This is a genomic window from Streptomyces jeddahensis (assembly GCF_001642995.1).
In the GTDB taxonomy this organism is placed as follows: domain Bacteria; phylum Actinomycetota; class Actinomycetes; order Streptomycetales; family Streptomycetaceae; genus Streptomyces; species Streptomyces jeddahensis.
On sequence record NZ_LOHS01000071.1, the window covers coordinates 1 to 115343 of the forward strand.

A 115343-nucleotide genomic window follows, 5' to 3' on the forward strand; every position below is an offset into this window, starting at 1 on the left:
AAGTGCCGGTCGCCGGTGGCGTCGGGCACGTACTTCACACAGACAACGATCCTCAGACTCACTGAAGGTCCCTTCGACAGTGATGGCACTCAGTGCCCCAAATTAAGCACACCCAGTGCCATCGATCTAGTCGTGGACAGGGTGATGTGGGACTAATACGGGGGCAGATCGGATTGGTCGTTCCTCTCTTGCGGGGAACTCGATGCCGAATGTTGATGGCGCGGCGGGCCGGATCAAGGCCTGCTGGGGATTTATAGAGGCCGACGAGTCCCTCGGCGCCTGGGAAGAGGCGCATCGCACGCGCATCAACAAGATCCTCGGTGAGCGTGGCTTCGTGGAGTGACCGACGCTCGGAATACGGCCGTCTGGTGCGGGCGTTGATCTTGCCATGACTTCTCTTCGCAAGCTTGGCTCATCCGCTCTCGAGGTCTTCCCGCTGGCTCTCGGCGGTAACGTCTTCGGCTGGACCGCCGACGAGGCGCAGTCGTTCGCCGTGCTCGACGCCTACGCGGAGGCCGGTGGCAACTTCGTCGACACCGCCGACGCCTACTCCGCGTGGGTCGAGGGCAACCAGGGAGGCGAGTCCGAAGACCATCATCGGCAACTGGCTGGCTTCGCGCGGCAACCGGTCGGACGTCGTCGTGGCCACGAAGGTCGGGGCCCACCCGCAGTACAAGGGGCTGTCGGCAGCCACCATCAAGGCGGCGGCCGACGCGTCCCTGCGCCGCCTGCGCACCGACTACATCGACCTGTACTACACGCACTTCGACGACCCGTCCGTGCCTGTCGAGGAGATCATCATGGCCCTCGACGAGCTGGTCCGGGCGGGCAAGGTGCGCGCGATCGGTGCCTCCAACCTGAGCCCGGAGCGGCTCCAGGAATCCCTGGACTTCTCCGACCGCACGGGTCTGGCCCGGTACACCGTGCTGCAGCCCCACTACAACCTGGTCTCCCGCGAGACCTATGAGGGCGCCCTGCAGACCGTGGCCGAGCGCGCCGGTATCGCCGCCGTGCCGTACTACGCGCTGGCCGCCGGCTTCCTGACCGGCAAGTACCGGCCGGGTACGACGGTCGACAGCCCGCGGGCCGGGAGTGCCGCCGCCCACCTGCAGAGCGAGCGGGGTGTACGCGTCCTCGCCGCTCTCGACGAGATTGCGCAGGAACGCGGGGCCGCGGTCCCGACCGTGGCCCTGGCCTGGCTCGCCGCCCAGCCGACGGTCACCGCGCCGATCGCCAGTGCCCGCACCGTCGAGCAGCTGCCGGCCCTGGTCGCGGTGGCGGACCTCCAGCTGACCGGTGAGGAGCTGGCGAAGCTGGACGCGGCGTCCGCATAAGGAAATGCGCGGGTGCCCCGGGGTGGCGCGGGTTGACGGCCCCGGCGAGCAGTACGGTCCCGGCTGAAGCAGGGTCAGGGGACCAGGTCGCCCGGGTCGGTGTTGGCGCCGCAGAGCACGACGGCGACCTTCTCGCCGGGGGCGGGGCGGTAGGCGGAGCCGGCGGCGGTGAGCGCGGCGAGGGCGGTGGCGGCGCCGTGCTCGACCGCCACCCTGCGCTGGTCCCACAGGGTCTGGCGGGCGCGGACGATCTCGCTGTCCGGTACGAGAACGGACTGCACGCCGTCCTGCTGGGCGGCGTGCAGCGCCATCGCGGAGGTGCGGCGGGCGCCGAGTGAGTCGGCGGCGACGGAGTCCACGGTGACGTCGACCGGGCGGCCGGCCTCGATCGCGGCGTTGAGCGCGCGGCAGTTCTCCGGCTCGACCGCGACGGTGCGGATGCCGTGGTGCCGGGCGGCGGTGGCCACACCTGCGAACAGTCCTCCGCCGCCGACAGCGACCACGACCGTGTCGAGGCCGGGCAGCCGGGCGTGGATCTCCTCCAGGAGGGTGCCCGCCCCGGCGGCGATCAGCGGGTGGTCGTAGGCATGGGACGTCAGCGCACCGGTGGTGGCGGCGAAGTCCTCGCAGGCGGCGAGGGCCTCGGCGTACTCCGTGCCGACGAGGCGGACGTCGGCGCCGTAGGAGCGCAGCCTGGCCACCTTCACGGCGGGGGCGGTGGCCGGGAGGAAGACGGTGGCGGGGATGCCCTGCTGCTGGGCGGCCCAGGCGCACGCCAGCCCGGCGTTGCCGCCGGAGGCGATGGTCACGCCGGCCTCGGGGAGGGCGCCGGCCTCGCGGTGCGCCTGGATGAAGTTCTGTGCGCCGCGCGCCTTGAAGGAGCCGGTGTGCTGCATGTACTCCAGGGCCAGCCAGACCTCGGGCGCCTCTGCCCCGCGATCGGCGGTGCGGATCGCGCCGGGGTCGACGGATTCGACGGGACCGACGGGATCGAGGGGATCGACGGGGGCGAGCGTGACGGGGCGGATGTGCCCGGCGATCCGTTCCGTGGCGGCCTTGATGTCGCCGTAGGTGAGCTGGTCCACTGCGTCACTCCTCGCGAGACCTCGTCCGAGACGTTCGATACAACGTATCGTACGATGACTCGTATGCCACGGCATTCTCTTTCCCTGGACCGTGCGACCCCCGGCCGCATCGCCGAGGCCGCCCTGCAGCTGGTCGACGAGGGCGGCCCCGCGGCGCTGACCTTCCGCGCCCTGGCCGCGTGCCTCGACATCTCCCTCGCGTCCCTCCAGCGCCGCTGCACCGACCTCGCCGGACTCCTGGACCTGTGCACCGACCACCTGGCCGCCCGCCTGCCCGACGTCGAGCCGGGCACCGACTGGGCCACCGCCACCGAGACGCGGTTCACCGCGCTGTACCGACTGCTCGCGGCGCATCCAGGTCTGGTCGCGCTCCGGGGCGCCCGCCCCTGGCTCGGCCCGAACCTGCTGGCCCGCCTGGTCGAACCGCAGCTCGCCGACAGCCTCGCGACCGGGATGACCCCCGAAGAGGCGATCACCGCGTACCGGCGGATGTACCTGCTCACCCTCGGCAGCGCGAGCTTCGTCGACCACCGCGAGCCCAAGGCCGCCCAGGCGGCCACCCGCACCGCGTTGGCCGCGCTCGATCCGGGTGAGTTCCCGGCGCTGACCGGCCACCTGGCCGCGATCGTGCCCGCCGTGACCGACCACGAGGTCTACTACGGCGCACTGCGCCAGCTGATCGACGCCGCCGACCCGGCGTGGACGGCGACCGGGCAGAACCGGCGGTGACATCCCACAGCACGACCAGCGGGACGAAGCCCCGGCAGAGGGCTCGCCTCGATCGTCTGCGAATCGACGGCAAGCCCTCTGCCGGGGCTGACGCGCGCGTCGGCGCCTGCGGCGTGCTTCAGAGCGGCGGGCTTCAGAGGTTCCGGCTCAGGAGCGACAGCAGTGCCGTCCAGTGGCGTTCCGCCGCCTCGGCGTTGTAGCTGGCGGTGTCGGCCTGGGTGTATCCGTGGTGCGCGCCTGCGTACACCTCGGTCTGGTGGCGGACGCCCGCTTCGGTGAGCGCCTTGTCGAGGCGTTCGATCTGCTCGGGCGGCAGGGAGGGGTCCTGGTCGGCGTGGCCGAAGTAGACCTCGGCGGTGATGCGGTCGGCCACCAGGTGCGGGCTGTCGGAAGCGTCGGTCGCCAGCTGCCCGCCGTGGAACCCGGCCGCGGCGGCGACCCGCTCCGGATACGCTCCGGCGGTGCGCAGGCACAGGCGGGCGCCCATGCAGTAGCCGGTGATGCCGACCGGCCCGTCGGTGGCCTGGGGGCAGTCCGCGAGCCAGCGCAGATAGGCGTCGGCGTCGCGCATCGCCAACTCGGGCGTCAGGGACTGCATGATCGGGCCGATCTTCTGGAAGATGTCCGGGCGCGCGGCGACGTCGATGAAGTCGGTCGTCTCGACCACCGGGGTGCGCCCGTGGCGGTAGAAGACGTTGGGGACGAGGACGGTGTAGCCGGCTTCGGCGAGGCGGTCGGCCATCTTCTTCAGCTGGGGCCGCAGGCCGAAGGCGTCCATGTAGAACAGGACCGCGGGGTGCGGGGTGTTGTCGTCGGGGTGGGCCAGGTAGGCGTCGGCCGTGCCGTCCGGGGTGGGGATGTCGACGGATGTTCCACGCACGGTGGTCATGGGTGCTTGTCGTTCCTTTCCTTGCGCCGGCAGCGCCGACCGCGCTGGCCTGGGGCTGGTTCGGCGTGCCTTCCCCGTCGAGGCGCCGTGATGTCGGGATGTCGCTGCTCCGCCGTCAGTCGTTCCTAGCGGCGGCTTCAGCGCGTTCGGTCGCCTCCAGGGTGCTCATCCCCTGAACCCTAGGCGGCGGGATCGGTGCCGTACCAGCGGGTCCTCGCGGGCTGATCCGGCTGCGGGCTTCGCCGTCCGGCCGCAGTGGTTACGTCCCCGCGGTCGGCCGACCCCGGTGGCTACGCCGCAACCGGGACCCGCTGGATGAGGGACTCGCGGACCGCACGCACCAGGGACTGGGCGCGGGGGTCGCTGGTCACCGTGGGCTGCATGCCGTTGGTCACGTAGGCGAAGGCGATGCCAAGATCGGGGTCGGCGAAGGCGAGGGAACCTCCGCGCCCCGGGTGGCCGAACGCCGCAGGCGAGCTCATCGGGGACGCCGGGCTGTGCAGCATGTACCCGAGCCCGAAGCGGGTCCTGGCGAGCAGCACCCGGTCGCGTCCGGCGGCCTGCTCGGTACGGGCCTGGGCGAGCATCTGCCGGGTGAGGATGCGGCCCTCGCCGAGCGCCGCGTAGAAACCGGCGAGCCCGCGTGCGCTGGCGATGCCGTTGGACGCCGGCAACTCGGCGGCCCGCCAGGCCGGGTCGTTCTCGTCCGGGGACGGCGAGACGGTGCCGAAGGCGCGACGCGTGAGCGAGGCCGGGTCGGAGTACGCCTCGGCGACCTCCCGGCGCGGGCGCATCCGCAGCGTGCCGTCCTTCGGCGCGGGGGGTTCGACGGCGGCGATCCGGCCCACCAGGTCCTGCTGTTCCTCGGGCAGGCCGATCCACAGGTCCAGGCCGAGCAGTTCGGTGACGTCCTCGGCGAGCACGGTGCCGAGCGAGCGCCCGTCCACCCGCCGGACCAGCTCTCCCAGCAGCCAGCTGAAGGTCTGTGCGTGGTAGCCGTGCGCGGTGCCGGGCTCCCACAGGGGGCGCTGTGCAGCGACCGCCGTCGGCCCGGTGGTCCCGTCCTCGGCCTGTGCGGCGGTGAGGGGGCTGTCCAGCGCGGCCACTCCGGCCTGATGGGAAAGCAATTGCCGTACGGTGATGTGTGCCTTGCCCGCGGCCGCGAACTCCGGCCAGTAGTCGCGGACCGGGGCGTCCAGGTCGATCCGGCCGCGGTCGGCGAGGAGCAGCAGGACCGTGGCGGCCACACCCTTGGTGGCGGAGCGCAGAATCTGCCCGGTGTCCTCGGTCCAGGGCCTGCCCTGGCCCTCCGGCGCGTCGGCATCCGCGGTGCCGCCCCACAGGTTGACCACCGGACGGCCGTCCTGATAGACGGCGACGGCTGCACCGCGCTCGCCGAGCCGCGTGAAGTTCGCCTCGAAGGCGTCCCGGACGGCCTCGAAACCGTCGGCCGCCGTGCCGTGGATGAACGTGCCCTGGATATCCGGTTCGTCGCTCTGCATGGCCTCTCCCATCCGTGCGTCGCAGCAACCCTATCGCTGTTTGATCGATGATCGATCATTCCTTTCGTCACACGCCCGGCTGGGAATATCTGTCTGCTGCCGAGACACGCGGGCAGGGCCGGTGTCCCTGAGGGGCACCGGCCTGTGCGGGGCTGCTTGACGAGCACTGCGTCAGGCAGCCTCCACCTTGAGCGCATCGAGCCATGCGGCAGGCCACGGTGCGCTCCCGCGCCCGGCCCGGGGGACGTGGACCGTCACGTAACGGCCCGAGGCCGCCAGCCGCCGCGGGTGTCCGTCGAACGCCTCGCCCCAGACCTCGAACCGGAAGGTCAGGGACGACGTTCCGATGCGCTCGACCGCCACGGTTGCCGTGACCTCCTGCCCGAACCACAGAGGGGACGCGAAGTCGACCTCGTACCGCACACGTGGCGCGGCGCCGAAGTAGCCGGTGATGCCGCGCTCCCGTATCAGCGTCGCCTCGGCCGCCTCGACGAAACGCACGATGGAGGTGTTGTGGTGATGGCCGCCCGCGTCGGTGTCCATCCACTCCACCCGGGAACGGTGGACGGCGCGGGCGAACGCGGCGCCGTCCACCGGCTCAGGCGACGGTGGCCGGCTCACGGGACGGCCTCCATCGCAGATGGGTGTTCCGGTCGGACTCGTCGGCGCGCAGGAGCGAGAGACGAGGGCGTACGGCGTCGGTGCGTGAGGTCGGCGGCTTTCGGCTGCCGGCCCTGAACTGCACCGGCCACTCGGCCGCGGCACCCCGGTACTCCTGCTCGGCCGCCGCGTGCAGCGTCCAGTGCGGGTCGTAGAGATGGGTGCGGCCGATGGCGCACAGGTCGGCGCGGCCCGCGAGGAGGATCGAGTTCACGTCGTCGTACGAGGCGATGGCGCCGACCGCGATGACCGCCGTGCCGGTGGCGGCGGCGACCTCGTGCCGGATCCGGTCCGCGAACGGCGTCTGGTAGGAGCGGCCGAACGCGGGGCGCTCGTCATTGGTGACCTGGCCCGATGAGACGTCGATCGCGTCCGCCCCGTGGGCGGCGAACGCGCGGGCGATCTCGACGGCGTCGTGCTCGGTGTTGCCGTCCGGCACCCAGTCGGTGGCGGAGATGCGCACGATCAACGGCCGCTCGGCCGGCCAGACGGCACGGACCGCGTCGAACACCTCCAGGGGGAAGCGGAGCCGGTTCTCCAGCGGGCCGCCGTACTGGTCGGTGCGGCGGTTCGCGATCGGCGAGAGGAAAGAGGACAGCAAGTAGCCGTGTGCGCAGTGGAGTTCGAGCAGGTCGAAGCCCGCCTCGGCGCCCCGCCGGGCAGCGGCGACGAATTCGGCGGTGATCTGGTCCATGTCGGCCCGGGTGAGTTCGCGCGGGACCGCGGATCCAGGGCCGTAGGGGAGCGGCGACGGGCCGACGATCTCCCAGTTGCCGTCCGGCAGCGGCTCGTCGATGCCCTCCCACATGAGCCGCGTCGAGCCCTTCCGGCCCGAGTGACCGAGCTGGAGGCCGATACGTGCGGTGCTCTGCTCGTGGACGAAGGACACGATCCGCGCCCAGGAGTCGCGTTGCTCGTCGGTCCACAGACCCGTGCAGCCCGGGGTGATGCGGCCCTCGGGCGAGACGCAGACCATCTCCGTCATCACCAGGCCCGCACCGCCCATGGCTTTGGAGCCGAGGTGGACGAGGTGGAAGTCGCCTGGTACGCCGTCGACGGCGGAGTACATGTCCATCGGGGACACGATTACCCGGTTCTTCAGCTCCAACCGCGCGAGCCGGAACGGCTGGAACATCGCAGGCGCGGTGGTGTCCAGTCCCTGAGAGGCGGCGAAGGCGGCGTCGACGCGGTCGGCGAACTCCTGGTCGCGCGTGCGGAGGTTGTCGTACGTGATGCGGCGCGACCGCGTCAGCAGGTTGAAGCAGAACTGGGTCGGTTCCTGGCCGACGTACATGCCGATGTTCTCGAACCACTCCAGCGACGCCTGCGCGGCACGCTGCGTGGACTCGACGACGGGGCGCCGCTCGGTCTCGTACGCGGTCAAAGCGGCCTCGGTGTCGGGGTGCTCGTGCAGGCAGGCCGCGAGGGCGAGTGAGTCCTCCATGGCCAGCTTGGTGCCAGACCCGATTGAGAAGTGCGCGGTGTGCGCGGCGTCGCCGACGAGGACGAGGTTCCCGTGGTGCCACCGCTCGTTGCGTACGGTCGTGAAGTTCAGCCACTTCGAGTTGTTGGCGAAGACCTCGTGACCTGCAAGTTCCTCGGCGAAGAGCTCACGGATGCGCTCGACGGCCTGCTCGTCGGAGACGCCCGGCGGGAACGCGGCGCCCTCGGTGGCGTCGAAGCCGGCCCGGCGCCAGACGTCCTCGTGCATCTCGACGATGAAGGTGGAACCGCTCTCGGAGTAGGGGTAGCCGTGGACCTGCATGGTCCCCCACTCCGTGTGCTTGATGAAGAACTGGAACGCCTCGAAGACCCGGTCCGTGCCGAGCCACATGTACTTGTTGTGCCGTTGGTCCAGCGAGGGCCGGAACACGTCGGCGTAGGCGGCCCGGACCTGGGAGTTCACGCCGTCGGCCGCGACCACCAGGTCGTACGAAGCGCGGAGGTCCGCGACGTCCGGGGCGAGCGTCCGGAAACGCACGACGACCCCGAGGTCGCGGCAGCGCTCCTGCAGCAGGCGGAGCAGTTCCTTGCGGCTCATGGCGGCGAAGCCCTGCCCGCCCACGGTGTGGCTCTGGCCGCGGTAGTGGATGTCGATGTCCGTCCAGCGGGCGAACCGCTTCGCCATGGCCTCGGCGAACCCGGTGTCGGCGTTCTCGATGCCGCCGAGCGTCTCGTCGGAGAACACCACACCGAAGCCGAACGTGTCATCGGGGGCGTTGCGCTCCCAGACGGTGATGTCGTGGGCCGGGTCGAGTTGTTTCATCAGAGCAGCGAAGTAGAGGCCACCGGGGCCACCGCCGACGATCGCGATCTTCAAGGGGGTTCCTCTGTTCCTCTCACTGCTCGAGGGCGGGCACGGCGGCTGCGGCCTGCTCGTCCTCGACGATCTTGCGGAGTGCGAAACGCTGCAGCTTGCCGCTCGAGTTGCGCGGCAGGGACTCGCAGAACCGCACGTCGCGCGGGTACTTGTACGGAGCCAGGACCTGCTTGACGTGGTCCTGGATCTCCCTGGCCTTGGCGGGGTCGCCCGGCACCCCGTCGCGGAGCACCACGAAGGCGCAGACGACGGAGCCCCGTTCGGCGTCGGGGCGGCCGACGACGGCGGCCTCGACCACGTCGGGGTGGGTGTCGATGGCGGCCTCGACCTCGGGCCCGCCGATGTTGTAGCCCGAGGAGACGATCATGTTGTCGCTGCGGGCGTGATAGTGGAAGTAGCCGTCCTCGTCCCGGTGGAAGATGTCACCGGTGACGTTCCAGCCGTCCACGACATAGTCCTTCTGGCGCTCGTCGTCGAGGTAGCGGCAGCCGACGGGGCCGATGACCCCGAGCAGCCCCGGCTCGCCGGGGCCGAGCTCCGAGCCGTCGAGGCCGAGGATGGTCGCGCGGTACCCCGGAACCGGCTTGCCGGTGGCGCCGGGCCGGATGTCGTCCCCGGCGGCCGAGATGAAGATGTGCAGCAGCTCGGTCGCGCCGATGCCGTCGATGATCCTGAGCCCGAGCCTGTCGCGCAGGTGCTCCCAGGTGTCCTGGGGAATGTGCTCGCCCGCCGACACCCCGGCCCGCAACCCGGCGAGCTGCCCCTCCTTCCCCTCGCGCAGGATCGCCTTGTAGGCCGTGGGCGCCGTCGCGAGCACGGTGACGCCCTCCCCCTCGACGAGCTCGGCGAGCTGCAGCGGTGTGGCCGCCTCGGTCAGCAGGGCGCACGCGCCGGCCCGCAGCGGGAACACGACGAGCATGCCGAGGCCGAAGGTGAAGGCGAAGGGGGCGGAACAGGCGACCAGGTCGTCCGCGACCAGCTTCAGCACGTGGCGGCCGAAGGTGTTGTCGATGGACAGGATGTCCCGGTGGAAGTGCATGGTGATCTTCGGGACGCCCGTGCTGCCGGACGTCGGCCCGAGGAGCGCCACGTCGTCGGCGGCGGTCTCCACGTTGGTGAACTCGCCGGACTTCGCCATGGCGCGGGCCACGAGATCATCCGGGCCGGTGCCGCCGTACTCCACGACCGTCAGCGACGGCAGTACGGTGTCCCGGACCGTGTACGCGTCCTCGGCGAACCGGTGGTCCACCAGCGCGATCGAGGGCTGGGTCCGCTCGGCGACCGGGGCGATCTCCCGGGCGCGCAGGGCGGCCATGGTGGTCACGACGACACCGCCGGCCTTCAGTACGCCGAGCCAGGCGGCAACCGTCCAGGGGGCGTTGGGGGAGCGCAGCATGACGCGCTGCCCGGTCACCAGACCCAGGTCTTCGGTCAGCACCTGGGCGACCTGGTTGGCCCGTTTCTGCAGTGCGCCGTAGGTCCAGGTCTCCCCGCCCTGCGTACGCAGCGCCGGGCGGTCGGGCCCGAAGGTGGAGACGGGGATGTCGATGATCTCGGTGGCGGCGTTGAGCCGCTCGGGATAGTGCAGTTCCGGCGTGGTGAACTCGATCGTCGGCCACAGGTGCGCGGGGGGAAGGTGGTCGCGGGCGAAGGTGTCCAGATGCGCCGAGGTCGAAAGAGACAAGGGAGGGGGCAGCGGAGGGGTCGACGGAGTTGTCAACGGAGGTGTCCTTCCGGGAGCCCGCCGGTGGGGCGGCGGGTTAGGCGGTGCGGATCATGCCCTCCTGGACGACAGTGGCCAGGTGACGGTGGTCGAGGGTGAAGAAGCGGCCGGCGCCCAGGCCGCGTCCCGCGTCGGCGGCGACGGCTTCCTGGACGTAGAGGAGCCAGTCGCCGACCGGTCCGGGGCGGTGGAACCACATGGCGTGGTCGAGGCTTGCGGTGACCAGCTCGGGCTTGGCCCACGGCAGGTCGAGGACGCGCAGGACGGGTTCCAGGATCGTGTAGTCGCAGACGTACGCGAGGGCGGCCAGGTCCCGCTGCGCGTCGGTCAGCCCCTCGACGGCCCGCAGCGGGTCGAACGGCTTGATCCACACCGCCTGGTGCGGGACCTGCTTGCCCTCGACGGTGAGGTAGACCGGCCCTGGCACGTGCCGCATGTCGAAGCTCCGCCCGGCGGACCAGTACGCCTTCGACTCCGCGGTCATCGAGCCGCCGCTCCGCCCGGCCAGGTACTCCGCCGAACTGGGCAGCTCCTCGGGACCGGGGACGGCATCGGCGAGCCCGGCGACGGCATCGGTGAACTCGGCCTGGAAGGTCCCACCCGGCTCGCCCGCGGCGAAGTTGGCCAGGCAGACGTAGAGCGGCTTGCCGTTCTGGTAGCCGCGCACCTGCCGGGTGCTGTAACCGCGGCCGTCGCGCAGCAGCTCCACCTCGTAGCGCACCTCGGCCCCGATGTCCGCCGGGCGCAGGAAGTAACTGTGCACGGAGTGCAGCGTCTTGCCGTCGGTGACCGAGCGCATGGCGGCCGCCGCGGCCTGGGCGACCAGGTCGCCGCCGTACGCCTTCGGCCACGGGCAGGGCTGCGTGATGGCGGTGAACGCCAGGTCGAAGTGCTCAGGCTGAGTGGGCGTCAGCGTGACCGCCTCGGTGAAGATCGCGGAGGTCGGAAGCGCGTCGGTCTGCATCGGCTCGGAGGTCGCCATCGGTTCGGAGGTGGTCGTCGGCTCGGAGGTGGGCATCGGTCCGTCTGCCGGCCGCGTCATCGGTCCAGCCAGTCGCGCAGATCCGCGTCGGCGACGTCGGGCAGGTTGACGACGATGTTCTCCGGCGTCCGGGTGGTCATCCACACCAGCGGCTTGCTGCGCGAGAGATTGCACTCGATGTGCGACATGAACGGCGGTACGAACACCCAGTCGCCCTCCGCCATGTCGACGTAGTCCTCGAACTTCTCGCCGAAGTAGATGCGCGCCCGGCCCGACAGGACGTACCCGCCGGTCTCGGCCTCACCGTGGTGGTGGGTGACCGAGCGATAGCCGGGCTCGTTGCTGACCTTGCCGAACCACAGCTTCGTGGCCGGGGTGTGCTGGATGCTGACGCCCGAGATGCGGACGGCCCCACCCGAGTCGGCGGTGCCCGGGTCCTCGTGGCCGCCGCGGGTCACCACCGGAGCGACGAGCCCGCTAGGCAGCCGGTACATCGAATTGTCGCCCTCGAGGCGGTACTTGCTGCTGTGTTCGACATGCGGCTGACGCCGCTCGACGGGCTCCATGAGATCGGCTCCGTTTCGGTCGAGGGCGCGGGCGCCGGTGCTCCGGTCTGGCCGACAACGCCGTCGCTGCGCCATGTGGTGTCTCGTTTTTTTCACGACCGTCAGATAGTGTCAATACACAACGCCGGATGGACCGGATCGAGCCGCGGCCGGACCGCGATCGAACCCGAACTGGAGGCCGCATGACGCCCATCGCCGTGAACCCGGACGCTCTGCCGAAGCCCAGTGGCTACTCGCACGGGACCCTGGTGGGGAACACGCTCTACCTCGGCGGTCAGACCGCTCTCGACGCCGACATGAAGATCGTGCCGGGAGGCATGGTCGAGCAGTTCCGCCAAGCGTTCAGCAATGTGCTGACGACGCTCCGGGCGGCGGGCGGCGAACCGGAGGACCTGGTCAGCGTGACCCTCTACCTGACCGACATCCCCGACTACCAGGCCCATGGGAAAGAGATCGGGAAGGTGTGGCGCGAGCTCGCAGGCCCCGTCTACCCGGCGATGGCCGGCATCGGCTGCACCGCCCTGTGGCAGCCCGAAGCGATGATCGAGATCCTCGGCGTGGCGGTGATTCCCGAGGACCGGCTCGTGACGCCTCGTCCATAAGCGGACGGCGGCATCGCATCTCGACAACTCCTGTCGTTGCGCTCGCTGCGGAGCACCCCGCGCCGCTTCAGGCGCGGTTCTCCAGGCGTCACAACTGGCGTCACAACGTTGCTGAAGCGCGTAGACGTCACGGGTGTTGACGCCGCGCCAGAAGAGGCGCCATCCTCGCCGAGGCGAAATCCCGCATTACGTCCGATATTTCGAATCCACGAGGTGTGGCAACGCGATGGCGCCTCGCTGTCGAACCGGTTCGAAAGAGCCGTGGTGGCGGCGTCGTCGAATCGGTTCGACAGGGCACGTTTCAACGCACAGGAGCCGTAACCATGGTGCAATCGAGAGCATCGAGAGCAAGACGGGCAGGACCGGGGCGACCGACCACGGTGGTCGCCGTCGCAGCGCTGGGCTTCGGCCTTCTGGCCACGGGGCTGACGGCGCCGGCCGCCACCGCCGCCGAACTGCCGGGCCCGAAACTGCACTACACCTTCGACGCCGACGACCTCAGCTCCGGGACGGTCAAGGACAGCTCGGGCAACGGGCTCGACGGTACCCTCGTCAACGGGTCCACCGCCGCGGTCGTCGATGGTGCGTCTGGGGGCTCGGCCCTCAACCTGCCCGGCGGGGCGCCCAGTTCCGACGGGGCATATGTCCGGCTGCCCCGCGAAGTGGTCGGCGCCGCAACCGACTTGACGGTCTCCGCGCGCGTGAAGTGGAGCGGCGACAAGTCGTCCTGGCAGCGGATCTTCGATCTGGGCACCAACACCACCAAGTACCTCTTCACGACCCCCTACAGCGGAGACGGGGTGCTGCGCACCGCCGTGACCACCGGCGGAGGGGGCGCAGAGGCGCAGGTCAACGGCTATGAGATGCTTCCCGTGAACGAGTGGCGGACCGTTACCGTCACCCTTGACAGCTCGGCCCGCCGGCTCACCACCTATCTCGACGGCGTGGCGGTCTCCTCCGCCGAGACCGGCATCCAGGCCAAGGACCTGCTGGACAGCTCGGCCACGGCCGCCGGTTACATCGGCAAGTCGTTCTGGCCGGATCCGCTGCTCAAGGGCGCGGTCGACGACTTCACCGTGTGGCACTCGGCGCTCAGCTCCGAGCAGGTGGCCGGCATGGTCGGGAACGTCCCCACCCTCCAACAGCTCTCGCAGACGTCCTTCGAGGCCCGCACCACGACCGGAACCGCCCCGTCCCTCCCCGCCGCCGTCCGCGCCGAGTACTCCGACGGCTACGACCGCGACGTGGCAGTCGACTGGGACGAGGTCGCCCCCGAGAAGTACGCCGCACCCGGCACGTTCACCGTCAAGGGTTCGGCCGCCGGACAGGAGGTCACCGCCACCGTCACCGTCGTCCGCGAGGGCGCCCTCACCGTCGACCTCGCGAAGGACACCGGAGCCTTCCACGGTGGCGCCGCCGGCACCCTCTACGGCGTCTACGGCCAGGACGTGCCCACCAACAACCTCATCGAGGGCATGAACCTGCGCACCGTCTCCACCAAGGCGCAGGACGGCCCGCAGCACCCGGGCGCCGACGCCCTGGAGGTCGTCAAGCCGCTCGCCGACTCCACCGGCGGCGACGTGTACATCTACATGACCGACATCCACCGGGGCTTCCCCTACCAGTGGGAGGGCGACACCCCCGCGGAGAAGGTGCGGATCTACCGCGAGAAGGTCGCCAAGCAGGTCGACCAGGTGCTCCAGCTACCCAAGGAGTACCAGGACAACATCGTCTTCGTGCCGTTCAACGAGCCCGAGGGCAACATGTTCGGCACCGGCGAGTGGAGCTACAACAAGGTCAGCTGGCTGACCGACCCCAAGGACTACTTCGCCACCTGGGACGACTTCTACCGGCTGATCAAGGAGAAGATGCCAGACGCCCGCATCGCCGGGCCCAACACCAGCGTCCTCTACAGCCAGGTCAAGGGCTTCCTCGAGCACACCGTCAAGGCGGGCACCGTCCCCGACGTCATCACTTGGCACGAGCTGAGCCACCCTGAGCAGGTCCGCACCAGCGTTGCCAGGTACCGCGCCTGGGAGAAGGAGGTCTTCGCGGGCACGGCCTACGAGGGCAAGCACCTGCCGATCAACGTCAACGAGTACGCCTTCAACTACCACACCTCGGTCCCCGGCCAGATGATCCAGTGGATCTCCGCGATCGAGGAGTCCAAGGTCGACGCCGACATGGCGTACTGGAACATCGACGGCAACCTGTCCGACTCGGCCGTCCAGGCCAACCGCGGCAACGGCCAGTGGTGGCTGTTCAACGCCTACGCCTCCATGTCCGGGCACACTGTCGAGGTCTCCCCGCCCTTCCCCGGCCAGAACTACTCGATGCAGGGCGTGGCCACCCTCGACGAGAAGAAGAAGCAGGCCCGGCTGATCTTCGGCGGGTCCACCGGAAAGGGGCACATCACCTTCGACAACGTGCCCGGCAAGGTCTTCGGCGACACCGTGCACGCCTGGGTGCGTGAGATCCCGTGGACCGGGCAGATCGGCGACTCGAACCGGCCCGACATCGTCGCCGAGACCGAACTCCCCGTCAGCGATGGCAAGGTGGTGCTCGACTTCGGCGACGGCGGCCGCCTGCCGAAGCTGACGGAGTCGTCGGCGTACGAGATCGTCCTCAGCCCGTCCGGAAACGGCACCACGACCAGCAAGCCGGCCACGCTGTGGAAGGGCAGCTACGAGGCCGAGGACGCCGCGCACACCGGCTCCGGCTACACCAAGAACGGCCCCGAGGGCTCGCCGTCCAACGTGTCCAAGTTCTACACCTCTGGCGGCTACGACGTCGGCGGCCTGCGGACTGGCTCCGACATGACGCTCGACTTCACCGTCGACGTCCCGCAGGACGGCACGTACGACCTGAGCGTCTTCGCCAACTCCCTCAACACCTACGACCTCGTCAAGGAGCAGGGACCCACCAACGTGTTCCTCCGCGTCGACGGCGGAGCCGAGCAGGAGCTGTCGCTGCCGCTGGGCTACAAGTGGGTGGTCTGGGACCACACCGACACCACCGTCGCGCTGACCAAGGGCAAGCACACCCTCACGCTCGCCGCGAAGAGCCTCGACGGCAGCAAGGCCACCAAGGGCGACGCGATCGTCGACCGGATCACGCTGTCCCTGCCCGACCCCGACGTGAAGAGCGCGGTCTACGAGGGCGAGCTGGCCTGGCTGGACGGCGCCCGGGCCGTGTACGGGCTGCCGAAGCACCTGGACGCGTCCGGCTCGGGCGCCGCGGAGGTCGCCAAGGGCGACACCGCGACCTTCTGGGTCTACTCACCGGCCGACACCGAGTCCACCATCGACGTCGACGCGTTCGGCACCGGCACGGCGCAGGTGTCCGTGAACGGCCAGGACGTGTTGAGGCTGGCCGGGGACTCCGGCGGCAAGGCGGCCGTTTCGCTGTCCGGGGGCGTCAACAAGATCACGGTCACCGGGGAGGCGGGAACGACCCTCGTCGACCGGATCACCGTCCGGCAGACCAAGGACACCCTGCGCTCGAAGTCCTACGAGGCCGAGGACGCCGAACTCGCCGGATCCGCGGCCATCGCGCCACTGTCGCTCGCCAGCGGCAAGCAGGCGGTACGCGGGGTGGGCGGCGAACCGGGCAACGGCAACACGGCCACGTTCCACGTCACCGCCGACAAGTCCGGCCTGTACGCCCTGCGGATCCGGTACTCCAACCCCGAGCAGTCGGAGGCCACCCACTACAACCCCGATCCGCTCGTCCGGCACGCGGACATCTCCGTCAACGGAGCCGATCCGAAGCGCGTGACGTTCCCGCACTCGTTCCACGAGAACAACTTCTGGGAACTCACCGTCCCCGTCCGTCTGGAGAAGGGCGACAACACTCTCACCTTCAGCTCCGAGGAGCTGCCCAACTTCGACGGAAAGACGTACGCCTCGGACACGTTCCCCGGCATCCTGCTGCGCTCGCAGTTCGCGCCGCTGATCGACAAGATCACGGTCGCCGAGTACGCGGCCCCACGGCCGTAAGGTACGTCGCGGCCCCACGGCCGTAAGGTACGCGAGGCACGTGAGGTAAGGACAAGGGAGTCACGTGGTCACGATCGGCGACATAGCACGCGCCGCAGGAGTGTCCCGCAGCACGGCGTCGTACGCGCTGTCGGGGAAACGCTCCATCTCCGCGGAGGTGCGGCAGCGGGTGGCGGACGCGGCGCAGGAGCTGGGCTACACGCCCAACGCCGGCGCCCGCGCCCTCGCCACCTCGGAGACGATGGTCATCGGCCTGCTCGCCCGGTTCCACGAGGACGAGTTCGCCCCGGCCATGCTCCAGTACATGCTGGGCGTCTCCGACACCGCACGCGAGCTGGGGTACGACACCCTGCTCGTCACGGAGGCGGACGGCACCCGCGCGCTGCGCCGGATCACACGCTCCCGTATGGTCGACGGCGTCGTCCTGCTCAACGTCGCGCAGGACGACGCCCGGCTCCCACTCCTGCGGTCCGCACCGCAGCCAGGCGCGCTGGTCGGGCTGCCGGGCGACCCCTCGGGCGTGGACGTCTTCGACCTCGACTTCGAGGCGGCCGGCCGGCTGATGGTGGACCACATGCACCGGCTGGGCCACCGCGAACTGCTTCTGGTCTCCCAGCCCGAGAACGTCGTCGAGCGCGGCGGCGCCTACGTGTGGCGACTGCAGGGCGCGGTGGTGCAGCAGGCGCGGGCCCGCGGCATCGAGCTCCACGCGGTCTTCGGCGAGTCGCGGCAGCCGGCGGTCGGACGCTCGTTGCACGCACTGCTCGACGCCCACCCGACGGCGACCGGTCTGCTGCTCAACAACGAGGCGGCAGCCGCGGCCCTGCCGTCCGTCCTGCACGCCCGCGGCCTCGAGGCGCCGCGGGACCTGTCCGTCATCGGCCGCTACTCCGACGAGTTCGCCCGCACGTTCTCGCTGCCGTTCTCGTCCATCGAGAGCGCCCCCGACCTCCTCGGAGAGATGGCCGTGCGACAGCTCGTACGCCGCATCACCACGCCGGGGGCCAGGAACGAGCCGCACGTCCTGCGGCTGCTGCAGCCCGAGCTGATCGACCGCGGCAGCACCGCCCCGCCGGCTTCCGGCAACCCCGGGTGAACGTCCGCTGCGATACTGGTCGCTCCTGAACGCAGGCGCTGACCATGAGGGGCGGAACACGTGAACTCTCGGGAAAATCAAGCAAGTTGGGACTTAGCCGGAACGCGTCGACGTCACGCCGTCGTCATCGGAGCAAGCCTCGCGGGGCTTCTCGCGGCCCACGTCCTCGCCGACCACGCCGACCGGGTGACGATCGTCGAGCGCGACCGGTTACCGCAGGAGCCCGAGCAGCGTCCCGGTGTGCCGCAGGGCCGCCATGCGCACGTCCTGCTGGAAGGCGGTCAACGCGCCCTTGACGCGCTTCTTCCGGGGTTCATGGACGAGCTGCGGGCGGCGGGTGCACCGCGGGTGGGGATGCCGTCGGACCTGGTGCAGTGGCAGGACGGGCGCTGGTTCCGGCGGCTGCCGGCGACGACGTACATCTACACCGGCTCGCGACCGCAGCTCGAGCAGTTGGTGCGTCGGCGGGTGCTCGCCCACCCCATGATCGAGGTGGTCGAGGCCACGAGCGTCGTGGGGCTGTCGGGGGACGCCTCACGTGTGCGGGGCGTGCTGCTGCGCGAGCGCGGCGAGGGCTCCCGGCAGGAGGAGCGGCTCCTGGAGGCCGACCTGGTCGTGGACGCTTCCGGGCGCGGCACGAAAGCGGCGCAGTGGCTCTCGGCGATCGGCGCGGAACCCCCGCACGAGGAGTCCATCGACACGGGGCTCGCCTACGCCACCCGTATCTACTGCGACACGAGCGGAAGCCTGGGCACGCAGTCGCTCGGTTACTACGTCATCGCCAACCCGTCGCAGGTATACGGGACCGTCGTGCTGCCCTTGGAGGACGGACGGTATCTGGTGACGTTGTCAGGGCTGCGCGGCGACGAACCGCCCACGGACGAGGAGGAGTTCGTCGCGTACGCGAAGAGGCTGCCGCATCCGCTGGTGCACCGGTGGCTGCGCACAGCCGAGCCGCAGTCCCCGGTGTCCGGCTTCCGGCAGACGGCGAACGTACGCCGACGCTACGACCTTCCCGGCCGTCGCCCCGCGGGTTTCCTCGCGATCGGCGATGCCTTGTGCACGTTCAACCCGGTCTACGGACAAGGCATGGCCGTCGCCGCGATCAGCGCGGTCGCCCTGCGCGACGCGCTGGCCGACCGTCGCCGCACGCCGACGACGCGCCGCGTGCAGCAGGCGCTGCTGGCCGCATCCCGGCAGGCATGGGACATCTCGGCCGGGGCGGACAAGGCGATGCCCGGGGCGATCGGGAACGCCCTCACCATCCGGCCCATCGACCGCCCGGTCGGCTGGTACCTGCGACGCGTCCAGGAACGCTCCCCCGGCGACCCCGTGGTGGGCCGCGCCTTCCGTTCCGTACTGACGCTCACGGCACCGGTCACCGCACTGTTCGCCCCGAAGGTCGTGCGGGCCGTGCTGCTCGGTCCTGTGCCGGCGACGCCCGCCGAGCCTCCGATGGCGCGGGAGGAGACGCGCACCTGAAGCGTGCCGCTCATCACTTGTCCTGCGAGCCTTCGGCGAAACAAGTCGCCGAAGGCTCGCGCCACTTCGTGCGCGATGTCTTGACGCTGATCAGGGCCGTACCTAGAGTTCCGGCCCGTAACGATCGGAAAATACACCGAAAGTTTCCAGGCGGCCGTCGGTACGTTGCGGCGGTGTCCAGCCTGGAATGAAGCAGTGACGTTCTAACTCGCCCAGCCCGTTTTCCATCCGCTTGCTTGAACAGCGTTCGGAATATCGAACGTTTGATGATCTAGAACACGACGATCCATGCAGGAGCCGCAATGCGATCAGAGGGACGTTTCAGACCCCAGTCCGTCGTCCTGAACAGCGCTTCGCCCGCCGCCGGACCTCCGCCGCGGTCGCGGCGGAGCAAACCTACCGGCAGGCGCTGGCGCGCGGCACTGGCCGCCATGGCGCTGACGTTCGCCGGGCTCGCGGCCGGAGCCACCTCCACGGCGGCCGCCGACCCCTCGGGCGGCGGCGTCTCGGAGACCGCGAAACACATTCCGTCCACCTTCCAGTGGTCCTCCAGTGGACCGCTGATCAGCGCCAAGTCCGACGCCACCCACGACATCGCCGCCGTCAAGGACCCGACGGTGGTCCGCCACAACGGAAAGTGGCTGGTCTATGCGACCACGGCGCTCCGCTCCGGCGGCTGGAACCTGATGTACACCAGTTTCGAGGACTGGTCCGAGGCCGACTCCGCCCCGCACTACTACCTGGACCAGTCGGCGATCGGCCCCGGCTACCGCGCCGCACCGCAGGTGTTCTACTTCGCCCCGCAGAAGAAGTGGTACCTGGTCTACCAGACCGGTCTGCCCTCGTTCTCCACCACTGACGACCCGACCAAGCCCGAGTCCTGGTCCGCGCCGCGCAACTTCCAGGAGGAGATGCCGGACATCATCAAGGAGAACATCGGCAACGGCTTCTGGCTCGACTTCTGGGTCACCTGCGACACCGCCAAGTGCTATCTGTTCTCCTCCGACGACAACGGTCACCTGTACCGGTCGGAGACGACCGTGGCCGACTTCCCGAACGGCTTCGGAAACACTCAGATCGCCCTGGAGGACGACAGGTTCGACCTGTTCGAGGCCGCCAACGTCTACAAGATCAAGGGCACCGACGACTACCTGCTGCTCGTCGAGGCGATCGGCAGCGACGGCCGCCGCTACTTCCGCTCCTGGACGTCCGACAGCATCGACGGCAAGTGGACGCCGCTCGCCGCGAGCGAGGACAACCCGTTCGCCCGCTCCAACAACGTCACCTTCCCCGACGGTGCCTGGACCGAGGACATCAGTCACGGCGAGATGATCCGTTCGGGCGTCGACCAGACCATGGAGATCGACCCGGGCCGGCTCCGGTACCTGTACCAGGGCATGGACCCGTCCGCGAGCGGGGACTACAACCAGCTCCCTTGGAAGCTCGGGCTGTTGACGGAGACGACCGCATACGGGAGGGACTGAGCGGATCGTCACGGCCGGCGTCGCAACCACGGCGCCGGCCGCCTGCCCACCCTCTGGCAGACGACAGAACCACGCCTAGGGCGCAAGCACTTCACTTTCGACATGTCACCGAAATTTTCCACGAACACCGGCCAATCCGACGCCCCGCCGCCGGACCCTGACCGTCCCCCCTTGGGAGGAAAGATCGCCGTGAAGTTCCGTTTCGCCGCACCGGTCGCGCTCGCCGTGACCCTCACGCTCGCCGCCGCCGGCTGCTCCGGCGGCTCCACCACCGCCGCGGGCGACGACAAGTCCTTCGAGTTCTGGTCGTTCACCGGCATCAACCAGAAGGCGTCCGTCCAGGACTACCGCAAGGAGCATCCGGACGTCCGGGTGAAGCTGACGGAGGTGGGCTCCTCGACGGAGACCGCCCAGGCGCTGACCACGGCGCTGGCGGGAGGCAAGGTCCCGGATCTCGTCCTGATCCAGGGCGACGACCTGCCGAAGTTCGTCCAGCAACCGCAGAACTTCTACGACCTGCGGGAGTTCGGGGCCGACAAGGTCAAGGGCGACTACCTGGACTGGGTGATGAGCCAGAGCACCACGGAGGACGGCCAGATCATCGGTGTCCCGACCGACGTCGGCGGCATGGCCGTCGCCTACCGCAAGGACCTGTTCAAAGCCGCCGGCCTGCCCACCGACCGCAAGGAGGTCAGCGAACTCTGGCCCACCTGGGACGCGTTCATCGAGACCGGGAAGAAGTACACCAAGGCCACGGGAAAGCCGTTCGTCGACAACGCGCCGACGAGCGTCTTCTACCAGGCGGTCAACCAGGTTTCCGAGAAGTACTACGACAACGACGACCGCAGCCCCATCTACGCCAAGAACCCGCAGGTCAAGGAGGCGTTCGACACGGCGCTGAAGACCATCGAGGCGGGCATCACGGCGAAGCAGAGCTCCTTCTCCAACGGCTGGAGCGCAGGCATGGCACGGGGTAAGTACGCCGTCGTGGCGGCACCCTCCTGGATGCTCAACTCGATACGTACCACCGCACCGGGCACGAAGGGCAAGTGGGACATCGCGACGATCCCCGGCGGCAGCGGCAACTGGGGCGGCAGCTATCTGGCGATCCCGCGGAACGCCAAGAATCCCAAGGCCGCCTGGAACTACATCAAGGCGACGCAGTCCCCGAAGGGGCAGCTCGACCACTTCCTCGACTCGGGCGCACTGCCCACCACTCCCTCCGTCTACGAGGACGCGCGCCTGACGTCGATGAAGGACGAGTTCTTCTCCGAAGCTCCGACGGGCCAGATCTACACCAAGTCGCTGCTCGGTCTTGAGCCCTTCTACATCGGGCCGGACAGCGCGATCATCGGGCAGGAGTTCCTGAACGCCCTCACCGATGTCGAGCAGGGCAAGGGCGATCCCGCGAAGGCGTGGGACACCGCGGTGAAGAACATCAAGACCGCGATCGGGCAGTAGGCGGAGTCCCGGCGAGGAAGCGACGACCTGTGACGACAACCCTCAGCCCGCAGCGGGCGGGACTTCCCCCCGCCCCGCCCCTGACGCGCATACGCCGGGGCATCGGCGAGCGGATAGCCCCGTACGCCTACATCGCTCCGTTCTTTCTGATCTTCGCGGTGTTCAGCCTCATCCCCCTGCTGTTCACCCTCTACGTCGCGCTGTTCGAGTGGAATCCCATCGGTGACCACACGTACATCGGCTTCGACAACTTCACCCGGCTCTTCGACGACCCGCGTTTCTGGAACGCCACCCGCAACACGATCAGCATCTGGCTGCTGTCGACCGTCCCCCAGCTCATCGCGGCGCTCTTCCTCGCCCATCTGCTCAATCACGCACGCCTGCGCTACGCCCTCCTCTTCCGGATGTCGATGCTGGTCCCGTACATCACCTCGGTGGCCGCGACGGCGATCGTCTTCGCGCAGCTGTACGACCGGGACTACGGGCTGCTGAACTGGCTGCTCGGGCTCGGGGGAGTGGAGCCGATCGACTTCACCCAGTCGACGTGGGGCAGCCGGGTGCTGATCGCCGCGATGGTCACCTGGCGCTGGTTCGGCTACACCGCCCTGCTCTACCTGGCATCGCTGCAGGCGATTCCGCGTGAGATCTACGAGTCGGCCTCGGTGGACGGCGCCGGCGGCTGGAAGCAGTTCCGCCACATCACGATCCCCTCGCTGCGGCCGGTGATCGTGTTCACGGTGGTCACCTCCACGATCGGCGGACTGCAGATCTTCACCGAGCCGCTGCTCCTCAACCCGATCAACGCCCAGACCTGCGGGGCGACCCGGCAGTGCCAGACGCTCACCCTCTTCCTCTATGAACAGGGCTTCGGGCAGTACCAGTTCGGCTACGCGGCGGCCATCGGAGTGGCCCTGCTCGTCCTGGTCCTCGTCGTCGCAGGCATCAACTACCTCCTGTCCACCCGCATCCGCCCGGAGCGATGATGACCGAGCCGATCGACGCGATGCCTCCATCCCCGCGGCATCCGACACCGTCGACGCTGCCGACGCAACCGATGCGGCGGACGCGACCGCCATGGCCCGCACGGCAGGCGCGGCGCCGCCGTCCCGTCGAACGCGTCCGATGGTGGACCTACGCCCTCCTCATCCTGGCGGTACTCGTCAGCGTCTTCCCGCTGTACTGGATGTTCGTGGTCGCCACCACGGACACGGCGGCGGCGACGCAGATGCCGCCCCGGCTCGTCCCCGGCGACAACTTCTTCCATCTCGCCGGACTCGTCTTCAGCACCGTGCCGTTCCTGCAGTCCGTCCTGAACAGCCTGCTCGTCGCGGGCGCGATCGGTGCCGGGCAGGCGGTGCTCTGCTCGCTGGCGGGCTTCGCCTTCGCCAAGATGGAGTTCCCGGGCCGCAACACGCTGTTCCTGATTGTCGTGCTCACCATGACCGTGCCGACGCAGCTCGCGATCGTCCCGCAGTACCTGATCATTTCGGAGCTCGGCTGGGTCGACACCCTCCAGGCGCTGATCGTGCCCGGCCTGGCCAGCGCCTTCGGGATCTTCTGGATGAGGCAGCACATCGCCTCGACCCTCAGCGACGAGATCATCCAGGCGGCCCGGATCGACGGGGCGAACAGCTGGCGGATCTTCTGGCACATCGCGTTCCCCATCGTCCGCCCCGCGGCCTTCGTCCTGGGACTCTTCGGATACATCACGGCCTGGAACGACTTCTTCTGGCCCTTCGTCGTGCTGAAGTCCCCGGAGAACTACACCGCGCAGATCGCCATCAAGGCCCTGCAGAACAACCGCGACATCGATCTCGGTCTCGCCATGTCCGGCTCCTTCCTCGCCACCATCCCGCTGATCGTGCTGTTCGTCTTCGTGGGCCGCCGCCTGGTGGCCGGGATCATGGACGGCGCCTTCAAGGGGTGACGGGGCCTGGGGCGCATCGCCAGGCGTAGTCATGATCACGCCTGGCGTACGCGACTGACCGTGTGACACCGGCCGAGGGCCCGACGGTCAGCGTGCGCGCGGAATGCCGTAGGCGCGCTCCACGTGCAGCCGCAGGACGAGACGGCGGTCGCGCACCATGGCCGCGCGGTAGTCGTCCCAGTCGGGATGTTCACCTTGGACGTCGCGGTAGAGCCGGACGAGTTCCTCGACGGTGTCGTCGTGCGCGTCCCGGGCGACCGGGGTGAGCTCGGCCGTGCCCTCGACGACCGTGTAGGCCCATCGGTCGTCGCTGGTCACGTGGTAGGAGGCCCGCGGGTCCCGGCGTAGATTGCGGGTCTTCGCCCGGTCGTCCGTGAGGGAGACCCGGATGATCCGTTCGTCGGGGTAGTAGGCGTGGTTGACGTTCGACAGCTGCGGCCGTCCGTCGCGTTTCAGCGTGACCAGCACCCCACCGTCGTACTCGGCGACCAAGCTGAGCAGCGCGTCCTGAGTCATGCACTGCTCAACGCGAACAGAAGGGCCGCGAATTCCGCACCGCGTGCGGCCCATCGCCTGCAAACGCGGGCGCCCCCGGCAGTCTGCACGACGCGACTCCCGCAGCCGCGCCGGGCCGGGGCGATGCATCTGGTCCGCCGGCGGGTAGCTGATCGCCTAGGCGAGAGCCGCCCCCGATGAGCGGTCGCGGCGCCTGCCGGGGGTTCCGGAAGACACCGCGACCGCCATGAAGCGGTGCTGCGGACGACGACCTCACGCGTGCGCTTCACGCAACGTGCGGCCACCGCTCCTGATGATGATCTTCCGGACTCAGCACAGGCAGGGATCCGTGCCCCAACCCAGGCCGATCACATCGCGGTCCCGCAGCGCCCCGGCGTAGGCCTGGAGCTCATCGACGTCGCCGCGCAGGTACTCGCCCCAGCCGTCGCCGACCTTGGCGCGGCCGATCTGCAGGGCGCCGGAGCTGGGCCAGCCGTTGGGGAGGGACGCGGTCGCGTCGGCGTTGGTGTTGCCGTCGAGGTAGAGCTTGACCTGGTCGGTCGCATCGTCGTAGACCACGGCCAGCCGGTGGCCCGTGCCTTCGCCGCCGTCCGCGGCCTCGATCTGGGACACCACCGTCTCGGGCGCGCCCGCCTCGTCCCGCTGCGGCATCACCAGCTGCCAGGCGTGGACCGACGGGTCGTAGCGGACCTTGAAGGCGTCCGTGTGCTCGCCGGCTTGCGACAGCACGGTCATCGGGCGGTCCGGTTCGGAGTCGGCGAGGCGGACCACCACGCCGACGGTGAAGCTGTCCGTGGTGTCGACGACGGCGGTTCCGGTGGTCGCGTACCCGCTCTCGCCGTCCAGCTGGAGGTGGCCGTCACCGACGAGCGCGTACGGCACGACGGGGCAGTCCGGGTCGAGCTCCGGGAGGCAGGAGCCGTCCGGGCCGCGGTGGATCGAGGCGCCCGGACCGAGCGTCAGCGGCGTTCCGCCGCTCTGCTCGGGGCTCACGCCGTCGGAGGCGTTCTCCAGGGACCAGTGGCCGAGCAGCGTCGGCTTGCGATGGGCGAGTTCGGTGACCTCGGCGGGCACCACAACCCGGTCGTACGCCCGGACGTCGCCGAGTGCGCCGTGCCAGCGGTCCCGGTAGCCGTCGCCCTTGCGGATGCGGCCCATCTGGAAGGCTCCGGTGGCCTCGGCGGGGGTCGCCTCGGCCCTGGTGCCGACTTCGTGGCCGTTGACGTACAGCTGTGCCTGGCCCGTCTCGGCGTCGTAGAGGCCCAGCAGATGGGCCCATTCGCCGGTCTCCGGGGCGCCGCCCGTGATCCGTGTGCCGCCGACCGCGAACGACCAGACGGGTCCGTCGTCCCGGGTGCGCAGCCCCAGGTCGAAACCGGCGGAATCCCCGGCGTCCTGGCTGGCCACGGTCATGTTCTGGTCCGTCTGCGCGGGACGCGCCCAGGCGCTGACGGCGAAGGTCTTGCGGATGTCGACGGCCGGGGCGTCCGGTGTGAGGAAGCCGTGGCTGCTGCCGTCGAGGTCCGCCACCGAGGCCAGCGACGTGCCCCGCGGCGCGGACGCGCCGAAGGCCACACCCGAGCCCGCGCGGGCGGCAGGCCCGGCCTCGGCCGCGGCGGTGGCGGATCCCGCCGCGTCACCCAGGGTCCAGTGGGCCACGGGGGCACGGCCGGACTTGATCCGGAACCAGTACGTGGTCGTCGTACTACTGCGGCCCGCCCGGTCGATCGCGCGGACGCTCAGATAGTCCGGGCCGGACCTCAGCGGCAGATGGCGGATGGTGACGGGTCCGCCGAGTTCGTCCGGCCGGGCGGTCAGCTGCGGGCCGCCGATGAAGCTGTAGCGGTACTCCACGACGTCGTCCGACGGCGAGTCCATGGTGAAGCTGCCGTAGACGCCGACGCCGTCCTGGATCTGCTCCTCCGGATAGTCCGTGGAGGTGACGACCGGCTTGTCCGGGCTGGTGTCGTCGTACACGAACTCGCAGACTGAACCCGCGCCCTCGGAGCTCCAGGCGGAGACGGCCGTGCCGTCGTTCGCGCGCACATGCCATGAGATGACGGTGTTCGCCGGGATGTCCTCCGGCATCCGCCAGAGTCGCCTCGTTCCTGACAGGGTCTCGTTCGTTGTGTATGTGCGGCGCTGCTCCACCCCGTCCGCGTCGGTCCACCAGGCCTCGAACTCGCCCTTGACCAGGTTGGCCTCGGCCGGCTGATTGTCGTCCTCCGGGTCGTGGAGCACGGCGCTGAGCGTGGGCGGCGCCCCGACGTAGGCCTTCTGCTCGCCCGTGGCGCACGGCTTGGTCCCGGTCTGCAGGTCCTGGACGAGCGGCTGACGCGGCGGCAGGTTCTCGGCCGCGTAGGCGGTGCCGGGCGCGGTCACCACCGCGACCGTGACGAGGCACCCCACGACAACGCGGCGGGGTCCGCGCCGACTCCCGCTGCTTATGGCACTGTTCACTTCTTCCCTCCCCGCTGCATGACCGAGCGTCACACAGGCCGCAGGAGGCTATCAGCGCCCACCGACAACACCAGCAGCCGACAACACCAGCACATTTACCCCGACCTTTTGGCTCCCGCCGCCGAGACCAATAGACCAATTCTTATACCGGTATTAGTATCACGGGCATGGTGAGGACTCCTTTGACTCCGTGGGAACGGCAGCGCGGAGAGCGGTTCGGGGCGCTGCTGCGCCAGGCGCGCGGTGACCGCAGCATGGTGGACGTGGCCGCGGCGGCAGGGGTGTCGGCCGAGACGCTGCGCAAGATCGAGACCGGACGGGCGCCGACTCCAGCCTTCTTCACCGTGGCGGCACTGGCCGCGGCGCTGGACGTGTCCCTCGACGAACTGGCCGCTGCCTGCCTGCCGGACAGCGACGTTGGTGACCAGGCCCTCTCTGCGTGATGCTCAGTGGCTCTCTGCGTGATTCTCCGTGGTCGGCGCGGGGCATCAGGAACGTCATGAACGCGAGGGACGGTTTCCAGGGGTTTACGAGACCATGAAATCCGTGGTCCGAGAGCGGCGGCGCGGGCGTGTACGAGCAGGGCGGGACGGTCTTGCACGAGCATGGCAGCGCGGTGGTGCACCTTGATCAGGCGGAGGCGGGCGATGGAACAGCTGCGGCAAGAGGTGGAGCCGGCCGAGGTGGGGCTCGACGCGGAGGCACTGGGGCGGCTGGACCGGCACGTCGCCCGTCTCGTCGACGAGGGCCGGCTGCCCGGCTATCTGGTGGCGCTGGCACGCCACGGCAAGGTCGCGCACCTCACGACGTACGGCTGCCGCAACCGGGAGACCGGCATCCCCGTCGAGAGGGACACCCTGTGGCGCATGTACTCGATGACCAAGCCGGTCACATCCGTCGCCGCCCTGATGCTCTGCGAAGAGGGACTCATCGGGCTGGACGACCCTCTCGCCCGCTATGTGCCGGCCTTCGCCGACCCCGAGGTGTACGACGGCGGCGAGGGCACCGACGTCAAGACCCGTCCGGCCGAGGGCCCCATCAGGATCCGCCACCTGCTGACCCACACCGCGGGCCTGACCTTCGGCTTCTACTACTCCCATCCCGTGGACGCCCTCTACCGGGCCGCCCGCCTGGAGTCCTCCGTACCACCGGGCGCCGACCTGGCGGAGACCTGCGATGTGTACGCGAGTCTGCCGCTGCAGTTCGAGCCGGGGACGCAGTGGAACTACTCCGTCGCCACCAACGTCCTGGGCCGGGTGATCGAGGTGGTGTCGGGCCGGCCCCTCGACGAGTTCTTCGCCGAGCGGATCTTCCGCCCGCTCGGCATGCAGGATGCCGGATTCTGCGTGACCTCCGACCAGGCCGAGCGGCTGGCCGAGCTCTACGGCGAGAACGCCGACGGCAGCATCAGCCCCATCCCCGGCCTGCCCTTGCACGGGCGGCCACGGTTCCTGTCGGGCAGCGGCGGCATGGTCGCCAGTGCCCTCGACTACCACCGCTTCATGGAGTTCCTCCGCCGGCGCGGCGAACTCGATGGCACGCGTCTGCTGACCTCGGCGACCGTCGACGCCATGGTGTCCAACCAGCTCCCCGGCGGCGCCGACCTGCGCACTTTCGGCAGCGCCGCCCACGCAGAACCCGGCAACTCGGGGATCGGCTTCGGCCTGGGCGTCTCCGTCGTCGTGGACCCGGACCGCACGCAGGCGCCCTCCCATCCGGGCACCTTCGGCTGGAGCGGCGTCGCGACCACGACGTTCTGGGTCGACCCGCAGAAGGACCTGACCGTGCAGTTCCTGACCCAGGTACGCCCGACGGCGTCCCACAGCCTCTACGCCGACATCAAACGCCTCGTGCACGACGCGATCGTCGACTGAGAGTGGTGAAGACTTGCACCATGAACCGCAACAGCCTTCCCGCGGTCCTGGCCGGTCTCTGCGCGACGGTGCTTCTGGCCGCTGGATGCTCCGGGGATGACGGGAAAGGGCCGGCACAGGACTCCAGGGGGGCGTCCGCGCCCGCACCCCCGACGTCGTCCTCGCAACCGGCCCACCGCGACACGGGCGAGGTCAACCGCAACGACGTGAACGGGGACGGCAAGGCCGACGTCGTCGTCAACGGCTGGTACAAGTACCCGAAAACCGGCGGCGAATGGTTCAACAACCGCTTCATCGCCTTCGCCTCGCCATCCGGACCCGACCCGGCCAGGGCCTTCAGGCTCGCGGAGGACTTCGCCAAGCCCGATCCCCGCATCGAAAGCTCCGCGATCTTCCAGGACAGGTCCGTCCAGTTCACCGGCGACCTGGACGACGACGGCCACGCCGACATCGTCGTACGCAACCGACTCAGCCACCGCAGCGGCGCGTCCACGCGTGACCAGCGCATCGTGTGGGGCGGCCCCAAGGGGGCGACGGGCGTGACCCGGTTGCCGTCGGAGAACGACGACGCCATCGCCACCGGCGACTTCGACGGCGACGGAGCGCTCGACCTGCTCACGCTGGCCGAGCCGAGTTCGGACTACGACCGCAGGCCCCAGCCCGCCACCATCCTGCACGGCCCGCTCAGCCGCGACGGTGGTGCTCCTCGTACGACCACCAGCGTCGACGTCGGCCATGACGGCTGGGTGCCCGTGGCCCACACGGTCGTCGGGGACTTCGACGGTGACGGCCGTGACGACCTGGTGACCAAGGCGGAGTACGACGAGGAGGACGCCCGCTTCGAGGACGAGGACATGCCGGACGTCGCCGACGCGGAGTTCTACCGCGGGACGCCCCAAGGGCTCCAGGAGGCCGGTTCCGTGCCCGGCATCACCAGCGACGATTCGGGACGGCCCGAAGTGGTGCCCATCGCCGCCGGCGACTTCGACGGTGACGGCCACGGGGACGTCCTCGGCCGCGTCTCGTACGACGAGGCGGTCGCCGTCTACGGCAGCGCGGACGGGCCGGGACACGGACGGGCCGCCACCAGCCTCGGTACGGTGCCCCTCACCGACCCCGTCGTCGGCGACGTCGACGGAGACGGCCGAGACGACGTCGCCGCGCAGTCCCGGGGACGGGACCGCCGCATCGGCCAGGTGGCTGTACTCCTCGGTGGTGCGGACGGTCTGAGCGCCGATCGCATCCTCAGGATCGACCGGCGCTCCATCGGTCTGGGCGGCTCACCGCAGCATTCCGGCGACCGGGACTTCTTCGGCTGGGACGTCTACCTCGCCGACCTCGACACGGACGGCCGCGACGAGCTTCTCATCGGCACCTTCGGCTTCAACAAGCCACGCAAGGATGCCGGTTACTGGATCCTCCACGGGACGAAGACCGGACCGTCCACCATCGACCGGCACTTCGTCAGGACCAAGGACTTCGGTGCAGACTGACGCCGCCCCGGGCCGCCTTCCGGCAGGCCCGGGCGGTTCAGGTGCCGTTCAGCTGCCGCCGTCCACGAGCACACACCGCGTACCCGTGTAAATCGTCGGCATACAGCGGTTGCAGTGGATGCACAGCGATGTCGTGTCCCGGTCGGCCGCCAGACGGTTGATCAGATCCGGCTCGCGGAGGAGCGCCCGCGCCATGGCCACGAACTCGAAGCCTTCGGCCATGGCCCGGTCCATCGTGTCGCGGCCCGTGATCCCGCCGAGCAGGATCAGCGGTAGATCGAGCGCGGCCCGGAACTGCCGGGCGGATTCCAGGAGGAACGCCTCCCGGTACGGGTAGGCGATGAGGAACCTCTTCCCGAGCAGCTTGATGCCCAGTTGCTGGGGCCGCGGAAAGGTCTCGGCGAACTCCCTGACGGGGGCATCGCCTCGGAACAGGTACATGGGGTTCAGCAGCGAACTCCCCGCCGTCAGTTCGAGCGCGTCGACGCTGCCGTCCTCCTCCAGCCACTTCGCCGTCTGGATGCTCTCGTCGAGCCAGATGCCGCCGGGGACACCGTCGTCCATGTTGAGTTTGGCCGTCACCGCGATCCGGCCGCCGACCTCGTCGCGTACGGCCCGCGCCACGCCACGCGCGACCTTCGCGCGGTTGGCGAGGCTCCCGCCGTACTCGTCCTGGCGCTTGTTGATCTTCGGGTTGAGGAACGAGCTGGCGAAGTAGCTGTGGCCCAGGTGGATCTCCACGGCGTCGAAGCCGGACTCGACGGCGATGCGGGCCGCCTCGGCGTGGGCCCGTGTGATGCGCGCGATGTCGTCCGCGGTGGCGGGCCTGGTCATCCGCATGCTGAGGGGATTGAACAGGTGGCCGGGGCCGAGCGAGGGCAGTCCGTTGGACCTCGCGTCGGCGACCGGCCCGGCATGGCCGAGCTGCGCCGACACCGCCGCGCCCTCGGCGTGCACGGCGTCGGTGAGGCGGCGCAGGCCGGGAACGGCCTCGGGCCGCATCCAGATCTGGCGGCGCTCGGTACGGGGCCCTCGGGCGCGACGGCACAGTACGCCACCGTCGTCATGCCCACACCCCCTGCGGCGGGGCGACGGTGGTACTCGATCAACTCGTCGGTGACCAGGGCGTCAGGCGTCACGCCCTCGAAGGTCGCCGCCTTGATGACACGGTTCCGCAGGGTGACCGGGCCGAGCTTGGCCGGGGTCAGGACATCCGGGGCCTCGCGGCGGGGGGCTCTGGCCATGTCACTCTCCCTGTGCGGCGGTCGAGGGTGGAGTGGGGCCTGCGCTCCAGCCGCCGTCGACGGCGATCTCCGCACCCGTGAGATACGAGGCGTCGTCGGAGGCGAGGAAGGTGACGAGCCCGGCGACGTCCTCCGGGAGGCCGACCCGGCGCAGGGCGACGGCCTGGTGGCGGCCCGCACCGCGCGGCGGCGCGACGCCCGCGACCATCGGCGTGTCGATCATGCCGGGATGCACGGAGTTGACCCGGATCCCGAACTCACCCAGTTCGAGCGCGGCCGTCTTCGTCAGCCCGCGCAGCCCCCACTTCGACGCGCCGTAGCCGCCCGTGCGGGCGAGTCCGGTCAGTCCGGCCACCGACGAGACGTTGACGATGGCGCCGCCGCCCGCGCGGCGCATGGGCTCAAGGACGGCACGGATGCCGAGGAAGGGCCCGACGAGGTTGACCTTGAGCACCGACTCGAAGGACTCCGCGGTCTCGTCGGCGAGCGGTCCGCTGCGGTACACGCCCGCGTTGTTGACGAGGATGTCGAGGCGTCCGAATTCGGCGACGGCGGTGTCGACGGCGGCCGCCCACCGGGACTCGTCCGTCACATCGAGCCGGATGGAGCGGGCGGTGGGGCCGATGGAGCGGGCAACCTCGGTGCCCTCGTCGTCGAGGATGTCGCCGATCACGACGTTGGCGCCGAGGGCGGCGAACAGCCGCGCCTCCGCCTCGCCCTGCCCGCGCGCCGCCCCGGTGACCAGCGCAGTCCTGCCGTTCAGCGAGATCATCGGGCAGCTCCCTGCGCGGCCGCGGCCGCATCCACGTGGTCCGCCTCGCCCGCGCGGTCCGGTCCACCCGGTGAGAAGTGCGGGATGACGTGCCGCCCCCACTGCCGGATGGTCTCCATGCACACCTCTTGCGGCACGGTGCCCATCTGCACCAGACACATCACCTCGTCCACACCGGCCGCGCGCAGCCGTTCGACGTACGCGATGGCGTCGGCCGCGTTGCCGTAAGCGTGCTCGGGGTTGTATACGGCGGTTGTGGTGGGCCGTACCGGGATCCTTGCCTCGTTGAGATGGGCGACGACCTGCTCCGCCGCGGACCGCATCCGCCGCGCCTCGGTCGCGCTGTCGGTGTCCTCGGCCACCGTGTCGTCCTCGGTCACCGCGTCGTCGGGCACCCCTCCGCCTCCGTACCAATGGGCGATCGCCTGAGCGAAGAAGCGCTGGCCGCGTATCCCGACGGCGCGGGCGCGCTCGCGGTCGTCAAGGACGATCGTCGGGCACAGCGCCGAGAAGTGGTCGTTGACCTCCGTCGACACGAGCTGTGTGCCGTCGCGTCCGGCCACGCACGCGTCGTAGAACCGCTTCATCGACGCGACCTCGTCCGGTCCTGCGAAGCCCATCACCAAGGCTCCGACGCCGAGTTCTGCGGCACGAGCGAGTGTCTGCTGCTTGCTGCAGGCGAGGAAGAGCGGCGGATGCGGGCGCTGCACGGGACGCGGCAGGACGGGGTGCGGATCGATGTCCAGCAGGTCGCCGTGCCACTCGAGCTCGTCCTGCTGCCAGGTGCGGCCGATGATCCGCAGGGCCTCCTCGACCTCCGCCTGGGTGCGCTCGGGGTCGACTCCGCACAGCGAGGTCTCCTGCTGTGTGGCACCGCGGCCGGCTCCCAGGTCGAGCCGCCCGCCGGACAACAGGTCGAGCATGGCGGCGCGTTCGGCCACGCGCACCGGATGGTTGAAGCGGAACGGCATGCACACCACCCCGTGCCCGACCCGGATGCGGCTGGTGCGGGCCGCCACCCAGGTGAGGAAGACCTCCGGGGCGCTCATGTGCGCGTACCACTTCAGGGCATGGTGCTCGACGGCCCAGACCCGGTCGAAGCCCATCTCCTCGGCGAGCACGGCCTGTTCCACGCAGTCGCGGATGACCTGGTGCTCGGAATCGGGGTCCGGGTTCGCCAACTGGGCCTCGAAGATGACGGAGAACTTCACTGCACCTCCTGGGGAGTTGCGCGGATCGTGCGGACGGTTGCAGATCTTGCGCTGGTGCGGTGCGGCTATTTCAATTAGTCATATGACTACTCGTCAGGTCAAGGGTCAAGGCGACGGTTCCGATCCGGGTGGTTCGGATACGGGCGGTTCGGATACGGGCGGTTCCGATCCCGGTGGCACCGCAGAGGGTGGCGGTGGGCGGTTGCCGGCCACGGCGTGGGCGGTGCTCGGCCTGCTGTCGTTCCCAGGCGAACGCACCGGCTACGAGCTGAAGAAATGGGCCGACGCGTCCCTCACCTTCTTCTACTGGTCGCCCGCCATCAGCCAGATCTACGCGGAACTGCGCCGCCTGGAAGGACGCGGGTACGCCTCCTCGCGGGTCGCCGCCCAGGGCGACCTGCGCAACAAGCGGCTCTACGCGATCACCGACGCCGGGCGGGCGGCCCTGGCGCGCTGGGCGGACACGGCGGACGCCGGACCGGCGGTACTCAAACACCCGCTGGTGCTGCGGGTCTGGCTCGGCCACCTCGCGGACCCGGCCGGCCTGCGAAGTCAGCTGCGGGCACATCTGGACCGTACGAAGGCGCAGCTACGGGAGATCGCGCACGCCCAGGAGGTCTCACGCGAGGCCGGCCGGTGGCCGTACCCGGAGGTCGCCCTGCGCTGGAGCGAGAGGCAGCACCGGGCGGAACTGGAGCTGGCGGAGGCGATGCTCGCCGATCTGGAGCGACTGTGGGAGCCGGGGGATGAGGCGCCTGGCGAGGAGGCGCTTGGCGATGAGGCGCCGGGCGACCAGGCCGCCCGCGGGTCGTGACGACCCGGCAACCCGCAGGACGTAACGACCCGGCCGCCTCAGGCAGTTACCGCACGCTGTCGGTCGCCGCCCCGCGCTGCTGTGGAATGGCGGCCGTGGGGAGCTCGGCCTGGTGGACGGTGACGGTGCGCTTTGGAGCGGGGACCGAGATGCCCTCAGCCCGGTAGCGCTGGTGCAGGCGCTTGATGAACTCGTGCTTGATCCGGTACTGGTCGCTGAACTCGCCGACCCCCAGGATGACCGTGAAGCCGATCCGGGAATCGCCGAACGTGTGGAAGCGTACGGCCGGTTCATGGTCCGGGACGGCTCCGGTGATGTCGGTCATGACCTCCTCGACCACCTCGCTCGTGACCTGCTCGACGTGCTCGAGGTCGCTGTCGTAGCCGACGCCCACCTGGACCGTGATCGACAGCTGCTGTTCCGGGCGGCTGTAGTTGGTCATGTTCGTACCGGCGAGCTGGGCGTTCGGGATGATGACGAGGTTGTTGGAGAGGTTGCGCACCACGGTGTTGCGCCAGTTGATGTCCTCGACATAGCCCTCTTCGCCGCTGCTGAGCCGGATGTAGTCGGCGGGCTGCACCGTCTTGGCGGCGAGGATGTGTACGCCCGCGAAGAGGTTGGCCAGGGTGTCCTGCAAGGCGAGCGCGACCGCCAGACCGCCCACGCCCAGCGCGGTGAGCAGGGGCGCGATGGAGACGCCCAGGGTCTGCAGCATGACGAGAAAGCCCATGGCCAGCACCACGACGCGTGTGATGTTGACGAAGATGCTGGCCGATCCGGCGACCCCTGATCTGGACTGCGCGAGGGACCGCACCAGACCCGTGATCACGCGGGCCGCGGTGAGCGTCGCTGCCAGGATGAGAAGCGCTGTCAGCGTCATATTGACGTTGTGTCCGACGCGCGCGGTCAGCGGTAGTGCCGTCGCCGCGACGGCCGCGCCCGCGGCGATCGCCGCCCAGGGCGCAAGCGTTCGCAGGGCGTCGACGATGACGTCGTCGCCGCTCCACCGCGTCCTGCGGGCCCGGTCGCTGAGCCAGCGCAGGGTCGCGCGCAACAGCAGGCCTGCCGCGATCCCGGCGGCGACCGCGATCCCGGCGACGATCAGGTCGTGGAGTGTGAGGGCCCGGTTCATTCTTCCTCTCCCGTTGCGGGGTGTGCGGTCACGTCGGGACGCATACGAAGTTGCGTCCGATGTGATCGCACATCCTGCCGTATACGGGAGGGTTCGCCGCAGGGTGGGCCCAGCCCCTATGCGCCGTCACTCTCCTCCGCCGCGCGCTTGCACTCCTCGACCACGTGCTTGTCCACGGCCGCGCGGACAAGGGCGGCCGCGAACGCGGCGGGCTCCGCGTCCCCCGCCAGGCGCGCCAGTTTCGCCGGAGTGTCCGGCAGGCCCAGGCGCTTGGCTCCCTCCCGGGCCTTCCCGTCCAGGTAGGGAGCGGCCTCGGGCCAGACGGCCTGTACCTCGCGCAGGAAGATGTCCGCCCCGGCCGGGCCCAGCCCCGGCACCTCCTGCAGCAGGCTGCGCAGCTTGTCCAGGTCGCCGCCCGCCTCGTCGCGCATCCGGCGCAGATCGCCGCCCCATCGGTCGAGCACCAGCTGCGCGCCGTCCCCGAGTTGTGTCGCCGTACGTTCGTCGTAGCGCCGGTAGCCGCCGCGGCCGAGGGCGTCGACGCGCTCCTGCCAGTCGGAGTCGGCCATGTGGCGGGGGTCGCGCAGCCCCGCTTCCCTGAGTTCCCTGGTCGATGCAACGGCGGCGCTGCTGCGGATCCGCGCGCTGAGCAGACAGGCCAGAACGAGTGTCTGGTAGAGCGGTTGCGGGGTGTTCTTGAGGCGGATGCCCGCGTCCTCGGCGTAGGTGTGACCGTAGGACGTGAGCAGCTCCTTGATCACCTTCTGCTGAGCGGGCATGGCAACCTCGTTTTCTCGGTCCTACGTCCGCAGCGGCGCGTCCTCGGCCTGGAACATCCAGTGCTGCTTCTCGAGCGTGGCCGTGATGTCGATCAGGAGTTCCTGGGTGACGAGATCGGCCTGTTCGGTGGCCGCGATGTGCTCCCGAAGCCGTCCGACGGCCGTCCCGAGTGCGTCGACGAGGAGCTCCACGACCGCGGTGTCCTGCAGCCATCCCTCCTTCGGAGCGGGCAGGGCGCAGGCCGAGGCGATCGTCTGGGGACGACCGTCTGGGGAGACGCCGAGCGCGGCCGCGCGCTCCGCGACGGCGTCCGCGTACGACCGGGCCGCGTCGACCACCTCGTCCAGCTGCAGGTGGATGCTGCGGAAGCGCGGGCCGACGATGTTCCAGTGGGCCTGCTTGGCGATGAGGGACAGCCCGAGCAGATCCACCAGTGTGTCCTGCAGCGCCTCCCCGGTGATCTTGAGTGCCGTGTCGGGAAGCGTGCTCTTCACAACGCCCATTCTCTCCATCTCCTCCGGCGCGTCCGGGTACGCGGATCGGTCGGCTCCTCGGCTCATCGCGGCTCACGAGGATTGCGCGGCTCGCGCGGCGTACTGGGCGCGCCTGTCGGACGTACGACTCAGCGTTCCGACGGTCGGGTGCCCGGAGGGCGCAGGTGAAAACAGGAGTGCGGGCGAGGAGGCAGAGCCCATCCGGAAACCGGAATCAGCGGTTGGACCCGAGTGAAAGGGTCATTCCATCCAGAATCGGGCATTTTTCTAGAGTGGTGGCGATGTGAGGCGCGGCTTGACGGTACGGCGCTCCGCGTGCAGCCACTGAGGCACGCACCGTGACCATGAGGGCGTCCTCGAAAGGAGCGGATCGTGAGCAGTACATCCGGAACATCCGGGACATCCGGAAAGAGGATCGTGGTCACCGGAGCCACCGGGAACCTGGGCACCAGCCTGCTGCAGAGCCTCGCCGAGGACGAGACGATCGACTCCGTGCTCGGGCTCGCCCGCCGGGTGCCCGACTGGACGCCCCAGAAGACCGAGTGGGCGTCGGCGGACGTCGCCAAGGAGGAGACCGACCTCACCCAGCACTTCCGCGGAGCGGACGCGGTCGTCCACCTGGCCTGGCAGTTCCAGCCCACGCGCGATCCCGCGGCGACCTGGCGTACGAACGTCCTGGGCAGCGTGCGCGTGTTCCAGGCAGTCGGGGCCGCCGGTGTCCCGGTGCTGGTCCACGCCTCGTCGGTCGGTGCCTACTCGCCCAAGCCGAAGGACGGCGCCGTGGACGAGTCCTGGCCCACGCACGGCTGGCCCGAGGCGGCGTACTGCCGTGAAAAGGCCTATCTGGAGCGGACACTCGACGCCTTCGAGCCGGAGAACCCCGCGATCCGGGTGGTCCGCCTGCGGCCCGCGTTCATGTTCAAACAGGAGTCGGCGAGCGAGCAGCGGCGTCTGTTCGCGGGCCGGTTCATGCCCGGGCAGCTTGCCCGGCCCGAGCTGCTTCCGGTCGTGCCGGACGTGCCGGGCCTGCGGTTCCAGGCCCTGCATACGGAGGACGCGGCACACGCCTGCCGCCTGGCCCTGAGCCGTACCGTGCAGGGCGCCTTCAACCTGGCCGCGGAACCGCCGCTCGACGCCATGGCGCTCGCCGAGCTGTTCCACGCCCGGGTGATGCGGGTGCCGACACGCGCGGCAAGGTCCGCACTGGCCGCGGCGTGGGGACTGCACCTGGTCCCGGCGTCACCCCAGCTGTTCGACGCGATGATCAGGCTGCCGCTGATGGACTGCTCGCGAGCGCAGGACGAGCTCGGCTGGCGTCCCGAGCACACCGCGATCGAGGCCCTCGAGGAACTGCTGCGCGGTATGCGCAGGGGCGCCGGGATGCCGACGCCTCCCCTCGCGGGGAGCAAGGCCGCGTGACCGCCGCGTGGCCTGGAATGCGCGACATCGCGGGGGCGCCACGGTAGAACGCAGGTAGCGCGGAAGACAGGTAGCGGACAGGCAGCGCGGAAGACAGGCAGCGGACAGGCAGCGCGGAAGACAGGCAGCGGAACAGAGCACCGCAGGGAGCGACGGAACTCATGGCGAAGATCCTTTTCGTGGTCACCGGGTCCGATCACTGGACGCTGGCCGACGGCACCCGGCACCCGACCGGCTTCTGGGCCGAGGAGGCCGTCGTCCCCTACGAGGCCTTCAAGAACGCGGGCCGCGAGATCACGGTCGCCACGCCCGGCGGCATCGTGCCGACCGTCGACCAGGCCAGCCTCGCCCCCGAGTTCAACGGCGGTCAGGAGGGCGCCGAGCGCATCGCGAAGGGCCTGGAGTCCTTCACCGAACTGCAGGGGCCGGTCAGGATCGAGGACGTCGACCTCGACGAGTACGACGCCGTCTACATCCCCGGCGGCCACGGCCCCATGGAGGACCTGGCCGCCGACGCCGACTCGGGCGCGCTGCTGACCAGGGCGCTGCGGTCGGGCAAGCCGCTCGCCGTCGTCTGCCACGGGCCCTCCGCGCTGCTGGCCGCGAGGAACCCGGACGGCACCTCACCCTTCGCCGGCTATCGGCTGACCGCCTTCACCAATGCGGAGGAGACGCAGGGCGGCCTCGCGGACAGGGCGGCATGGCTGCTGCAGGACCGCCTCGTGGAGATCGGCGCCGACTTCCAGGAGGGGGAGCCCTGGGCCCCGTTCGTGATCATGGATCGCAATCTGGTGACCGGCCAGAACCCGTCGTCGTCGGCCCCGGTGGCTGCGGAGGTGCTCAAGGCGCTGGGCTGACCCTCTCGGTGGGCCGGGCCCGGCTGGGCTGGTCCGCGGTCCGGCGGGGCGGTGAGGTGGGGCCGTAAGTAGTGGGTATGCGGTGAGGCGTAGTGGGCGTCACGTCGGGCGCCCCTTACGCGCCCGGATGGCCGGGCATAGCATCGGTCTCCGCATGGACACGATCACGCTCTGGCACATCACCCCGTGGGAGTTCGCCGCGCTCGCAGCGGCGGCCGCGCTCGTCGGCTTCTCCAAGACCGCGGTGAGCGGCGCCAACACCGTCAGCCTCGCCATCTTCGCCGCCGTACTGCCCGCCCGCGGTTCGACCGGGGTACTCCTGCCGCTCCTGCTGGTCGGCGACGTGCTAGCCGTCCGCACGTACCGTCGGCACGCCCACTGGCCGACCCTGTGGCGGCTGTTCCCGGCGGTGATCGCAGGGGTGCTGGCGGGCACGCTGTTCCTCATGTGGGCGGGCGACGGGGCGGTGCGTACGTCGATCGGTGCGATCCTGCTGCTGATGGCGGCCGTCACGGTATGGCGGCGGCGCACCGCCACCGAGGCGGCGCCGGAAGAGGTGACGACGCGGGCGGGCCGGGCCAAGGCCCGCTCCTACGGTGTCCTCGGCGGATTCACCACGATGGTCGCCAACGCGGGCGGCCCGGTCATGTCGATGTATCTTCTTTCCGCGGGCTTCCGGAAGCTGAGTTTCCTGGGCACGTCGGCGTGGTTCTTCCTGATCGTCAACGCCTCGAAGGTGCCCTTCAGCGTCGGCCTCGGCCTCATCGACGGCCACTCGCTGCTGCTGGACGCCGCCCTCGCGCTGTTCGTCATCCCCGGCGCGTACCTGGGCAAGATCGCCGTCCACCGCATCAACCAGCGTCTCTTCGAGCGGCTCGTGATCGCGGCGACCGTGGTGGGCGCGGTGCAGTTGCTGCTGCGGTGAGGGCGCGCGGAGGCTTCGCGCGACGGGCGCGGTGGCGTTGCGGGCGCGGCTGGCGGGCGTGGCGGACGTGCTCGGAGGCGTGGGGACGTGCTCGGAGGCGTGGCGGATGTGCTTGTGGGCGCGGCTGGTGTGCCGGCGGGCGCGGCGAGCGTGGTTGTGGGCCCGGCTGGTGTGCTTGCGGGCGCGGAGCGCGTCCGGTGCTGGGCGACGCCGGGTCTGCGTGCCGGGGCTGATCCCGCGTACCGCCCCGCCATGTCCTCCCCGTACGCTTGACGGCATGTCTGCGCACGTCCTGGTCCTCGGCGGCACGACCGAGGCCCGCGAGCTCGCGGCCGAGTTGACGGCGCGCCCGGGCGTACGGGTCACCACATCGCTGGCCGGGCGGGTGTCCCAGCCGGGCGCACTGCCGGGCGACGTGCGCATCGGGGGCTTCGGCGGCCCCGATGGCCTGGCGACGTGGCTCCGCGAGCACGGCGTGGACGCCGTCGTCGACGCCACGCATCCCTTCGCAGCCACCATCAGCGCCCATGCGGCGCGCGCCGCGGCCGTCGCCGGCGTACCCGCCGTTCTGCTGCGCCGGCCGGGCTGGGAGGCGGGCCCGGGCGACCGCTGGCACGCGGCCGCGACGCTCGCCGAAGCGGCGGCGCTGCTGCCGGGCCTAGGCCGTCGCGCCTTCCTGACGACCGGCCGACTGGGCCTGGCCGCCTTCGCGCACCTGGACGACCTCGATTTCCTCGTACGGTCGGTGGAGGCGCCCGAGCCGCCTCTGCCGCGCCGCACCCGGATCGTCCTCGCCCGGGGCCCGTTCACGACGGACGGCGAGGCCGCACTGATGCGCGCCCACCGCATCGACATCCTGGTGACCAAGGACAGCGGCGGCGCGGCCACGGCCCCCAAGCTCGCGGCGGCCCGGGCGCTCGGCATACCGGTCGTGATCGTACGGAGGCCTCCGGCGCCGGAGGGGATAGCGGTGGTCCCGGACGTCGCGACGGCCCTGTCCCACCTCGGGATCAGGTGAGGCGGGACTCAGACGTGCGGCAACCGCTCACTCCCTTGTCCGCCTGCGGAGCAGATACGTGTCCATGATCCAGCCCTTACGCTCCCGAGCCTCCGCGCGCACCCTCGTGATGCGCGGCGCCACCTCGCCGAGCGGGCCGGATATGAGGATCTCGTCGGGCGTGCCGATGTAGGCGCCCCAGTAGATGTCGATGTCTTCGCCCGCGTACTTCTCGAACGTCTGGTGGGCGTCCAGCATCACCACCACGTCGTCGACGCCTTCGGGGAACCCCTCCGCCAGCCTGCGGCCCGTGGTGATCTGCACCGGCCTGGCGACCCTGTTGAGCCCGGTCCGATGCCTGGCGACCAGCGCCGAGACGCTGCTGATGCCCGGCACGACGTCGTACGTGAAGCTCACCGAGCCGCGCTCCAGGATCTCCTCCAGGATGCCCAGCGTGCTGTCGTAGAGCGCCGGGTCGCCCCACACCAGGAAGGCGCCGCTGTCGTCCTCGCCCAGTTCACGGGCGATCAGATCCTCGTAGATGTCGGCACGGCGGCTGCGCCAGTCCCCGACGGCGGGGGAGTAGGCCGCACCGCCGGCGGCCCGGTCGCGGTCCGGATCGCGCGCCTCGACCAGGCGGTACGCCCCATCCGGTATGTGCGCGTCGAGAATGTCACGGCGAAGCTGGACGAGGTCCGACTTCTCCTCGCCCTTGTCCAGAATGAAGAACACGTCGGTGCTCTTCAGCGCCTTGACCGCCTGCAGGGTCAACTGGTCGGGATCGCCCGCCCCGATGCCGATGACATGAATCTTTCGCACGCCCCGAGTCTGCCCCACGCCACTGACAACCGACGCACCGCCCGGCCACTCGGCGGCGGTCACTCACGGCCCGCCTCGCCCTCGCGCTCACCCCCGCGCAACCGCGGCGCCCAGGCTGCCGCGTCGACGGCCGACTCCTCCCGCTCCACAACGCCCGCCAACTCCCGCGCCCACAGAACAAGTTCCGGCACGGCGATCCCGTACGGGTATCCCCGCCCCGAGACCGAGCGCCACTCCTCGATGGCGGCCGCGCCGCGCCGCAGCAGTCGCGCCCCGCCCGTCGCGTTACCGCGTGCCGCATGCGTGAGCCCCACCGCCAGCTGTGCCAGCCCACGCCACAGCGCGCGCTCCTCCGCAGGCCCCGACTTCCAGGCGTCCTCGAACACCTCGTGGGCGTGGAACGGCTTGCCCGCGTCCAGCAGCGACTGTGCCTCGGCGACCGTCTCGCCGGGCGCGCGCGTCACCCCTTCCGGCTGCCGGTCGACCCCCTCCGCCCCGTAGGGCAAGGGCCGCCCGAGACCGTCCCGCGGCCTCGCATTACGCGCGCGGCCTTCCATGTCGCGGTCCCGTCCGCCGCCTGCTTCGGCCCGAGGTGCTGTGCTCATACGGAGATTGTCGCGCGCCCCGCAGCCCCAGTCCTGCCCCGACCTGGCCCACCCCTACCACAGACGGCCCCCCACCCGCCCGTCAGGCCGAGACCGCCTCACGGCCTCCGGACGCCGGCGGACCATCCCTCCGGATGCGGGCAGACCCGGCCTCGTCACCCGCAGATCGTCGCCTCCCGCGTACCGACTTCGGAGCACCCTCTGACGTGAGGTAATGTTCTTTCTGCGCGATCACGCGGACCACCCGCGGAAAGCGCACCGGGACGTGGCGCAGCTTGGTAGCGCACTTGACTGGGGGTCAAGGGGTCGCAGGTTCAAATCCTGTCGTCCCGACATTTATGTCGGTTAAAGCCGCAGGTTAGGGGCCATCTTCGGATGGCCCCTAACGCGTGTTTGGGAGCGGAGTGGGAGCGAGTGGGGCTTCCTGCGCCATGCGGAGGCGGCGGCCGCCCGATACGGCCTGGACACCCGCACGATTCTCGTCGAGGTCGGACGGCGCGGCATGGTCGGCGGCCAGGAAGACATGATCACGGACATCGCTCTCGACCTCGTGGCCAAGGGGCAGCCGGCGTCTTCCTGATCCATGGCAGTGGCGTCGCTCATCGAGGCCACTGCCGGCCCGCCACACGCACCCGGCCCCTTCCTCCAGGCATGAAGGAGAGGGGCCGGGTGCGTCGTCACGCGCGCTCGGCCACCCTGCGCAGGGCGTCGAAGCCGTACACGTATCCGTGGATGCCGGCGCCGATGAAGACGGCTTCGGCGATGTCGGAGAAGTAGGAGTGGTGCCGGAACGGCTCACGCTTGTGCACGTTGCTGACATGCACCTCGGCGAGTGGGGTCTGTGTCGCGAGGAAGGCGTCGCGCAGAGCAATGGACACGTGGGTGAGGCCGCCCGGGTTGATGACGACCCCGTCGCATTGGCCGCGCTCGTCGTGGAGGCGGTCGATCAGGGCACCCTCGTGGTTGCTCTGGAAGAAGTCGACCCGGTAGCCGGCCTCGTCGGCCCGGGCCCGTACCAGCTTCTCGACGTCGGCGAGGGACTCGGCACCGTACAGGTCGGGTTCGCGGGTGCCGAGGAGGTTCAGGTTGGGTCCGTTGAGGACCACGATGCGCCGGTGTGGCTCTTGCATGCCGATGTCTCCTTCACAGGTGGGTGGATGGTGGCCGGTGTGCGCTCGGGGTTGCCGAGGTGTTCCAGGGGGATGCGGGCGGTCTCGCGGCCCGCGCAGGCGGCCATCGCCGAGAGCAGGCACAGGCCCGCGATCAGGGCGGCGACCGGCACCCAGCCGGCGCTTCCGGTCCCCATCAGGGCCGCGGCGATGGTGGGCGTGAACCCGAGGGCCAGGTTGGCGAACTGGGTCGACACGGCCATGCCGGTGTAGCGGACGCGGGCGTCGAACATCTCCGCGTACAGCGTGGGGGCGATGCCGTTGGGGGCGGAGTACACGACGCCGGACATCAGGACCGTTGCCGCGACGATGAGCCAGATGTTCTGCGTCACGATGGCCGCGAAGAACGTGGGCACGCAGACGGCGCAGCCGACGGCGCCCAAGGCGAACACCGGGCGGCGGCCCACGCGGTCCGCGAGCCGGGCCCACAGCGGGATGGCCACGACCGCCACCACGTTGGCGACCGCGATGACGAGCAGCATCCGGGACTCCGGCACCGACCAGGTCTCGGTCGCGTAGGACAGGCCGAAGACGGTGACCGCTGTCGACACGACGGCGAACAAGTGGCACACGACGATGCGCAGGAACGAGCGCCAGTAGTAGCGGACGAAAGGAACGAGGGGGACCTTCACCACCTCCTCGTCGCGCTGCAGCTTCGCGAACTCCGGCGGCTCGGTGAGGCGGCTGCGCACCCAGTACGCGAAGGCCACCACGATCGCGCTGGCCCAGAACGGCACCCGCCAGCCCCACGCGTACATGGCCTCCTTGTCCAGTGCCGCGATGGGCAGGAACGCCAGCGTCGCCACGACCAGGCCGGCCTGCGTACCGGAGAGCGTGAAGCTGGTCCAGAACGCCCGATGCCCCTCCGGGGAGTGCTCGAGTGTCATCGAGCTGGCGCCGCTCTGTTCCCCCGCTGCGGACAGACCTTGCGCGATCCTGCACACGACGAGGAGCACGGGGGCGGCGACGCCCGCGGTGTCGTAGCTGGGCAGGCAGCCGATGGCGAAAGTGGACACTCCCATCAGCGTGAGGCAGAAGACCAGGACGCGCTTGCGGCCGATGCGGTCACCGAAGTGGCCGACGAAGAAGGCGCCCACCGGGCGGGCGATGTAGGCGACGGCGAAGGTCGACAGTGACGCGAGGGTCGCGGCGGCGGGGTCGGCGTCGGGGAAGAAGACGTGGCTGAAGACCAGTGCCGACGCGGAGCCGTAGATGAAGAAGTCGTAGTACTCGACCATGCTGCCGAGGAACGCCGCGAGTGCGGCGCGCCGCGGGGTGTGCTCGTGGGGCCGGGACCGTTCCTGGACTCTCTGCGTGGCGCTGTCCGGGGCTCTGGACATGGGGATCTCCTTGCGGCTCGGATCCGAGGGGGCTCGGATCGGGTCAGGCGCTTCGTCGGGCGAGACCCCGGAATCCTGTGACGCCGGTCACGGCCGGGTCCAAAGGTGTGATCCGGTCACCGGATCAGGCTGTGCTCCCGCCCGGTTCGACCCGGTCAGCGGGTCATCGGTGTTGGAGCCCGCCGCGCCCGCGACGAGGATGGGCCAGACGAGGTGAGAGGAGGCCGGATGGCCAGGAACAGCTCGACGCCTTCGACGCAGGGCGGGGCGGCGATGATGATCGCGAGCCATGTGACGCTGACCGGGGCGGGATTCGGCGAGCCTCCCCGCCATGACTTCGCGGCTCGCTGCGCCGCGGCGGCGGCAGCCGGGTTCGACGGCGTGGGGTTGCACGCCGCCGACCCGGTCTTCGACGACGGAGACGCGGTCGGACTGCGCCGCGTACGGCAGGCACTCGACAGCTCCGGGCTCCGGCTCATGGAGATCGAGTTGCTGACCGGATGGACGGACGGGACCGCGGGGACCAGCGCGGCGGACGGGGCATCGGTACGCCGTCTGCTCGCGCTGGCCGAGGCGTTCTGCCCGCACCATGTGACGGCAGGGACACTGGATCCGGGTCCGGTCGATGCCGAACGGGCCTCCCGGGCGCTGAGGGAACTCGGGGACAGGTTCGGTGAATTCGGCACCCGCGTCGCGGTGGAGGGGTTCGCCTGGTCCGGGCTCGGCGATCCGCGCACCTGGCGCGAGGTGGTGCACGGCTGTGCCTCGCCGTGGGTGGGCTTCATGGTCGACACCTGGCACTTCCGCAACGGCGACGGCACACATGACGAGGCGCTCGATCTCCTGGGCGACCGCATCGCCGCTGTGCAGCTCAACGACGGGCGGATCGTGGCCGGTGACCACATGCGCCATGCACGTGAGGAGCGGCACCTGCCGGGCGAGGGCGAACTGAGGCCGGGTGCCCTCGCCCACGCGCTCCGTGCACGCGGTTACGACGGGCCGTGGGCCGTGGAGAGTTGCGATGCATGGCTGCAGACCGCGCCGGCCAAGGCGGCGGCCTCGGCCGCTTTCGGCGCGCTCGCGGCGGCCATCGGTTAGCCGCCGGCCACATGGCGGTCCCGCGCGCCCGCCTCGGCCTCCGCGGCCATGGGGTGGTGCTCCGGCTGCGCCGGCCGGCGCAGCCGGACGGTGAGCGCGTCGGCAGTGCTGGCCACCACAGGGCCGATACGTCCCATGCGCTGGACGATCCTCGCTCGGGGCCCCCACACCGACACCGCCGCGGCCGGTTGTCCGTCGGGACCGAACACGACGGCGGCGCAGGACCCGGTCGACCGGCTCAGCTCTCCGTCGTCCACGGCCCAGCCCCTACGGCGGGTGAGGTCCAGTTCGCGTTCGAGCGCAGACACCGTGGTGATCGTGTTCGGGGTATGGGCGCGCAGCCACAAACGCCCCAGAACATCGGCGAGTTGAGGTTCGGACAGCCCGGAAAGCCACGCCTTGCCGACAGCGGTGCAGTGAATCGGCCGTGTCGTGCCCAGCTGGGTGGTCGCGGGACTGGGCATCGGCCCGAGCTCGCGATGAACGAAGACCATGGTGTCGCGCAGCGGGATGGCCACGCCGCAGGTCTCCCGGGTGAGTTCCATGAGGTGACGGACCAGTTCGGGTGCCGCCTGTGCCACCTGTGACCGGCTGAGTACGGACAGGCCGAGCCGGAGCGCCTCGGGCCCGATCTCCCACCGGCCCGGCTCGTCGGCGAGGGCGAGGAAACCCCATGCGGTGAGCCGCTCTGCCAGGCGGTAGGCGGTACTGCGGCTCGTCCCGGCGACCTCCGCGATCTCGGTCGCGGTCGCGCCGTGCGCACCGGCCATGTGCCGGAGCACGGCAAGGGCCCGGTCCAGCGGCCCGGTGAGGGCGGGCGGTCGGGGATCGGAAGGAGGTCCAGGGGCGGCATCGCTCATGGGGCTCAGCCTGCCACGACCCTGGAATCGGGCGTCCCGAGCGGGCACGGCCTGCGGCCACCGCGACGGCCCGGTCCTGGACTGCCCCGAGCCGACAGGCCGTCGCAGCCGCCGGGACACCTGCCCCCCGGCTGTCGCAGCGAGCGCGAAGATTCCGCCGGGCCCTGGGACCTGCCGCGCGCCGTGGCTAGCGTCATGGCACGACACCGCGGCCCGAGTCCCAGGAAGGCGAGGTTCTCCATGCCACCAGCGGTCATTGCCGAAGCCCGTGGGAGTACGGGCGACGCGGCCGCGCCCGGTCGACGCCGGGTCGGTGCCGTCGTGCCGGACAACGGCGTGGCCCGCGTCTCCGCGGTCCTCGACTGCTTCGGCGTCCGCACCGAGCACCTCAGCGTATCCGAGCTCTCCCGCCGGTCCGGTCTGCCCAAGTCGACCACGTCACGCCTGGTCGCGGACATGGTCGGGCACGGGCTGCTCGAGCGCGACGGTGCGGCGCTGCGCCTCGGGTGCCGCATCTTCGAGTGGGGCCAGCACGTCCCGCGGCGACGCGCGCTGCGGGACGTCGCCCTTCCGTTGATGTCCGATCTACGGGCGGCAACCCGGCTCAGCGTCCATCTGGCGGTCCTTGACGGCGCCGACGTCGTCTACGTCGAGGTCGTGCGCGGGGACCAGGTGCCGCACATGCCGTCCCAGGTCGGCGGCCGAATCCCGGCCCACGCGACGGCAGTCGGCAAGGCGATGCTGGCGTTCGCGCCCCGTCGCACATTCGACGAGGTCGTGGCGTCGGGCCTGCCCCGTGTCGGCCCGCGCACCCTCACCACGCCCCGCGCGCTGGCTCGGGAACTGGAGCGGATACGACGGGACGGACTCGCTTGCGAGCAGGAGGAGTCCGGACCGGGCATCGCATGCGTCGCCGGTCCGATCCTCGACCGGGACCGCAAACCGGTGGCCGCGCTCTCGGTCTCCGGGTGGAGCGGCCGCCTCCAGCCGAACCGGGTGGCACCTGCCGTACGTACCGCCGTGCTCACGGCGGGCCGGATGCTGAGCTCGACTGACTGACCGGCCCGGCGAGGTGTCCCGCTGACCCGGACAGCGCGATGGACCCCAGGAGATGGAGTCCATGATCGTGAATGCCCTCCCCGAACTCCACAAGCCCGAAGCTGCTCAACCCCTGAGAAAGGCACCACCATGTGGGACATCGACCGAGTCGCGCGCGAACTGACATGCCGCGCCACCGCACGCCGCGCCGCGGGCCGGATCACGACCGAGTGGCCCGAGCTCGACCTCGCACGCGCCTACACCGCGCAGGACCGCCTGGTCGAACTCCGGGTCCAGGAGCGGGCGGAGACCGTCGTGGGTGTGAAGCTGGGCCTCACCTCGGAGGCGAAGCAGCGCCGCATGGGAATCTCGGCGCCGCTCACCGCATGGGTGACCAACGGCATGCGGCTGGCCCCGGGAGAACCGCTGGAGGTCGCCTCGCTCATCCACCCGCGGGTGGAACCGGAGATCGTCTTCGAGATGGCCGAGGACCTGGCGGGCCCTGGCGTCACGCGCGAGTCGGCGATGCGCGCGGTCGCGTCCGTCCGCGCCGGCCTGGAGGTGATCGACTCCCGCTTCGTCGACTTCAGCTTCGCCCTGCCGGATGTCGTCGCGGACAACGCTTCCGCCGCCGCGTACGTGGTGGGTGACATGGTCGTCGGACCGGAAGCCCTCGACCTCGCGGCCGAGCCGTGCACCCTCACGGTCGACGGCGAGAGTGTCGCCAAGGCCACCGGAGCCGATGTCCAGGGACACCCCGGTGAGGCGCTCGCCCTCGCCGCGAACGCCCTTGGCGAGCGCGGCCACCGCATCAAGAAGGGCAGCTTGGTCCTCACCGGCGGCCTGACGGACGCCGTGTTCCTCACTCCGGGTGCCACGGTGACCGCGACCTTCGGCCATCTCGGCTCGGTGTCGCTCAGCGGAACCTGACCGCACCCGTCACCGCTCCCCACTCCCCGCAACGCCGTCACGAACAGAACAGGACCGCACACCATGTCAGACCGGCCGAGCACACCAGAGGAATTCCTCGCGTCCTACGAGGAACTGGTCGGCTTCGTACCACCGCGGGTCGCGTCCCGGTTCGCACGCGCCGCGGCCGAGGGCGCCGGCCGCGAGGAGGTTCTCCTCGCCCAGGAACGGCTGCGCAACCTCGTCATGTACCCCGACTGCCTCGACCAGCGCACGGTCCAGCTCGTCCTGACGGGGATCCTGCACAGCAAGCTCAGCGACGCCGCCGCGCTGCACGGCGTCGCGGCCCGCCGCGCCGGCGCCACCGACGAACAGCTTCAGGCCGTCATCGACCTCGCCTACCTGTTCACGGGGATGTCCGCGGCCAACCGCGGCCCGGCGCTCATGGAAGCCATCGACGAGCTGGAGGCCAAGGCCCGATGAACACCGCCCTGCCGGAAGAACCCGTCTACGACGTCGCCCAGCTCGGTCACGCCGAACTGCTCACCCCGGTGTACGAGGACAGCCTGCGCTTCTTCGTCGACATCTACGGCCTCGACCTGGTCGCAGAGGAAGGCGGCAGCGCCTACCTGCGCGGCTGGGGCGACACCGAACTGACCACGCTCAAGCTCACGGCCGCCGCGCAGGCGGGCCTCGGACACGTCGGCTGGCGCGCCGTCAGCCCTCAGGCGCTCGCCCGCCGCGTCGCCGCATTGCGTGCGGCGGGGGTCGAGGGCGAGTGGATCGACGGCGACGTCGGACACGGCAAGGCCTACAGGTTCCGCGCGCCGAGCGGCCAGCTCATGGAGGTCTACTACGAGAGCGAGAAGTACCACCCGACAGGCGCGCGGAAGCCGTACCTCCCCAATCAGCCGCAGGCGGAGATCCACCGCGGCGTCGGCGCCCAGCGCATCGACCACATCAACATCCTGGCGCCGGACGTTCCCGGAACTCGGGAGGTCATGGCCCGCACACTCGGGTTCAAGCTGCGCGAGTACCTGGTCCCGCCGGGGCAGGGCGAGGTGGGCGCGTGGATGAGCCTGATGAACAAGGCCCACGATCTGGCCATCACCCGTGAAGCGGAGCCGACTTCGGGACGGCTGCACCACCTGGCGTACGCCGTGGAGAACCGCGAAGACGTCCTGCGGGCAGCCGACACCTTCAGCCAGCTGGGCCAGCCGATCGAATTCGGCCCGGCCAAACACTCGCGCACCCAGGGCTTCTTCCTCTACGTCATTGAGCCGGGAGGCAACCGCATCGAGGTGTTCTCCGGCGGCATCCACATCTTCGCCCCCGACTGGGAGCCGGTCCGCTGGACCACCGAGGCCGGCGGCCGTTCCACGGCCTGGGGCCTGGACGTCCCGCCCAGCTTCCACGGACACGCCACGCCCGTGCTCGTCTGAGCGGGCGCTTGGATCGGCAACGACGGCCGGCACGTTGGGCCGGAGGTGGGCGACCGGCTGCACGTCAGGGTGACCGCCGGCGTCGCCACTTGTGCCGAGCCTGTAGGTGAGCGCCGGCTTGTTGCCGCTCACGTTGTCCCAAGCAGCAGGAATGTGGGGGCTGTTGCGTGGAGGGCGGCGGAACGAGCTCCACCAACCGCCTGCGTATGTGGCCAGCGGTTGGAGCGCTGGCGGGTGCTACCCGGGGGGCGGACTCCAGCAGGTGGCGCCACGTGACCGCCGGGAAGCCGTGGCGGTGGCGTGGCGCCGCGCGGGACCCGGCGTGGGGTTTGGTCGGACCACGGTGTGGGTCTTGACAGGAGGTCGTCAGTCGGGCTTCCCTTGACGCGTTGCGCATTGCGATACTGTTGTGTCATTAGCAACAAACTCGTCCTCGGTTGCGGCTCCGGTCCGACGGACCGCGACGCCCAGCGACGGCCATGGGCACGGCTCTGATTCCCCTACACCGCGGAGTAGCGCTACAGATGACTCGCAAGCCACCTGCTGAGGACCCCGGCGACGCCCGTCTGCGGGTCGGCCCCCCGAAGGAGTACGCCGCCGGCATCCCCGCGGTCACCTCCTCGCTGCGGCACGCCGGCGAACAGATGGGGGCCCGCCGCAGCCTGCTCACTCTGCTCCGGGTCAATCAGAAGGAGGGCTTCGACTGTCCCGGCTGTGCCTGGCCTGAGCCGGAACACCGACACCGGGCGGAGTTCTGTGAGAACGGCGCCAAGGCCGTGGCCGAGGAGGCCACCGTCCGCCGCGTCACCCCCGGCTTCTTCGCCGAGCACACCCTGGAGGATCTCCTCCCCCGCAGCGACTACTGGCTTGGGCAGCAGGGACGCCTCACCCACCCCATGTACCGCCCGGCTGGCAGCGACCGCTACCGACCGATCTCCTGGGACGACGCGTTCGCCGTGATCGCCCGCGAGCTCGCCGCACTCGATCACCCGGATCAGGCCGCCTTCTACACCTCCGGACGGGCGAGCAACGAGGCCGCGTTCCTCTATCAGCTCTTCGTCCGGGGCTTTGGCACCAACAACCTGCCGGACTGCTCCAACATGTGCCACGAGTCCAGCGGCTCGGCCCTGACCGAGACCATCGGCATCGGCAAGGGCAGCGTCCGCCTGGAGGACCTCTACGAGGCCGACCTCATCCTCGTCGTCGGCCAGAACCCCGGCACCAACCATCCCCGCATGCTCTCCGCGCTGGAGAAGGCCAAGCAGCGGGGCGCTCGCGTCATCGCGGTCAACCCCCTGCCCGAGGCCGGGCTGCTCCGGTTCAAGAACCCCCAGCGGCCCTCCGGCATCGTCGGCGGCGGCACCCGGCTGGCGGACCAGTTCCTGCAGATCAGGCTGGGCGGAGACCAGGCGCTGTTCCAAGCCTTCAACCGCATGCTGCTGGAGGCGGAGGACGAGGCACCCGGCACCTGCCTGGACACCGCTTTCATCGACCGGTACACGCATGGCTTCCAGGAGTTCGCCGAGCACGCCCGCAAGGCGTCGTGGGACGAGATCCTTCAGGCCACCGGGCTGCCCGAGGAGGAGATCCGGGCCGCGTTCCGCCAGGTGCTGGCTGCCGAGAAGATTGTCGTCTGCTGGGCGATGGGACTCACCCAGCACAAGCACTCCGTGCCCACCATCCGGGACGTCGTCAACTTCCTTCTGCTGCGCGGCAACCTCGGCCGCCCGGGGGCCGGCCTGTGCCCGGTGCGCGGCCATTCCAACGTGCAGGGCGACCGCACGATGGGCATCTACGAGAAGCCGGACGGCGCGTTCCTCGACAGGCTCGGCGCCGAGTTCGCGTTCACGCCCCCGCGGCATCACGGTCACGACGCGGTGGAGACCATCCGTGCCATGCGGGACGGTGACGTGCGGGTCTTCGTCGCGCTGGGCGGCAACTTCGTCGCCGCGGCCCCCGACACCGACCTCACCGAGCAGGCGTTGCGCAACTGCCGCCTCACCGTCCAGATCTCGACCAAGCTCAATCGCTCGCATGTCATCGCCGGGGAGCAGGCCCTCATCCTCCCGTGCCTCGGCCGAACCGAGGCCGACCTGCGGCCGAGCGGGCCGCAGCTGGTGACGGTGGAGGACTCCATGGGCATGGTGCACCTCTCGCAGGGGCGGCTCGCCCCCGCGTCCGAGCACCTGCTGAGCGAGGTCGCGATCATCTGCCGGATGGCACGGGCCGCCCTTGGGGACGCAGGCCCGCAGGTGCCGTGGGAAGACTTCGAGTCGGACTACGACCGCATCCGCGACCGCATCGAACGCGTGATCCCCGGCTTCGAGGACTTCAACACCCGGGTACGGCAGCCGGGCGGCTTCGCCCTGCCCCACCCGCCTCGCGACGAGCGACGCTTCACGACCGCCACCGGCCTGGCCAACTTCACCGTCAACCTGCTGGACAGGCCCCACGTCCCGCCGGGTCGGCTGCTGCTGCAGACGCTCCGTTCCCACGACCAGTACAACACCACCATCTACGGCCTGGACGACCGTTACCGCGGCATCCACCAGGGCCGCCGGGTCCTCTTCCTGCACCCCGACGACCTCGCCGAGCGAGGACTGACCGAAGGGGACCTCGTCGACATCGTCAGCGAGTACGAGGACGGGGTGGAGCGCAGGGCGCCGGCCTTCCGGGTCGTGCCGTACCCGACCCCCCGAGGCTGCTGCGCCGCCTACTTCCCGGAGACCAACGTCCTCGTACCCCTGGACTCCACGGCTGCCATCAGCAACACCCCCACGTCGAAGTCCATCGTCGTCCGGCTGGAACCGGCCTCCGCCGACGCGTAGCCCAGTGCGTGACCGGCGGGCGTGCATAGCCCGCCGGTCGTCCGCTCCCTTCCCGAGAGGCGGTGACCGATGAGCGCAGCCGCATACGACCTCGCCCCGCTGGCCCGCTTCGGCGGTCTCGTCGCCACCGACCTCCGGGACGTGACCAGCGATCCGGCGGCCCTGGACTCGACCGGTTTCTGGGCCGTGGTCGCCGACTTCGAGGGGCGCCTGGTCTGTGCGCGCTTCGGGGACGTACGCCGTGCGTCCGTGCCCGCCGCCCAGGCGGGCGCTTGGCGCGGCCCGGACCCGGACGCCTGGACGTCCTCCCTCGACCGGGCCGCCTACACCGCCGGGGTCCGGCGCATACGCGAGCACATCGCGGCCGGCGAGGTCTACCAGGCCAATCTGTGCCGGGTCCTGTCCGCGCCGTTGCCCGACCCGGAGCGCGCGGACGTCGACGCCCTCACCGCTTTACTGGCGCGCGGCAATCCGGCGCCGTACGCAGGCACGGTGCGCCTCCCCGCGCACGGTGTGGAGATCGCCACGGCCTCGCCCGAACTCTTCCTCCGCCGCGACGGCCGTACGGTGGAGTCCGGCCCTATCAAGGGCACCGGCCGGACCGCCGCGGACCTCCTCGAAAAGGACCACGCCGAGAATGTCATGATCGTGGACCTGGTCCGCAACGACCTGGGGCGCGTCTGCGCTACCGGCTCCGTGACCGTGCCCGGCCTGTGCGAGGTCGAGGAGCATCCCGGCCTTGTGCACCTGGTGTCCACCGTCCGTGGCGAGCTCGCCGAAGGCGCCGGATGGCCGGAGCTGCTCGCCGGAACCTTCCCGCCCGGGTCGGTCACGGGCGCCCCCAAGTCCAGCGCGCTGCGCATCATCGCGGCGCTGGAGACGGCGCCCCGCGGACCGTACTGCGGTGGCGTCGGCTGGGTCGACGCCGACCGCGGCACGGGTGAACTCGCGGTCGGCATCCGCACCTTCTGGGTCGACCGCACCGCTCCCGGCGGCCCATTGATGCGCTTCGGTACGGGGGCCGGGATCACCTGGGACTCCGACCCCGAGCGTGAGTGGGCGGAGACCCAGCTGAAGGCGCGCCGTCTGCTCGGGGTGGCGTCGGCTGCGTACTCGCAGACGGGTTGATCGCGGTCGGGCAACTCTTCTCGACGGGGCCCTTGACAGCCCTTCTGAGGAGTCAGATTGTTGTTGCCCATAGTGAAAAGAAATGCATCATTCGCAACGGTCTCCGGGTGGCTGCTGCTCCGCCTCCCGTCCCCTCGCCGATCTCCCACCCGGTCCGGTGTGTCCATTTTGTCACGGCGGAACACCTGACGATTTCCCCTCTTGCTCGGTCGCGCATCCGTCGTCCGCGACAGAGAGTCCACTGCCGTCTGCGGAAAGGACGAGCTGATGAACAAAACCCGCGAAAGGAACGGGAGCCGAAGCCATACCGTCGAGGCGGATCTGCCGGGAAGCCCGGCGGCATCCGCCGTCCCCCGGACCGACCTGGTCGTCTTCGGCGTCGCCGCGGTCCTCACCGTCGCCTTCGTCGTGTGGGGAGCCACGGCGACCGACTCGCTGGAGAGTGTGTCCGGGAAGCTGCTGGACGGGACCATCCGCAACGGCGGCTGGGCATTCGTCCTCGCCGCCTCGGGCTTCGTCGTCTTCGCTCTCTGGCTGGCGATGAGCCGTTACGGGCGGATCACCCTGGGCGAGGAGGGCGAGCAGCCGGAGTTCCGCACCGTCTCCTGGATCGCCATGATGTTCAGCGCGGGCATGGGCATCGGCCTGATGTTCTACGGCGTGAGCGAACCGCTGTCACACTTCACCACGCCGCCGCCGGGCACCGACCCGGCCGACGCCGCCCAGGCCATGGAGACCGCCATGGCCACCACCCTGTTCCACTGGACGCTCCACCCGTGGGCGATGTACGCGGTCGTGGGCCTGGCCATCGCCTACAGCACCTTCCGGCGCGGACGCCGACAGCTGATCAGTGCCGTGTTCACCCCGTTGATCGGCGAGAAGCGGGCGAACGGCTGGGGCGGCAGGGTTATCGACATCCTCGCCATCTTCGCCACCCTCTTCGGCTCCGCGGCCTCTTTGGGGCTCGGCGCTCTGCAGATCGGCAGCGGCTTCACCGGACTGGGATGGCTGGGATCCGTCGGCACCGGCCTGCTGGTCGCCGTGATCGCTGTGCTGACCGTGGCGTTCGTCGCCTCGGCGGTGTCCGGGATAGCCAAGGGCATCCAGTGGCTGTCCAACATCAACATGGTGCTGGCGGTGACCCTGGCGGTCTTCGTGTTCCTCGTCGGGCCGACCATCTTCATCCTCGACCTGCTGCCCACCTCCATCGGCGCCTTCCTCGGCGACCTGACCCAGATGGCAGGGCGTACCGAGGCGTCGAGCGGTGAGGGAGTCGCAGACTGGCTGGCCGGCTGGACGGTCTTCTACTGGGCCTGGTGGATCTCCTGGACGCCGTTCGTCGGCATGTTCATCGCGCGCATCAGCCGCGGCCGGACCATCCGGCAGTTCGTGGGCGGGGTCATCCTGGTGCCGAGCACCGTCAGTCTGCTGTGGTTCGCGATCTTCGGCGGCTCGGCGATGCACCTGCAGGACGAAGGCCGCCTCAGCGACGCCGCGACAGCCCAGGGCCAGCTCTTCGACGTGCTCCAGCAGTACCCGATCGCCACGGTGACGAGCATTGTGGTGATGATCCTCGTCGGCATTTTCTTCGTCTCCGGAGCCGACGCCGCCTCGATCGTGATGGGGACGCTCTCGCAGCGCGGATCCCTGGAACCGAGCCGCGGCATGGTGGTGTTCTGGGGTGTGCTGACCGGGGCGGTCGCCGCGATCATGCTGCTCATCGGCGGCGGCAAGGGCGACGCGCTCACTGGACTGCAGAACCTCACCATTCTCGCGGCGGCCCCCTTCACTCTGGTGATGGTCGGGTTGTGTATCGCGCTGACCCGAGATCTGCGCCAGGACCCGCTCATCATCCGCGGGCGCAAGGGCAAGGAAGCCATCGAATCGGCCGTCATCGCCGGCCACGAGAAGTACGACGGCGACTTCGAACTTCGCATCGGTCCCTGCTCGTCCACCGATGGCACGGAGTCCACGCAGCCCCAGCCGTCCACCCAACCCACGTAGCACACATCCTCCTCCGCTCGCTGAGATCGGCGGACCCGCCCGGCGGGGTCGTGGAACCGACATGTGCGGCCATGGCCCCGCCGGGCGTTCGCGCTGTTCCGCCGCGATCCCGCCCAGCTGAGGGAAACCCCGTCGCGCTCCTTGACCCACGGTCGGCACTCCACGATGCTGTGTTGCGATAGATGAGATGCGTGCCGTAATGAGCAACATCTGAGCGACATCTGATTCAAGTCTCGACCAGCCGAGGAGTGGCCATGACGCACCAGGTCCGTGCTGTCGTCGCGCGGGGCAAGGGCGCCCCCGTCAGCCTGGAAACGATCATCGTGCCCGACCCGGGTCCGGGTGAGGCGCTGGTGAAGATCGAGGCCTGCGGGGTCTGCCACACCGATCTGCACTATCGCGAGGGCGGCATCAACGACGACTTCCCGTTCCTGCTGGGCCACGAGGCCGCGGGTGTCGTGGAGTCGGTGGGGGAGGGGGTGACCGACGTCGCGCCCGGCGACTTCGTGATCCTCAACTGGCGTGCGGTGTGCGGGCAGTGCCGTGCCTGTCTGCGCGGACAGTCGTGGTACTGCTTCAACACCCACAACGCGAAGCAGAAGATGACCTTGCTGGACGGCACCGAGCTGTCGCCTGCCCTGGGCATCGGCGCGTTCGCCGAGAAGACGCTGGTCGCGGCCGGGCAGTGCACCAAGGTCGACCCGAACGCGTCGGCGGCCGCCGCCGGTCTGCTGGGGTGTGGCGTGATGGCGGGCATCGGCGCGGCCATCAACACCGGGAACGTCGGACGGGGCGACTCGGTCGCCGTCATCGGCTGCGGCGGTGTCGGGGCCGCGGCGATCGCCGGATCGAACCTGGCGGGCGCGGCGAAGGTCATCGCGGTGGACATCGACGACCGCAAGCTGGAGACGGCCAAGAAGCTGGGCGCGACCCACACGGTCAACTCCAAGGACGCCGACGCGGTCGAGGCGATCCGCGAGCTGACCGGCGGCTTCGGCGCCGACGTCGTCATCGAGGCGGTCGGCCGCCCGGAGACGTACAAGCAGGCTTTCTACGCCCGCGACCTCGCCGGCACGGTCGTCCTGGTCGGTGTGCCGACCCCGGAGATGAAGCTGGAACTGCCGCTGCTGGACGTCTTCGGCCGCGGCGGCGCGCTGAAGTCCTCCTGGTACGGCGACTGCCTGCCGAGCAGGGACTTCCCGATGCTCATCGACCTGTATCTGCAGGGCCGCCTGGACCTGGACGCCTTCGTCACCGAGACCATCGCGCTGGACGAGGTCGAGAAGGCCTTCGAGCGGATGCACCACGGCGACGTGCTGCGCTCGGTGGTGGTCCTCTGATGGCCGCCCGCATCGAACATCTCGTCACCTCGGGGACGTTCTCGCTGGACGGTGGCACCTGGGACGTCGACAACAACGTGTGGATCGTCGGCGACGACACCGAGGCGATCGTCATCGACGCCGCGCATGACGCCGAGGCGATCGCCCAGGCCGTCGGCGGGCGCACCCTGCGGGCCATCGTGTGCACGCACGCGCACAACGACCACATCGACGCCGCGCCCGAGCTCGCGGAGCGCACGGGTGCCCCGGTCCTCCTGCACCCGGACGACCTGCCGCTGTGGAAGCAGACCCACCCCGACAAGGCGCCGGACGCCGAACTGACCGACGGCCAGACCCTCGCGGTGGCCGGCGTCGAGTTGACCGTACTGCACACGCCCGGACACGCCCCCGGCGCGGTCTGCCTGTATGCACCGGCCCTGACGGCCCTCTTCAGCGGTGACACGCTGTTCTCCGGTGGGCCGGGGGCGACAGGGAGGTCGTACAGCCACTTCCCGACCATCATCGAGTCGATCCGGGACCGGCTGCTGACGTTGCCCGGCGACACCGTCGTGCACACCGGACACGGGGACACGACCAGCATCGCCGCCGAGGCCCCGCACCTGAAGGAGTGGATCGACCGAGGTTTCTGACGCCTGCCGGCACTCCTCACAGCCCGCCGCATCGGCTCGCTGCCATCGCGAGCCGATGCGGCGGGCTGCTGTTGTTCTATATGAATTGAGTTCTGAATTGCGCAACGCGATGAAGGGCTTAGAGCGCCCTCTGAACACCTTGACAAGGGTTATGGGCGACCCCAGACTGATGTTGCGCTTACCGCAATCCGTTTCGTTATACGCACCGAGGTGTCATGATGATTCCCGCGTGCCGTCTCGAGGATCTCCCGCGAGGCGAGGCCCACCGGCTCGACATCGATCCGCCGGTCTCGGTGTTCCACACCGACGACGGCGAGCTCTTCGCCATTGACGACACCTGCACCCACCAGGACGCCTCGCTCGCCGACGGCTGGCTGGAGGGATGCGAGGTGGAATGCCCGCTGCATGCTTCGAAGTTCGACCTGAGGACCGGCGCTGTCGACGCCCCGCCGGCCAAGCTTCCGGTCCGGACGCACGAGGTCGTCGTCGAGGACGGCATGATCTACGTCCGGCTGTCCACGGAGGCACCCAACCTGCCGCCCTGCGTCGCAGCCCGGCTCGCCGGGGGTCCCGCGTGATGACCGTCGCCGTGGTCGGCGCCTCACTGGCCGGCCTGTCGGCGGCGCGCTCGCTGCGCAAGCAGGGCTACGACGGTCGGCTCGTCCTCATCGGAGACGAGCTCCACCGCCCGTACGACAGGCCCCCGCTGTCCAAGGAGTTCCTGTCCGGCACTCTCGGCGAGGCTGAACTCGCCCTGGAGGCGGACGACGAGGACCTCGGGGCGGAGTGGCTGCTCGGCGTTCGTGCCACCGGACTCGACCACGCGCGGCGTGCCGTCCGGCTCGGCGACGGACGGGAGGTGCAGGCCGACGGAGTCGTCATCGCGACCGGTGCCGCAGCGCGCACCCTCCCCGGTTCCGAAGGTCTGACCGGAGTGCACACCCTGCGCACCCTGGACGACGCCCGAGCTCTGCGGGATGAACTGGCCCGCGGCGGACGGCTGGTGGTGATCGGCGGAGGCTTCATCGGAGCCGAAGTCGCCTCCACCGCGTACGCCCTCGGGCTCGACGTGACGGTCGTCGAAGCGGCACCTACACCGCTCGCAGGACCGCTCGGCGAGACCATGGGTGCCATCGTCTCTGCCCTCCACGCCGATCACGGCGTACGGCTCTTGTGCGGCGTGGGCGTCAAGGGGCTGAGCGGGGAGACCCGCGTCGACGCCGTCCTGCTCGAGGACGGCCGCAGCATCCCCGCTGACATCGTCGTGGTCGGTGTGGGCGCACGCCCGTGCGTCGAGTGGCTGCAAGGCTCCGGCATCGCCCTCGACAACGGCGTCAAGTGCGGCGCGGACGGCCGCACCAGCCTGGCCGGTGTGGTCGCGGTCGGTGACTGCGCCAACTGGTACGACCCGCGCGCCGGCCACCATCGCCGGGTCGAGCACTGGACCGGTGCGCGCGAGCGCCCCGACGCCGCGGTCGCCACGCTGCTGGCGGGGGGTGCGGTGGAACCCGGTGTGCCCCGGCCGCCGTACTTCTGGTCCGACCAGTACGGCGTGAAGATCCAGTTCGCCGGTCACGCGGCCGGCGCCGACAGCGTCACCATCGAGGCGGGCGCCGCGGACGACCGCGACGTCCTGGCCGTCTACCGGCGTGCCGGGAACCCGGTCGCCGTGCTCGGGATGAACCAGCCGCGGCTGTTCATGCGCTGGCGCAAGAAACTCGCCGCCACCGTATCTTGACACCGCCCCAGCGACATCCCATGCTGCGGTTGCATATAGCACGCAGCGTTGCTCCATATACAACGCCGTCCGGAGTCGCTCTTCCCGGCGCGTGAATGACCCCTCCACGACGTTCTCCCGAGGAGTGCACCGTGACCTCGACCAGCCTGCCGGACAGCCTGATCGCCACTCTCCCCGGCTCCTCCTACACGGATCCGGAGATCTTCGCCCAGGAGCAGGAGCGCATATTCGAGACCATGTGGTTCTGCGTCGCGCGCGCCTCAGAGCTGGCGAAGCCCGGCGCCTTCCGCACCGTGGACGTGGGCCGCGAGAGCATCCTCGTCACCCGGGCGCGTGACAACTCCGTCCGTGCGTACTTCAACGTGTGCCGGCACCGCGGAGCCAAGCTCTGCACCGAGGAGACCGGTGAGGTCAAGCGGGCTTTCCAGTGCCCGTACCACGCCTGGACCTACGATCTGAACGGCAAGCTCGTCGCGGCGCCCAACCTCACCAAGATGCCCGACGTCGGCCGCACCGAGTACGGCCTGGTGAGCGTGGCGGTGCGCGAATGGCTCGGCTATGTCTGGGTCTGCCTCGCGGAGAACCCGCCCTCCTTCGAGGAGGACGTCATCGGCGAGGTCATCGCCCGCCTCGGCGACGTCGAGTCGATCGAGCGCTACGACATCGAGAACCTCTCCGTCGGCAAGCGGATCGTCTACGACGTCAAGGCGAACTGGAAGCTGATCATCGAGAACTTCATGGAGTGCTACCACTGCGCCACGATCCATCCCGAACTCACCGAAGTACTCCCGGAGTTCGCGGACGGTTACGCCGCGCAGTACTACGTCGGCCACGGCGCCGAGTTCGGTGACGACGTCCAGGGCTTCACCGTGGACGGCTCCGAGGGTCTGGACCGTATCCCGGGCGTCGCCGAGGACCAGGACCGCCGCTACTACGCGATCACCGTCAAGCCCCAGGTGTTCATCAATCTCGTGCCCGACCACGTGATCTTCCACCGGATGTATCCGGTGTCCGTGGACCGCACCGTCGTCGAGTGTGACTGGCTGTATCTGCCGCACGTCGTCGAGAGCGGCAAGGACGTCAGCCGGTCCGTGGAACTCTTCCACCGGGTCAACCAGCAGGACTTCGACGCCTGCGAGCGCACGCAGCCCGGAATGAGCTCCCGGATGTACGCCAAGGGTGGCGTGCTGGTGCCTAGCGAGCACCACATCGGCGCCTTCCACGACTGGGTGAACGAGCGCCTGGGCACGCCTCAGGGCTGACTCAGCCCAGGTAGCCCATCCGGTGGCTGATCTCCTCCGCGCCCTTGAGCAGCACTGGGGAGAGCTCGTGCAGGCGCTCCTCGGTGAACCGGTAGGAGGGCCCGGAGGCGCTGAGCGCCGCGATGACCTCTCCGTCCCGGTTGCGCACCGGGGCGGCCATCGCGTGCAGACCGACCTCCAGCTCTTCCAGGGTGAAGGCGTAGCCCCGCTCCCGCGCCTCGGCGATGTTCTTCTCGAGCTTCGTCTTCGCGGTGATGGTGTGCGGGGTGACCTTCTTCATGCTGGAGGCGGACAGCAGCGCGGCGCGCTCCTTCGCGGGCAGGTGGGCCAGCAGGATCTTGCCGCTCGAGGTGGCGTGCAGGGGAGTCAGCTGGCCGACCCAGTTGTGCGCGGTGACGGCCCCCGGACCGCGCACCTGGTACAGGTTGATCGCGTAGTGCTCCTGCATCACGGCGATGTTGACCGTCTCGCCGATCTCCTCGGCGAGACGTTCGCAGATGGGGCGGCCCTGCTGGGTGATGTCGATACGGCCTGTGACGGCGCCGGCCAGGCGTACGATGCCGAAGCCGAGCCGGTACTTGCCGCGCTCACCGGCCTGCTCCACCAGACCGCGCGCCTCCAGGGCGCCGAGCAGGCGGAAAGCGGTGGACTTGTGTACGTCGATCTCGCCCGCCACCTCACTGACGCCCGCTTCGCCACGCTGCGCGAGGATCTCCAGGACGCTGATGGCGCGGTCCACCGACTGCACGCCGCCGGCTTGCGAATTCGACGTTTCCGTGTCAGGGCTGTAGTTGCTCACAGTGAAACTATACGCGCAGTAAACAACGCCCCTGCAAGTAACAGCACCGAAACCAAGATGTAGGAAGTTGCGTCGCTCGCAACCTGGTGCGTATAGCGCGACCGGGTCTAGCATGCCTCGCACATCTACGGCGCGAGCGAGACGAGGCACCATGGCTCCCCTGCAATACGACTTCGTCATCGTCGGTGGTGGTTCGGCCGGCAGTGCACTGGCGAACCGGCTCTCCGCTGACCCGGCCAACCGGGTGCTGGTCCTGGAGGCGGGCCGGTCGGACTACCCGTGGGATGTCTTCATCCACATGCCCGCGGCGCTGACCTACCCGATCGGCAGCCGGTTCTACGACTGGAAGTACGAGTCCGAGCCCGAGCCCCACATGGGCGGCAGGCGCATCTATCACGCGCGCGGCAAGGTGCTGGGCGGGTCCAGCAGCATCAACGGCATGATCTTCCAGCGCGGAAACCCCATGGACTACGAGCGCTGGGCTGCCGACCCGGGCATGGAGACCTGGGACTACGCACACTGTCTGCCGTACTTCCGGCGGATGGAGAACTGTCTGGCAGCCGACCCGGACGACGAGTTCCGCGGCCACGACGGCCCCCTCGTCCTGGAGCGAGGCCCGGCGACCAACCCCCTCTTCGGCGCCTTCCTCAAGGCCACCCAGGAGGCGGGCTACGTCCCCACCGACGACGTCAACGGCTACCGGCAGGAAGGCTTCGCCAAGTTCGACCGCAACGTCCATCGCGGACGTCGCCTGTCGGCCTCCAAGGCGTACCTGAAGCCCGCGATGAAGCGGCCGAACCTCACCGTCAAGACCCGCGCCCTCGTCACCCGCGTCCTCTTCGAGGGCAAGCGCGCCGTCGGCGTCGAGTACCAGCGCGGACGGGGAGCGCTCCAGCAGGTCCGCGCCAGGGAGGTCATCCTCTGCGGCGGCGCCATCAACTCCCCGCAGCTGCTTCAGCTCTCCGGCGTCGGCAACGCCGAGGAACTGCGCGCCCTCGGCATCGACGTCGTCCACGACCTCCCGGGCGTCGGCGAGAACATGCAGGACCACCTGGAGGTCTACGTCCAGTACGCCTGCAAGCAACCCGTCTCCATGCAGCCGTACATGGCGAAGTGGCGCGCACCTTTCATCGGGTTGCAGTGGCTCTTCCGCAAGGGCCCGGCCGCCACCAACCACTTCGAGGCAGGCGGCTTCGCCCGCAGCAACGAGGACGTCGACTACCCCAACCTGATGTTCCACTTCCTGCCCGTCGCGGTCCGCTACGACGGCTCCTCGCCTGCCGGTGACCACGGCTACCAGGTGCACGTCGGACCCATGTACTCGGACGCCATCGGCTCGGTGAAGATCAAGAGCAAGGACCCGCGCGAACACCCGGCGCTTCGCTTCAACTACCTCTCCACCGAGCAGGACCGCCGCGAATGGGTCGAGGCGATCCGGGTTGCCCGCAAGCTCCTCAACCAGCCCGCACTCGCCCCGTACAACGGCGGGGAGGTCTCACCGGGACCGTCGGTGGAGACGGACCAGGAGATCCTCGCCTGGGTCGCCAAGGAGGGCGAGACCGCCCTGCACCCGTCCTGCACCTGCAAGATGGGCACCGACGAGATGTCCGTTGTCGACCCCACCAGCATGCGGGTGCACGGCGTGGAGGGCCTGCGCGTGGTGGACGCGTCGGTGATGCCCTATGTCACCAACGGCAACATCTACGCGCCCGTCATGATGATCGCCGAGAAGGCCGCCGACCTCATCCTCGGCAAGGAGCCCCTGGCGCCCTCGAAGGCCGCGTACTACCGCCACCGTGACGCCCAGAAGCAGGCGGGGTAGGCGTTGGGTGCCGCAGGGCTGAGGGTGCTGCTGCACAGCGTCCGCTACGAGGTGCTGCCCGCCAAGGCGACCGAGGACAAGGTCCTCGCCCACGTCCCGCGCGACGTCGTCGTCACCGTGACGGCGTCGCCGGTCAAGGGCCTGGAACCGACCCTCGACCTCGCCGGTCGGCTCGCGGGGCACGGCTACCGGGTCGTCCCGCACGTGCCGGCGCGGCTGCTGCGGGACGACGGGCATGTGAAGGAGGTCGTCGACCGTCTCCGCGAGGTCGGCGTCGACGACGTCTTCGTGCCGGCGGGCGACGCGGATCCGCCGGCCGGCACGTACGAGGGAGCGCTGCCGGTGCTACGCCAGCTGAGCGAGCTGGGCAGGCCGTTCGCCCGCGTCGGCGTCACCGGCTACCCCGAGAGCCATCCCCTCATCCACGACGACGTCACCATCCAGGCGATGTGGGACAAGCGCGAGCACGCCACGTACATCGTGAGCAACCTGTGCTTCGACCCGCGGGTGCTGGGGGAGTGGATCGCTCGTATACGGCGCCGGGACGTCACCCTGCCCGTGTACGTGGGTGTCGCCGGGCCCGTGCAGCGGGCGAAGCTGCTGGCGATGGCGACGAAGATCGGAGTGGGGGAGTCGACGCGCTTCCTGACGAAGCACGCCTCGTGGTTCGTGCGTTTCGCGGCGCCCGGAGGGTATGCACCCGAGCGGCTGCTGTCCCGCACGGAGGAGGTCCTCACCGCACCCTCGGCGGGGGTGGCCGGTCTGCACCTGTTCACGTTCAACCAGATCGCCGAGACGGAGCGGTGGCGCCGCGCGTTGCTGGACCGGCTGGGCGGCTGAACCAGGAGAAGGACGGCCACGGGCCGGCGCGCGTGGGCCGTATACGACAAGGGCGGGACCGGAAATCCGGTCCCGCCCCGCTGTGACGGTGGCTCAGCGGAAGACCACCGTGCGGTTGCCGTCCACCATCACGCGGCTCTCGCTGTGCCACTTCACCGCGTGCGCGAGCACCTGTGCCTCCACGTCCCGCCCGACCGTGACCAGGTCGCCGGGGTCGAGCGAGTGGTCCACCCTGACCACGTCCTGGTCGATGATCTGGCCCTCGTCCAGGTCCGGGGTCACATAGTGCGCCGTTGCGCCGACGAGCTTGACTCCGCGCTGGTAGGCCTGCTCGTAGGGGCGCGCGCCCTTGAAGCTGGGAAGGAAGGAGTGGTGGATGTTGATGGCGCGGCCTTCCAGCTCCTTGCACAGGTCGTCGGAGAGAACCTGCATGTAGCGGGCCAGCACGACCAGGTCGATCTCCAGCTCACGCACGAGCTCCATCAGCCGCGCCTCGGCTTCGGGCTTGGTCTCCTTGGTCACCGGGATGTGGTGGAACGGCACGCCATACGTCTCCGCGAGCCCCTCGAAGTCCCGGTGGTTGGAGACGATCGCGGGGATCTCGATGTTGAGGGCGCCGGTGCGCCGGCGGAAGAGCAGGTCGTTCAGGCAGTGGCCGAACTTGGACACCATGATCAGCGTCCGGGTCGGTGTGGCTGCGTCGCTCAGGCTCCATGAGATGCCGTAGGCCTGGGCCACGGGACCGAACCGGTAACGCAGTTTTTCCAGATCGGCGTTTGGATCGGAAACGTCGAAGTGGACCCTCATGAAGAAGCGACCTTGAAGTCGATCGTCGAACTGCTGGCTTTCCAGGATGTTGCCGGAGTTCCTGACGAGAAAGCCGCTCACGGCGTGAACCAGTCCCGCGCTGTCGGGACAGGAGAGGGTGAGGACGTACTCACGGCCAGGTTGCGGGCGAGGGGACATGGGCGGCCTCCGCTGGTGCGTATTGCACAACATGGTGAGCGATACGCAACATGGTCGGCTCGGCGCCGCCCCTCGGTCAAGGGCGGGCGGGTAAAGGGGCGAATGGTGAAATCGTCACCGGCCAACCTCTTGACGTCTGTCTGGACATTCGCCAGGGTGTTCCACCACAGGCAATCGGGTGCACGATGCGCAACGAATTTCCATTGAAAGGCTTGTCGCGTGGCAGACCTGTATGTGGATGGCGAATGGCGGGACCCGGTGGCCGGTGGGCACCGGGACATCCGCTGTCCCGCGGACGGCACGCTCGCCGCGACCGTGTCGGAAGCGACACGCCCCGACACCGAGGCGGCGATCGCCGCGGCCCGGCGAGCCTTCGACGAGGGGCCCTGGCCGGGCACCTCCGAGCGGGAGCGCGGTGCGCTGCTGCTGCGCACCGCCGACATCATCGAGCGCGATGCCAAGGAATTCGCCCGCGCGGAGTCCCTGGACACCGGCAAGCGGCTGGTGGAGAGCGAGTACGACATCGCCGATGTCGTCTCCTGTTTCCGCTACTACGGTGGACTTGCGGGCACCGACGCCGGCCGTGTGATCGACACCGGCCGCGACGACGCCGTAAGCCGCGTCGTGTACGAGCCGGTCGGCGTGTGCGGGCTCATCACCCCCTGGAACTACCCGCTTCTGCAGGCCAGTTGGAAGGTCGCCCCGGCGCTCCTCGCCGGCAACACGATCGTCCTCAAGCCCAGCGAACTCACCCCCTCCACCTCCATCCTGCTGATGAAGGCCCTGGAGGAGGCCGGAATCCCGGCCGGCGCCGCCAATCTCGTCCTGGGCACGGGACCCGAGGTGGGCGCGCCGCTCTCGGAGGACCCGGCCGTCGACATGGTCTCCTTCACCGGAGGCCTGGAGACCGGCAAGAGGATCATGGCCACGGCCGCGTCGACCGTGAAGAAGGTCGCGCTGGAGCTCGGCGGCAAGAACCCCAATGTTGTTTTCGCCGACGCCGACTTCGAGACGGCCGTGGACTTCGCCCTTACGGCCGTCTTCCTGCACTCCGGCCAGGTCTGCTCGGCCGGCGCCCGCCTGATCGTCGAGGACTCCCTGCACGACCGCTTCGTCGACGAGGTCGTCCGCCGCGCCCGGCAGATCCGCCTGGGCGGCCCCTTCGACCCGGACGCCGAGACCGGTGCGCTGATCTCCGCACAGCACCTGGAGAAGGTCGAGGCGTACGTCGCGGCCGGCCTCGCCGAAGGCGCCGTACTGCGCTGCGGCGGCGCACGCCCCGACGACCCCGCGCTGGCGAACGGCCACTACTACCCGCCGACCGTCCTCGACGAGTGCCGGCAGGACATGCGTGTGGTGCACGAGGAGTCCTTCGGCCCCGTGCTCACCGTCGAGCGCTTCACCGACGAGGACGACGCCGTCCGCATCGCCAACGACACCGAGTACGGACTCGCCGGAGCCGTGTGGACGCAGGACGCCGGCAAGGCCCAGCGGGTCGCGCGGCAGCTGCGCCACGGCACGGTGTGGATCAACGACTACCACCCCTATGTGCCGCAAGCGGAATGGGGTGGCTTCGGGCATTCGGGCGTGGGCCGGGAGCTGGGACCGACCGGCCTGAACGAGTACCGAGAGCCCAAACACATCTGGCAGAACATCCAACCCCGGCCGCAGCACTGGTTCCGCGGCTGAACGCCGAAAGAAGGTCGAACGTGACCACACAGACCGAGGTGCCGCAGCGGCGCGGCACGCCCCAGGACTCGGGCTCCACCCCGGTCATATCCGTGCGCAGGCTGTGGAAGGTGTTCGGGCCGAAGGCCGACCAGGTGCCGGACTCCGAGGAGCTGTGCGGGCTCACCCGCCGCGAGCTCATGGACCGCACCGGATGCACCGCCGCCGTACGCGACGTCCACTTCGACGTCTCGCCCGGCGAGGTCTTCGTCGTCATGGGACTGTCCGGCTCCGGAAAGTCCACGCTGGTGCGATGTCTGACCCGACTGATCGAACCCACCGCCGGTGAGGTCGTCTTCGAGGGCGAGGACATCCGCCAGGCCGACGACAAGCGCCTGCGCGACCTGCGGCGCCGGAAGTTCTCCATGGTCTTCCAGCACTTCGGTCTGCTGCCCCACCGCCGCGTCGTCGACAACGTGGCGTTCGGTCTGGAGATCCGCGGCATGGGAAAGGCCGCACGCACCAGGCGCGCCCAGGAGGTCGTCGAGCTCGTCGGCCTCGCGGGCTATGAGAACTCCTACCCCGACCAGCTGTCCGGCGGTATGCAGCAGCGTGTGGGCCTCGCCCGGGCGCTGGCGGGCGACCCGGACGTGCTCTTCTTCGACGAGCCGTTCTCGGCGCTCGACCCGCTGATCCGCCGCGACATGCAGAACGAGGTCATCCGCCTCCACCACGAGGTCGGCAAGACCATGGTGTTCATCACCCACGACCTCTCCGAGGCCCTCAAGCTGGGCGACCGCATCCTCATCATGCGCGACGGCAAGATGGTCCAGTGCGGCACCGGCGACGAGCTGGTGGGCGCCCCGGCGGACGACTACGTACGCGAATTCGTCAAGGATGTGCCCCGCGGTGACGTGCTCACCCTGCGCTGGATCATGCGCCCGCCGGCGGACGGCGACGCCCTGGACGGTCCCGAGCTGGGCCCGGACGTCGTGGTGAAGGAGGCTACCCGGGCGGTGCTCGCGGCCGACAAGCCGGTCAAGGTCGTCGAGAACGGCAAGCTGCTCGGCATCGTCGGCGACGAGGAGATCCTCGCGGTGGTCGCCGGGCAGGAAGGCGGCGCGTGATGACCGTCGCCGTGGAGAAGACGGAGAAACCGGAGAAGACCCAGGCCGTCGAGCAGGCCGCCCCCGTCAAGAGCGTGCGCAAGGTCAGCCGGTCCATGGTGGTGGCGGCGATCCTCGTCGTCTGGCTGGTGCTGTTCCTCGTGCTGCGCGGCAAGCAGACCCTCGCCCTGGCGGCGGCGGACCTGACCGATCTGCACCGGTGGTTCAACGACGTCAACGACTCGATCGGCGCGAACCGCAACTCCAACCCGCTGTTCCTGTACTTCTTCAACGAGATCCGCCTGGTCATCGACACCCTGGTGACCTTCGTACAGGAGTTGATCTCGCAGCCGTCCGCCGACCGACCCGTCCCGCAGATCGGGTGGCTCGGTGTCGTCGGCATTGCGGGCTATGTCTCCTGGGCCGTCGGCAACTGGAGGGTCGCGCTGCTGGCGGTGGCCGGATTCACCTTCCTGGGCCTGCAGGGCCTGTGGCAGGAGAGCATGGACACCCTGGCGCTCACCGTCTCTGCGGTCTTCGTGGCGCTGCTGTTCGCGATCCCGCTGGGTGTGTGGGCGGGGCTGTCCGACCGGTTCAACCGGATCATGACGCCCTTCCTCGACTTCATGCAGACGATGCCGACCTTCGTCTACCTGGCGCCGCTCACCCTGTTCTTCCTGATCGGCCCGGCCTCCGCCACGATCGCCACGCTGATCTACGCGGCGCCTCCCGCCATCCGTATCACCGCGCACGCCATCCGCTCCGTGCCGGAGACGACGGTCGAGGCGGCCGACTCGCTGGGGGCGACACGACGGCAGGCCCTGATGAAGGTGCTGCTGCCGATGTCCAAGCGCACCGTGGTCATGGGCGTGAACCAGACCATCATGGCCGCCCTGGCCATGGTCACCATCGCGGCCCTGATCGACGCGCCCGGCCTCGGCAAGACCGTCGTACAGGCCCTGCAGTCGCTGGACGTCGGCACGGCCTTCAATGCGGGTCTGGCCATCGTCGTCATGGCCATCGTGCTGGACCGGGTCACCACCGCAGCGAGCGGGCGCGAGGAGGCGGCCCGGCGTTCGAAGAACCGCTTCCTGACCTGGCGACGCCCGCTGCTGGCCGTGGGTGCGGCGATCACGACGGTCCTGATCTACCTGTCCCACACCTATGTATGGGCGGCGGAGTTCCCCGGCGAGGGAGGCACCGGCAGTGCCATCTCGAGCGGGGCCGACACCGTGACCACCTGGGCGCAGGACAGCCTGTCCGGGATCACCAACGCCTTCCGCGACGCGATCACCAACGGTCTACTCAACCCGTTCCAGACACTGCTCACCGACTCCCCGTGGTGGCTCGTCGGCGCGGCCCTGATCGCGCTCGGCGTCGTCCTCGGCGGCTGGCGCGCCGGCATCACCACGGCGGTGTGCGTGGGCCTGCTGGTCGGCACCGGGGTGTGGTCGGACAGCATGACGACTCTTGCGTCGACCGTCGTCGCCACGGTTCTCGTGATGCTGCTCGGCATCGTCTTCGGCGTGTGGATGGGACGCAGCGCGCTGATGGACCGGCTGCTCAGGCCCAGCCTGGACGCGGCCCAGGTCATGCCGCCGTTCGTCTATCTCGTACCGTTCCTCGCGCTGTTCGGCGCGACCCGCTTCACGGCGATCGTCGCCGCCGTCGTCTACGCCGCGCCCGTTGCCATGAAGATCATCGCGGACGGGGTACGGAACGTGCCCGCCACCACCGTGGAGGCGGCCACCTCTGCCGGGTGCAACACCTGGCAGATCATCACCAAGGTCCAACTGCCGATGGCACGCGGCGCCCTGACTCTCGCCACCAACCAGGGCCTGATCTACGTGCTGTCGATGGTTGTTGTGGGCGGCCTGGTAGGCGCGGGCGCCCTCGGCTACGACGTCGTGGCCGGCTTCTCGCAGGGACAGCTGTACGGGAAGGGGCTCGCCGCAGGGCTCGCCATCGTCCTTCTCGGAGTCATGTTCGACCGGATCACTCAGGCAGCGGCGCGGCGTACCAGCGCGTAAGGAGCAACTGACCATGGCAAGGCAAGCAAGACAATGGAGGGTCGGCGCGGCCGGCATAGCGGGCGTGGCTGTCATCGGACTGGCCCTCTCCGCCTGTGGCGGTGCGAAGGTCGGTGACAGCTCCTCTGAGGCCGGCGGCTCGGGCAGCTCCGGCAAGTGCGGCACCTTCAACATCGCGGTCAACCCGTGGGTGGGTTACGAGGCCAACGCGGCGGTCATCGCGTACGTCGCGGAGCACGACCTCGGCTGCAAGGTCACCAAGAAGGACCTGAAGGAAGAGATCGCCTGGCAGGGCTTCGGGACGGGCGAGGTCGACGCCGTCGTGGAGAACTGGGGTCACGACGACCTGAAGAAGAAGTACATCACCGACCAGAAGACCGCCGTCGATGCCGGCCCGACCGGCAACGAAGGCCTCATCGGCTGGTACGTGCCGCCGTGGCTGGCCAAGGCGCACCCGGACATCCTCGACTGGAACAACCTCAACAAGTACGCGGCGAAGTTCAAGACCTCCGAGTCCGGCGGCAAGGGCCAGCTCCTCGACGGCGACCCGTCGTTCGTCACCAACGACGAGGCCCTGGTGAAGAACCTGAAGCTGGACTACAAGGTCGTGTACGCGGGCAGTGAGACCGCCCTCATCCAGGCCTTCCGCAAGGCGGAGAAGGACAAGGAATGGGTGATCGGCTACTTCTACGAGCCGCAGTGGTTCATGTCCGAGGTGCCCCTGAAGAAGGTCAAGCTGCCCGACTACAAGGCGGGCTGCGACGCCGACGCCGAGAAGGTCGCCTGCGACTACCCCGTGTACAAGCTGGACAAGATCGTCAGCGCGAAGTTCGCCAAGTCGGGTAGCCCGGCCTATGACCTGGTGAAGAACTTCACCTGGACGAACGACGACCAGAACATCGTGGCCAAGTACATCGCGGTGGACAAGATGACCCCCGAGGCGGCGGCGAAGAAGTGGGTCGAGGCCAACCGCGACAAGGTGGAGGCCTGGATCAAGTAGCGCCGGAAGCAGGGAGTAGGACGCCGGTCGGAACATGCCCGGTGGGCGGTGCGCATCCCGCGTGCGCCGCCCACCGGGCATTGCCGTGTTCCGGGCGGTTTTCCGAGGTCGCGGACCCCTTGACACCCACTTGCACGGCAGGCACATTGAGTTGCGCAACCTGAATCGAGTTGCGCAGACAGCAACTGGATCGGCTCGAACTGGTTAACAAACCGGAGGTGCGGCGATGGCGGGACCCCGAGTGGTCATCATCGGAGCGGGAGTCGTTGGCGCGGCACTCGCGGACGAGATCTCCGCGCGAGGCTGGACCGAAGTGACCGTGGTCGACCAGGGCCCGCTCCCCGCCACCGGGGGCTCCACCTCGCACGCCCCGGGCCTGGTCTTCCAGACGAACTCCTCCAAGACCATGACGGAGCTGGCCCGCTACACGGTCGAGAAGTTCTGTTCCCTCGACGTCGACGGCAAGCCCTGCTTCCTGCAGGTCGGTGGCCTGGAAGTGGCGACCACCCCCGAGCGTCTCGCGGAACTGCAGCGCCGCCACGGCTGGATCACGGCCTGGGGCATCGAGGGCCGGCTGCTGACCCCTGACGAGTGCGTCGAGCAGCACCCGCTGGTCAACCGTGACAAGGTCCTCGGCGGCCTCCTCGTCCCGACCGACGGCCTCGCCAAGGCCGTCCTCGCCGTCGAGGCGCAGATCCGCCGGGCCACCGAGCGCGGCGTCCGCTTCCTTGCCCGTCACGAGGTCCTCGACGTCCAGCAGAGCGACGGCCGAGTCACCGGCGTCCTGACCGACCAGGGCGAGATCCCCGCCGACATCGTCGTGTGCTGCGCCGGCATCTGGGGCCCGAAGATCGCCCGCATGGTCGGCATGAACCTGCCGCTCACCCCGCTCGCCCACCAGCTCGCCTGGACCGGCCCCGTCCCGGCCCTGGCCGGCCAGACCGAGGAGGCGGTCCGCCCGATCCTGCGCCACCAGGACGCCGACCTCTACTACCGCGACCGCTTCGACGGCCTCGGCATCGGCTACTACGGCCACCGCCCGATGCCGATCTCAGCCGACGACATCCTCTCCGTGGACGAGGCCGACGAGATGCCGTCGGTCCTGAAGTTCACCGAGGAGGACTTCGAGGACGCCTGGACCGAGACCCAGGCCCTGCTCCCCTCGACGCGCGAGGCGAAGGTCGAGGAGGGCATCAACGGCCTGTTCTCCTTCACCACCGACAACTTCCCGCTCCTCGGCGAGTCACCGGACGTCAAGGGCTTCTGGGTCGCCGAGGCCGTGTGGGTCACCCACTCCGCGGGCGTGGGCCGGGCGATGGCCGAATGGCTGGTCGACGGGCACTGCTCGTCCTTCGACCTGCACGAGTGCGACGTCAACCGTTTCGAGCCGCACCAGCTGGCCCCGGAGTACGTCCTGGCCCGTGACTGCCAGAACTTCGTCGAGGTCTACGACATCCTCCACCCCCTCCAGCCCTCGGGCGACCCGCGCCCGATCCGCACCAGCCCCTTCCACGCCCGCCAGCAGGAGCTGGGCGCATTCTTCCTGGAGGCGAACGGCTGGGAGCGCCCGCAGTGGTACGAGGCCAACGCGCGCCTCGTCGAAGGCCGCAGCATCCCCACCCCCAACGACTGGGCCGCCCAGTACTGGTCGCCCATCGTCGGCGCCGAGGCCCAGGTCACCCGCGAGACCGTCGCGATGTACGACATGACGGCCCTCAAGCGCCTGGAGGTGACCGGCCCCGGTGCCGCCGCCTTCCTGGAGCGCCTGTGCACCGGAAAGGTCGCCAAGTCGGTCGGCTCGGTGACGTACACCCTGCTCCTCGACCACGACGGCGGCATCCGCAGCGACATCACCGTCGCCCGCCTGGCCCGCGACCAGTTCCAGGTCGGCGCGAACGGCAACCTGGACCTCGACTGGTTCACCCGCCACCTCCCCGCCGACGGCACGGTCCAGGTCCGCGACATCACCCCCGGCACCTGCTGCATCGGCCTGTGGGGCCCGCTCGCCCGCAAGGTCCTGCAGCCGCTGACGGACGAGGACTTCTCCAACGACGGCCTGAAGTACTTCCGCGCCAAGCGCGCCTACATCGGCAGCGTCCCGGTGACGGCGATGCGCCTGTCGTACGTCGGTGAACTCGGCTGGGAGCTCTACACCACCGCCGACCAGGGCCTGAAGCTGTGGGACACCCTGTGGCAGGCGGCCAAGCCGCTCGGCGGTGTCATCGCCGGCCGCGGTGCCTTCAACAGCCTCCGCCTGGAGAAGGGTTACCGCTCCTTCGGCACCGACATGACCTACGAGCACGACCCCTACGAGGCCGGCGTCGGATTCGCCGTCAAGCTCGACAAGGAGGACTTCATCGGCAAGGCGGCTCTGGAGCGCCGTAAGTCCGACGTCCGGCGGAAGCTGACCTGCCTCACCATCGACGACCCGCGGTCGGTCGTCCTGGGCAGGGAGCCGGTGTACGACGGCGACCGAGCGGTCGGCTACGTCACCAGCGCCGCCTACGGCTACACCATCGGCAAGGGCATCGCCTACGCCTGGCTCCCGGCCGAGCTCACCACTCCCGGCACGCCCGCGCAGATCGGCTACTTCGACCAGCGCGTCGAGGCGGTCGTCGCCGAGGAGCCCCTGTTCGACCCCACCATGTCCCGCCTCCGTGGCTGACACCCCAGCGTCGACTCCCAGGGAAGGAACACCGCCGGTGAACGCACAGCTGCTCGACGGCAAGGCGACCGCCGCCGACATTCGCCGCGAACTCGCGGAGCGCGTAGCCAAGTTGACGGCCACCGCCGGCCGCCCGCCGGGCCTGGGCACCGTGCTGGTCGGCGACGACCCGGGCAGTCACGCCTACGTCGCCGGAAAGCACCGCGACTGCGCCCAGGTGGGCATCGCGTCCATCCGCCGGGACCTGCCCGCCGACGCGTCGCAGCTGCAGGTCGAGGAGACGATCGACGAGCTCAACGCCGACCCGGCCTGCACCGGCTACATCGTCCAGCTCCCGCTCCCGCGCCACCTGGACGCCAACGCCGTACTGGAACGCATGGACCCGGCCAAGGACGCCGACGGCCTGCACCCCGTCAACCTCGGCCGGCTCGTCCTGGGCGTCGAGGCCCCGCTGCCGTGCACCCCGCGCGGCATCGTCGAGCTGCTCCGCCGCCACGACGTGCCCCTCGCCGGAGCGCGGGTGTGCGTGATCGGCCGAGGCATCACCGTCGGACGTCCCATCGGCCTGCTGCTGACCCGGCGCTCCGAGAACGCCACAGTGACCCTGTGCCACACCGGCACCCAGGATCTGGCCCGGCACGTACGCGAGGCCGACATCGTCATCGCGGCCGCCGGCTCGCCCGGCCTGGTCACCAAGGACATGCTGCGCCCCGGCGCGGCGGCCCTGGACGTCGGCATCACCCGCACCGACCAGGGGCTGGTCGGCGATGTGCACCCGGACGCCGCCCAGGTCGCCGGATGGCTCGCCCCCATGCCCGGGGGAGTGGGACCCATGACCCGAGCGATGTTGCTCGCCAACGTCGTCGAGGCCGCCGAGAGGAACGCGAACGCCGCATGAACGCCCCAGTCCCCAAGTACCCGCAGTATCCGCACCTTTCAGAAGATCCTTCAGAAGACGGAGACGTCCGATGAGCCCCCGCACCCCCGGCGCCGACCTCCCCGACCACCCCGACTGGCTGTGGCGCAATCCCGAGCCCAAGCGGTCGTACGACGTAGTGATCGTCGGCGGCGGCGGTCACGGCCTGGCCACCGCCCACTACCTGGCGAAGAACCACGGCATCACGAATGTCGCCGTGCTGGAGAAGGGCTGGCTCGCGGGCGGCAACATGGCCCGCAACACCACGATCATCCGCTCCAACTACCTGTGGGACGAGAGCGCCGGCATCTACGAGCACGCGCTCAAGCTCTGGGAGGGACTGGCGGAGGAGCTCGATTACCCGATCCTCTTCTCCCAGCGCGGCGTGCTGAACCTCGCGCACAGCCTCCAGGACGTCCGCGACAGCGTGCGCCGCGTGGAGGCGAACCGCCTCAACGGCGTCGACGCGGAGTGGCTCGACGCGGACGGCGTCAAGGAAGTCTGCCCGATCGTCAACATCTCGCAGGACGTGCGCTACCCGGTCCTGGGCGCCACGTACCAGCCCCGCGCGGGCATCGCCAAGCACGACTACGTCGCCTGGGGCCTGGCCCGCTCGGCGGACGCGGCGGGCATCGACATCATCCAGAACTGCGAGGTCACCGGCCTCGACGTGGTCGGCAACCGTGTGGTGGGCGTCCAGACGAACCGCGGCCCGATCGCGGCTGGCAAGGTCGCGCTCTGCTCGGCCGGCCACACCTCGGTCCTCGCCGCCATGGCGGGCATCGAACTCCCCGTCCAGAGCCACCCGCTGCAGGCCCTGGTCTCGGAGCTCCTGGAGCCGGTGCACCCCACGGTGGTCATGTCCAACGCCGTCCACGTGTACGTCAGCCAGGCCCACAAGGGCGAACTGGTCATGGGCGCGGGCATCGACGCGTACAACTCCTACACCCAGCGCGGCGCCTTCCACATCATCGAAGAGCAGATGTCGGCGGCCCTGGAGCTGTTCCCGGTCTTCGCCCGCGCCCACGTGCTGCGCACCTGGGGCGGCATCGTCGACGTGAGCCCCGACGCCTCACCGATCATCGGGCTCAGCCCCGTCGACAACCTCTACCTCAACTGCGGCTGGGGCACGGGCGGTTTCAAGGCCACCCCGGGCGTGGGCTCGGTGTACGCCCACACCATCGCCCACGACACGCCCCACCCGCTCAACGCCCCCTTCTCGCTCGACCGTTTCACCACCGGCGCGCTCGTCGACGAGCACGGCGCGGCCGCGGTGGCCCACTAGGGAGCCGAATCCATGCTGCTCATCCCCTGCCCGTGGTGCGGGCCCCGCGACGAGGCCGAGTTCCACTACGGCGGCCAGGCCCACGTGCCGTATCCGGAGGACCCGGCGTCCCTCACCGACGAGGAGTGGGCCCGCTACCTGTTCTTCCGCGACAACCCCAAGGGCCCCTTCGCCGAGCGCTGGAGCCACGCGGCGGGCTGCCGCCGGTGGTTCAACGCGGTCCGGGACACGTCGACGAACGAGATTCTGGCGGTGTACCGGTCGGGAGAGGAACGCCCCGCAACTCTTGAGCCGAGGCCAGTGCTTTCAGCCCGTCCGGCGTTTGAGGACGAGGCCGTTCAGGCCGAAGGGGGGTCTGGGGGCGCAGCCCCCAGCGGGGTCGAAGGGGCAGAGCCCCTTCAGGATGGGACGGGTAAGGGCGGCGGGGGCGCGGCATCCATCAGCGGCTCCGCCGCGGGTCAGCCGTTCCGCCACGCGACCCGCGGCCGAATCGACCGCGACACCCCCCTCACCTTCATCTTCGACGGCACCGAATACCGAGGCTTCCGCGGCGACACCCTCGCCTCCGCCCTCCTCGCCAACGGCGTCATCCAGGCCGGCACCAGCATCAAGCTCGGCCGTCCCCGCGGCATCTTCTCCGCAGGCGTCGAGGAGCCCAACGCCGTCGTCCAGATCGAGGCACCGTTCCCCGAGCCGATGCTGCCCGCGACGACCGTCGAGCTGTACGACGGCCTCGTGGCAAGCAGCCTCCCCGGCCAGGGCCGCCTCGCCACCGAGCCGGACCCGGCCCGCTACGACGCCGTACACGCACACTGCGACCTGCTGGTCGTGGGCGCGGGCCCAGCCGGCCTCGCGGCCGCCGCGGCGGCCGCGAAGAGCGGCGCCCGCGTCATCCTGGCCGACGACCAGCCGGAGCTCGGCGGCAGCCTCTTGGGCACGGCCGAACACCTCGACTGGGTCCGGGAGATCACCGGGCAGCTCGACAGCGCCCCCGAGGTCCGCGTCTTGCGCCGTACCACCGTCTTCGGCTACTACGACGACAACCATCTCCTCGCCGTCGAACGCCGTACCAACCACCTCGGCGCCGAGGCCCCCGAGAACGTCTCCCGCGAACGCGTCTGGCGCATCCGTGCCCGCCGCGTCGTCCTGGCCACCGGCGCCCACGAGCGCTCGCTGGCCTTCGCGGACAACGACCGCCCCGGAGTGATGCTGACCGCCTCGGCCCGCGCGTACGTCAACCGCCACGGTGTCCTGCCCGGCCGCCACGCGGTCGTCTTCACCTCCAATGACAGCGCCTACGCCGCGGCACTGGACCTCACTACCGCGGGCCTGACCATCACGGCGATCGTCGACACCCGCCCTGAACCGGGGGAGTGGGCGGACCGCGCAAGAGCAGCCGGGATCGAAGTCCTCCCCGGCCACGCCGTCACCGGCACGGAGGGCGAGGCACGCCTCACCGCCGTGACCGTCGCCCCTTACGGAGAGTCCGCAGGGCGGCGGCAGTTCGCCGCCGACCTGCTGCTGGTCTCCGGCGGCTGGAACCCGGTGGCGCACCTGTTCAGCCAGTCGGGCGGCAAGCTGCGCTACGACGAGACGCTGGGCTCCTTCGTCCCCGACACCACCCGCCAGGCGGTCGAGGTCGTCGGCAGCGCGAGCGGTGCCCTCGACCCGGCCACGGTCCTGGCACAGGGCGCGGCCGCCGGTGCCCGCGCCGTCGAGGCCGAGGGCTACAGGCCCGAGGCGCCCCGCCTCCCGGCGGTGGCCGCGCAGCCGCGACAGACGCCACCGATGCACGTGTACGTCGTCCCGGGTGCCTCGGACGCCCCCCGTTTCGTCGACCTCCAACGCGACGTCACCGTCGACGACCTGGCCCGCGCGACCGGCGCCGGTCTGCGCTCGGTCGAGCACACCAAGCGCTACACCACGGCCGGCACCGCCAACGACCAGGGCAAGACCTCCGGTGTCCTGGCCAGCGGCGTCGTGGCCGAACTGCTCGGCGTGGACATCTCGGCGCTGGGCACGACGACGTTCCGCCCGCCGTACACCCCGGTCTCCTTCGCCGCCCTCGCGGGCCGCGACCGCGGCGCACTGTCCGACCCGATCCGCACGACTGCCATCCACAAGTGGCACGTGGCGCACGGCGCCCTGTTCGAGAACGTCGGCCAGTGGAAGCGCCCCTGGTACTACCCGCAGGACGGCGAGGACATGGAAGCCGCCGTACTGCGCGAGTGCCGGGCGACCCGCGAGAGCGTGGGCTTCATGGACGCCTCCACCCTGGGCAAGATCGACGTACAGGGCCCGGAGGCCGGCGTCTTCCTCGACCGGCTCTACACCAACATGATGAGCACCCTGAAGGTCGGCATGATCCGCTACGGCGTCATGTGCCGCCCGGACGGAATGGTCTTTGACGACGGCACGGTCATCCGCGTCGCCCAGGACCGCTTCCTGGTCACCACGACGACGGGCAACGCCGCCGCCGTACTCGACTGGATGGAGGAGTGGCTCCAGACCGAGTGGCCCGAGCTGAAGGTCCACTGCACGTCCGTGACCGAGCAGTGGGCCACGGTCGCCCTGGTCGGCCCGAAGTCCCGCGAGGTGCTCGGCTCGCTCGCGCCCCAACTCGCCGTCGCCAACGACGACTTCCCGTTCATGGCATGGCGCGAGACGACCGTCGCGGGCATCGAGGCCAGGGTGTGCCGGATCAGCTTCTCCGGCGAACTCGCCTACGAGATCAACGTGTCACCGTGGCATGCCCTCGCCCTCTGGGAGGCCGTGTACGAGGCCGGCGCCCCGTACGGCATCACCCCGTACGGCACGGAGACCATGCACGTCCTGCGGGCCGAGAAGGGCTACCCGATCATCGGCCAGGACACCGACGGCACCGTCACCCCCCAGGACCTCGGCATGAGCTGGGTGGTGTCGAAGAAGAAGCCCGACTTCATCGGCAAGCGGTCCTACGCCCGTGCGGACACCGCCCGCCCCGACCGCAAGCACCTGGTCGGCCTCCTCCCCGAGGACCCGGGCAGCTTCCTCCCGGAGGGCACCCACCTGGTCGCCGACAGCGTGCTGCCGGCCCCGCCCGTCCCGATGCTCGGCCACGTCACCTCCAGCTACCGCAGCGCGGCCCTCGGCCGGACCTTCGCGCTCGCCCTGATCAAGGGCGGCCGGGACCGCATCGGCGAGCGGCTGTACGCCCCCGTGGGCGACCAACTGGTCCCGGTGACCGTCGCCAGTCCCGTCCTCTACGACCCCGAGGGAGCCCGCCGCGATGGCTGACAACGCCCTGACCGCCCCGCTCCGCAGCCCCCTGTCGGGCGTCGCGGACCGCCTGGCCGCCGCGACACGCACCTCCGCGGGTGAGATCCGGCTGGCCGAACTGCCCTTCCTGGCCCAGATCAACGTCCGTCTGGACGCCAAGGGTCCGGCGGCGGAAGCCGTCGGGCTCGCGCTCGACCTCCAGCTGCCGCTCCAGCCGAACACCGTCGTACGCGCGGGGGAGTTGACCGCGCTGTGGCTCGGTCCGGACGAGTGGCTGCTGGTCGGACCGCCGGGGAGCGAACGGGACCTGGAGAGCCGGATCCGGGAGGCCGCGGGAGACGAGCCGGTCTCGGTCACCGACGTCTCCGCGCAGCGCACCACGCTCCTCGTGACGGGCCCCCGCGCCCACGACCTGCTGGCCCACGGCTGCGCGCTGGACCTGCATCCGAGGGCCTTCGGGTCCGGCCGCTGCGCCCAGACGACACTGGGCCGCACGCAGGTGGTCCTGGTCGCCCGGGACGAACCCAGGGCCGGGTTCTGGGTGCTGGTCCGCTCGTCCTTCGCCGGCTATCTGGCTGACTGGTTGCTCGACGCGGCGACGGAATACGTCTGAGGACCTGGGCGGGTTGCCCCGTCGACCCTGTGGGAGCTCCGCTCAGGGGCTCCCACAGGGCTTTGTGCATTGAGTTTCGTCATACGCATCGAAGGCTGGACCCTGTGACCGTCACGGCTGACGCCACCACTTCTCCACACCCGGGAACGCCCGAACTCCACCCGCACGGGCTGCCACGGCCCGGCCGGACCCTGGTCATGGGCGTCGTGAACGTCACCCCGGACTCGTTCTCCGACGGCGGGCTGTCGTTCGCCGCGGACGCAGCCGTCGCGCACGGGCTCGCGCTGCTGGAACAGGGAGCGGACATAGTGGACGTGGGCGGTGAGTCCACCCGCCCCGGCGCGACACGCCCGCCGGTCGAGGAGGAGCTGCGCCGCGTCCTGCCCGTCGTCAGGGAGCTCGCCGCGGCGGGTGCGATCGTCAGTGTCGACACGATGCGGGCCGAGGTCGCCGCCCACGCGCTGGACGAGGGTGCACGGTTGATCAACGACGTCTCGGGAGGCCTCGCCGACCCGGCCATGCTGCCGCTGATGGCCCGGGCAGGCACGCCGTACGTGCTGATGCACTGGCGTGGACACTCCGCCGGCATGCAGGCGAACGCCCGCTACGGCGACGTCGTCACCGACGTGCTCGACGAGCTGCGCCTGCGGATCCAGGCCGCGCTGGAGGCGGGGATCCCGCCGGATCGCCTGATCGTCGACCCCGGGTTGGGCTTCGCCAAGGAGCCCGAGCACAACTGGGATCTGCTGGGCCGGCTCGGGGAGGTCCGCGCGCTGGGCCATCCCGTCCTCGTGGGCGCGTCACGCAAGTCGTTCCTGGGCCGATTGCTGGCGGACGAGGCGACGGGACAGCCCCGCCCGGCGCGACAGCGGGACGCCGCAACCACCGCCGTGTCCGTCCTCGCCGCTGCGCAGGGCGTCTGGTGCCTGCGCGTGCACGACGTCGCCTCGACACTCGACGCGGTACGGGTGACGGCGCGATGGGGCGTCGAGACGGCGGCCTCGGTACGGTCGCCGCTGGGCTGAGGGCATCAGCGCGCGGGCACCACTGGGCTGAGGGCGCCAACGCACGGGCGCCGGCCGCCGGCCAGGCCGCGACCTGCTGCCCGCCGAGATGGTGCCGGAGGCGCCGTTGTCCCGACCACTTCCACTGCGCCGAGGGCCGGAAGCCCACTGGTTGCGCTGTGCCGAGGGCCGGCATCCACTGGTTGCGCAGCTCCGAGCGCGGTGGGCCATCGGTTCCGCTGTGCCGAGCGTTAGCGGCCCACCGGTTGCGCACGAACGTGATCGGCGCACGCCTGGCATGCCGGGGTGCCTCGCTCCCCGGGCCGGGCGGGGTTCAGCCCAGAAAGCCCATGCGGCGGCTGATCTCGTCCGCGCCCTTGATCAGCAGGGGGGCGAGCTCGTGGATGCGTTCCTCGGTGAAGCGGTACGCGGGTCCGGAGGCGCTGAGGGCGGCGACGACCTCGCCGTCGCGGGAGCGGATCGGGGCAGCCATGGCGTGCAGGCCGATCTCGAGCTCCTGCAGCGTCACCGCGTAGCCGCGCCCCCGCGCCTCGGTGAGGTTCTTCTCCAGCTTCGTCCGGGCCGTCAGGGTGTGCGGGGTCAGCTTCCGTAGTCCGGATGCCGCGAGCACGTCGGCGCGCTCCTGCTCCGGCAGGTGGGCCAGCAGGATCTTGCCGCTCGAGGTGGCGTGCACCGGGGTGAGCTGCCCGACCCAGTTGTGCGTACCGACCGCTCCCGGGCCGCGTACCTGGTAGAGGTTGACCGCGTAGTGCTCCTGGAGGACCGCGATGTTGACCGTCTCGCCGATCTCCTCGCTGAGGCGCTCGCACACCTGCCGGCCCTGCTGGGTGACGTCAAGGCGGCCCGCGACTGCGCCGGCCAGACGGACGATCCCGAAGCCGAGCCGGTACTTGCCCCGCTCGGCCGTCTGCTCGACCAGACCGCGCGCCTCCAGCGCCCCGAGGAGGCGGAACGCGGTCGACTTGTGGACGTCGATCTCGGCGGCGACCTCGCTGACACCCGCCTCACCGCGCTGGGCGAGGATCTCCAGGACGCTGACGGCACGGTCGACGGACTGCACCCCGGCGGGACCTGCTGTTGCGCCATCTGCCGTGTAGTTGCTCATAGTGCAACTATACGCGTGGGCGTCCATGGGTTCCGCAAGGGGCGTCCGCGAGTCCCGCAGGGGTCTTGGCGGGGGGTGGGATGGCCGGATCCGGCCGTCCGCATGGTCGCACGGCCCGCCGCGTCAGCGGAAGACCACCGTGCACTTCCCGTTGACCAGCACTCGGCTCTCGCTGTGCCACTCGACGGCGCGGGCGAGCACCTGGGCCTCGACGTCGCGGCCGATGGTGACCAGCTCGTCGGGGTCGCGTGAGTGGTCCACGCGGACGACGTCCTGCTCGATGATCGGGCCTTCGTCGAGGTCGGACGTGACGTAATGCGCCGTGGCCCCGACGAGCTTGACGCCGCGCTCGTGTGCCTGGACGTACGGCCGGGCTCCCTTGAAGCTCGGCAGGAAGGAGTGGTGGATGTTGATGGCCCGGCCCTCGAGCTGCTTGCACAGGTCGTCGGAGAGGATCTGCATGTACCGGGCCAGGACCACCAGGTCGACATCCAGCTCGCGTACCAGTTCCAGCAGGCGCGCCTCGGCCTCCGCCTTGGTCTCCTTGGTGACCGGGATGTGGTGGAAGGGGATGCCGTAGCTCTGCGCCAGCGGCTCGAAATCGCGGTGGTTGGAGACGATCGCCGGGATCTCGATGTTGAGCGCGCCCGTGGACTTGCGGAAGAGCAGGTCGTTCAGGCAGTGGCCGAACTTCGACACCATGATCAGGGTTCGGGTCGGCGTCGAGGCGTCGTGCAGTTGCCAGCTGATCCCGTACGCCTGGCCGACCGGGCCGAAGCCGGTGCACAGGTCGTCCAGGGAGATGCCGGGGTCCGAGACGTCGAAGTGGACCCGCATGAAGAAGCGGTCCTCCAGTCGGTCGTCGAATTGCTGGCTCTCCAGGATGTTGCCGGAGTGATTCACGAGAAACGTGGTCACGGCGTGGACGAGGCCGGCCTGGTCGGGGCAGGAAAGGGTGAGGACGAACTCACGGCCTGGCTGCGGTCGAGGAGACATGCCATCCTCCGTCATCTGGTGGTGCGTATCGTGCAACTTTTTGGGCGATACGCAACATGGTTCAATGGGGGTGATCAAGTGGTCAAGTGGTCGTCCGTGGGAGGTGGCCGAGGCGCTCCGAGATCCTCTCGGCGGCGGCCCGCACCGCAGCGGAGACTTCCGGCAGCCGCTGCTCGGTCAACCGGAAGGAAAGACCCGAGGCGCTGAGCGCGGCCACCATTTCTCCGTTGAAGGTGCCGAGGCGGAGGAGTGCGGCTGTGGGTGAGGGTCGGCCGAGGGCTACCTGTAGATGACGAAGACCTTGCGCAGGGTCTCGTGGATCGTCCAGGTGCCCTGCCAGCCGATGGGGAACACCGCCGTGGTTCCAGGGCCGACCTCGGTCGTCGTTCCGTTCTTCTCCTCGCAGGTCATGCGCCCGGACAGCACGTGGATGACCTCCCCGCGGTCGGAGAAGTCCCAGGCCGATTCCCCGGGTTCGCACTCCCATGTGCCGCTGATGATCCTGTCGTCGTCCGAGGTGAAGATCCGCCGGCTGCGGGTCTGCATGGGGCCGCCGAGCGGTGCGGCCGTCGGCGGGGCCAGCTCCTTCTTGTCCTCCAGCTCGGCCGAGGACAGCGAGCCGGCGTTCAAGCTGATCGTCATGTGCGAAGTCCGATCTTCCGGGAGTCGCATCGAAGGGTTGCACCACAGCGGTGTTTCTCTATGTAGAACAAGCGTCGCTATGTGCAACATCATGCGGATGAGGTGAGACGTCGTCAAGCGTCGGGCGAATGTCTGCGCGGTGATGGTGCCGGGTGGCCTCCGTGGAAGTCGTGAGAGGTTCAGCGCCCCTTCTTGACGTCGGCACGCTATCTATGTTCCGTTGCGTATGAAGAAACGAGTTTTTTGTCTCGCAACATCCGAGCCGCAGCATCGCTCACGGTCCACCGTCCCCCATCCCGGGAGGTCAGATGTCCATCCGTGCCGTCGACGAGGCGCCACTGAACAAATTCCACCGAAAACTCACCTGGGCCTGCGCCGGTGGCCCGTTCCTGGACGGCTACCTGCTCAGCATCATCGGCGTCGCACTCGTCGGCATGAGCAGCGAATTGAACCTGACCACCGGGGACGAGAGCCTCATCGGCGCCGCCGCTCTGGTCGGCATCTTCGTGGGAGGTCTGTTCTTCGGTGCCGTCACCGACAAACTCGGCCGTGAGGCGATGTACACCATCGACCTGGCGGTTCTGGTCGCCGGATCGGTGCTGTCGGTGTTCGCCACCGAGACCTGGCAGTTCGTCGTGCTGCGCTTCGTGCTCGGCATGGCCATAGGAGCCGACTATCCGATTGCCACGTCCCTGCTGGCCGAGTGGGTGCCGAACAAGCATCGGGGCCGGCTGCTCGGCATCCTGATCCTCGCCTGGTACATCGGCGCGGCGGCCGCCTATGTGGTGGGCTATGTGTTGGCCGAGATGTGGGGCACCGGTTCCTGGCGCTGGATGCTCGCCTCGGGCGCCGTACTGAGTGCCGTGATCCTGCTGATGCGTATCGGTACGCCGGAGTCACCGCTGTGGCTGGTGAACAAGGGCCGTACCGCCGACGCCCAGAAAGCGATCAAGAAAGCCCTCGACCGCACCATCCCGGTCGAGGAACTGCTCGCGGCCTCGGCTGCCGAGCAGTCGGTGGAGCAGAGCCGGTTCCGTGACCTGTTCCAGGGCACCTATCTGCGGCGCACACTGTTCTGCGGGTTGTTCTATATGTGTCAGATCACGCCGATGTTCGCCCTGTACACGTTCGGCCCCACCATCCTGGGCTCCTTCGGGCTCGGGGAGGGCAACGCCGGCAACCTGGGTTCCGCGCTGATCAGTGTCGTCTTCGTACTGGGCTGCATCCCCGCGCTGCGTCTGGTGGACAAGGTGGGGCGCCGTCCCGTCATCGTGTGGTCGTTCGCCCTGATGGTGATCCCGCTCGTGGTGCTCGGCGGTGGCACCGCTCTCCCCATCGCGGTCGTCATCACGTGCTTCTGCGCCTACGCCCTCTTCTCCGGCGGTCCCACGGTGCTGGAGTGGACGTATCCCAACGAATTGTTCCCTACCAGTATCCGGGCCACCGCGGGAGGCGTGGCCACGTCGATCAGCCGTATCGGCGCCGCCGCGGGCACCTATCTGCTGCCGATCTCCCTGGACCGGCTGGGCATCGGCACCACCATGCTGATCGGCGCCGGCATCACCGCGGTGGGCTGGCTGGTGTCCTTCGCGTGGGCCGAGGAGACGCGGGGCCGCACGTTGGCGGAGACCAGTGCTCTCCCCGGCTCCGAGCGGCCCGCGTCGGCCGGTGAGGAAGACCGCGGCAGCCTGCGCGAGAGCGGCCACAGCCTGCGCGAGAGCGGCCTTGGGCGGTCCTGACCGTACAAGGCGCCCCGAGTGGGCGACATGCAGCCGGCCGGCCCCTCGCAGGGGCCGGCCGGCTGCATGTCTGTGGGTGTCCGACGGCGGACTTCCCGCGGGATGACAACTTCGCTCGGCCAACCCCTTGACAGTGAGTGTCTGCAGGGAGACAGTTTGGTCGTCCGTTGCTTATAGCGAAGAAGGTTGCGTTATATGCAACAAGATGCCGGACCTGGTCTCGGTCCTCACCGGGTCCCGGCGAAGTCCTCTCCCTCCCCTCGTCGATCGCTCCGGGGGAGCGATCGACGTCCTCCCGCCCTCCAGAACATCAGGCCGAATGACGCATTCGGCCGTCCCGTCGACGAGGAGATCGACCGTGACACACGAGGTGCGCGCCGTCGTCGCCCGCAAGAAGGGCGCCCCGGTCTCGGTGGAGACCGTCCTGGTGCCGAACCCCGGCCCCGGTGAGGCGCTGGTGCGGGTGCAGGCCTGCGGCGTCTGCCACACCGACCTGCACTACCGGGAGGGCGGGATCTCCGACGAGTTCCCGTTCCTGCTCGGCCACGAGGCCGCAGGCGTGGTCGAGGCGGTCGGTGAGGGTGTCACCGACGTCGCGCCCGGCGACTTCGTCGTCCTCAACTGGCGCGCCGTGTGCGGCACGTGCCGCGCCTGTAGCAAGGGCAAGCCGTGGTACTGCTTCGCCACCCACAACGCCACCCAGCCGATGACGCTGGCCGACGGCACCCCGCTCTCCCCGGCCCTCGGCATCGGTGCCTTCGCCGAGAAGACCCTGGTCGCCGCCGGCCAGTGCACCAAGGTGGACTCGACCGCCTCTCCCGCGGCGGCCGGGCTGCTCGGTTGCGGCGTGATGGCCGGGTTCGGCGCGGCGGTCAACACCGGCGGCGTCGGCCGCGGCGACTCGATCGCGGTGATCGGCTGCGGCGGCGTGGGCATGGCCGCCATCGCGGGCGCCAAGGTCGCCGGTGCCGGCCGCATCATCGCCGTAGACGTCGACGAGCGGAAGCTGCAGTGGGCCGAGCGGTTCGGCGCCACCGACACCGTCGACTCCTCCAAGACCGACGCCGTCGAGGCCGTCCGCGCTCTCACCGGAGGCTTCGGCGCCGATGTCGTCGTGGACGCGGTGGGCCGTCCCGAGACCTACAAGCAGGCCTTCTACGCCCGCGACCTGGCCGGCACCGCCGTTCTGGTGGGCGTCCCCACCCCGGAGCTGACCCTCGACCTGCCCCTGCTGGACGTCTTCGGCCGCGGCGGCGCGCTGAAGTCTTCCTGGTACGGCGACTGCCTGCCCTCCCGCGACTTCCCGGCCCTGATCGACCTCTACCTGCAAGGCCGCTTCGAACTGGGCGCATTCGTCAGCGAGAGGATCGCCCTGGATGAGGTGGAGGCGGCGTTCGAGAAGATGCACCACGGTGAGGTCCTGCGCTCGGTGGTGGTCTTGTGACCGCGCGGATCGAGCACCTGGTCACCTCCGGAACCTTTCAACTGGACGGGGGCAGCTGGGAGGTGGACAACAACGTCTGGCTGGTCGGCGACGACGACGAGGTCCTGTGGAAGGCGGTGCATGCTCCGCGGGAGCCCGGCTGCTGGGAGCTGATCGACGGCGAGGACCTGACCGTGGCCGGCATCGCCCTGCGGGTGCGCGACTGGATCTCGCGCGGCCGCTGACCCGCCGTCACCGCTCCAAGAACGCCCGCCAGCACCACGAACGCCCGTCACAGCACTACGAACCTGGAGGAAGACCATGGCGGCACAGCCGAAGGTGGTCATCATCGGCGCCGGCATCGTCGGGTGCGCACTCAGCGACGAACTGACCGCACGCGGCTGGACGGACGTCACCGTTCTGGAGCAGGGCCCGCTCTTCGCCACGGGCGGCTCCACCTCCCACGCCCCCGGTCTGGTGTTCCAGACCAACGGCTCCAAGACGATGACCGAGTTCGCCCGGTACACGGTCGAGAAGTACAGCGCGCTGACCCTGGACGGACAGTGGTGCTTCAAGCAGGTCGGCGGCCTGGAGGTGGCCACCAGCCCCGAACGGCTCGCGGAGATCCAGCGCCGGCACGGATGGCTGACCTCCTGGGGAGTCGACAGCCGCCTCCTCACGCCCGAGGAGTCCGCCGCGCTCCACCCCCTGCTGGACCCCGAGCGGATACTCGGCGGCTTCCACATCCCCAGCGACGGCCTCGCCAAGGCGCTGCGGGCGAGCGAGGCACAGGCCCGCCTGGCGACGGCCCGCGGCGCCCGCTTCCACGCCCACCACACCGTGACCGGCATCGAGACGACCGGCGACCGGGTCAGCGCGGTCGTCACCGACCAGGGAACCTTCCCGGCGGACATCGTGGTCTCCTGCGCCGGTTTCTGGGGACCGAAGATCGGCCGTATGGTCGGGCAGCCGGTACCGCTGGTGCCCCTGGCCCACCAGTACGCCCGCACCACCGCACTCCCGCAGCTCAAGAGGCGCAACGACGAGCTCACCGAGGCGCCCCTGCCGATCCTGCGCAACCAGGACGCCGGCCTGTACTACCGCGAACTCGTCGACCGCATCGGCATCGGCTCCTACGCCCACCGGCCCATGCCCGTCTCCCTGGACGAGGTCGCGCACCCGCGTGACGCCGTGATGCCGTCCTCGCTGGAGTTCACCGAGGCCGACTTCGAAGGCGCCTGGGCCGACTCCCTCACCCTGCTCCCGTCCCTGTCGGACGCCAAGATCGACGAGGGCTTCAACGGCATCTTCTCCTTCACCTCCGATGGCATGCCGCTGATGGGCGAATCGCCCAAGGTCCAGGGCTTCTGGCTCGCGGAGGCCGTGTGGGTCACCCACTCGGCCGGCGTGGCCAAGGCCATGGCCGAGTGGCTGGTCGACGGCCGCCCCGGCACCGACGTCCACGAGTGCGACGTCAACCGCTTCGAGGAGGTCCAGCTGGCGCCCTCGTACGTGCACGAGCGCAGCTGCCAGAACTTCGTCGAGGTGTACGACATCCTGCACCCGCTGCAACCGGCGGAACGCCCGCGCCCGCTGCGGATCAGCCCCTTCCACTCCCGTCAGGAGGCCCTGGGCGCGGTCTTCCTGGAGGGCGGCGGCTGGGAACGCCCGCACTGGTACGAGGCAAACGCCGACCTGCCCGAGGTGGCCCGCGTCCCCGGCCGCAACACCTGGGCGTCCCGCTACTGGTCGCCGATCGCCGGCGCCGAAGCCCTCGTCACGCGTGAACGCGTCGCCCTATACGACATGACCCCGCTGAAGCGGCTCGAGGTCACCGGCCCGGAAGCACTCGCCTTCCTCCAGAAGCTGACCACCAACCAGCTCGACAAGCCGGTCGGTTCGGTCACCTACACCCTGCTGCTCGATGCCGCCGGCGGCATCCGCAGCGACCTGACCATCGCCCGCCTGGAGACCGAGCGCTTCCAGATCGGCGCCAACGGCAACCTCGACCTGGACTGGCTGCGTCGGCGCCTGCCCGGTGACGGCTCCGTGCAGGTACGGGACATCACCGCCGGCACCTGCTGCCTCGGCGTGTGGGGACCGCGCGCCCGCGACCTCGTGCAGCCGCTCACCGACACCGACTTCTCGCACCAGGGCTTCGGCTACTTCAAGGCCAAGCAGGCCTACCTCGGCGACGTCCCGGTCACCGCGATGCGGCTGAGCTACGTCGGCGAGCTCGGCTGGGAGATCTACACGACCGCCGACCTCGGCGCCAAGCTGTGGGACACCCTGTGGGAGGCCGGGCAGGACCTGGGGATCATCGCCGCCGGCCGGAGCGCCTTCAACAGTCTGCGCCTGGAGAAGGGCTACCGCTCGTGGGGCCATGACATGACCACCGAGCACAATCCCTACGAGGCCGGCCTCGGCTTCGCCGTCCGCCGGAACAAGCAGCACTTCACGGGCAAGGCCGCGCTGGAGGGTATCGACGACGAGACGGTCACCCGCCGGCTCACCCCTCTGGTCATCCAGGACCAGCAGTCCGTGGTGATGGGCCACGAACCGGTCTACGTCGACGGCCGCCCGGTCGGCTACGTCACCAGCGCCGCCTACGGCTACACGATCGGCGCACCGATCGCCTACGCCTGGCTGCCCGCCGAACACGCCGCCCCCGGAACCCCGGTGGAGATCGAGTACTTCGGCGCCAAGGTCGCGGCCGTCACCGCCGCCGAGCCCCTCTTCGACCCCGAGATGTCCCGTATCCGTCGCTGAACCGGCCCGACCACCAGCAGCACCACACCCTCACCGGCAAGATTCCCAGGAGATGGACACATGGCCTCTTCGTACGACGTGATCGTCGTCGGCCTGGGCGGGATGGGCAGCGCAGCCGCCTATCACCTCGCCGCCCGCGGTCAGCGCGTGCTCGGCCTGGAGCGCTTCGGCCCCGCCCACAACCTCGGCTCCAGCCACGGCGGATCACGTATCTACCGGCAGGCCTACTTCGAGGACCCGGCCTATGTGCCGCTGCTCCTCCGTGCCCACGAACTGTGGGAGAAGCTCGCCGCCGACTCCGGACGCGAGGTCTTCACCGAAACCGGCGGCCTCATGATCGGCCGTGAGGACAGCGAGGCCTTCGCCGGCACCCTGCGCAGCGCCCACGAATGGGGCCTCGACCACGAGGTCCTGGGTGCCGCAGACATCCGGCGCCGCTTCCCCACCTTCAACCCCGCGGCCGAGGACGTCGCCTTCTACGAGCGCAAGGCCGGCATCGCCCGGCCCGAGGCGACCGTCACCGCCCACCTGGACCTGGCCCGGGCCCACGGCGCGGACCTGCACTTCGCGGAGATGGTCCTCGCCTGGGAGGCCGACGGCCCGGGCGGCAAGCCCTGGGTGGTGACCGACCGCGGCACCTACACCGCCGACCGGCTCGTCATCGCCCCCGGGGCCTGGGCGCCGAAGCTCCTGTCCGACCTCGGCGTGAGCGTCACGGTGGAGCGCCAGGTCATGTACTGGTTCCAACCCGAGGGCGAAACCGGCCCGTTCACCGCCGACCGGCACCCCGTCTACATCTGGGAGGACCCGGACGGCACCCAGATCTACGGCTTCCCCTCGCTCGACGGCCCCGACGGCGGCGCCAAGGTCGCCTTCTTCCGCAAGGGCGTCCCCAGCGACCCCGACCACCTCGACCGCCGGATCCACCCGGACGAGATCGCGGCCATGGCAGATCATCTGCGTCCGCGCATCCCGACCCTGCCCGGCCGCTTCCTCAAGGCCGCGGTCTGCATGTACGCCAACACCCCGGACGAGCACTTCGTCCTCGCCCAGCATCCCGAACACCCGCAGGTGACTGTGGCCTGCGGATTCTCCGGCCACGGGTTCAAGTTCGTCCCCGTCATCGGCGAGATCCTCGCCGACCTTGCCACCGAAGGCGCCACCGACCACCCCATCGCCCTGTTCGACCCCCGCCGCGTGCGCGTCTGACATCTTCCGCGTCTGACATCTTCCGAAGGTGACACGATGACCATCACGAATCTGCCGCCCAGCCTGATCCCCACGCTGTCCGGCGACTACTACACCGACCCCGAGGTCTTCGCCCAGGAGCAGGAGCGGGTCTTCGAGGCCATGTGGTTCTGCGTGGCCCGCGCCGCCGAGCTGGACAAGCCCGGCGCCTTCCGCACCTACCAGGTGGGCCGCGAGAGCGTGCTGATCTCCCGCTCGCGGGACGGCTCGATCAAGGGCTTCCTCAACATCTGCCGGCACCGCGGCGCCAAGCTCTGCACCGAGGAGTCCGGCGAGGTCAAGCGGGCCTTCCAGTGCCCCTACCACGCCTGGACCTACGGCCTCGACGGCAAGCTGGTCGCCGCGCCCAACCTGACGTCGATGCCGGACATCGACCGCACCGAGTACGGCCTGATCAACGTCCATGTGCGCGAGTGGCTCGGGTACGTGTGGGTGTGCCTGGCCGACAACCCGCCCTCCTTCGAGGCCGACGTGCAGGGCGCGGTCGTCGAGCGGCTCGGCGACCTCGAGTCGATCGAGCGCTACGGCATCGACGACCTCAAGGTAGGCCGCCGTATCACCTACGACGTGAAGGCGAACTGGAAGCTCATCATCGAGAACTTCATGGAGTGCTACCACTGCGCCACCATCCACCCCGAACTCACTGAAGTCCTCCCTGAGTTCGCGGACGGCTACGCGGCCCAGTACTACGTCGGCCACGGCGCGGAGTTCGGCGAGGAGGTCCAGGGCTTCACCGTCGACGGCTCAGAGGGTCTCGACCGCATTCCCGGTGTTGCCGAGGACCAGGACCGCCGCTACTACGCCATCACCGTCCGGCCGCAGGTCTTCATCAACCTCGTCCCCGACCATGTGATCTTCCACCGGATGTACCCGATGGCGCCCGACCGCACGGTCGTCGAGTGCGACTGGCTGTATCTGCCGCACGTCGTGGAGAGCGGCAAGGACGTGGACCGTTCGGTGGAGCTGTTCCACCGGGTCAACCAGCAGGACTTCGACGCCTGTGAGCGCACCCAGCCGGCGATGAGCTCGAAGGCGTACGCCAAGGGCGGCGTCCTGGTGCCCAGCGAGCACCACATCGGCGAGTTCCACACCTGGCTGCAGAACAAGCTAGAGGTGAGGCCCACGCACTGACCCCTCCCCACCCCCAGTACTGCCCGTCCACCTGCTGTTGCGGCCCCTCCGGCAGGTGGACGGGTCATTGGGCTGCCCTGTTGCGAGTTGTGCAACCTTGAGCGCCATCAGGAATTGATGTGGGAGTCCGCCCTCTTGACAACCCCTGCGCTCCACGGAAAGCATGTTGCGTATAGCGAATATCGTTGTGTCATATGAGACAACCCTGTCTGGAGCCGGCATGAGGAGCATCACCGTCGTCGGAGCGTCGCTGGCAGGCCTGAGCACGGTCCGCGCGCTGCGCGCAGAGGGCTATGACGGCGAGATCGTCGTCGTGGGGGAGGAGCGCCACACTCCCTACGACCGCCCGCCGCTGTCCAAGGACTTCCTCAAAGGCGACCTCGACGCCGACGCGCTCGCCCTCGGCGACGCGGACGAATACGAGGACCTGGACGTGCAGTGGCTGCTCGGCGAGCGCGCGGTGCGGCTCGACCCCGTCGCCCGGACCGTCACCCTGACCGGCGGACGGCATGTACGCACCGACGGGGTCGTCGTCGCGACCGGCGCCAGTCCCCGGACCCTCCCGGGTACGGACGGGCTGGCCGGAGTCCACACCCTCCGCACCCTGGACGACGCTCTGGCCCTCCGCGCCGAACTGTTGGACGGCCTGCCACGGGTCGTCGTCATCGGCGCCGGCTTCATCGGCGCCGAGGTGGCTTCCACCGCCCACCGGCTCGGCCTGCACGTCACCGTCGTCGAGGCGCTCGACGTACCGCTGGAACGCCAACTGGGACGCGCAATGGGGCTGGTGTGCTCCTCGCTCCACACCGATCACGGGGTTCGCCTGCTGTGCGGAACCGGCGTGGCGGAGCTCATCGGCGATGGCCGGGTCTCGGGCGTACGGCTGGCGGACGGGCGGGTGCTGCCCGCCGACATCGTCGTGGTCGGGGTGGGCGTCAGGCCCGCCACCGACTGGCTCGCCGGTTCCGGCGTGCAGGTGGACGACGGCGTGGTGTGCGACGCCGGCGGCTCGACAAGTGTCCCGGGCGTGGTCGCCGTCGGCGACGTCGCCCGCTGCCCCAACCCCTTCACCGGACGCCACGCCCGCATCGAGCACTGGAGCAACGCCACCGAGCAGGCGAAGACCGCCGCCCGCACGCTGCTGACCGGTGTGTCGGCCCCCGCCCCGCTCACCGCGCCGTACTTCTGGTCCGACCAGTACCAGGTGCGCATCCAGCTCGCCGGACACGTCGCCCCCGGCGCCGAGCCCGAAGTCGTCGAAGGTGACCTCGACAGCCGTTCCTTCACGGCCGTCTACCGGCGCGAGGGCACCCCCGTCGCCGTGCTCTCGCTCAACCAGCCGAAGTTCTTCAACCGGTTGCGCCGCACCCTCGTCCCTGCCGCCGCGGTCGCCGTCTCATGAGTTCCCCGCCTCAACTCCCCCAGCCGCCCGCACGGGAGATCGCCATGAGCGTTCCGCGGCACCTGCGTTACACCTGGGACCACGAGTGGCTGGTCGTGCACGAGGGCAACGCCACGGTCGGCATCACCGCCTTCGCGGCGCAGGCCCTCGGTGACGTCGTCAACCTCCGACTGCCCGAAGTCGGCACCTGGGTCGAGGCGGGGGAGAGCTGTGGCGAGATCGAGTCACTGACGGCCGTCAGCGGCTTGTACGCCCCCGCCTCGGGCCGGGTCCTGGAAGTCAACACCGCGCTGGCCGACGACCCCGGCGCCGTCAAAGCCGCCCCCTACACCGGCGGCTGGCTGTTCCGGCTACGGGTCGAGAACATCGCCGGCGCGCTGTCCGCCGATGCCTACGCCGCCCACTGCGCCCACACCCAAGGAGACCGCCGATGACCCTGTTCAACCAGCCCCTGCACGAGCTCGACCCCGAGGTCGCCGCCGCGGTCGACGCCGAGCTGAACCGTCAGCAGTCCACCCTGGAGATGATCGCCTCCGAGAACTTCGCGCCGGTCGCGGTGATGGAGGCGCAGGGCTCGGTCCTGACGAACAAGTACGCCGAGGGCTACCCCGGCCGCCGCTACTACGGCGGCTGCGAGCACGTCGACGTCGCCGAACAGATCGCCATCGACCGCCTCAAGGAGCTGTTCGGCGCCGAGTACGCCAACGTCCAGCCGCACTCGGGCGCCTCGGCCAACCAGGCTGCGCTGTTCGCCCTCGCCCAGCCCGGCGACACGATCCTGGGGCTGGATCTGGCCCACGGCGGTCACCTCACCCACGGCATGAAGATCAACTTCTCCGGCAAGCAGTTCCACGTGGTCGCGTACCACGTGGACTCCGAGACCGGCCTGGTCGACATGGCCGAGCTGGAGCGGCTGGCCAAGGAGCACCGCCCGAAGGTGATCATCGCGGGCTGGTCGGCGTACCCGCGCCAGCTGGACTTCGCCGAGTTCCGCCAGATCGCCGACGAGGTCGAGGCGTACCTGTGGGTGGACATGGCGCACTTCGCGGGGCTGGTCGCGGCGGGCCTGCACCCCAACCCGGTCCCGTACGCCGATGTGGTGACGTCCACGACGCACAAGACGCTGGGCGGGCCGCGCGGCGGCATCATCCTCGCCCGCAGCAAGGACTTCGCGAAGAAGCTGAACTCGTCCGTGTTCCCGGGCTTCCAGGGCGGTCCGCTGGAGCATGTGATCGCGGCCAAGGCGGTCTCCTTCAAGGTCGCCGCGAGCGAGGAGTTCAAGGAGCGGCAGCGCCGTACGGTCGAGGGCGCGAAGATCCTCGCCGAGCGGCTGACGGCCGCCGACGCCCGTGAGGCCGGGGTGAACGTGCTGTCCGGGGGCACGGACGTGCACCTGATCCTGGTCGACCTGCGTGAGTCCGAGCTGGACGGCCAGCAGGCCGAGGACCGCCTCCACGAGGTCGGCATCACCGTCAACCGCAACGCCGTCCCCAACGACCCGCGCCCGCCCATGGTGACGTCCGGCCTGCGCATCGGCACCCCGGCCCTGGCCACCCGCGGCTTCACGGCGGAGGACTTCGCGGAGGTCGCGGACGTCATCGCCGAGGCGCTCAAGCCGTCGTACGACGCGGAGGCGCTCAAGGCCCGCGTGAAGGCCCTGACCGCCAAGCACCCGCTCTACCCCGGCCTGTAAACCGACACCCTCCCGCAGGGGCGTGCCTGCGACCGCTCGGCACGCCCCTCCAATCCCACGGAGTATGGCGTGGCAATCAGCGTCTTCGACCTGTTCTCCATCGGCATCGGCCCGTCCAGCTCGCACACCGTCGGCCCGATGCGCGCCGCCGGGATGTTCGTCGCCCGGCTGAAACAGGACGGCGTGCTCGCCCAGACCGCCGCGGTACGGGCGGAGCTGTTCGGCTCCCTCGGTGCCACCGGCCACGGCCACGGCACCCCCAAGGCGGTGCTGCTCGGCCTGGAGGGCAACGAGCCGCACACGGTCGACGTCGCTCAGGCCGACCTGGACGTCGAGCGGATCCGCAGCACCGGGCGCATTCGCCTCCTCGGTGCCGAGATCGGTCCGGCCCACGAGATCGACTTCGACGCTTCGACCCAGTTGGTGCTGCACCGCCGGCGCTCGCTGCCGTACCACGCCAACGGCATGATCCTCTTCGCGTACGACGCCGACGGTGTGCCGCTGCTGGAGAAGACGTACTACTCGGTGGGCGGCGGCTTCGTCGTCGACGAGGACGCGGTCGGCGCGGACCGGATCAAGCCCGACGACACGGTGCTGGCGTACCCGTTCCGCACCGGCGACGAGCTGCTGCGGCTCTCCCGGGAGACCGGCCTGTCGATCTCCGCGTTGATGCTGGAGAACGAGAAGGCCTGGCGCACCGAGGCGGAGATCCGCGCGGGCCTGCTGGAGATCTGGCGGGTCATGGAGGCCTGCGTCTCACGGGGGCTGGGCCGCGAGGGCATCCTCCCCGGCGGCCTGAAGGTCCGTCGCCGGGCCGCCGCGGCGGCCCGGGCGCTGCGCAGCGAGGGGGACCCGGCGGCCCGCGCGATGGAATGGGTGACCCTCTACGCGATGGCCGTGAACGAGGAGAACGCCGCGGGCGGCCGGGTCGTCACCGCTCCGACGAACGGCGCGGCGGGCATCATCCCCGCCGTACTGCACTACTTCCTCGACTTCGTGCCGGGCGCCGACGAGGACGGCATCATCCGCTTCCTGCTCGCGGCGGGCGCCATCGGCATGCTCTTCAAGGAGAACGCGTCCATCTCCGGCGCCGAGGTCGGCTGTCAGGGCGAGGTCGGCTCGGCCTGCTCCATGGCCGCCGGAGGTCTCGCCGAGGTCCTCGGCGGCAGCCCCGAACAGGTCGAGAACGCCGCCGAGATCGGCATGGAACACAACCTCGGCCTCACCTGCGACCCGGTCGGCGGCCTCGTCCAGATCCCGTGCATCGAGCGCAACGGCATGGCCGCGGTCAAGGCTGTCACCGCTGCACGCATGGCCCTGCGCGGCGACGGCCGCCACCACGTCTCCCTCGACAAGGTCATCAAGACCATGAAGGAGACCGGCGCCGACATGAAGGTCAAGTACAAGGAGACCGCCCGCGGCGGACTCGCCGTCAACGTCATCGAGTGCTGAGGAGGCGGACGGAGCGGAGAGGGATCGCAGCCATGCTCATCGACACCTTCGGTCGCGTCGCCACCGACCTGCGGGTCTCGCTCACCGACCGGTGCAACCTGCGCTGTACGTACTGCATGCCCGAAGAGGGCCTGCAGTGGCTGGCCAAGCCCGATCTGCTGACGGACGACGAGATCGTCCGCCTCATCCACATCGCGGTCACCGAACTCGGCGTCGAGGAGGTCCGCTTCACCGGCGGCGAGCCGATGCTGCGCCCCGGCCTCGTCGGCATCGTCGAGCGATACGCAGCCCTCGCACCGCGCCCCAAGCTGTCGCTGACCACCAACGGCATCGGCCTGCGGCGGACCGCCGAGGCGCTGAAGGGCGCGGGCCTGGACCGGGTCAACGTCTCGCTGGACACGCTGCGCCCCGCCGTCTTCAAGGCCCTGACCCGGCGTGACCGCCACCGCGATGTACTGGAGGGCCTGGCGGCTGCCCGCGCCGCCTGGAGAGCCTGCGCACCCGCTTCACGCTCACCCCTGAGCCGGACGAGGCTCGCGGCTCCGCGCCCGCCGAGCGCTGGATCGTCGACGGGGGCCCGGCCCGCGTCGGCGTCATCGCCTCCGTCAACCGCCCCTTCTGCCGGGCCTGCGACCGCACCCGGCTCACCGCCGATGGCCAGGTGCGCCCCTGCCTGTTCGCCCGTCAGGAGTCCGACCTGCGCGGAGCGCTGCGCTCCGGGGTGCCGGACGAAGAGATCGCGGGGCTGTGGCAGCGCGCGATGTGGGGGAAGAAGGCCGGCTCCGGCCTCGACGAGCCGTCCTTCCAACAGCCCGACCGGCCGATGTCGGCCATCGGGGGCTGACGCCCGAGGCGTAGAGCGGAACGACGTCCACAGAAAGAACCGGGAGTGAGGCCATGGGACGGGTCACCGAGCGACGGCGCGTGTTGCGGATCCGGGACGGTGCGGTGAGCACGCGCCCGGACACGCTCGTCGCGGAAGAGCCGTTGGAGATCCGCCTGAACGGCAAGCCGCTGGCCATCACCATGCGCACGCCTGGTGACGACTTCGCGCTCGCCGCCGGGTTCCTGGTGAGCGAGGGCGTCGTCGGTCGGGCCGCGGATGTGGCGAACATCGTGTACTGCGCGGGCGCCACGGAGGACGGTTCGAACACGTACAACGTCGTCGACGTGCAGCTGGCCCCCGGCGTGCCGCTGCCCGACATCACGCTCGAACGGAACGTGTACACCACGTCGTCGTGCGGCCTGTGCGGGAAGGCCAGCCTGGACGCCGTACGGACCACCACGCGGTGGCCGATCGCCGACACGCCCCCGGTCCGGGTCACCCCCGAACTGCTGGCGGTCCTGCCCGACCGACTGCGGGCCGCGCAACGGGTGTTCGACCGCACCGGTGGTCTGCACGCCGCCGGACTGTTCTCGCCCGACGGCGAACTGCTGGACCTGCGGGAGGACGTCGGCCGGCACAACGCCGTCGACAAGCTGATCGGCCGCGGGCTGCAGTCCGGCCAACTGCCGCTGTCCCGGAGCATTCTGCTGGTGTCCGGCCGGGCGTCCTTCGAGCTGGCGCAGAAGGCGGTCATGGCGGGCATCCCGGTGCTGGCGGCGGTCTCGGCGCCGTCCTCCCTAGCCGTGGACCTGGCGGCGGAGACGGGGCTCACGCTGGTCGGCTTCCTGCGCGGCGGCTCCATGAACGTGTACGCGGGGGAGCAGCGCCTCGACCTGCGTGCCAGGGCAACCGCGGGAGCCGGTACGTGACGCGGCTCGAAGGGTTCCAGCGCACCCGTAGCCACGGCAACACCCTCGTCGGCCCGCCCCGACTGCGGCCACCCGGCACTCACTGCCGCCCCCGGCGCGTCGCCATGCTCAGCGTGCACACCTCACCCCTGCACCAGCCCGGAACCGGCGACGCGGGCGGCATGAACGTCTACATCGTCGAGCTCGCCAAGCGCCTCGCCGCCATCGACATCGAGGTGGAGATCTTCACCCGGGCGACCTCCGCCGCGCTCCCGCCCAGCGTCGAACTCGCGCCCGGCGTCCTGGTACGGCACGTGGCCGCCGGACCTTACGAGGGCCTGGCCAAGGAGAACCTGCCCGCATACCTGTGTGCCTTCACGCACGGCGTGACGCAGGCCTGGGCCGGCCACCGCCCCGGCCACTACGACCTGGTCCACTCCCACTACTGGCTCTCCGGCCACGTCGGTCGCCTTGCCGCCGAGCGCTGGGGCGTCCCGCTCGTCCACGCCATGCACACCATGGCCAGGGTCAAGAACGCCTCCCTCGCCGAGGGCGACACTCCCGAGCCCGCGGCTCGCGTGTTCGGCGAGACTCAAGTCGTGCGGGACGCCGACCGGTTGATAGCGAACACCGAGAAGGAAGCGGAGGAACTCCTGCGCCACTACGACGCCGACACCGGCCGGGTCGCCGTCGTCCACCCCGGTGTCAACCTGGAGCGCTTCCGGCCCGACCCTTCCGGCATCGAGGCCGGCCGAGCCGCGGCCCGGTCCCGCCTCGGCCTCCCGCAGGACGCGCTGATCCCCCTGTTCGTGGGCCGCATACAGCCGTTGAAGGCGCCGGACGTCCTGCTGCGTGCGGTGGCCCGGCTGCTGGAGGAGCGGCCGCGGCTGCGTGAGCGGATCGTGGTGCCCGTCGTGGGCGGGCCCAGCGGCAGCGGCCTGGCCAAGCCGGAAGGGCTGCAGAAACTGGCGGCTTGCCTCGGCATCTCCGACGTCGTCCTGTTCCGACCGCCGGTCGGCCAGGCCCAGCTCGCCGACTGGTACCGGGCGGCGTCCGTCCTGGTCATGCCGTCCCACAGTGAGTCCTTCGGTCTCGTGGCCGTCGAGGCACAGGCCTGCGGCACCCCGGTGATCGCCGCGGAGGTCGGTGGCCTGCCGGTGGCCGTACGAGACGGGGTGAGCGGCGTTCTCGTACCCGGGCACGATCCAGCGGACTACGCGCGGGCGCTGTGCGGCTTCGCCGAGGACCCGGCCCGCGCCGCCCGGATGAGCGAGGCCGCGGTCCGGCACGCCCGGTCCTTCGGCTGGGCCGCGGCCGCAGCGGCGACGGCGGATGTGTACACGGCGGCCCTGAACCCGCGTCTGCCTGACCTAATCTCGTGATCAACCCTTGGCCATGACTTGGTCCCGCCTGACTCCGACCGCAAGTCCCAGGTCAAGCGGTGGCTGAGTTTCCGGCACCCACAGGGCTGACGGCGGTCGCCCACCCCGCCGGAGGCGTTATGCGGGGGCGGTAGGCGCCACCGATGTCGTTGCGTGCATAGATCAGGCCCGGCTCGCTCTGGCTGAAGACGCTGCCTGTTACGAGACAGCCGCCGACGATCTCCGCGTTGCGCCAGACGTACCCCCGGGAGGATCGTGCCGAGGCCGTTCGTGGTCGAGCGACTGCAGGCGAACGGGGGCGGGTCGCTCCGCCGTGCTCGTCACGCGCACTCTTCGGTCGTCGACGGCGGAGGTGAGGATGGATTCCAGGATGTCCAGCACGTGATAGGCGAGGGCGCCCCCGGCTCTCGGTTCCTCGCCGGGCGGTGTCAACGCCAGATCCGCGACTCCATACCCCCGCCCGGCGTCGCGGTATCCCGCGGACACGGGAAGGGTTTCCCATGCGTCGCTATGGAGGCGGCGCAACTGCACCTCTCCGTCGAAGTGGTTCGGGTCTGGGACCGCGAGGCTGCCGGCTTCGCCGTGGATCTCGATGTTCGCCGACTTCGTGGCGACGGCGTCGAAGCTCATGAGGAGGGTGGACAGCACCCCGGACGCATGCGTGAGGATGCCGGTGACGTGGGTGTCGGTGCTGACCGGTATCACCTCGCCGCTGCGCGGGCCGGACGCGATGACCCTGGTGGGCCGGGTGCGGCTGGCGGTCCCGAGCACCGAGGTGACCGGGCCGAGCAGCGTGACCAGGGCGGACACGTAGTACGGGCCCATGTCCAGCAGGGGGCCTCCGCCGGGCCTGTAGTAGAAGTCCGGGTTCGGGTGCCACAGTTCGTGGCCGGGGACGACCATGGTGGCTGTCGCTGCGATGGGTGCGCCGATCAGTCCTGCGTCGATCGCTGCACGAGCGGTCTGGACGCCGGTCCCCAGGACCGTGTCGGGAGCGCAGCCGACGATGACCCCCGCCTTCGCCGCCGCTTGGAGAACGGCTCGCGCCTGGGCGGTGGTCGCGGCGAGCGGCTTCTCCCCGTAGACGCTCTTCCCGGCCGCGATCGCCTGAAGGGCTACCTCCGCGTGTGCGTCGGGGACGGTCAGATTGACCAGCAGTTCCACATCGGCGGCGGACAGCAGCTCTGTGACCGTGCACGCTCTCACGCCGGTGCGGCCCTCGGCGGCTGCCGCGGCGCGGTCTGGGTCGAGGTCGGCGACGGCGACCAGGTTGACCGCCTCCAGCCTGTCGAAACTCGCAAGGTACTGGCCGCTGATGACACCGCAGCCGATCACGCCGATGTTCAGCGGCTTGCCCACAGCAGTCCTCTTTCGATGATGGTTCGCACATTGGGGTCCTTCAGCACCGGCATGTGGTGACCGGGGGTGGTGACGAACACCCGGCCCTGTCCCCACTGCCTGGTCCAGATGGCCGGGGACACGACGGGCCGGTTCCACGGGTCCCAGTCCCGTACTTTCTGCGTGGTCGTGGCCAGCACATCGATGTAGTCGTCACAGAGCACCCAGTACTGCTCCGTGACGAGTTCGAAGTCGCCGATGCCGCGGGTGATGGGATGGTCAGCGGCCGCCGGCAGCATGTTGACGGTGTAGGGGACGTAGTTGTCGGACTGCTCGCCTGTGCGTTCCGTAGGATGCACCCCGGGATGGCAGGCGAACTGTCCGCCGATCAGGTGGAGGTAGTCGGAGCTGTTGCGGTAGGAGTCGGCTATGCCGCCGTGCCATCCGGCAAGGCCCGTGCCTGCCTCGACCGCGGCGCGCAGGCCCTGCAACTCCGCTTCCTCGATGGTCGACATGGTCATGCACTGCACGACCAGGTCTACGTGGGCCATGAAGGAGGCGTCCGCGTAGATCCGAGGAGACTCCTCGACGCGTACCTCGTACCCGTGGTTCTGCAGATGGGGAATGAACAACTCGGTTGCTTCGACGGGTTGATGGCCGTCCCAGCCGCCGCGCACGACAAGGGCTTGTCTGCGGTGCATTGGCGAACGTTCTCCTTCGGTGGAATCGTGCGGGCGCCGCTCAACAGTCGGCGAGGGCGCGGAAGCGAAACCTCTGCCTGAGGAGGAGCGGACGCGAAGCTAGCATCTCCATGCCTACCCGGCCGAGGGGTCCGTCCTCCCCCGGCTGACGACCGATATGGCGGTCAGTGCGAGGCGTCGTACGCCTCCTGATAAAGCTTCAGGAACTGCTTCAGGCCGAGCTTGTCCAGGTCGGCCTTGTAGGTGTCCCAGTCCGCGTCGAGGGACTTCCTGCCGGTGATGAACTGCACGTTGCTCTGCTGGACGAAGGTGCCGATGTTGATCTGAAGGGTGGCGAGTTCCTGCGCCTTGGCGGGGTCGATCCAGGTCTCCTCGAACGGGAAGAGCAGGTCCTTGGGTGCGGTGGCGGCCACGGGGACGTGCCGTCCCAGCCCGCGCGGACGACCAGGGCTCACGCTTGGCGGATGTCACCGGAACTCCCCAGGGGAGGTGGAGGATGCGGGGGAGGGGAGGGACGCGGGCTCGGTGGCGAGGACGCGGACGTCCCAGGCGCCGAGCCGCACGGGCGTGCCGGCCGGGACGGCGCCGCCGTCCAGGGCGTCGGTCAGGTCCACGTCCTCGGGTGCCTGGGCGATGGCGGGCTCCCAGCTCCAGTTGTGGACTACGTGGACGCGCCGCCCGTCCTCGGCGGTGCCGGTCGCGACGGTGACGGAGTCCGGCAGGTCCCGCCAGCCGGCGCACGGGGCTGGTGCGAGCCACGCGGCGAGCGCGCGGGCGAGCTCGCGCCCGGGAACGGTCCCGACACAGGTGACGCGTCCCGCGCCGTGACGGCGGGTGGTGACGGCGGGCCACCGCCCGAAGTGCGGGTGCTCGTACGTGGCGAGGACGTCGGCGTCGTCCACGGCGAGCCCCTCGACCCACCGAGTCGCCACGGCGCCGGCGCCCAGCGTGAGAGGGCTTCCCGGGGTGGAGCGCAGCGGCAGGTCGGCGTGGAGGTTGCTGAACTCGTCGTAGCGCACGCCCGCGGCCTTCACCAGGCGGGCCGGTGTCACCTCGTGGCGAGCCCGCGCCTCGTGGTCGCCGTAACCGGTGCGGGGTCCGAGGACGAGGTGGCCGCCCGCCTCCGCGTAGGCGGCGAGCCAGTCGAGCATGCCGTCGTCCGCCACGTACAGTCCGGGAGCGATGAGGACGGGGTGCCGCTCGGCCGCCGCCTCGGGGGCGATTCCCGGGCGTTCGCCGCTGGGGTCGTGCAGCTGGCGGGCGTGCAGGATCCGCACCTGTCGTCCCGCCTCGAACGCTCCTCGGTAGAACGGGTCGAAGATTCCCTCGTACGCGCCCGCGTCCGGGCCGCCGTCAGGGGCCGAGAGCGGCGGGTGTTTGCGCATCAGCCACTTGCTGGGCGCGGAGTACACCATGGCGATGTCGGTGTCCGGGGTTAGTCCGGCGACGAGATCGCCCGCGCGCTCGAACTCGCCGCCCAGGCGGCTGAGTTCGGTGTAGACGCGGCCCGGTCGTCCGCTGTGCGGCAGGACGCCGCCCCAGTACGTCTCGGTGCCGAAGTGCAGGGTATGCCAGTGCCAGTACTCGATCATGCGGGCGCCGCGTGCGACCAGTGCCCACGCGGCCTGCCGCCACTGGCCGTCGAAGGCGGGCCGGTTGTCGGAGGGGCCGCCGATGGCCTGGGCGTTGGTCTCCGTGATCAGGAACGGCTCCTGGCGCGAGCTGTAGATCCGGTCGGCGCTCAGGTGCAGCGCCCATGCCCCGTACGCCGTCCACTGCTGGGGCAGCTTCTCGCGCGGCGGCTCGGGCATCGTGAGACTGTCCTGCATGTCGTAATACGGGTTGCCCGCGGTTACGTCCAGCGCGTCGGTGAGTTCGTCGTCCTCCAGGCCGGGGTAGCCGTAGGCGAGGCAGGTGGTGACGAACTGCTCCGGGCGTGCGTACTCGCGCACGATGCCTGCCTGCCAGGCGATGAACTCGGTGGTCCGGCGCGCCTGGAAAGCCTGCCAGGCCAGGTCGTACTGGGGCTGGGCGTTGCCCTCCGGCTTCCACAGGTCGGCCCATGTGGTCAGCCGGTGCGACCAGTACACCAGCCCCCACTCGCGGTTGAGGGTCTCCACATCGCCGTAGCGCTGCCGCAGGTCGTCAACGAACCGCTGGAAGACGCCGTGGTTGTGCGGCAGCCGCGGGCCGGGCTCGTTGTCGACCTGGAAGCCGATGACCGCGGGGTGGGAGGCGTACCGGGCCACGATCGCGCGGATCACCCGCTCCGCGTGGAAGAGGAACGCCGGGTGGGTGATGTCGACCTCCTGGCGGCCGCCCCATGCGGCGGGGTGGCCGGCGGCGTCCTCGGCGGCGATCTCCGGGTACTGCCGGGCCAGCCACGGCGGCACCGCGTAGGTCGGGGTCCCCAGGACGACGGATATGCCGCGTTCGTGGGCGCCGTCGAGAACCGGCCGCAGCCAGTCCAGCTCGAAGCGCCCGTTCTCCGGTTCCCATGTGGACCAGACCGACTCGCCGACCCTGATGACGCTGAACTTCGCCTTCGCCATCAGATCGAGGTCGGTCTTCAGTCGCTCGTAGGGCTGGTACTCGTGGTAGTAGGCGGCGCCGAACAGGACGCGCGGGGGCAGAGATGTCATGCGGGAGACCTCGCGGAGCAGTGGGCGAGAAGGAACGGAGGAGTGGGGGTCCCGGCGTCCGGGACATGAGGGGGCGGACGGTCAGGCGGGGTCCGGCTGGGTGAGCAGCCCGGCACCGTCGATGCTCGGGGTGGCGGCCTCGGCGGTGCGCAGGTGCTCCCACGCCAGTTCCGGCCCCGGCGGCAGCTTCGAGCCCGGCGGCAGAGCACCGGTGCGGATCAGATCACGGATCTGCCCGATGGCCTTGTCGGTCAGCGACACTCCGGCCTGCCTTCCCCTCCGCGGTGCATCTGACCCCGCACTCCATTGATGGGATGTATATATAGGCGCCAAGAGTCGTCGCCGTCCAGACCTTGCGCCGAGGAAGGTCAACTGCCTCTGGAAATCGCCGAGGTGTGCGTGGGTGCCGTCGCTTGGGGAAGCGTCTAAGCATCCCACCAATTCTTGAACGTGCTCCGTGCGGCGTGCGACGTGCGGAGCAGGTCATCGGCCCCGGATCGGCCTTGGTCCCGCGCCCAGTCCGGCCGCGGTCAGCTCGGCGGCGGTGTAGTCGCCACATCTTGAGGCGAGACACGACAGCTCAACCGCTGTGAATCAGCGGCGCCCCCAGTTCATCCGCCACTCGGGCCAGGCGGTCGTGCCACCAAGCCGCCCGCCCTGGGTCCGCGAGCCGGAATTCATCGAGCAACGCCGGATCGGGCGCAGGCGGTGTGCGCGGCACTGGAAGGCAGCCGTCCACGGGCCGGAACGCGTGCCCCGCGGACACGGTGTCGCCGTCGAGCAGGCCCACCGTCCCGAGCCCGCAGGCGAATTCGAGTTCCGGCAGGGCTCCGGCGAGCGCGAGCTGGGCGGCGAGGCCGACGCTGGTCTCCAGCGCGGATGACACGACACAGGGCAGTCCGGCGGCCTCGGCGACCCGCAGGGCGCGGTGCACGCCGCCGAGCGGGGTGCACTTGATCACCGCGATGTCGGCGGCACCGGCGACGGCCACCTTCAGCGGGTCGTCGGCGCGACGGATGGACTCATCGGCGGCGATCCGCACCTCGACCCTGCGGCGTACGGTGGCCAGCTCATCGACAGTACGGCAAGGCTGCTCGACGTACTCGAGTCCGCCGGCGGCGCGGTCGATCCGTCTGATGCGGGTGACGGCAGTGTCGACGTCCCAGCGGCCGTTGGCGTCGACGCGGATGTTCCCGCCCGGTCCGAGGGCCGAGCGGACGGCTTCCACCCGGGCGAGGTCCTCGGCCAGTGAGTCCGGGTGGTCGGCCACTTTGACCTTCGCGGTACGGCATCCGGAGTGCGCGACGATCTCGAAGGCACGCTCCGGGGCAACCGCCGGTACCGTGGCGTTGACCGGGATACGGTCCCGGACCGGTGCGGGCCAGCCGACAGTGGTCTGCTCGACGGCGGTGTTCAGCCACGATGCCGCTTCGTGATCGTCGTACTCCGTGAAGGGACAGAATTCGCCCCATCCGAGAGGGCCGTGCACAAGCATGCCTTCGCGGACAGTGATGCCTCGGAACGGGGTGCGCATCGGAATGGCGTAGACGTGTAGGGCGGCGATGCGGGTGGCGTCGTTCATCGGGTTGTGGTGGCCTCTTCTCGGCGCGTGGCGGGGATGTTTCTTCTGGTGGTGCGGCCAGTAGATGTTCGATATCAGGCTCTCGTCGAGCTCGGCGCCCAAAGCTCCCAGAACCCTGGTCATCGGGTGAAGGTGAAAGGCGCGAGCATCGACAGAGACATACGGGTGTGGGGCCTGTACAGCGGGCCCCACACCCATTAAGCCTTCAATTCCGGGGCCCGAGTTGTGGCGTTGAACTGCGGCGTGGAATAGTGGGCTCATTCAATTCAACAGGGCGGCAGCGGGAAAGTTCGACATTCGCCTTGATGGGCGAACGCGGCGCATTGTTCATTCCCCGGTCGGCGGCCGGGGAATGAACAATGCGTGGAGGACGCGTTCTTCGGTTGCTGGGCCGGAGCCGACACCGACTTCGTCGGTGCGCGCATGCTGCTGCACGGGACCCGGGGCAGAACTGGCTGGCCGCCAGGACCGCTGCTGTGGTCGGCAATCAGACGGCCTTCCGTGCAGGCCTGGCTCGAACCCGGGGCCTACCGGGCCGTCCCCTCTGCCAGGCAGCTCGGCAGTCAGGCACCTCGGCACAGGCACCTCGGTGGCAAGTCCAACGCCCGCCGCTGCCGCCCGGCGTGTACGTCACCATTCCGTCCTCCGACGTCGTCGGCCATGGGCCTCGGGCCCGTTTCGACGACCACGGCGCGCAGGCAGCGAGCACGGAGATCGGCCAGTGTCTGGAGACCAATGAACTCGCAGTCGCAGGTGAACTCGCAGTCCACAGCGCAGCTGAAGTCGCAGTCGAACCCTCAGTCGGCTCAGCAGCCCCTTCCGTCGGCCTCTCATCCTGAACCGCATCCCGCCGCGCCGGGATCGGCGCCGTCCGTGATCTCGGCGATCGTCGTCGACGAGCTCGTCCGGGGCGGGGTCGAGACGTTCGTCTACTGCCCCGGTTCGAGGAACGGCCCCCTCGGATTCGAACTCACCCGGCTGGCCGACGCGGGGGACATCAGCCTCCACGTGCGGCTGGACGAGCGGTCCGCAGCCTTTCTCGCCCTCGGCATGACGAAGGCGACGGGTGTTCCGGCCGCGGTCGTGACCACCTCCGGTACGGCGGTGGCGAACTTGCTGCCCGCCGTGACGGAGGCCAACTACTCCCGGATCCCCATCGTTCTCCTGACGGCGAACCGCCCGCTCGCCGTCCTCGGCACGGGGGCCTCGCAGACCGTCGAGCAGACCCAGCTGCTCACCTCGCAGGTGCGTCATGTCCAGCACGTAGAGGTCGGGGCGGAGCTGACTCCGGACACGAACGGCGCCGTACGTTCGCAGATCTGCCACGCCCTGGGCATCGGGGCCGGACGGCTCCAGGGGCGGCCCGGCCCCGTGCAGATCGATGTGCCGCTGCCGTCCGGACTCCCGCCCGAGCAGCGCAACGTGCCCTTCCCTGCCGGTCGTACGGAAGGGCGGCCATGGATCCGGACCACGTCCCGGAGCCACGTGCCCCAGACACCGTACGAGGTCGATCTCCGGCGCCCGACGGTCGTCGTCGCGGGCGACGGGGCGGACCTCACGGCCGTACCCGACACCATCGCGTGCGTCGCCGAACCGACCGCCGACACCGGCGGGCGTACGTCCCTGCACCCCTGGGTGCTGGACCACATACGGCCGGAACAGGTCGTGGTCTGCGGCCGTCCGACGCTGCACCGGAATGTGGGGCGGTTGCTGGCCCGCTCCGACGTCACCGCCGTCGTCGTCGGTGACGGCGACGACTGGATCTATGCCGCTCCGCACATCGACGTGCTGACTGCGCACCTGGAGTTCACCGGTGAAGTGACCGCGTCGTGGGCGGAGGAGCTCGCGCGGGTCGACCGGGCCCTGCGGCGTGCGTGGTCGGACGTCCTGGGCGACGGCGGCCGGCCGCGCACCGGTCTGGACGTCGCGAGAGCGGTGCTCGACGCACTCGAACCCGGTGATCTGCTCTGGCTCGGGGCCTCGAATCCGGTCAGGGACGTGTCGTTGACGGGGTCCGTGCCCTCCGGGGTCCAGGTGCTGTCGAACCGCGGTGTCGCCGGCATCGACGGCAATGTCAGCGGGGCCGTGGGGGCCGCACTGGCCGTACCCGAACGCACTGTCGTCGCGCTGGTCGGCGATCTCACCTTCGCCTACGACGCGTCCGGTCTGCAGGCCGGCGTTCTGGAGCGGGTGCCGGACAACCTGATCGTCGTCGTCTCGAACGACGCGGGCGGCGGCATATTCGAGGTACTGGAGCAGGGGCATCCCACATACAAGACGGACCCCTACGCCGACACCTTCGAGCGGATCTACGGCACTCCGCAGAACGTCGACTTCGAAGCCTTGTGTCACTCCTACTCGGTCTCCCACCGCACCGTGGACACCGACGAACTCGGCACCGCCCTGTCGGCGGCTCGTCACGCGAACAGGCCGTGCGTCCTCGAGGTCCCCGTCTCCCGCACGACGTTGCGCGACGTCCACGCGGCGGCACGGCAGGGTGTCGACGCCGTGCTCGCCCCCACGTTCTCCCCGGCCGGGCGGCTCATCACGGCGGACGCTGCCGGTGCGCCCGTCCTCGTCGGTCAGTCAACGAGCCAGGCCATGAGGCCATGAGTCAGTCAACGGGAGTACGGACATGACCCTTGAGATACCGGCCTCATCAACGGCGGCCGGTCCGACCACCGAGGACGCCGTCGGCAACCGCAGTACCAACCCGGCCGCCAACCCGTTCGATCCTGCGTGCTGGCGGAAGGTCGAGGGCTTCGACGACCTGCGTGACACGACGTACCACCGCGGTGTCGAACGCGACGCCGACGGCCACGTCGTACAGGACCTTCCGTGGGTACGGATCGCCTTGGACCGTCCGGAGGTGCGCAACGCGTTCCGGCCCGGGACGGTCGACGAGCTGTACCGCACGTTGGACCACGCCCGGATGTCCTCGGATGTCGGTGCGGTCATCCTGACCGGCAACGGCCCCTCGCCCAGGGACGGCGGCTGGGCGTTCTGCTCGGGAGGCGATCAGCGCGTCCGAGGCCGCGACGGCTACCGCTACGCCGACGGCGACACCGCGGCGGACATCGACCCGGCTCGCGCCGGCCGGCTGCACATCCTGGAGGTGCAGCGCCAGATCCGCACCATGCCCAAGGTCGTCATCGCCGCCGTGTCCGGCTGGGCGGCCGGCGGAGGGCATTCGCTGCATGTGGTCTGCGATCTCACCATCGCCTCCCGCGAGTTCGGCAGGTTCAAGCAGACGGACGCCACGGTGGGCTCGTTCGACGCCGGCTACGGGTCCGCGCTGCTGGCCCGACAGGTGGGCCAGAAGTTCGCCCGCGAGATCTTCTTCCTCGCCCGCGAGATCGATGCCGATCGCATGCACGCGATGGGAGCGGTCAACGAGGTCGTCCCGCACGCGGAGCTGGAGCGTACGGCGATCGAGTACTGCCGTGCCGTGACGGCCCAGTCCCCGCAGGCGACCCGGATGCTGAAGTTCGCCTTCAACCTCCCCGACGACGGCATGGTCGGGCAGCAGGTCTTCGCCGGGGAGGCGACCCGCCTGGCCTATATGACCGACGAGGCCGTCGAAGGACGCAACGCCTTCCTGGAGAAGCGTGCTCCCGACTGGTCCGGCCACCCCTACTACTTCTGAGGGAGGGGCTGTGTCCGTCATCCCTTTGCGGCCCGTCGTACTGCCCGAGGACCCCGCCGGGGCCGTCGATGTCCTCCTGCGCTCGACCGAGGACATGTACGACGGCGGTCACGCGATCGCCCCGGTCACGAGCGTCGCTCAGGCGCGGGACCTGGCCCGGACCGTCCCCGACGGCACCGGAGTGGTGCTGTCGACGTCGGGTTCGACCGGCGTTCCGAAGCGGACGGTCATCCCGCGGAGCGCGCTGCTGGCCTTCTGTTCGGCATCGCTGAACCGGCTCGGCGGCGGCGGCAGTTGGCTGCTGTGCCTGCCGGCCGGATTCGTGGCCGGGTTCCAGGTCGTCTCCCGCGCCGTCATCGGCGGGGCGGGTGTGACACCGCTCGGCAACGGCCGGTTCGACGCCGTGCGCTTCGCGGCGGCCGCCCGCCGCATGGGGTCCGGCCGACGGTACACGGCGCTGGTCCCCACCCAGGTCAAGCGCCTGCTCGCGGACGCCGACGCCAGGGCCGCCCTGGCGGACTTCGACAAGGTCCTGGTCGGCGGGGCACCCCTCGACCACGCCACGGCCGCGCGTCTGCGTGAGATCACGGACGTCGTGGTGACGTACGGCATGACGGAGACCGGCGGCGGATGCGTCTACGACGGACAGCCGCTCGACGGCGTGCGGCTGCGCATCGTGGACGGCATCGTCCATGTCGGCGGTGACACGGTGGCGAGCGGCTATCTCGGTGCGGCCGGCGAGGAATCGGCCAGGTTCTACACCGACGGCGGCCGGCGCTGGTTCCGGACCTCCGACCGAGGCCGCTGGGACGACGACGGCCACCTGATCCCACTCGGCCGGGCCGACGACCTCATCAACACCGGCGGGGTCAAGGTCTCCGCAGAAGCCGTGGAGCGGATCCTGGTCGGCGTCGACTGGGTCGACAGCGCCGTGGTCATGGGACTTCCCGACCACGAGTGGGGCGAACTCGTCTGCGCCTACGTCATCCCGCGCGCGGGAACGACGACCCGGGACACCGAAGCGCTCCGGGACCGGATACGCGGGCAGATGGGCGGGACGGCGATCCTGAAGAAGATCGTCTTCAGCGACGACGTGCCCCTGCTGCCGAATTCGAAGATCGACCGGCTGGAGATCCGTGAGCGGCTGAGGGCCGCCATGAGCAGCGCAGGTGCTCGCAGCAGTACTCACCGCAGTTGTCACGGCAGTAGTCACAGCAGGGAAGGCGGACATGGCAGTTGACGTGTTCTGGCGGTGTCCTTCGGCGACACCTCCGCCCTCGCCACCGCCATGGCCATGGAAGGGCGTTCGACTGCGTCGAGCTCAACGCCGCCAACGGCTGTCTCCTGCCGATTGCGGACCCCAGGCGTTTCTGCGGCGGCGACAGGAAAGGACACACCGACCATGAACCGTGGACTGACCCGAGCCGGCCGCGGACCCATGCCTGACCACGCGAGGCCACGGACAGGCCGTTCCCGGCGACGCCTGATCGCCGCGCCGGCTGGATTCCTCCTCCACGGCCCCAGCGGCTCCGTCGGGCTCGACGGCCCACTGACCAGCTTCAGGGGCCTGTCCGAGGCGGAGAACGCCGTACGCGAGGGAACGCACGGAAACATCGTCGCGGGCGCGGTTCCGTTCGACCAGGAATCAGGAACCTCGTCGTTCTACCTGGGACGGCGCGTTACCGGCCGACCGGCCGTCCTTGGGCGGCCCACCCGACGCAGTCAGTTCGTCCCCGACGTCATCTTCAACGACACCGAGATCGCCGGTTACATACGCATGGTCGATCACGTGCTGCCGATGCTGCGGTCGCCGAACGACGTCTTGGAGAAGATCGTCGCGGCACGAGCCGAACGGTTCTTCACCACCGAGCCCGTCGACCCGCTGCAGCTGTACGGGCGGATCGTGGACATGTACCCCCGGGTCCACAGCTACCTCGTAGAGCACCTGGAGACTCCCGGTGTCTACACCATGGGGGCAAGCCCGGAGCTCTTCGTGAAGAAGACCGGCGACATCGTCACCATGACCCCGTTGGCCGGAACCATCCCACGGAACCCGTCGCTGTCCACGCCGGAGGACACGGCGCGGGCCCATGCCGAACTGTTCACCGACAAGTATCTGGTCGAGCATCGTCACCTGGTCGAGTTCATGCTGAAGGGCCTGGCACCGTTCTGCACTGTGGTGGACCACACCCACGAACCCCAGCTGATCGATGTGCCCGGCGTCTGGCACCTGGGAACGCCCATCCGCGGCCGCCTGACCAGCCCCGGGGTACGCGTCGCCGATCTCGTGTCGGCACTCCACCCGTCGCCGGCCGTATGCGGCGTCCCCCAAAGCGCATCGCTCCAACTGATCACAACGAACGAATCGCCGCGTGGCTACTACGGCGGGCTCGTCGGCTGGCTCGACAGCAACGGCGACTGCGAGCTGTACATGGCGCTGCGCGGCCTCGACTTCGATGCACGGAACGGCTGCCTGACCCTCCGGGCCGGTGGCGGCATCGTCAAAGGCAGCCGCATGGACGTCGAGTTCACGGAGACCACGGCGAAGCTCGCAACGATGCGTCGAGTGCTGGGCATCACGCCGCTTCTCGAGGCGTCCGCGTCCTCCCGTTCCGGCCGGCCCGTGCGAGAAGCCGCGAACGCCTGACGCCTGAACGTCACTTCCTCCGCGTCCACCGGCCGCATCAATCCTGCAGCAGCGGCCGTGCGGGGCCGTAGAGGCCAGGCTGATTCTCAGCCCGTCCGGCGCTTGAGGACGAGCCCGTTACCGGGGCCGACCCGTTGCGGGTCAGCGGTGGTAGCGGGCAGAGCCCTGTGTGTGACGCCCACCGGCCCCTGGGCACGGCAAGGCCGGGGGACCGGTGGCGTCGTTCGGTGAGGAGTGGGGGATACCGGATCCGGGGAAGGACTCCACCTGTTCCAGGAGTGGGCCGGCCGAGTCAGCGCGCGGCTGCAGCCTTGCGGCGCGCGCCGATCTTGACCGCGAGGTCGAAGGCATTCTGGATCGAGCCCGTGTTGGCGATGCCCTTGCCGACGACATCGAAGGCCGTGCCGTGGGCGGGTGTGCAGATCGGTACGGAGAGACCACCGGCGACGGTGACGCCGCCGTCGAAGCCCATCAGCTTCATCGCGATCTGCCCCTGGTCGTGGTACATGGTCAGGATGCCGTCGAACTCGCCGGCCCGGGCCCGCAGGAAGATCGTGTCAGAGGGGAACGGCCCCTTCGCGTCGATCCCGTCCGCGACCAGGTCACCGACCGCCGGAGCGATGATGTCGATCTCGTGGCGGCCGAACTTGCCGCTCTCGCCTGCGTGCGGGTTCAGGGCGCAGACGCCGATACGCGGTGAGTCGATCCCGGACTCGCGCAGCACCTTGTCCAGGAGCCGGCCGGCGGCAGCGGTGCTCTCGCGGGTGATCCCGGCGTCGACCTCAGCCAGGGAGACGTGGGAGGTGACCCGCGCCGTCCACAGGTTGGGCAGCACGTTGAGCTCGGAGGTGAAGTCCTCCTCGCCGAGAATGATCTCGAACCAGCGCAGCTCGTCCTGCTCCCGCATGCCCGCCAGGTGCAGCGAGGACTTGTTGAGCGGAGCGAAGACGATGGCGTCCACCTCGCCCTTCCTGGCGAGTTTCAGCGCGTGGCGCAGATTGCTCATCGCCCACTGGCCGCCGGCCTCGGTGGCCGTCCTGCGCTCGAAGTCCGCGACGGGGCGTGCGGCGCTGTTGTCGTACAGCAGGGGCTTGCCGGGGGTCGGCTCGGTGACGTACTCGATCGGAGTGCCTGCGTCGTCGCCCGCGCTGCGCAGTTCGGCCTCGTCGGAGATGAGGATGATGTCTGCGGCGGCGGTGTTGTCGGGGCGGGAGAGCAGCTTCGCGATCAGTTCGGGTCCCACACCTGCCGGATCGCCGAGAGTGATGGCGATGCGGGGGCGGGCTTCAGCGGAAGCGGGGGTGTTCATGAGGACCTTTCTGAGGATATGTCGGAGTTGTCGGAGCGACTCTCGGTGACGGTCTGCGTGGTTCCGCTGTCCGTCTCTGCCCGGTGGGCAGGGAGCGAGGGTTCGGGGAATCGTGCGGCGGGGGCTTCAGAGGGGCGGCCGGCGCTGGAGTGCGTACCGGCGGCCTGCCCACGGCGGGCGGGCCGCAGCCGCTTGGCGGCGGTGGGACCCGCCACCAGGAGAAGGGCGAGCAGGAGGATGCCCACGGCGGTGGGGCTGGACAGCAGGACCATGGTGTCCCCGGCGGACAGTGCCGAGGTCTGCACCAGCGCCTTCTCGAAGAGCGGGCCGATGACCAGGCCCAGGACCAGCGGGGCCACCGGGAAGCTCAGGCGCTTCATCACATAGCCGACCAGGCCGAAGAAGATCACGATCCAGACGCTGAGCATGCTGTTCTTGACCGAGTAGGCGCCGATGAGGCTGGTCACGATGATCAGCGGGTACATGATCGCGTAGCGCACGCGCAGCAGCTGGGCGAGGACCGGGGCGAGCGGCAGGTTGAGGATCAGCAGGATCACGTTGCCGATGAAGAACGAGGCGAGCAGTCCCCATACCAGGGTGGGCTGGTTCTCGAAGAGCAGTGGTCCTGGCTGGATTCCGTAGATCAGGAAGGCGCCGAGCAGGACGGCGGTGGTGGCGCCGCCCGGCACGCCGAGGACCAGCGTAGGCACGAAGTTGGCGTTGGAGGCGGCGTTGGTGGCCGCGTCCGGGGCGACGACGCCCTCGATGGCGCCGGTGCCGAGCTTCCTGCGGTTCTTGGAGAACCTCTTCTCCGCGCCGTACGCCATGAAGGAGGCGAGCGTCGTCCCCGCGCCCGGCAGACAGCCGAGCAGGAAGCCGACGACGGTGCCGCGGGCGGTGGCCGGGGTGGCCCGCTTGAGGTCTGCCTTGGTGAGGAGCAGATCGCGGAAACGCGCTTTGATCGGCTCGGCCATGCCGATGTGCAACTGGTTGAGCAGCTCGCCTATGGCGAAGAGGCCGATCATCACCTCGACGTACGGCACGCCGCCGAAGAGGTCGATCTGGCCGAAGGTGTAGCGCGGGGTGCCGCTGCCGACGTCGACGCCGATGCAGGCGATGAGGATGCCGGTGAGGCCGAGGCCCATGCCGAGCAGCAGGTTGCGGCCGGAGAAGACCACGATGGTGCACAGGCCGAGGATCATCACGGCGAGCATCTCGGGCGGGCCGAAGTCCAGCGCCAGGTGGGCGAAGAAGGGGGCGACGGCGGCGAGCGCGAAGAGCGAGACCATCGCCGAGACGAATGCGCCGAGCGCGGAGATGGCCAGCGCCGGCCCTGCCCGGCCCTGGCGCGCCATGCGATAGCCGTCGAGCGTGGAGACGACGGACGAGGCCTCGCCGGGCGTGGCGATCAGGATCGCGGTGATCGTCGCGCCGAACTGCGCGCCGTGGTAGATCCCGGCGAGCATGATCAGGGCGGTGAGCGGTGGGAAGGTGAGTGTGACCGGGATGAGGATGGCCACGCCGGTGGCCGAGCCGAGGCCCGGCAGGATGCCGATGACGGTGCCGAGCAGGACGCCGACGAAGCACCACAGGAGGTTCTCGGCGCTGAGCGCGGCGCCGAAGCCGGTGACGATGTTGTCGATCACAGCACGCTCCAGACGGCGGGGTCGAAGAGACCGAACGGCAGCGGGACGCGCAGGAGCACGACGAAGAGCAGATACGCCCCCACGAA

At 69.9% G+C, this 115343-nt stretch carries 91 protein-coding genes, 1 tRNA gene and 6 pseudogenes (1 of these 98 running past the window's edge); 63 read left to right on the plus strand and 35 right to left on the minus strand.

Features of this window, described 5'->3' with window-relative positions; genetic code table 11:
- Positions 1-202: 202 nt before the first annotated feature.
- Positions 203-343 (plus strand): hypothetical protein, encoded by a 141-nt coding sequence (locus tag STSP_RS39140; protein WP_157902828.1) that lies wholly within the window; start codon positions 203-205, stop codon positions 341-343.
- Between the two features lie 45 nt (positions 344-388).
- Positions 389-1334 (plus strand): annotated as a pseudogene (locus STSP_RS12850) (aldo/keto reductase).
- A gap of 74 nt (positions 1335-1408) precedes the next feature.
- On the opposite strand, the gene STSP_RS12855 reads toward STSP_RS12850, so the two are convergent.
- Positions 1409-2419, minus strand: a complete 1011-nt coding sequence (locus STSP_RS12855; RefSeq protein ID WP_067276276.1) for a threonine/serine dehydratase — start codon at positions 2417-2419, stop codon at positions 1409-1411.
- Positions 2420-2482: 63 nt separating this feature from the next.
- Between STSP_RS12855 and STSP_RS12860 the strand changes: the two genes are divergently transcribed.
- Positions 2483-3148, plus strand: a complete 666-nt coding sequence (locus tag STSP_RS12860; protein WP_067276278.1) for a TetR/AcrR family transcriptional regulator C-terminal domain-containing protein — start codon at positions 2483-2485, stop codon at positions 3146-3148.
- 133 nt (positions 3149-3281) lie between these two features.
- Here the strand turns inward: STSP_RS12860 and STSP_RS12865 are convergent, their stop codons facing one another.
- From STSP_RS12865 to STSP_RS12895, 7 genes are all read right to left on the minus strand, one after another.
- Entirely contained in the window at positions 3282-4037 is a 756-nt protein-coding gene (locus STSP_RS12865; RefSeq protein ID WP_067276280.1) for a dienelactone hydrolase family protein, read from the minus strand.
- Between the two features lie 290 nt (positions 4038-4327).
- Positions 4328-5539: a serine hydrolase domain-containing protein gene (locus STSP_RS12870; RefSeq protein ID WP_067276282.1), complete on the minus strand. Its 1212-nt coding sequence runs from the start codon at positions 5537-5539 to the stop codon at positions 4328-4330.
- Positions 5540-5710: 171 nt separating this feature from the next.
- The gene (locus STSP_RS12875) at positions 5711-6160 is read right to left on the minus strand and encodes an acyl-CoA thioesterase (RefSeq protein ID WP_232789615.1); all 450 of its coding nucleotides are present in this window, start codon (positions 6158-6160) and stop codon (positions 5711-5713) included.
- Positions 6138-8519 carry a bifunctional salicylyl-CoA 5-hydroxylase/oxidoreductase gene (locus STSP_RS12880; RefSeq protein WP_067276287.1) on the minus strand — a complete coding sequence of 794 codons (2382 nt, stop codon included), beginning with the start codon at positions 8517-8519 and terminating at the stop codon, positions 6138-6140. The genes STSP_RS12875 and STSP_RS12880 overlap by 23 nt, the downstream gene beginning before the upstream one ends.
- 19 nt (positions 8520-8538) lie before the next feature.
- Positions 8539-10203, minus strand: a complete 1665-nt coding sequence (locus STSP_RS12885; protein WP_067276290.1) for an AMP-binding protein — start codon at positions 10201-10203, stop codon at positions 8539-8541.
- Positions 10204-10279: 76 nt separating this feature from the next.
- On the minus strand, positions 10280-11224 hold the full coding sequence (locus STSP_RS12890) for an acyl-CoA thioesterase (RefSeq protein WP_067276592.1): 945 nt from the start codon (positions 11222-11224) through the stop codon (positions 10280-10282).
- A gap of 56 nt (positions 11225-11280) precedes the next feature.
- Positions 11281-11790, minus strand: a complete 510-nt coding sequence (locus STSP_RS12895; protein ID WP_067276301.1) for a cupin domain-containing protein — start codon at positions 11788-11790, stop codon at positions 11281-11283.
- A 182-nt stretch (positions 11791-11972) separates the two neighbouring features.
- On the opposite strand from STSP_RS12895, the gene STSP_RS12900 reads away from it, so the two are divergent.
- The 8 genes and pseudogenes from STSP_RS12900 to STSP_RS12935 all read left to right on the plus strand — a co-directional run bounded on the left by STSP_RS12900 (position 11973) and on the right by STSP_RS12935 (position 23840).
- Complete coding sequence (locus STSP_RS12900; protein WP_067276304.1) at positions 11973-12392, plus strand: RidA family protein; 420 nt, start codon at positions 11973-11975, stop codon at positions 12390-12392.
- A gap of 323 nt (positions 12393-12715) precedes the next feature.
- A complete protein-coding gene (locus STSP_RS12905) occupies positions 12716-16390 on the plus strand; it encodes a LamG-like jellyroll fold domain-containing protein (protein WP_078067130.1) in 3675 nt (1224 codons plus the stop codon).
- Between the two features lie 64 nt (positions 16391-16454).
- On the plus strand, positions 16455-17486 hold the full coding sequence (locus STSP_RS12910) for a LacI family DNA-binding transcriptional regulator (protein WP_067276309.1): 1032 nt from the start codon (positions 16455-16457) through the stop codon (positions 17484-17486).
- A 126-nt stretch (positions 17487-17612) separates the two neighbouring features.
- A complete protein-coding gene (locus tag STSP_RS12915; RefSeq protein WP_067276595.1) occupies positions 17613-18968 on the plus strand; it encodes an FAD-dependent oxidoreductase in 1356 nt (451 codons plus the stop codon).
- A 425-nt stretch (positions 18969-19393) separates the two neighbouring features.
- Positions 19394-20452 (plus strand): annotated as a pseudogene (locus tag STSP_RS12920) (non-reducing end alpha-L-arabinofuranosidase family hydrolase); the annotation flags it as partial.
- Positions 20453-20641: 189 nt separating this feature from the next.
- Complete coding sequence (locus STSP_RS12925; RefSeq protein WP_067276312.1) at positions 20642-21913, plus strand: ABC transporter substrate-binding protein; 1272 nt, start codon at positions 20642-20644, stop codon at positions 21911-21913.
- A 29-nt stretch (positions 21914-21942) separates the two neighbouring features.
- Positions 21943-22896 (plus strand): carbohydrate ABC transporter permease, encoded by a 954-nt coding sequence (locus STSP_RS12930; RefSeq protein WP_067276315.1) that lies wholly within the window; start codon positions 21943-21945, stop codon positions 22894-22896.
- A 71-nt stretch (positions 22897-22967) separates the two neighbouring features.
- Positions 22968-23840 (plus strand): carbohydrate ABC transporter permease, encoded by an 873-nt coding sequence (locus STSP_RS12935; RefSeq protein WP_067276602.1) that lies wholly within the window; start codon positions 22968-22970, stop codon positions 23838-23840.
- 87 nt (positions 23841-23927) lie between these two features.
- Here STSP_RS12935 and STSP_RS12940 read toward each other — a convergent pair whose 3' ends face one another.
- Both STSP_RS12940 and STSP_RS12945 read right to left on the minus strand, forming a co-directional pair.
- Entirely contained in the window at positions 23928-24356 is a 429-nt protein-coding gene (locus tag STSP_RS12940) for a PPOX class F420-dependent oxidoreductase (protein WP_067276318.1), read from the minus strand.
- A gap of 309 nt (positions 24357-24665) precedes the next feature.
- Complete coding sequence (locus STSP_RS12945) at positions 24666-26741, minus strand: LamG domain-containing protein (RefSeq protein WP_408646282.1); 2076 nt, start codon at positions 26739-26741, stop codon at positions 24666-24668.
- A 242-nt stretch (positions 26742-26983) separates the two neighbouring features.
- Between STSP_RS12945 and STSP_RS12950 the strand changes: the two genes are divergently transcribed.
- The 3 genes from STSP_RS12950 to STSP_RS12960 all read left to right on the plus strand — a co-directional run bounded on the left by STSP_RS12950 (position 26984) and on the right by STSP_RS12960 (position 30183).
- On the plus strand, positions 26984-27259 hold the full coding sequence (locus tag STSP_RS12950; RefSeq protein WP_067276321.1) for a helix-turn-helix domain-containing protein: 276 nt from the start codon (positions 26984-26986) through the stop codon (positions 27257-27259).
- Between the two features lie 204 nt (positions 27260-27463).
- A complete protein-coding gene (locus tag STSP_RS12955; RefSeq protein WP_067276322.1) occupies positions 27464-28690 on the plus strand; it encodes a serine hydrolase domain-containing protein in 1227 nt (408 codons plus the stop codon).
- A 20-nt stretch (positions 28691-28710) separates the two neighbouring features.
- Entirely contained in the window at positions 28711-30183 is a 1473-nt protein-coding gene (locus STSP_RS12960; RefSeq protein WP_067276325.1) for an FG-GAP repeat domain-containing protein, read from the plus strand.
- Between the two features lie 48 nt (positions 30184-30231).
- Here the strand turns inward: STSP_RS12960 and STSP_RS12965 are convergent, their stop codons facing one another.
- The 3 genes from STSP_RS12965 to STSP_RS12975 all read right to left on the minus strand — a co-directional run bounded on the left by STSP_RS12965 (position 30232) and on the right by STSP_RS12975 (position 33410).
- Positions 30232-31185, minus strand: coding sequence for an NADH:flavin oxidoreductase (locus STSP_RS12965; RefSeq protein ID WP_408646279.1), 954 nt, complete (start codon positions 31183-31185; stop codon positions 30232-30234).
- Positions 31186-31428: 243 nt separating this feature from the next.
- Complete coding sequence (locus tag STSP_RS12970) at positions 31429-32199, minus strand: glucose 1-dehydrogenase (RefSeq protein ID WP_067276328.1); 771 nt, start codon at positions 32197-32199, stop codon at positions 31429-31431.
- A complete protein-coding gene (locus tag STSP_RS12975) occupies positions 32196-33410 on the minus strand; it encodes an LLM class flavin-dependent oxidoreductase (protein ID WP_067276331.1) in 1215 nt (404 codons plus the stop codon). The genes STSP_RS12970 and STSP_RS12975 overlap by 4 nt, the downstream gene beginning before the upstream one ends.
- 82 nt (positions 33411-33492) lie before the next feature.
- Between STSP_RS12975 and STSP_RS12980 the strand changes: the two genes are divergently transcribed.
- On the plus strand, positions 33493-34224 hold the full coding sequence (locus tag STSP_RS12980; RefSeq protein ID WP_107441279.1) for a PadR family transcriptional regulator: 732 nt from the start codon (positions 33493-33495) through the stop codon (positions 34222-34224).
- A gap of 46 nt (positions 34225-34270) precedes the next feature.
- On the opposite strand, the gene STSP_RS12985 is transcribed toward STSP_RS12980, so the two are convergent.
- The 3 genes from STSP_RS12985 to STSP_RS12995 form a co-directional block, all read right to left on the minus strand.
- Positions 34271-35356 carry a mechanosensitive ion channel family protein gene (locus STSP_RS12985; protein ID WP_067276333.1) on the minus strand — a complete coding sequence of 362 codons (1086 nt, stop codon included), beginning with the start codon at positions 35354-35356 and terminating at the stop codon, positions 34271-34273.
- A gap of 116 nt (positions 35357-35472) precedes the next feature.
- Complete coding sequence (locus STSP_RS12990) at positions 35473-36135, minus strand: HhH-GDP family DNA glycosylase (RefSeq protein ID WP_067276345.1); 663 nt, start codon at positions 36133-36135, stop codon at positions 35473-35475.
- Positions 36136-36156: 21 nt separating this feature from the next.
- Positions 36157-36639, minus strand: coding sequence for a Dps family protein (locus STSP_RS12995; RefSeq protein WP_067276346.1), 483 nt, complete (start codon positions 36637-36639; stop codon positions 36157-36159).
- A 363-nt stretch (positions 36640-37002) separates the two neighbouring features.
- Here STSP_RS12995 and STSP_RS13000 point away from each other — a divergent pair, with 363 nt between their 5' ends.
- From STSP_RS13000 to STSP_RS13015, 4 genes are all read left to right on the plus strand, one after another.
- Entirely contained in the window at positions 37003-38049 is a 1047-nt protein-coding gene (locus STSP_RS13000; RefSeq protein WP_067276356.1) for an NAD-dependent epimerase/dehydratase family protein, read from the plus strand.
- Positions 38050-38210: 161 nt separating this feature from the next.
- Positions 38211-38906, plus strand: a complete 696-nt coding sequence (locus STSP_RS13005; protein ID WP_067276359.1) for a type 1 glutamine amidotransferase domain-containing protein — start codon at positions 38211-38213, stop codon at positions 38904-38906.
- Between the two features lie 154 nt (positions 38907-39060).
- Positions 39061-39831, plus strand: coding sequence for a sulfite exporter TauE/SafE family protein (locus tag STSP_RS13010; protein WP_067276361.1), 771 nt, complete (start codon positions 39061-39063; stop codon positions 39829-39831).
- Positions 39832-40108: 277 nt separating this feature from the next.
- Positions 40109-40849 (plus strand): cobalt-precorrin-6A reductase, encoded by a 741-nt coding sequence (locus tag STSP_RS13015; RefSeq protein ID WP_067276365.1) that lies wholly within the window; start codon positions 40109-40111, stop codon positions 40847-40849.
- A gap of 27 nt (positions 40850-40876) precedes the next feature.
- On the opposite strand, the gene cobF is transcribed toward STSP_RS13015, so the two are convergent.
- Positions 40877-41647, minus strand: a complete 771-nt coding sequence (cobF, locus tag STSP_RS13020) for a precorrin-6A synthase (deacetylating) (RefSeq protein ID WP_067276610.1) — start codon at positions 41645-41647, stop codon at positions 40877-40879.
- 59 nt (positions 41648-41706) lie between these two features.
- The gene (locus STSP_RS13025) at positions 41707-42252 is read right to left on the minus strand and encodes a DUF309 domain-containing protein (RefSeq protein WP_067276367.1); all 546 of its coding nucleotides are present in this window, start codon (positions 42250-42252) and stop codon (positions 41707-41709) included.
- 259 nt (positions 42253-42511) lie between these two features.
- Between STSP_RS13025 and STSP_RS13030 the strand changes: the two genes are divergently transcribed.
- Together STSP_RS13030 and STSP_RS37015 are read left to right on the plus strand one after the other, a co-directional pair.
- A tRNA-Pro gene (locus tag STSP_RS13030) sits at positions 42512-42585 on the plus strand.
- An 88-nt stretch (positions 42586-42673) separates the two neighbouring features.
- Positions 42674-42832 (plus strand): annotated as a pseudogene (locus tag STSP_RS37015) (4-hydroxy-2-oxovalerate aldolase); the annotation flags it as partial.
- A gap of 97 nt (positions 42833-42929) precedes the next feature.
- Here the strand turns inward: STSP_RS37015 and aroQ are convergent.
- Complete coding sequence (gene aroQ, locus STSP_RS13035; protein WP_067276370.1) at positions 42930-43382, minus strand: type II 3-dehydroquinate dehydratase; 453 nt, start codon at positions 43380-43382, stop codon at positions 42930-42932.
- A complete protein-coding gene (locus tag STSP_RS13040) occupies positions 43334-44761 on the minus strand; it encodes an MFS transporter (protein ID WP_078067134.1) in 1428 nt (475 codons plus the stop codon). The genes aroQ and STSP_RS13040 overlap by 49 nt, the downstream gene beginning before the upstream one ends.
- A gap of 228 nt (positions 44762-44989) precedes the next feature.
- On the opposite strand from STSP_RS13040, the gene STSP_RS13045 reads away from it, so the two are divergent.
- Positions 44990-45859 (plus strand): sugar phosphate isomerase/epimerase family protein, encoded by an 870-nt coding sequence (locus STSP_RS13045; protein WP_078067135.1) that lies wholly within the window; start codon positions 44990-44992, stop codon positions 45857-45859.
- Here STSP_RS13045 and STSP_RS13050 read toward each other — a convergent pair.
- Positions 45856-46719, minus strand: a complete 864-nt coding sequence (locus tag STSP_RS13050) for an IclR family transcriptional regulator (RefSeq protein WP_078067136.1) — start codon at positions 46717-46719, stop codon at positions 45856-45858. The genes STSP_RS13045 and STSP_RS13050 overlap by 4 nt on opposite strands.
- A 240-nt stretch (positions 46720-46959) precedes the next feature.
- On the opposite strand from STSP_RS13050, the gene STSP_RS13055 reads away from it, so the two are divergent.
- The 12 genes from STSP_RS13055 (at position 46960) to STSP_RS13110 (ending at position 61037) form a co-directional block, all read left to right on the plus strand.
- Entirely contained in the window at positions 46960-47778 is an 819-nt protein-coding gene (locus tag STSP_RS13055) for an IclR family transcriptional regulator (protein WP_078067137.1), read from the plus strand.
- A gap of 129 nt (positions 47779-47907) precedes the next feature.
- Positions 47908-48687, plus strand: a complete 780-nt coding sequence (locus STSP_RS13060; RefSeq protein WP_067276384.1) for a 2-keto-4-pentenoate hydratase — start codon at positions 47908-47910, stop codon at positions 48685-48687.
- 63 nt (positions 48688-48750) lie between these two features.
- Entirely contained in the window at positions 48751-49149 is a 399-nt protein-coding gene (locus tag STSP_RS13065; RefSeq protein WP_067276386.1) for a carboxymuconolactone decarboxylase family protein, read from the plus strand.
- Complete coding sequence (locus STSP_RS13070) at positions 49146-50108, plus strand: VOC family protein (RefSeq protein WP_067276388.1); 963 nt, start codon at positions 49146-49148, stop codon at positions 50106-50108. The genes STSP_RS13065 and STSP_RS13070 overlap by 4 nt, the downstream gene beginning before the upstream one ends.
- A gap of 524 nt (positions 50109-50632) precedes the next feature.
- Positions 50633-52936: an FdhF/YdeP family oxidoreductase gene (locus STSP_RS13075; protein WP_067276390.1), complete on the plus strand. Its 2304-nt coding sequence runs from the start codon at positions 50633-50635 to the stop codon at positions 52934-52936.
- Between the two features lie 69 nt (positions 52937-53005).
- Positions 53006-54064: a chorismate-binding protein gene (locus STSP_RS13080; RefSeq protein ID WP_067276392.1), complete on the plus strand. Its 1059-nt coding sequence runs from the start codon at positions 53006-53008 to the stop codon at positions 54062-54064.
- 267 nt (positions 54065-54331) lie between these two features.
- Positions 54332-56068, plus strand: a complete 1737-nt coding sequence (locus STSP_RS13085; protein WP_067276400.1) for a BCCT family transporter — start codon at positions 54332-54334, stop codon at positions 56066-56068.
- A gap of 254 nt (positions 56069-56322) precedes the next feature.
- Positions 56323-57408, plus strand: a complete 1086-nt coding sequence (locus tag STSP_RS13090; protein ID WP_067276401.1) for an S-(hydroxymethyl)mycothiol dehydrogenase — start codon at positions 56323-56325, stop codon at positions 57406-57408.
- A complete protein-coding gene (locus STSP_RS13095; protein ID WP_067276405.1) occupies positions 57408-58037 on the plus strand; it encodes an MBL fold metallo-hydrolase in 630 nt (209 codons plus the stop codon). Before STSP_RS13090 ends, STSP_RS13095 begins: the two co-directional genes overlap by 1 nt.
- A 215-nt stretch (positions 58038-58252) precedes the next feature.
- The gene (locus STSP_RS13100; RefSeq protein WP_067276415.1) at positions 58253-58615 is read left to right on the plus strand and encodes a bifunctional 3-phenylpropionate/cinnamic acid dioxygenase ferredoxin subunit; all 363 of its coding nucleotides are present in this window, start codon (positions 58253-58255) and stop codon (positions 58613-58615) included.
- Positions 58612-59775, plus strand: coding sequence for an NAD(P)/FAD-dependent oxidoreductase (locus STSP_RS13105; protein WP_067276418.1), 1164 nt, complete (start codon positions 58612-58614; stop codon positions 59773-59775). The genes STSP_RS13100 and STSP_RS13105 overlap by 4 nt, the downstream gene beginning before the upstream one ends.
- A gap of 131 nt (positions 59776-59906) precedes the next feature.
- Positions 59907-61037 (plus strand): aromatic ring-hydroxylating oxygenase subunit alpha, encoded by a 1131-nt coding sequence (locus STSP_RS13110; RefSeq protein WP_067276421.1) that lies wholly within the window; start codon positions 59907-59909, stop codon positions 61035-61037.
- A gap of 1 nt (position 61038) precedes the next feature.
- On the opposite strand, the gene STSP_RS13115 is transcribed toward STSP_RS13110, so the two are convergent.
- Positions 61039-61785, minus strand: a complete 747-nt coding sequence (locus tag STSP_RS13115) for an IclR family transcriptional regulator (protein WP_067276424.1) — start codon at positions 61783-61785, stop codon at positions 61039-61041.
- Between the two features lie 202 nt (positions 61786-61987).
- On the opposite strand from STSP_RS13115, the gene betA reads away from it, so the two are divergent.
- On the plus strand, positions 61988-63658 hold the full coding sequence (betA, locus tag STSP_RS13120; RefSeq protein WP_067276427.1) for a choline dehydrogenase: 1671 nt from the start codon (positions 61988-61990) through the stop codon (positions 63656-63658).
- Positions 63659-63661: 3 nt separating this feature from the next.
- Positions 63662-64498, plus strand: a complete 837-nt coding sequence (locus STSP_RS13125; RefSeq protein WP_067276430.1) for a methylenetetrahydrofolate reductase — start codon at positions 63662-63664, stop codon at positions 64496-64498.
- A 93-nt stretch (positions 64499-64591) separates the two neighbouring features.
- On the opposite strand, the gene purU (STSP_RS13130) is transcribed toward STSP_RS13125, so the two are convergent.
- Entirely contained in the window at positions 64592-65464 is an 873-nt protein-coding gene (gene purU, locus STSP_RS13130) for a formyltetrahydrofolate deformylase (protein WP_067276433.1), read from the minus strand.
- Positions 65465-65683: 219 nt separating this feature from the next.
- Here purU (STSP_RS13130) and STSP_RS13135 point away from each other — a divergent pair, with 219 nt between their 5' ends.
- The 10 genes from STSP_RS13135 (at position 65684) to folP (ending at position 81030) form a co-directional block, all read left to right on the plus strand.
- The gene (locus STSP_RS13135; protein WP_067276436.1) at positions 65684-67153 is read left to right on the plus strand and encodes an aldehyde dehydrogenase family protein; all 1470 of its coding nucleotides are present in this window, start codon (positions 65684-65686) and stop codon (positions 67151-67153) included.
- A 20-nt stretch (positions 67154-67173) separates the two neighbouring features.
- Positions 67174-68259 (plus strand): quaternary amine ABC transporter ATP-binding protein, encoded by a 1086-nt coding sequence (locus STSP_RS13140; RefSeq protein ID WP_067276437.1) that lies wholly within the window; start codon positions 67174-67176, stop codon positions 68257-68259.
- Positions 68259-70268: an ABC transporter permease gene (locus STSP_RS13145; RefSeq protein WP_067276440.1), complete on the plus strand. Its 2010-nt coding sequence runs from the start codon at positions 68259-68261 to the stop codon at positions 70266-70268. Before STSP_RS13140 ends, STSP_RS13145 begins: the two co-directional genes overlap by 1 nt.
- A 13-nt stretch (positions 70269-70281) precedes the next feature.
- Entirely contained in the window at positions 70282-71268 is a 987-nt protein-coding gene (locus STSP_RS13150) for an ABC transporter substrate-binding protein (RefSeq protein WP_067276441.1), read from the plus strand.
- A gap of 226 nt (positions 71269-71494) precedes the next feature.
- Positions 71495-73933 (plus strand): GcvT family protein, encoded by a 2439-nt coding sequence (locus STSP_RS13155; RefSeq protein WP_067276444.1) that lies wholly within the window; start codon positions 71495-71497, stop codon positions 73931-73933.
- 37 nt (positions 73934-73970) lie between these two features.
- Entirely contained in the window at positions 73971-74831 is an 861-nt protein-coding gene (locus tag STSP_RS13160) for a bifunctional methylenetetrahydrofolate dehydrogenase/methenyltetrahydrofolate cyclohydrolase (RefSeq protein WP_067276445.1), read from the plus strand.
- 70 nt (positions 74832-74901) lie between these two features.
- Positions 74902-76134, plus strand: a complete 1233-nt coding sequence (locus STSP_RS13165) for a sarcosine oxidase subunit beta family protein (RefSeq protein WP_067276447.1) — start codon at positions 74902-74904, stop codon at positions 76132-76134.
- A 12-nt stretch (positions 76135-76146) separates the two neighbouring features.
- Entirely contained in the window at positions 76147-79410 is a 3264-nt protein-coding gene (locus tag STSP_RS13170) for a sarcosine oxidase subunit alpha family protein (RefSeq protein WP_067276448.1), read from the plus strand.
- The gene (locus STSP_RS13175) at positions 79403-80005 is read left to right on the plus strand and encodes a sarcosine oxidase subunit gamma (RefSeq protein ID WP_067276450.1); all 603 of its coding nucleotides are present in this window, start codon (positions 79403-79405) and stop codon (positions 80003-80005) included. Before STSP_RS13170 ends, STSP_RS13175 begins: the two co-directional genes overlap by 8 nt.
- Positions 80006-80109: 104 nt before the next feature.
- The gene (folP, locus tag STSP_RS13180; protein WP_078067138.1) at positions 80110-81030 is read left to right on the plus strand and encodes a dihydropteroate synthase; all 921 of its coding nucleotides are present in this window, start codon (positions 80110-80112) and stop codon (positions 81028-81030) included.
- Between the two features lie 313 nt (positions 81031-81343).
- Here the strand turns inward: folP and STSP_RS13185 are convergent, their stop codons facing one another.
- From STSP_RS13185 to STSP_RS13195, 3 genes are all read right to left on the minus strand, one after another.
- Positions 81344-82135 (minus strand): IclR family transcriptional regulator, encoded by a 792-nt coding sequence (locus STSP_RS13185; RefSeq protein WP_067276454.1) that lies wholly within the window; start codon positions 82133-82135, stop codon positions 81344-81346.
- Between the two features lie 123 nt (positions 82136-82258).
- Positions 82259-83131 carry a formyltetrahydrofolate deformylase gene (gene purU, locus STSP_RS13190; RefSeq protein WP_067276456.1) on the minus strand — a complete coding sequence of 291 codons (873 nt, stop codon included), beginning with the start codon at positions 83129-83131 and terminating at the stop codon, positions 82259-82261.
- Between the two features lie 279 nt (positions 83132-83410).
- Positions 83411-83773 (minus strand): cupin domain-containing protein, encoded by a 363-nt coding sequence (locus tag STSP_RS13195; protein ID WP_067276459.1) that lies wholly within the window; start codon positions 83771-83773, stop codon positions 83411-83413.
- A gap of 308 nt (positions 83774-84081) precedes the next feature.
- Between STSP_RS13195 and STSP_RS13200 the strand changes: the two genes are divergently transcribed.
- The 13 genes and pseudogenes from STSP_RS13200 (at position 84082) to mshA (ending at position 99746) form a co-directional block, all read left to right on the plus strand.
- Entirely contained in the window at positions 84082-85512 is a 1431-nt protein-coding gene (locus STSP_RS13200; protein ID WP_078067139.1) for an MFS transporter, read from the plus strand.
- A 358-nt stretch (positions 85513-85870) separates the two neighbouring features.
- Positions 85871-86956 carry an S-(hydroxymethyl)mycothiol dehydrogenase gene (locus STSP_RS13205; RefSeq protein WP_067276461.1) on the plus strand — a complete coding sequence of 362 codons (1086 nt, stop codon included), beginning with the start codon at positions 85871-85873 and terminating at the stop codon, positions 86954-86956.
- Positions 86953-87063, plus strand: a pseudogene (locus STSP_RS37020) (MBL fold metallo-hydrolase); the annotation flags it as partial. The gene STSP_RS13205 and the pseudogene STSP_RS37020, both read left to right, overlap by 4 nt.
- A 193-nt stretch (positions 87064-87256) precedes the next feature.
- Complete coding sequence (locus STSP_RS13215) at positions 87257-89704, plus strand: GcvT family protein (RefSeq protein ID WP_067276466.1); 2448 nt, start codon at positions 87257-87259, stop codon at positions 89702-89704.
- A gap of 60 nt (positions 89705-89764) precedes the next feature.
- Positions 89765-90913: an N-methyl-L-tryptophan oxidase gene (gene solA, locus STSP_RS13220; protein ID WP_067276469.1), complete on the plus strand. Its 1149-nt coding sequence runs from the start codon at positions 89765-89767 to the stop codon at positions 90911-90913.
- Between the two features lie 36 nt (positions 90914-90949).
- A complete protein-coding gene (locus STSP_RS13225; RefSeq protein WP_067276472.1) occupies positions 90950-92083 on the plus strand; it encodes an aromatic ring-hydroxylating oxygenase subunit alpha in 1134 nt (377 codons plus the stop codon).
- Between the two features lie 220 nt (positions 92084-92303).
- Positions 92304-93485, plus strand: a complete 1182-nt coding sequence (locus STSP_RS13230) for an NAD(P)/FAD-dependent oxidoreductase (RefSeq protein WP_067276477.1) — start codon at positions 92304-92306, stop codon at positions 93483-93485.
- Between the two features lie 44 nt (positions 93486-93529).
- On the plus strand, positions 93530-93919 hold the full coding sequence (gene gcvH, locus STSP_RS13235; RefSeq protein WP_067276478.1) for a glycine cleavage system protein GcvH: 390 nt from the start codon (positions 93530-93532) through the stop codon (positions 93917-93919).
- Positions 93916-95178: a serine hydroxymethyltransferase gene (gene glyA / locus STSP_RS13240; RefSeq protein ID WP_067276480.1), complete on the plus strand. Its 1263-nt coding sequence runs from the start codon at positions 93916-93918 to the stop codon at positions 95176-95178. Before gcvH ends, glyA begins: the two co-directional genes overlap by 4 nt.
- A 69-nt stretch (positions 95179-95247) precedes the next feature.
- Positions 95248-96630 (plus strand): L-serine ammonia-lyase, encoded by a 1383-nt coding sequence (locus STSP_RS13245; RefSeq protein ID WP_067276483.1) that lies wholly within the window; start codon positions 95248-95250, stop codon positions 96628-96630.
- 32 nt (positions 96631-96662) lie between these two features.
- Positions 96663-97474: pseudogene (locus tag STSP_RS13250) on the plus strand (GTP 3',8-cyclase MoaA).
- A 53-nt stretch (positions 97475-97527) separates the two neighbouring features.
- Entirely contained in the window at positions 97528-98385 is an 858-nt protein-coding gene (gene fdhD / locus STSP_RS13255) for a formate dehydrogenase accessory sulfurtransferase FdhD (protein ID WP_067276486.1), read from the plus strand.
- A complete protein-coding gene (gene mshA, locus STSP_RS13260; RefSeq protein WP_067276489.1) occupies positions 98382-99746 on the plus strand; it encodes a D-inositol-3-phosphate glycosyltransferase in 1365 nt (454 codons plus the stop codon). Before fdhD ends, mshA begins: the two co-directional genes overlap by 4 nt.
- A gap of 198 nt (positions 99747-99944) precedes the next feature.
- Here the strand turns inward: mshA and STSP_RS13265 are convergent, their stop codons facing one another.
- The 6 genes and pseudogenes from STSP_RS13265 to STSP_RS13290 all read right to left on the minus strand — a co-directional run bounded on the left by STSP_RS13265 (position 99945) and on the right by STSP_RS13290 (position 106132).
- Positions 99945-101105: a Gfo/Idh/MocA family protein gene (locus STSP_RS13265; protein ID WP_078067140.1), complete on the minus strand. Its 1161-nt coding sequence runs from the start codon at positions 101103-101105 to the stop codon at positions 99945-99947.
- On the minus strand, positions 101090-101785 hold the full coding sequence (locus STSP_RS13270) for a ThuA domain-containing protein (RefSeq protein ID WP_067276492.1): 696 nt from the start codon (positions 101783-101785) through the stop codon (positions 101090-101092). The genes STSP_RS13265 and STSP_RS13270 overlap by 16 nt, the downstream gene beginning before the upstream one ends.
- Before the next feature lie 164 nt (positions 101786-101949).
- Positions 101950-102198, minus strand: coding sequence for a hypothetical protein (locus STSP_RS13275; protein ID WP_067276495.1), 249 nt, complete (start codon positions 102196-102198; stop codon positions 101950-101952).
- Between the two features lie 54 nt (positions 102199-102252).
- Entirely contained in the window at positions 102253-104427 is a 2175-nt protein-coding gene (locus STSP_RS13280; RefSeq protein WP_067276498.1) for a beta-galactosidase, read from the minus strand.
- Positions 104428-104589: 162 nt separating this feature from the next.
- Positions 104590-104688: pseudogene (locus STSP_RS38370) on the minus strand (GntR family transcriptional regulator); the annotation flags it as partial.
- Between the two features lie 319 nt (positions 104689-105007).
- Positions 105008-106132: an o-succinylbenzoate synthase gene (locus STSP_RS13290; protein ID WP_232789616.1), complete on the minus strand. Its 1125-nt coding sequence runs from the start codon at positions 106130-106132 to the stop codon at positions 105008-105010.
- Positions 106133-106882: 750 nt separating this feature from the next.
- Between STSP_RS13290 and menD the strand changes: the two genes are divergently transcribed.
- The 4 genes from menD (at position 106883) to STSP_RS13310 (ending at position 112302) form a co-directional block, all read left to right on the plus strand.
- On the plus strand, positions 106883-108622 hold the full coding sequence (menD, locus tag STSP_RS13295; RefSeq protein WP_198547329.1) for a 2-succinyl-5-enolpyruvyl-6-hydroxy-3-cyclohexene-1-carboxylic-acid synthase: 1740 nt from the start codon (positions 106883-106885) through the stop codon (positions 108620-108622).
- 22 nt (positions 108623-108644) lie between these two features.
- Entirely contained in the window at positions 108645-109655 is a 1011-nt protein-coding gene (locus tag STSP_RS13300) for a 1,4-dihydroxy-2-naphthoyl-CoA synthase (protein WP_067276506.1), read from the plus strand.
- 10 nt (positions 109656-109665) lie between these two features.
- Positions 109666-110895, plus strand: coding sequence for an AMP-binding protein (locus tag STSP_RS13305; protein ID WP_067276509.1), 1230 nt, complete (start codon positions 109666-109668; stop codon positions 110893-110895).
- A 162-nt stretch (positions 110896-111057) separates the two neighbouring features.
- A complete protein-coding gene (locus tag STSP_RS13310) occupies positions 111058-112302 on the plus strand; it encodes an isochorismate synthase (protein WP_157902829.1) in 1245 nt (414 codons plus the stop codon).
- 292 nt (positions 112303-112594) lie between these two features.
- Here STSP_RS13310 and STSP_RS13315 read toward each other — a convergent pair whose 3' ends face one another.
- The 3 genes in view from STSP_RS13315 to STSP_RS13325 are tightly spaced (each overlapping or abutting the next) and all read right to left on the minus strand, a layout consistent with a single transcriptional unit that may run on beyond the window.
- Positions 112595-113611: a 4-hydroxythreonine-4-phosphate dehydrogenase PdxA gene (locus tag STSP_RS13315; RefSeq protein WP_067276515.1), complete on the minus strand. Its 1017-nt coding sequence runs from the start codon at positions 113609-113611 to the stop codon at positions 112595-112597.
- Entirely contained in the window at positions 113608-115257 is a 1650-nt protein-coding gene (locus tag STSP_RS13320) for a tripartite tricarboxylate transporter permease (protein WP_078067142.1), read from the minus strand. The genes STSP_RS13315 and STSP_RS13320 overlap by 4 nt, the downstream gene beginning before the upstream one ends.
- Positions 115254-115343: the 3' end of a tripartite tricarboxylate transporter TctB family protein gene (locus STSP_RS13325; protein WP_067276518.1), read on the minus strand. 525 nt of this gene lie beyond the right edge of the window; only the last 90 of its 615 coding nucleotides appear in the window; its start codon lies off the right edge, out of view — the gene reads right to left on this strand; its stop codon occupies positions 115254-115256. The genes STSP_RS13320 and STSP_RS13325 overlap by 4 nt, the downstream gene beginning before the upstream one ends.

What these genes read in the sequence shown, in the direction of transcription:
- STSP_RS13290 (WP_232789616.1), bottom strand. Translation starts at nt 106,132, where the DNA reads ATGACCAGGGTTCTGGGAGCTTTGGGCGCCGAGCTCGACGAGAGCCTG.
- STSP_RS13065 (WP_067276386.1), top strand. Translation starts at nt 48,751, where the DNA reads ATGTCAGACCGGCCGAGCACACCAGAGGAATTCCTCGCGTCCTACGAG.
- STSP_RS13170 (WP_067276448.1), top strand. Translation starts at nt 76,147, where the DNA reads ATGCTGCTCATCCCCTGCCCGTGGTGCGGGCCCCGCGACGAGGCCGAG.
- STSP_RS13215 (WP_067276466.1), top strand. Translation starts at nt 87,257, where the DNA reads ATGGCGGCACAGCCGAAGGTGGTCATCATCGGCGCCGGCATCGTCGGG.
- purU (WP_067276456.1), bottom strand. Translation starts at nt 83,131, where the DNA reads ATGTCTCCTCGACCGCAGCCAGGCCGTGAGTTCGTCCTCACCCTTTCC.
- STSP_RS12960 (WP_067276325.1), top strand. Translation starts at nt 28,711, where the DNA reads ATGAACCGCAACAGCCTTCCCGCGGTCCTGGCCGGTCTCTGCGCGACG.
- STSP_RS12940 (WP_067276318.1), bottom strand. Translation starts at nt 24,356, where the DNA reads ATGACTCAGGACGCGCTGCTCAGCTTGGTCGCCGAGTACGACGGTGGG.
- STSP_RS13095 (WP_067276405.1), top strand. Translation starts at nt 57,408, where the DNA reads ATGGCCGCCCGCATCGAACATCTCGTCACCTCGGGGACGTTCTCGCTG.
- STSP_RS12900 (WP_067276304.1), top strand. Translation starts at nt 11,973, where the DNA reads ATGACGCCCATCGCCGTGAACCCGGACGCTCTGCCGAAGCCCAGTGGC.
- STSP_RS12870 (WP_067276282.1), bottom strand. Translation starts at nt 5,539, where the DNA reads ATGCAGAGCGACGAACCGGATATCCAGGGCACGTTCATCCACGGCACG.
- STSP_RS12890 (WP_067276592.1), bottom strand. Translation starts at nt 11,224, where the DNA reads ATGGCGACCTCCGAGCCGATGCAGACCGACGCGCTTCCGACCTCCGCG.
- STSP_RS13270 (WP_067276492.1), bottom strand. Translation starts at nt 101,785, where the DNA reads ATGCACCGCAGACAAGCCCTTGTCGTGCGCGGCGGCTGGGACGGCCAT.
- STSP_RS12860 (WP_067276278.1), top strand. Translation starts at nt 2,483, where the DNA reads ATGCCACGGCATTCTCTTTCCCTGGACCGTGCGACCCCCGGCCGCATC.
- STSP_RS12895 (WP_067276301.1), bottom strand. Translation starts at nt 11,790, where the DNA reads ATGGAGCCCGTCGAGCGGCGTCAGCCGCATGTCGAACACAGCAGCAAG.
- STSP_RS13025 (WP_067276367.1), bottom strand. Translation starts at nt 42,252, where the DNA reads ATGAGCACAGCACCTCGGGCCGAAGCAGGCGGCGGACGGGACCGCGAC.
- STSP_RS13185 (WP_067276454.1), bottom strand. Translation starts at nt 82,135, where the DNA reads ATGAGCAACTACACGGCAGATGGCGCAACAGCAGGTCCCGCCGGGGTG.
- fdhD (WP_067276486.1), top strand. Translation starts at nt 97,528, where the DNA reads ATGGGACGGGTCACCGAGCGACGGCGCGTGTTGCGGATCCGGGACGGT.
- STSP_RS13155 (WP_067276444.1), top strand. Translation starts at nt 71,495, where the DNA reads ATGGCGGGACCCCGAGTGGTCATCATCGGAGCGGGAGTCGTTGGCGCG.
- STSP_RS13165 (WP_067276447.1), top strand. Translation starts at nt 74,902, where the DNA reads ATGAGCCCCCGCACCCCCGGCGCCGACCTCCCCGACCACCCCGACTGG.
- STSP_RS13085 (WP_067276400.1), top strand. Translation starts at nt 54,332, where the DNA reads ATGAACAAAACCCGCGAAAGGAACGGGAGCCGAAGCCATACCGTCGAG.
- solA (WP_067276469.1), top strand. Translation starts at nt 89,765, where the DNA reads ATGGCCTCTTCGTACGACGTGATCGTCGTCGGCCTGGGCGGGATGGGC.
- STSP_RS12965 (WP_408646279.1), bottom strand. Translation starts at nt 31,185, where the DNA reads ATGCGGCCCGAGGCCGTTCCCGGCCTGCGCCGCCTCACCGACGCCGTG.
- STSP_RS13200 (WP_078067139.1), top strand. Translation starts at nt 84,082, where the DNA reads ATGTCCATCCGTGCCGTCGACGAGGCGCCACTGAACAAATTCCACCGA.
- STSP_RS13175 (WP_067276450.1), top strand. Translation starts at nt 79,403, where the DNA reads ATGGCTGACAACGCCCTGACCGCCCCGCTCCGCAGCCCCCTGTCGGGC.
- STSP_RS13010 (WP_067276361.1), top strand. Translation starts at nt 39,061, where the DNA reads ATGGACACGATCACGCTCTGGCACATCACCCCGTGGGAGTTCGCCGCG.
- STSP_RS12905 (WP_078067130.1), top strand. Translation starts at nt 12,716, where the DNA reads ATGGTGCAATCGAGAGCATCGAGAGCAAGACGGGCAGGACCGGGGCGA.
- purU (WP_067276433.1), bottom strand. Translation starts at nt 65,464, where the DNA reads ATGTCCCCTCGCCCGCAACCTGGCCGTGAGTACGTCCTCACCCTCTCC.
- STSP_RS39140 (WP_157902828.1), top strand. Translation starts at nt 203, where the DNA reads ATGCCGAATGTTGATGGCGCGGCGGGCCGGATCAAGGCCTGCTGGGGA.
- STSP_RS13310 (WP_157902829.1), top strand. Translation starts at nt 111,058, where the DNA reads ATGAACCGTGGACTGACCCGAGCCGGCCGCGGACCCATGCCTGACCAC.
- STSP_RS13005 (WP_067276359.1), top strand. Translation starts at nt 38,211, where the DNA reads ATGGCGAAGATCCTTTTCGTGGTCACCGGGTCCGATCACTGGACGCTG.
- STSP_RS13040 (WP_078067134.1), bottom strand. Translation starts at nt 44,761, where the DNA reads ATGTCCAGAGCCCCGGACAGCGCCACGCAGAGAGTCCAGGAACGGTCC.
- STSP_RS12980 (WP_107441279.1), top strand. Translation starts at nt 33,493, where the DNA reads ATGACTACTCGTCAGGTCAAGGGTCAAGGCGACGGTTCCGATCCGGGT.
- STSP_RS12935 (WP_067276602.1), top strand. Translation starts at nt 22,968, where the DNA reads ATGCGGCGGACGCGACCGCCATGGCCCGCACGGCAGGCGCGGCGCCGC.
- STSP_RS12955 (WP_067276322.1), top strand. Translation starts at nt 27,464, where the DNA reads ATGGAACAGCTGCGGCAAGAGGTGGAGCCGGCCGAGGTGGGGCTCGAC.
- STSP_RS13075 (WP_067276390.1), top strand. Translation starts at nt 50,633, where the DNA reads ATGACTCGCAAGCCACCTGCTGAGGACCCCGGCGACGCCCGTCTGCGG.
- STSP_RS13150 (WP_067276441.1), top strand. Translation starts at nt 70,282, where the DNA reads ATGGCAAGGCAAGCAAGACAATGGAGGGTCGGCGCGGCCGGCATAGCG.
- STSP_RS13090 (WP_067276401.1), top strand. Translation starts at nt 56,323, where the DNA reads ATGACGCACCAGGTCCGTGCTGTCGTCGCGCGGGGCAAGGGCGCCCCC.
- STSP_RS12970 (WP_067276328.1), bottom strand. Translation starts at nt 32,199, where the DNA reads ATGATCTCGCTGAACGGCAGGACTGCGCTGGTCACCGGGGCGGCGCGC.
- STSP_RS13050 (WP_078067136.1), bottom strand. Translation starts at nt 46,719, where the DNA reads ATGAGCGATGCCGCCCCTGGACCTCCTTCCGATCCCCGACCGCCCGCC.
- STSP_RS13145 (WP_067276440.1), top strand. Translation starts at nt 68,259, where the DNA reads ATGACCGTCGCCGTGGAGAAGACGGAGAAACCGGAGAAGACCCAGGCC.
- STSP_RS13225 (WP_067276472.1), top strand. Translation starts at nt 90,950, where the DNA reads ATGACCATCACGAATCTGCCGCCCAGCCTGATCCCCACGCTGTCCGGC.
- STSP_RS12995 (WP_067276346.1), bottom strand. Translation starts at nt 36,639, where the DNA reads ATGGGCGTTGTGAAGAGCACGCTTCCCGACACGGCACTCAAGATCACC.
- betA (WP_067276427.1), top strand. Translation starts at nt 61,988, where the DNA reads ATGGCTCCCCTGCAATACGACTTCGTCATCGTCGGTGGTGGTTCGGCC.
- STSP_RS12985 (WP_067276333.1), bottom strand. Translation starts at nt 35,356, where the DNA reads ATGAACCGGGCCCTCACACTCCACGACCTGATCGTCGCCGGGATCGCG.
- aroQ (WP_067276370.1), bottom strand. Translation starts at nt 43,382, where the DNA reads ATGCAAGAGCCACACCGGCGCATCGTGGTCCTCAACGGACCCAACCTG.
- STSP_RS13230 (WP_067276477.1), top strand. Translation starts at nt 92,304, where the DNA reads ATGAGGAGCATCACCGTCGTCGGAGCGTCGCTGGCAGGCCTGAGCACG.
- STSP_RS12990 (WP_067276345.1), bottom strand. Translation starts at nt 36,135, where the DNA reads ATGCCCGCTCAGCAGAAGGTGATCAAGGAGCTGCTCACGTCCTACGGT.
- STSP_RS13100 (WP_067276415.1), top strand. Translation starts at nt 58,253, where the DNA reads ATGATGATTCCCGCGTGCCGTCTCGAGGATCTCCCGCGAGGCGAGGCC.
- STSP_RS13045 (WP_078067135.1), top strand. Translation starts at nt 44,990, where the DNA reads ATGGCCAGGAACAGCTCGACGCCTTCGACGCAGGGCGGGGCGGCGATG.
- STSP_RS13280 (WP_067276498.1), bottom strand. Translation starts at nt 104,427, where the DNA reads ATGACATCTCTGCCCCCGCGCGTCCTGTTCGGCGCCGCCTACTACCAC.
- STSP_RS13060 (WP_067276384.1), top strand. Translation starts at nt 47,908, where the DNA reads ATGTGGGACATCGACCGAGTCGCGCGCGAACTGACATGCCGCGCCACC.
- STSP_RS13300 (WP_067276506.1), top strand. Translation starts at nt 108,645, where the DNA reads ATGACCCTTGAGATACCGGCCTCATCAACGGCGGCCGGTCCGACCACC.
- STSP_RS13070 (WP_067276388.1), top strand. Translation starts at nt 49,146, where the DNA reads ATGAACACCGCCCTGCCGGAAGAACCCGTCTACGACGTCGCCCAGCTC.
- STSP_RS12950 (WP_067276321.1), top strand. Translation starts at nt 26,984, where the DNA reads ATGGTGAGGACTCCTTTGACTCCGTGGGAACGGCAGCGCGGAGAGCGG.
- STSP_RS13055 (WP_078067137.1), top strand. Translation starts at nt 46,960, where the DNA reads ATGCCACCAGCGGTCATTGCCGAAGCCCGTGGGAGTACGGGCGACGCG.
- STSP_RS13315 (WP_067276515.1), bottom strand. Translation starts at nt 113,611, where the DNA reads ATGAACACCCCCGCTTCCGCTGAAGCCCGCCCCCGCATCGCCATCACT.
- STSP_RS13080 (WP_067276392.1), top strand. Translation starts at nt 53,006, where the DNA reads ATGAGCGCAGCCGCATACGACCTCGCCCCGCTGGCCCGCTTCGGCGGT.
- STSP_RS13195 (WP_067276459.1), bottom strand. Translation starts at nt 83,773, where the DNA reads ATGACGATCAGCTTGAACGCCGGCTCGCTGTCCTCGGCCGAGCTGGAG.
- glyA (WP_067276480.1), top strand. Translation starts at nt 93,916, where the DNA reads ATGACCCTGTTCAACCAGCCCCTGCACGAGCTCGACCCCGAGGTCGCC.
- STSP_RS13015 (WP_067276365.1), top strand. Translation starts at nt 40,109, where the DNA reads ATGTCTGCGCACGTCCTGGTCCTCGGCGGCACGACCGAGGCCCGCGAG.
- gcvH (WP_067276478.1), top strand. Translation starts at nt 93,530, where the DNA reads ATGAGCGTTCCGCGGCACCTGCGTTACACCTGGGACCACGAGTGGCTG.
- STSP_RS12865 (WP_067276280.1), bottom strand. Translation starts at nt 4,037, where the DNA reads ATGACCACCGTGCGTGGAACATCCGTCGACATCCCCACCCCGGACGGC.